This is a genomic window from Ruminococcus sp. Marseille-P6503 (assembly GCF_900604945.1).
In the GTDB taxonomy this organism is placed as follows: domain Bacteria; phylum Bacillota; class Clostridia; order Oscillospirales; family Ruminococcaceae; genus FB2012.
Genome location: NZ_UWPB01000002.1, coordinates 288357 through 403699, shown reverse-complemented (window position 1 = coordinate 403699; position 115343 = coordinate 288357). Strand labels below are relative to the sequence as shown.

Here is a 115343-nt window from a genome sequence, read left to right as displayed (position 1 = left end):
TTTAACAGAAAATCGGCTGAAAAAAAGCCGCGTGTATGCTTCCTGCTTAAAACAGCAAAAGCATACACGCATTTTCTTTCCATTGATTTTATTCCCTTCCGACGCCGACCGGTCAGCTCATTGCCCAAGCCGTACGTTTAAAGCGCCGCTATATAAATACCGTACAAACACCCTTTATATATTGACCCCGGTATTTTTCCTGGGTTATTCAAATATCATTGATCAATATATTCTCTGACCCTCAGACGAATACCCGCTTTGTCGGCTATCTCCTGAGATTTTTTTATTTCCTCCTCGCCTATAATATCAACTACCGTGAGCATAACATTGGGAACATAATTCTTGACTCTGCCGGCAAAGCCCAGCATTTCCTCAAAGCAGTTTACCCCCTTGAAGGACGGACGGGTCACCTTGTCATAAGCCTCGGCGTCGGAAGCGTTAAGGCTGATTGAGATCGTGTCGGCGATCCCCTCAAACTCCTCGGCGGTGCTTCTTTTGTTTATCAGATCGGAAAGCCCGTTGGTATTGATCCTGATAGGCGTATTTGTTACCGAGCGTATATACCTTGCCGTTTCCTTGAGAATTTCCAGCTCGCAGGTAGGTTCTCCGTAACCGCAGAATACTATCTCGTCGTATTCGTCCAGCTTCCTGCTTCTGAGATCCTCAATTATATCTCCGGCGGAAGGCTGACGCTCCAGCCAGAGCGGATCTGAGCCGTAAGCTCCGTCGCCGTTGTTCCTTATGCAGAAGGTGCAGTTGCATGGGCATTTATTTGTAATATTGAGATAAAGACCCTTTCCTACCTCATAGCTTAAAGTCATTGATTTTTTCATTTCTGTTCCTCCCGGAAATAAAATATTTTTCAGCCTGTCAGAAAGCGTTGGTCAGCCGCCTTTTAATTCGGAGCAAATCCAGATGTGAGCTTAGGTTATATTTTCAGCGCCTTTCCCTGCCAGGAATCCCTTCGGTAAAGCTCCTTGTCGATCTCGTTCATAACGCAGAATTTTTTAAGGCTCCAGAGGGGCGCGATAAGTTCCTCCTTCGCTCCGTCGCCGGTAACTCTCTGAATTATAACGTCCTCAGGCATTAACTCTATCTGGTCGCATACCACGTCGACGTAATCCTTCCGGCTCATAGCCTCAAACACTCCGTTTTCATACAGCCGCGCCAGTCTTGTATTCCTTAAAATATGCAGCAGATGAATTTTTATGCTGTGTATCCCCAGCTCTCCGCACACCCTGGCGGTCTGAACCATCATATCATGATTCTCAAAGGGAAGTCCGTTTATAATATGAACGCAAACGTTGATCCCGCGCTCCTTAAGAAGTCCGAACCCCGACAGAAATTCCTCAAAGGTATGACATCTGTTGCAAAAATCCGCCGTTTTATCGTGAATACTCTGCAATCCAAGCTCCACCGTCAGATATGTTTTTTCCGCCAGCTCCGCCAGCATATCAGCCTTTTCGGCATCTATGCAGTCCGCTCTGGTCGCTATGCTGAGCCCGGCTGCGTTTTCAAAGCCGAGAGCGGTCTCAAACATTCTTCTCAGTGTTTCGGTATCGCCGTAGGTATTTGAGCCTGCCTGAAAATAAGGAATACAAAGTCCGTCCTGCCACTTGCGGCTCATCATAGCCCTGACCTTGCGGTACTGATCCGCTATATCGTCGCAGGGATCTCCCGCGAAATCGCCGCTCAGCTTGGCAGAGCAGAAAATACAGCCTCCCGTCCCCTTGGTTCCGTCACGGTTGGGACAGCCCTGGTCAATATTCAGCGGAACCTTGAAAACCTTTTTCCCGAATCTCTTTCTGAGATAGTAGCTGTAGGTCAGATACCTCTTGTTATCGTCCGAATATTCAAAGGGGTTGGACTCTCTCTGAGTCATTTATATTATTCCTCCATAGCCTCGTTTTCAGAGCTTTCATCGGAAACCTGCTCCGAGGCAGACGTTGTCGAAGCGGACGTGGTCGTCGTAGTCGCTGACGTGGTCGTCTGCTTTTTGGTTGTGGTAGTCGTAGTAGCAGCCGATGTTTTCTTTTCCGTTGTCGGCGGAACCGTTACCGTTGTATTGACCTGCGGAGCGTCGTTATTGGTTGTAGTAACGGTAGTCGTTTCCTCGGTGGTCGTCGTGGTTTCCTCAGTAGTCCTTTTATAGGTCGTTTTATATACCGGAGCCGTTTCCTCCGGCTTCTTGGTCTGGGTTTTCTTTTCCTCCGCGGTGGTCGTAGTAACGCTTTTTTCCTCGTGGCGGTTCTGCTCCGGCTCGTCGAAGCTGTTTGGCATTTCCTCGCCGCCCTGCTCCTTGACTCCCTCCGAATCAGAAATAGTGTTTCCGATTCCGTAAATCAGCGATACCCTCTCCTCAAGCCATCTTATCTGCTTGGGAAAAGGCAGGCTGCTTTCATATCTGCTCTGTATCTCCGCGGTATATTCTCCGGAAACAAGACGTTCTAAGGAAAATTTATTGCCCTCGTCGCCGTATCTTTTGCTGCTGGTAAAAATAATAAATACCGCCGCGGCGCAGAGAAATATAAAAACCAGCGTTATAAGATTGATAAAATCATACTGAGCCTTTAGATTTTCTTTATTTAACTCGCCGATAGCCTTCTCGCTCTCGGCACATTCCTCCGGCACAGCATACCCGTTTTCTTCTCCCGCGTCTAAAGCTATATTTCTAATGTTGCTTTCCATATAACTCAACCTTTCAGCTTAAACCGCAAGCTTTGCCGCCTGGGTTATCACACACAGCAGCAAAATCGCCGCAAGCAGAACCGTTTTGCATATCCTTACCTGCCCATAAGCCCTAGCAGACCTTTCGCCGTAGCTTTCAGCCGCCGCTGTCAAAGGCTTTCTTATAAACGGACATATGCTTATAAACGCGATTATAATAAGTACTATATTGTTCAGAACCGCGTTTTTTACAGCGACGCTCAGCTGATAATCGGTTCCTACGCCTATCAGCGCCAGAAGCCATTTTCTGTATCCGTACAAACTTGAAAAATAAAGTCCCCCGAGTACCGCCGTACTCACGATAAAAACGTAAATAAATTTAACCGCGGCCGGGAATTTTTCAAGCTTACTTCCGTAAACATACTTTTCAAGCGCGGCTATGATACCGACGGCAATTCCCACAAGAAGAAAATTTACCTTCGCCCCGTACCATATCATAAGCGCCGCAAAACAAAGAACGGTGCAGACAGCAGAAAGCGCTTTTTTGCCTCTGCCCAGTCCGTCGAAAACCTCTTTATAGAATTTAACAAGAGTAGTGTTGAAGCTTTCAAGCAGACCGGTCATAAGCCCCTTTGAGCTTGGAGCCCTGTAATTCTCAGGATAATCGAAGCCGTTCATTTTTCCAAGACCTCTCGCCATATCCGACATTCCCGCCAGCATGAAATAAGCCTCGCCGAAAAAGGCTATCATTCCGAACCAGCTGCCAAAAAGCGTTATTTCGTCGCTGTTAAGCCCCGCAAGCTTTATTCTTTCAAATACCGGAGCCAGCAGTACAGCCTTTGCAAGACCTGTGATAAATCTGTTAAGCCCCTCGTTTATCTCTCGTCCGCCCACCGTTCTTTTCCTTATGTAAGGCTCCATGTCCCCGTATCTTACCACAGGTCCCGCTATCATAAAATGATAGGATACCATATATGTCAGCAGACAGAATATATTTTTCTCCGCTCTGCATTTTCCCGTATAAACGTCGTAGCAGTACGAAAATCCCCTGACAGAGTAATACGCCGCTCCAACAGGTATAACGGCCTGCGAAAGGCTTAACGCGTCAATTTCGTTAAAAAGATAATTATGGGCGCAAACAAAGAAAACCGCGGCGTTCATAATAAGGTCGGCAGCAAGCAGTACCTTTGCCAGGGGACTTCCGGCTTCCCTGTTTTTAGATATTCCAAGCCCTATGAAGTACTCAGCTATCACCGTAGCAAAAAGCAGACAGACTGCCGCCGGCTTCGCCCACGAAAAGAAGATCGCCGACGTTATTATAAGTATAAAATTTTTATATTCTGTGCTTCTGTCAAAAAAAGAAAAAAGAGTGGACAGCGGAAGCAATCCTAGAAAAAACAATAAATCAGAATAGCTCAACTTTATAGCTCCTTTTAATTAATTTATCTATCTTATTAATCTATAACCCGTAATAGCCGCGTTTTGCTACTTTAATTTTATCACAATCCACAAATTTAAGCAAGCAAAATTATCAATAAAATAAAACTTTTTTATAAAATACCTAAAACCATTTGCAATATTTAAAATATGTGCTATAATGTATGTATATGATATGCTTTTTCTTGGGGAAGGAGTTACTTGTAATGGCATCAGTTTTAATTACAGGCGCGAGCGGCATGATAGGAATGTACCTGACTTCTAATCTGCTGCAAAAGAAGCACAGAGTTTTCGGCGTTGACAGCCGTAAAAACGATTATATAGGCGCCGACGCGAATTATACCTTTGTTCAGTGCGACATAACCGATAAGGATTCTATCGAGGGAATAATAGCAAGCAATAAAATAGATTCGGTGGTTCATCTAGCGAACTCTGTCGATAACGACATCGACCCCTATGTTACCGACGCTGAAATCAAAAAGAGCAAGGGCTGCGATAAATTTATCTATGAGCTTGCGGATAAGCATATGGTCAAAAATTTTCTGCTTCTCAGCACAACGCAGATCTACGGCAACCAGAAGGGTAGAGAACCGATCCGCGAAACAAATCCCGAAAAGGGAAGCTCTAATTACGTCGATCTCAAGCTCACCTCCGAAAAATATATGCTGAAGGCGTTTAAAAAATCAGATACCGTTCCGGTCATAGCAAGAGTCGCTCCCGTTTACACAGCGGAATATACCCAGAACCTCCGCGACAGAGTGTACGATTATAAGGACGACGTCGCTTACATATATAAGGACGGAGAATACGGCTTTTCCTTCTGCTGCGTTTTCAATCTTATAGACTTTATCAACGGAATAATAAATATTCCCGAAGGAAGGTACGAGGGAATTTACAACGTTGCGGATTCCAGAATGATAACCGCTAAGGAGATACTTGATTACGAGCGCGAGCATCACCGTATCGGCGCCGTTATCCAGCGCAGCCCGGGCGTCGGAATAAGCTTCAACAAATCGAAAGCAAAAACCGACTACAGGTATTTTGATCCCGCCTCTTCCTTCAACAACTGGAATATCGACAATACCAGAGCAAGGCGTATAGCCCCGTTCCGCTGGACGCTTAAAAACACCAAGTAGCAGGCTTTGCCGCGAATATGCAGCTCCAATACCGTACAGTTTTGCTGTGCGGTATTTTTTATCTTATCGTCCGCTTTTTCGCTTCAACGGCAAAAGGCTGTCCATATTATATGGAACAGCCTTCCGCCTGAAGTAAAAGAATATGAAAAATATGAAGAAAACTTAATTTAGAAGAAAGCTTATTTAAAATTTCGGAGTTCAATAGCCTCCGTACTGATTAAAGAACTGACGATAGCTGTCATAATTATCATAGCTCTGCTGCTGGTCCTCGTCATCGTCCTTATCTATCGCCTCGCCGAGAGTAACCTCTTTATCGATTATCTCGCCGTCTCTGTAAACCGAAACCGTTATCTTATCTCCGGCTTTATATTTTTCCTTTATCTCGTTGAATTCCTCAATAGATTCTATCAGATTTCCTTCAATTCCTATAACTATATCGTTGACCTCTATTCCGGCTTCCTCGGCGGCGCTTCCCGATTCGACGCTTCTTACAAAGAAGCCCTTGGGTATATCGTAATACTGCGAATAAACGTCAGTAACGTTTTCTCCGCTTATGCCGAGCGTAGGTCTGCCGGTAACATAGCCGTGCTGAATAAGATCGTCAATTATCGGCGTCGCCTCGTCGATGGGAATAGCGAAGCCAAGACCCTCGCCGTAGGTTGAGGATACCTTTGCCGACGTGATTCCTATAACCTGTCCGTACGCGTTGATAAGAGGTCCGCCCGAGTTACCGCTGTTAATGGAAGCGTCGGTCTGAATCAGATTCATGGTTCTGTCCTCAATGGTCAGAGTTCTGTCAGTAGCCGAAATTATTCCCGCGGTAACAGAGTTTGCAAGATCAAAGCCCAGCGGATTTCCTATTACAATTGAAACCTCTCCAACCTTTATCTCAGAGGAGGTTCCGAATTCCGCGGCGGTAAGACCTGTTTTATCTATCTTTACTACCGCGAGATCGGTCTGGCTGTCCTTTCCCACAAGCTCCGCCGTGATCGTTTCATCCTCGCCGCTCTCAGAGCTCTCATCGGAATATGAGCTTGGCAGAACCACCGAGATCGTAGCCGCGCCGTCAACAACGTGAGCGTTTGTTATGATATAACCGTCGGAGCTCATAATAATACCTGTTCCGGTAACCGTACCGCTGCTTGTCATGCAGGAAATTCCCACAACCGACGGCGAAACCTTTTCCACAATATCCGGAATAGTCATAGCGTCGCTCGGAGTCGCAAGCTGAATAATGCTCGGAAGATTGCTTCTGTCAACGGAAGAGCTGCTGCTTGCTTTATCTGCCGAGCTCTTATTATTGTTTGAAGTCTGAACAGAAGAGCCTGAATCGTCCTTTCCTATTCCGGTACCCGTAATCAGCGAATAGCCTACGATCGAAGTCGTTCCAATAGCAACAACGCTGAGAACCGCTATAATTCCCGTAAGTATCTTTCTGCCCTTGCTTTTTTTATTTTCGGGCTTATATGAAAATTCATTCACAGTATCGCTGTTATAATTCTGAAAATCCTTCTGCTCGTTATGATTTCCGAAATTGTCATTATTATAATTGTTGAAGTTATCCATAATGAAAATCCCTCCTGTATTATCCTCTTCGATCCGTTTTTCCGAAGCCTGCTTCGGATTTATGTATCCTTTCTTTTTCTTTCTATACTTATATTATAACCTCCAATGTGATAAACCTATGATAACAAACGTAAAATTTGGTTATTTAAAATTATAATTTTTATCATAAAAACGGCATATTCAAACGCCTGGCTTCCATTCCCCATAAAAAACAGCCTTCACCGTACTTGCGTCACCGCGCCGTACGGTAAAAGGCTGTTTTATTATTCTTGATTTTTATGAACCGCTTGCCCTGATCAATCCTCAGGCTCCGGCTCTTCCTCTATTACCTCGGCGCTCTCCTCCATTTCAGCGGCCTTTCGCTCAGCCTCAAGCTCTTCCTCCGACGGCTGTTCAACCTCGGCTATCTCCACGCTGTCGTCATGCTCCGCTCTGGTGAAGGTAACTACCCTGTCGTCGTCAGAAAGCCTCATGAGCCTTACTCCGGTAGCATATCTTCCCATTATTCTTACGTCCGCCGCGCGGAATCTTATGATAATGCCGTCGCTTGAGATCATTATGACGTCGTCGGTCTCGTCTACTACCTTTATACCGCAGACAAAGCCCTTTTCCTCTGAAACCTTGTAGTTAAGCATTCCATAGCCGCCCCTGTTCTGTATCCTGTATGAATCCAGCGCGGTGCGTCTGCCCAGACCCTTGTCCGATACCGTAAGCACGGAAGCGTTTTCCCTTACTCTCGCCATGGAAACCACATAGTCGCCTTCTCTCAGTCTGATAGCCTTTACTCCGTGAGCCGAACGGGACATCTTTCTTATGCAGTTCTCGTCTATCCGTATAGCCATACCGTTATGCGTAGCTATAATAAGCTGATTTTCGCCCTTCGTCATTCTTACGCCGGCGATCTCGTCGCCCTCGTCAAGACCAATGGCAATAAGTCCGTTCTTGCGCACGTTTTTATATGACGAAAGCGGAGTTCTCTTGATCTTACCGTTCTTTGTCACCATGACGATATTCTTGCTCTCGTCAAAATCCGAAGTCTTTATCATCGCGGCTATCTTCTCGTTTTCCTCAAGCGGCAGAATATTTACTATATTAAGTCCTCTTGAAGCCTTCGAGCCTTCCGGAAGCTCATAGCATTTCAGACGGTACATTATTCCCTTATTTGAAATAAACAGAATGTGGTCGTGCGTGGAGCAGATATACATCTCGTCAATAAAATCGTCCTCGCGCTGCTTCATTCCGGTTACGCCTCGTCCTCCGCGGTTCTGCGCCTTATAGGCGGAAACCGGGATTCTCTTGATATAGCCGTTCTTGGTATAGGTAACGACGCTTTCCTCTACAGGAATAAGATCCTCTATATCAACCTCGCCGCTGACATTTTCAATCTGGGTCCTTCTCTCATCTCCGAACTTCTGCTGAATAGATTCCAGCTCCTGAATTATAATATTAAGCACCCTGTCGTGATTTGCCAGAATATCCTCGTAATCGGCTATCTTTTCTTCTATTTCCTTCAGCTCGTCTATGATCTTCTGACGCTCCATGCCGGTAAGACGTCCAAGCGTCATGTTAGCAATGTGATCCGCCTGAATCTCGCTCAGCTCAAAGCGGTCCATAAGCCTCTGCTTTCCCTCAGGAATATTCTTCGAGGTTTTCATTATCTCAACTACCTCGTCGATATTGTCAAGAGCTATAACAAGGCCTCTCAGTATATGATCTCTTTCCCTTGCCTTTTTAAGATCAAACTCTGTCCTTCTCCTGATGACCTCTACCTGGAAATCGAGATACTGCTCAAGACATTCCTTCAGAGTAAGCACCTTCGGTATTCCGTTTACAAGCGCGAGCATTATAACGCCGACGGTATCCTGAAGCTGAGTATAAGTAAACAGCTTGTTGAGCACAACCTGAGGTATAGCGTCCTTCTTAAGCTCTACAACTATCCTCATACCCTCTCTGTCAGACTCGTCGCGCAGATCGTGGATTCCCTCCACCCGCTTTTCCTTAACAAGACCGGCTATGGATTCAACCAGCCTCGCCTTATTTACCATATACGGTATCTCGTGAACTATAATGCAGTTTCTGCCCTTTATTTCCTCGATAGTCGTATTTGCCCGGAGAATTATTTTTCCTCTGCCTGTGCCGTAAGCCGCTCTTATGCCGGCTCTGCCCATAATTATTCCTCCGGTAGGAAAATCCGGACCCTTGATATATTCCATCAGCTCGTCCAGCGTGCAGTCAGGATTTCTTACCAGCAGCTTGATTCCGTCTATGACCTCGTTAAGATTGTGAGGAGGGATATTTGTCGCCATTCCTACCGCGATACCCGTAGAGCCGTTGCAAAGCAGCTGAGGAAAACGCGACGGAAGAACCTGCGGCTCCTTCAGTCTGTCGTCGTAGTTTGACTGAAAATCCACCGTATCCTTATTTATATCCGTAAGCATATGGAGCGACATTTTGGACATCTTGGCTTCGGTATAACGGTAAGCAGCCGGCGGGTCGCCGTCTACCGAACCGAAGTTTCCGTGACCGTCCACCATAGGATAGCGCAGCGAAAAGCTCTGAGCCATTCTTACCAGCGCGTCGTAAACCGAAGCGTCACCGTGAGGATGATAGCGTCCCAATACGGAACCTACGGTATCAGCGCACTTGCGGTAGGGCTTATCGGGATAAAGTCCGTTTTCATACATCGTATAAAGTATTCTTCTGTGAACGGGCTTCAATCCGTCTCTTACGTCCGGCAGCGCTCTCGATACTATTACCGCCATTGAATACTGCAAAAAGGATTCCCGCATTATATTTTCAACGTCGCTGCTTATAACGTTTGAATTATCGCTAAACAAATTATCACTCTCTTTCTTTCCTGATACAGCGTTTTTTACCGCCGGATAGCTAACTTAAACTCCGCTTGTTTCCTTGGGTCATGCCGTATCAGCCCCGTTTATTTTCCGAAAAATACGCAGCCAGTCTATTTCTGAAAATTTCACACTGCTTTTCACTCATGCATCTTTTTGGAAGCACATATATGGTATCCCTTTTCAGGATAACTACAAACATATCGTCCTTTTCTATAATATCCAGCTCTTCCTCGTCAAGCCTTACCGTTCTCGGCGGTATCGGCTGATAATCCTCCGAGCTTTTTTCCTCCTCCGTTATAATCGTTTCTATAACGAAGCTGTCGTCATAAAGAGAAAAAACATATCTGTCGTCCTCAAGTATCTTAAGAGCCTCCAGCAGCGAGGAGCGGATTTTTTTCATATTGAACCATATCGCAGCGATCGCCGCCGCGCATACTCCTAAAAGAATGTAGTTCATAGCTATCGACGGATCTCTCCATGCCGATACCGCGAAGCCGACGGCAAGAAGCGCGAAACCGATCGTTTTTATCCAGTTTTTCCTGTAGACGTATTTTTTCTGAAAGGTCAGAAAAGCCTCGCCTTCCTCCTCGTTGGTCACGTTGAATTCAAAGGAAATATCGGGAGAAGCCTCGAATATTTTTTCCGCGTTTTCCTTTTCATTTCCGTTTGACCCGTCCTGAACGATATTTTCACTGTCCATATCCTCTTACAGCGTTCCTTTAAAGAAACGGCGCTCCTTTCGCAGTATTTCCTTCAGACGTCAAGCTCCTTGACATACTGGGCGTTTTTCTCGATAAAATCCCTTCTCGGAGATACCTTGTCGCCCATAAGAATGGTAAATATCTCGTCCGCCTTCACAGCGTCCTCCATGGTAACCTTGATCATTGTCCTTGATTCGGGATCCATTGTGGTTTCCCACAGCTGCTCCGGATCCATCTCGCCAAGACCCTTATAGCGCTGAACGTCTACCTTATTTCCGTTTTCTCCTGCAAGCTCCGCTATAAACTTATCTCTTTCCTCGTCGGAAAAAGCGTATCTTACCTGTTTTCCCCTGTATACCTTGAAAAGGGGCGGCTGAGCTATATAAACGTGCTCCTCCTCTATCAGCTGGCGCATATACCGGAAGAAAAACGTAAGAAGCAGCGTCCTGATATGAGAACCGTCCACGTCGGCGTCGGCCATTATTATTACCTTTCCATAGCGAAGCTTCGATATATCGAAATCCCCGCCGATAGAGGTTCCCAGCGCCGTTACCACAGGCATAAGCTTTTCGTTGCCGTAAACCTTATCTATTCTCGCCTTTTCAACATTAAGCATTTTTCCCCACAGAGGAAGTATAGCCTGAAATCTCCTGTCGCGCCCTTCCTTTGCGGAGCCTCCCGCCGAATCTCCCTCGACGATGTATATCTCGGTATTAGTCGGATCCTTCTCCGAACAGTCGGCAAGCTTTCCCGGAAGCGAGGACGATTCCAGAGCGGATTTTCTTCTTGTAAGCTCCCTCGCCTTCTTAGCCGCCTCTCTCGCTCTCTGAGCCTGAAGCGATTTGTCGAATATAGACCTTGCCGCGGCAGGATTCTCCTCCAGATAATTCATCAGCTTTTCGCTGACTATCTTATCCACCATAGGACGTACTTCTGGATTTCCAAGACGTCCCTTTGTCTGACCCTCAAACTCGCAGTTTGTAAGCTTGACCGAAACGATGGCGGTTATTCCCTCGCGCACGTCCTCGCCCATAAGCTTGTCGCCGTCCTTGAGCAGACCGAATTTCTTTCCGTATTCGTTGAGAACCTTGGTAAGCGCGTTTTTGAAGCCTGTTTCATGAGTTCCGCCGTCGGGCGTATGAACGTTGTTCGCAAAGGACAGCACTAGCTCGTTATATGAATCGTTGTACTGAAAAGCTATTTCCGCCGTTATATCGTCCTTCATTCCGGCGATATAAATAACCTGCGGCGTAATCGCCTCCAGCCCGCGCGTCTTGTGTATATGCTCGACGAACTGTCTTATTCCGCCCTCATAATGAAGAGTTTCGCCCTTGTATTCATCGGCGCGCTTGTCCTGAAAAACGATCTTCACTCCGGCGTTCAAAAAAGCCTGCTCTCTCAGCATTTTAAGCAGAGTATCGTAATCATACTCCACCGTCTGCTCAAATATCTCCCTGTCAGCCTTGAAGGTAACGGTAGTACCCGTTTCCGAGGTTTCGCCGGTTATTTTCAGCTCCTCGTCGTAATGACCTCTTTCAAAATGCTGAAAATGTATATTTTTTCCGTCCTTTATCTCTATCTCGAGCCATTCGGACAGAGCGTTTACTACCGAAGCGCCTACTCCGTGCAGTCCTCCCGCTACCTTATAGCCTCCTCCGCCGAATTTTCCTCCGGCGTGAAGCACGGTATAAACCACCGTAGCGGCTGAAATACCCTCCTTAGGGTGTATTCCCGTCGGTATTCCTCTTCCGTTGTCCGTTACTCTGATAATATTGTCAGGCAGTATTTCCACATCTATCTGAGTACAGTAGCCTGCCAGCGCTTCGTCTATAGAGTTGGTAACTATTTCATATACAAGATGATGAAGCCCCTTTGGACCGGTAGAGCCTATGTACATACCGGGTCTTTTCCTTACCGCCTCAAGACCCTCCAGCACCTGTATCTGGCTTTCGTCGTAGCTTACGCTTTTGTCTACCTGTGAAACGCTTTCGTTTTCAAATTCTTCGATGTTATCCAAAAAATAACCTCCTCATGGATACTGCCGTCGTCTGACCGGCATTTATCTGCTTTTAAAGAAACCGTCATAAAAAACTATAGGCTTCCCTTAAATCTATGATCAATGCTTTACAGCTTCTCTATCATTCTCTGTATCCGCCGAAATTCCGGCATTCAGCCCTTTCCTGTTTCTCTTTAAAAGCGTCGAACAGGCAAGCTGGCTTATATACACCGTTTCGCTGAGCTCGCCGTCCAGACATACTATAAAGCTTTTTGGCATTTCGTAGCTGCAATTTACTACCCGCTTATGTTTTGAGGACAAGCTTAAAAATTCCTTGGTTATCCTTGATACGGAGGTGTTCTCTATATCAAATATCCCGACTATATCCTTTTCGTTCACTATATAGCCGCCGCCCAGATGAAGATACATTCCATTTACCGCGCTTGATTATAAGCGCCGCTCCTTTCAGGTTTTTTAGCTTATTATCCTGCCGTTTTTAATTCTGTACAGCTTTCCGCTCCTGCCCTCGAAGGGAAAGGCTTCGTCGCAGCAGGTTATAAAAACCTGCATACCCTTTATCTTGGCTACCGCAAATTCCTGTCTTGACGGATCAAGCTCGCTTAAAACGTCGTCAAGAAGTATACAGGGCGCCTCCCCTGTTTCCTCGGCAAGAATATAAGCCTGAGCAAGCTTCATGACAAGTGCCGCGGAGCGGTGCTGACCCTGCGAAGCGAAATCCCTGACGGAAAGCCTGTTTATAAAGCCCGCGAGATCGTCGCGGTGTACGCCTTTCTGCGTAAAACCTGCCCTTATATCCTCTTCCCTGTTATTTTCAAGACATCTTAAATACTCCTCGGAAAGATCGTTCTTATAATCCTGCCTTCCCTCCAAAGAGTCAAAAACGGTCGAGCAGTACCTCAGCTCCAGCCTTTCCTCTCCTCCCGATATTTCACTGTAAAGAGAGCCTGCCAGCAAATTGAGCTTTTTTGCGTAATTATATCTGAGCAATGAGATATACGCTCCCATTCTTGCCAGCTGTATATCCCATACCTCCAGCTCGTCCCTTACCGACCTTCCGAAAGCTATATTTTTAAGCAGCGAATTTCTCTGCTCTATAAGCTGATCGTACTTTGCGGCGACCTCTCCGTATGAAAGCTTTATCTGCGATACCGACAGATCAAGAAACTGCCTGCGTTTTTCGGGAAAGCCCTTTGACAGCCCCAGATCCTCAGGAGTAAAAACCACGCAGTCAAGATTTCCGAAAAGCTTTGAGGGAGCTGAAAGCCTTACTCCGTTGAGTTTACAGCTTTTTTCCCTAACATTAGGTCTTGCCATGCTGTAAGCAATAGTCTGCTCCCTCCGGCTGTTCTTAAATTTCAGCTCTATGCTCATGCTCTCGCCGTTCATATCTATCATTCCCTTATCCTTTGTGCCGCGGAAGCTTTTAGCCCCGCTGCAAAGCCAAATTGCTTCGATAAGGTTGGTTTTCCCCTGAGCGTTATCTCCGCAGAAAATATTAAGAGAGGGATGAGGATATATCTCAATATTCTTTAAATTTTTGAAGCCGTTGACGCAAAGCTTTGTAATATGCATTATTCTACCACGATTTCAGTTGAAATTTCGTCGATTTGGATACTGTCGCCCTTACGTATCTTTTTTCCTCTTGCCGTGCAGACCTCGCCGTTGACCTTTATTCTTTCCTCGGCTATTATTTCCTTTGCTATGCCTCCCGTTTCCGTCAGACCGGCATATTTGAGCAAGGAATCAAGCTTTATATAGTCTGTCCTTATATTTACCTTAACCTGCTTATAATCCATACCAGACCTTCTTATCCTCAATCCTTTGAAAGACGTACGGGAAGCACAAGGAAGGTATATTCCTCACCCTTGACCGGAACTATCTTCATAGGCAGCAGACTGCCGCTCATCTGAAGCTTTACCCTTTCGTCGCTGACCGCCTTGAGCGGATCGAGCAGATACTTGCACTTAAAGCCTATTTCAATAACCGGCCCCGCCATATCAACCTTTATCTCGTCTGAAATTCTGCCCACTGCCGTCGAGCACTTTATTTTCAGCAGTCCGTTCTCAAAATAGCACCTTACCGGACTGGGGGCTCTCTCGTTTATAAGCAGGACCGCTCTCTCAAGAGTAGAAATAAGCTCCTTCCTGTCGGCGATAACCTCCGTAGTGCAGGACTGGGGAATAGCGCTCTTGTAAGGATGAAATTCTCCTTCAAGCAGCCTTGAATACACAAGATATCCGTTTATCTCAAAAATTATATGCTTTGCCGAAACAAATATCCTGCAAACGTCCTCGTCGTTGTCGCTCAAAAGCTTTGAAACCTCTGAAAGAGTCTTTGACGGAACGACAAACTTTTTCTCTCCGCCGTACTTTATGCTCTCGCTCCTTACCGCAAGACGGTAGCCGTCTATAGCCGCCAGATTGAACGTTCCGTTTTCCAGCTCAAACAGCTCTCCCTTGAGTATAGGCTTTATATCCGACTGTGAAACCGCAAAAATAGTCTGATTTATCATGCTCTTAAGGGTAGTCTGGGGAACGGAGATCTCCTCCGACATATCCTTTCCCGGAAGCTCAGGATACTCGTCCGCCGCGAGAGCCGTAATATTATAGGTAGTAGCTCCGCTCGAAAGAGTTACCTGCAAATTTTCATTGACTTCCATATAAATATTTTCGTCTGGCATTTTCTTTATCATTTCGCTGAACAGTCTGGCGTTTAAAATAAACTCTCCTCTGTCGTCGCTGTTCACCGATATAGAGGTCCTTATGCCTATTTCCAGATCGTACCCCGTAAGCTCGAGCATGGAATTTTCAAGCTTCAGCTTTATCCCCTCGAGAGAAGGCATGGCGCAGCGCTCGCTGACCGCCTTTGAAACATTGATAACCGCTTCGTAAACAGACTGCTTATTGCACAATAGCTTCATATTAACGTCCTTTCATAAAATTATTTTCAGCCTCAGCTTTTCCTTGCTTTATCAGCCAGCCTTTCCCGCTTGCACATTTTCAACTTTCCCCTCGAATATCCTCCCTTATTTTTTCACCTTTATCATAACATAACCTTTAATTTAACAGTAGTAGTAGTAGTAGTCATTGAAAACAACTAAACCCTCCCCAAACACCGCGTTTCAAAGGCTTTTCTTCCCTTATTTATTCAACTCTCTTCAGTTGAATAAATAACGAAAAAATTGAAAATCAATCACCGGTTGAAACAGTTTAGAATTTTCAGGTTGAAAGTTGAGAAAAAAACTGAAAAATGTTGAAAAAATCAAAAGCTCAAATAACAGCGGGAAAATCAGCTTGAAACTGTTAAAGTAAAAAATGTTGAACTCTGTCGTACGGCAGCTTTCAGATCCTTTTATATTCATGGTGTAACTGTTTTCACAGATTGTTGAAAACTGTGTTGAATCTGTTGAAAAACTGCCGTTAAACGTCCTTGAGATTTTTTATTATATCATCTACGGTTTCCTTCAGATCGGAATTTTTCTTAAGCAGCTCGGCAACGTCCTGATAATGAATAGTCATCGTAGAATGATTCTTATTGAGCTCGTTGCCTATCTGTATATATGTCATTCCCTTGACCTCCTTCAGCAGATATATAGTTATCTTTCTTGCAAGGGATATATTTGCTCTCCTGTTTGTGGAACGTATATCGTCGGGAGTTACCTTGAAAGCGGTGGCGACGTCGCTGATTATCCTGTCAACGGTTATCTCCGCGGGGTGATTCTCGATCATTATTTCCTTTATTACCCGCTGCGCCATGGAAATGGAAGGCTGCTCGTTGGTATAAATGGTAAGCGCCTTCATTTTATTTACAGTTCCCTCAAGCTGACGTATATTGGCTTTTATCTTTTCGGCGATTATCCTTGATATATTATCGGTAAGCTGAAGATCGAGGACCTCGGCCTTGCGCTTTACTATCGCCATTCTCGTTTCAAAATCCGGCGGCTGTATATCTACCTGTACGCCGAGTGAAAAACGCGAGCGTATCCTGTTTTCAAGCTTTGATATTTTGGAAGGAGCAATATCCGAAGTAAGAACTATCTGCTTTCCGGCATTGTAAAGATCGTTGAAGGTGTGGAAAAATTCCTCTTGGATACGTTCCTTGCCCGCTATCGACTGAACGTCGTCCACAAGCAGAAAATCGGCGTTGCGGTATTTGTCGTGAAAGCTGATAGTCTGCTTGTATTCTATAGCCTTGACAAGCTCGTTCATGAAGTTTTCTCCGGTCGTATATATAAGATTTATATCCGGCTTTTTCTTTTTGACCTCATTTTCGATAGCCTTCATAAGATGAGTCTTTCCCAGTCCCGAATCGCCGTATATAAAAAGAGGATTAAAGGCCTGATTAGTGCTCAGCTCTCCTGAGGTATCGTTTTTTCCCGCCACCGCTATTGAAAAGGCGTAAGCCAGCTCGTTTGATTTACCCTTTACGAAATTGTCAAAGGTAAGGCTGCTGCTGTACTTGGTAGGCGAAGAAACGGTAGGAGCGGGCTCCTGAGGTATATCGTCTGTGTTTTCGGCTTTGGCCTTTACAAGTATCCTTATATCCACATCAAAGCCGAGTACCTCAAGAAAAGCGCGTTTAAGCACGTCCTCGTAAACCTCGGTAGTGGTTTTCTTAGTAAATTCGCTGTCTGTCAGCAGAAAAGCGGTATTGTTCTCAAGCTTAAAAGGCTCCAGTATCTTTATCCATTTATTAAAACCGATCTCGCTGACCGATGGATCTGCTTCACAGTATTTAAGGACGCTTTGAAACGCCTCGTTAAAAGAATCCATTCTATTTCCATTCCTTTCGTAAATTTAAGCGTATATTATAGGTATTGCCGCCTGATGATCGTGCCGCGGAAGCTGTTTTCATTGATCTGAAAAAGCAAGGTCTCAACTCAGATTTTATTCATATTTTAAAAAAAGGGCACAAAAATCAATTCTATTTAATTATATCACAGAGTCAGAAAAATTTCAAGTCCTATATAATTATAGGTGTGGACACAAAGAGCAGATTATAAAAAATCAAGAACAGAAAAGGGTAATTCACGAGAATTTGAGGTACGGCTTTTGCGATAATTCATTTTAGCGATGCCAAATTCATTATACGCTTGGACAAATAGCTCTAAAACAGCTTTTAGCGTATCAAGCTTTCGTGGAAAACATCGGCTGCGTCGCCTCAAAAGAGGTATATAATGCCTCAAATCAGCATTTATTCCCTCAACGGTAAAGGTGTTGCTTTTGTCGTAAATATTACGAATATGCTTACCTGGATATACAATATCAACATAACCCCAATAGCCGTCTGTACAGTAACATTCGGCTTCAGGACCGCTGTCAACCACCCTTTGTATACGCTCCGGTGATTTATCAAAAGCAACATCAAATCCAACGATTTGTCTTGGCAATCTGCTTACCATTGTCATTACATAAGTGTTTTCACGTGTTTCTGTTTTGGGCTTTTGTCCAATAAACCAATACAACTCATCTAATTCTAAAAAATGGAAGTTACTGTGAGCTTGAACTGTTTTTTTTAATCCAATTGTAGACATTCGCCTTGCTGAAACCAAACACCTTGCCGACTCCTCGTCCGCTGGCTCCTGCGTAGAATGTTTTGATTGCCTGTTGGCGAATTTCTTCGGGATATTCTCGTGTTTTCGGGTTGAGAGTGTAGTATTTTTTGCAATCATTGCAAAAGCACTTCTGTGTTCCCGAACGATTTTTCCCTGCGTTCACCTGATTTTTTGATTTACCGCAGATAGGACATTTTCTACCTGCTACTTCTTTTGCTTTTCTCATTCCTTCATTATATCATATTCTGCTCTATTTGTCCACACCCATAATTATTAATAGTGTGAATTTTTTGGACTGAGAAGATAATAAAAGCGGATACTCAATGTATACTTTTTTTCACGCCTGCCGTACAATATATAGTGCCGATGCTGATTGAAATACACAAAAAGTTTAAATATAGGTTCTGAAAAAGAGCAAAACGGCGGAACATTCAGTAAAATTAAATATAAAAATATCATGAACAGACTTGACAAAGACTGTATAGTTGAGTTATAATAACATATTGCAAGGGCTTATTGCCTGTATTTATGAGATCAGGCGCGTTTGTCCGTTATTGCTTTGTCAAAAGCAGGGATACTGAACGGTAGGATATCCGTTTTATTGAAGGGAGGATATTTTAATGAAAAGAACTTATCAGCCTAAGAAGCTTCAGAGAAAAAAGGTTCACGGTTTTATGAAAAGAATGTCTACCAGAAACGGCAGAAAGGTTTTGGCTCGCAGAAGAGCTAAGGGAAGAGCAAGACTCAGCTATTGATATGATGATACGGCCATATACCATTCATTTTCTGATTGGTATAGGGTCTTTCTCTTTTTATTGAAAGAAAAATTAATATTTTATTTTAATTCATATTAATTCTGATAATAATTTGCTTTAATAATTAAAGTGCGGCAGTATTCTGCGGTCAGGGGACGTTTTATGCTTTTTACTGAGGTTTTGAAGGACAACAGCGTATTTCTTAAGTGCTACAGAAAAGGAAGATATGTGTCTGACAGCATGATTGTCGCTTATTTTTTGCCGAACGGCTCGCCGTATAACAGAATAGGAATAACCGCGGGAAAAAAACAGGGAAACGCGGTTGAAAGAAACCGGATAAAAAGAATAATCAGAGCCGCCTACAGACTTAATGAAACAGGTATTCCCATAGGCTATGATATAGTTTTTGTAGGAAGAAATAATATCAAGGAAAAAAAATCCGGGGATATTGAGAGATTTATAAAAAAGAAGCTGATAAGAGAAATGAACAGACCGCCCAAGCGGGAAAAAAAGAATAAAGGATAGGCCGCGCTGAAATGAAATATATTTCAATGCTTCTGATAAAATTTTATAGAAAATTTATCAGTCCGCTGTTTCCGGCAAGATGCAGGTATTATCCAAGCTGTTCAGCCTACGCGCTGGAAGCTTTCAGAAGACATGGATTTTTCAAAGGCTTTATATTAAGCGCCTGGCGTCTGCTCAGGTGCAATCCGTGGAGCAGAGGCGGAGTAGACTATGTTCCCGATGAATTTCATTTATTTAAAAGAAGCAAACAATGAAACGGAATTAAAAACGTTTCTTTAAATACGGAGGATTATTAATGAATATACTGGCAACTCCATTAGGATGGATAATGAAGGGCTGCTATGCGCTGGTGCATAATTACGGTATAGCGCTGCTTATTTTTACGGTAATAACCAGACTTGTAACGCTGCCGCTGCAAATTAAGCAGCAGAAAAGCACGGCAAGAATGTCAATGATCCAGCCGGAGATTCAAAAGCTGAATAAGAAATACGCCAAGAATAAGGAAAAGCTTAATGAAGAAACAATGAAGCTTTACAGCAAGGAAAATATAAACCCAATGGCAAGCTGTCTGCCTATGATAATAACAATGGTTATTCTCTTTTCAATGATCCCCGTTATCTACGGACCGCTTACCTATGTTTCAGATCTTGATAAGGATTCAGTTGAAAAAAGCAATAATCTGATAACAAATCTTGCAACGGTAAGCGCCGAGATAAAAAGCAAGGATACGACTATAGAAAAGCTTTTGGAGGACTTTGAAAAAGACGGCGAGGAGGACGTTTACGCCGCTCTCAGAGAAACGCTTGACGATAAGGATAATTACCCGAAAACGGCGAAGGTCGTGGAATCTGACAGCGAATGGGAAGCGCTGATCGAAGCGGTAAAAAAACACAGCGATATAGATCAGTTTATCACAAATGAAAAATATGTTTCCCAGAATCTTGCCCAGTCAAAGCCGGAGCTTGTTACCTTCGACTTTGTGGACAAGGATAAGGAAAACGCCAAATTCGCGGATATACTTCCCGACGACGTAAGGAAGGAAGCGGAAGACTTTAAATATGAATTTTTCGGTCTTTCGCTGGGAGCTATCCCTACGGTTAAAAGTCCGCTTCTGATAATCCCCGTGCTGTCCTTCGTACTTCAGCTTGCCTGCACGGTCGTTTCACAGCTGTTTATGAAGAAAAACAATCCTGCTGCCGCGAGCATGGGCGGCGGAATGAAAGCAATGCTGTTTATAATGCCGTTTTTCTCCCTGTGGATATCCTTCGCGTATCCTGCCGGACTCGGACTTTACTGGATATATTCCTCGCTGTTCGCCCTGCTTCAGACGATATTCCTCAACGTGGTATATACCCCCGAGCATGTAAAAGAGCTTGTGCAAAAGGATATTGAAAAGGATAAGCGGAAGAAGAAAAAGAGCGGTAAAAAATCGTTTATTGAAAAGACTCTCGAGGCTCAGGAAATCGTGAAGGCACAGAAGAACGGACAGACGCTTTCAGATAAATCCTCCGGCAGCGATAAGGATGAGGATGAAGATTCCGAGAAAAAGCTGTCAAAGGCCGAGCTTAAAGAGCTTCAGAGGAAAAAGCTTAACGAGGCAAGAAAGCGTATGGCAGAAAAATACGGCGACGAGTATAACGAAAACGAATAACTTGAAGGTTTATCCGGAAATTGAAAGGATGATAAAAATGAAAAAGATATTTACCGCACCGTCGGTAGAGGAAGCGAAGCAGGCGGCAGCCGCGGAATTCGGAGCGGAAGCTGAAAAGATCAGCTTTAACATTATTGAAGAGCCTAAAAAGAGCATTTTCGGCAAGATCAAAGGAGAAGCAAAGGTAGAAGCGGAATATGTTCCCTCCAAAGCCGATATTGCTTACGGCTATATGCTGAGAGTTCTGATTTCTATGGGAATAGAAGACGCGGCTATAGAGGTTACCGAAACCGAAAACGGCGCTCAGTTTGAAATAAACGGAAGCGGCTTTGAAGAGCTGATAGGCAAAAAGGGCGAGCTGCTGGACGCGCTTCAGTACCTGTCCTCGCTGGTGTGCAATAAAATAGACAGGGATTATTTCAGGATTTCCACCGATTCAAACGGTTTCCGCGAAAGAAGAAAGCAGCAGCTTGAGGAGCTTGCGGTAAAGATCGCGAACAACGTTAAGAAAAACGGAAGAACCTCCGCCCTTGAGCCTATGAATCCTTATGAAAGAAGAATTATACACGCCGCGGTTTCAGAGATCGAGGGAGTTACCTCCCGTTCAACAGGAGAAGAGCCTTACAGAAAGGTTATTATAAGCTCTACCGAAAAGAAATTTAGAGACGGCGGATACAGAGGAGGAAAAGGCGGAAAAAGAAACGGCGGACGCCGCGACAGAAGACCGCCGAAGGCTCATTTTGATATAACCACCAGCTTTGAAAAGGATTATAAGAAGCCAAAGCCGGAGGACAGCCTTGACGCCGGACTTTACGGAAAAATCGAGTTTTAATTTGAATAATGATACTTAATAAGAAAGGAGCGGTCAGCCGCTCCTTTTTTGCGTGTGTATTAACAGTTATTCACCCGAACCGCCGCTTTAAAAAAGCGTATCCGGAAAATCATTTGTTTCGGCAAAATCAAGCTCGGAATTTTTAATATAATAAAGCCTGTAATCGTCTAACTCCTGACTTTCAGCGAAACCGTTGCGAACCTCGGCAAAAATATTTCCCTCAGAATCGGTAATCGCGTCGTTAATACAATATTTTTTATCGAATAAAACAAATTCGGCGCTTTTGATTGTATCGGTTTTTTCGTCAATTGAATATATCATATTCTTATTTTTCTGCTTTACATCATTGCGTTCTACGTTGAAGATCATATTTACCTGCCCGTCAGCGTCGCAGTTCGTTATCCATTTTAAATAGGGAGAGCGGAAAACAGACTTGAATTCATCATTTTCAAGCTTCTGCATACACTGGATCATTCCCCTGTTTTCATAATAAAAATAATCTCCAAAGACCCTGAAGCACATGGCTACGTCAAATCGCTGCTCCATGATCAGGTCGTAATTATCCGACGGGTCAAAGCCGTAATCAAGCTCCGGCTCAAACTCCTTGGAGCTGATAAAATTAAAATTATTATCGTATTTGTCGATATAAACGAAAGTATCTCCGGAAGCTTCCCTCTTTACCCTGAGCAAATAAATATTCTCCTCGTCGTAGGTAATATATCTTATGACCTCTCCGGAACTGCTTTCTTCGTCATATGTAAACGACGGCTGCATGATACTGCTTTCCATGCTTTTGAGATCATACGATTCAATAAGAAAAGTGCCCTTTTTGTCCGTAGACGAAATGAACAGCTTATCTTCAGCAATCGTCATCGTGTTATAGGTCGTTGGGTTTTTTACGGTATAAATACTTTTAACCGACTGCTGGTTCAGATCAACGTCATATACCTCCTGCTTGCTTTTATCTTCGGATATATAATCTCCCGTGGTAACAAGCAAATACAAATGTCCGTCCGCGGCCCAGGAATTATTTTTATTTAAAAAGGACCAATCTTCAATTACTCCGAGAAGCTGAGAAGTATTGCTGTCAATATTATATAAATAAAGTTCCATATTACTGTAAGCATCGTAATTTGAACCATATTTACAATATATAATATTGCCGTCCGTCATATAAAGAAGCTGCGAATAATCAATTTCTCCGATTATTTCATTACGGCTGTTATAAATAGAGGTTGAAGAATAAGAAACCGAACGTCTTTTTCCGGTATAGGGATCGCCTATATATCCTTCGTCGCCCGGCTGGGCGTAACAGCCTGAAAGAATAACAGAAGAAATGATGAATGCTGAAAGAATGTGTTTTCTCATAATGACCTCTTTTCTGATAAGTAATACAGTTTAATAATTGTAGACTAAAGAGCTGCCGTCTGCTCTAAATAAAGAAAAATCAGCTTAATTCAGCAAAATCTGGTATAATTTAATTATAATATAATAATATTTAATTGTCAATATAATGCAGAAAATTTATAGATAAATATTGATAAATCATATTTTGTCATCAGCTATTACAATAAAGCATATAAAAATGTTCCACGTGGAACATTTTTATTGCTGCCTGCAATTTAGGTCTTTTCAAAATCGGAATAATGTAGTATAATAGACTTATATCATCGGAAAATCTGAAAAACTTAATGATAGTGTTTTTATTGTTTAGAATATTCGCTTAAAAAATGAAGGGAGCTTAATTATAGAAATGGGAAAAATAATAGCGGTTTCAAATCAGAAAGGCGGAGTAGGAAAATCCACCACAGTGGTAAATCTTGCGGCGGTTTTCGGAAGTAAAGGAAAAAAGGTGCTAATTGTAGATTTTGACCCGCAGGGCAATACAACTACAAGCTATGGCATACGGAAAAAGAGTATCCGCAATACCGTTTACGAGGTTTTGATGGACGAGTGCTCCGTTTTTGAAGCGGCGGTGGCAACTCAGTTCAGGGGAGTTTCGGTCGTCCCCACAACTCAGAAGCTTTCTGGCGCTTCAGTGGAGCTTATATCGGTAAAGGACAGAGCCAGGCAGCTGAGAAAAAAGCTTGAAGAAGCAAAGGCTTTCTATGACTTTGTGCTTATAGACTGCCCGCCTACCTTGGATATGCTGACGATAAACGCACTTGTGGCGGCGGATACGGTGCTTATTCCCCTGCAATGTGAATTTCTTTCGCTTGAGGGGCTGGTAGAGCTGAATCAGACGATCGAGAGGGTCAAAAAAACGTGGAATCCTCAGCTGAAAATAGAAGGTATTCTTTTTACAATGTACGTTGAGCGTTACAAGGTTACCGGACAGATAGTAGCGGAGGTAAAAAAATATTATGCCGATCATATATTCAAAACGGTAATTCCCCGCAATATAGCTTTGTCAGAAGCGCCCAGTTTCGGGCAGCCGGCGCTGTACTACGACAAAAAATCCAAGGGCTCAAAGGCATATGAGGCGCTTGCAAAAGAGATTATAAAAAACAATATTTGATGCTTAGATTTTTAAAATCGTTAAACGTATGAGTTCCTTTGATGGTTGCTGAAGAATATTTCAGTTTACCTTCCGTTTATCGCCGGAGAAAAAGGTTACAGTCTTGAACGCGCTGAAGGGCTCTTACGTCAGTCTTGAATATACGCTTCGGAGCGGGAGAACAGTCAAGCTCTGGGATGACAGCAGATATTAGATATGGAAAAAGAACAGCGGCAGTCGCTGCGTGACTGACCGCGGATGAAAATTATCTTTTAGTATGCGAAAACGGTGACGGCGGAAGCGGCGCAGAAATAACAGTTTATAAAAAGAGCAGTAAAAATAACGGCTGATACAGCGGATTTAAACAAGCTTCTATTTCGGGTCAATCAAAATCTGCCTGTATTTAAAAGTTCCACGTGGAACATTTTCACCCGCCAATTTATACAGCTAAAATTATTTTTTGCCAAAAGACATATTATAATTTTTTGAAATTTGCTTTATAATACGCTTATAAGCGTATGAAATCAAAAATTTATCAGATTAATGTCCCACGTGGAACATTGGAAGGAGGGCAAAGCAGACTATGGCAAGTACGTTTGGAGCTGTGCAGCTTGCTCACGAGTTTTTGGCGGCTCAGGTCAAGCCGGGAGATATTTGTATAGACTGCACCGCGGGACGGGGAAACGATACGGTTTTTCTTTGCTCGCTTGTAGGAGATAAGGGGAAGGTTTTCAGCTTTGATATTCAGCAGGAAGCGGTTGAAAGCACCTTGAAGCTTGTTAAAGAAAGAGGTTTTTCGCAGACGGCTGAGGTTATTTGCCGCGGTCACGAGGAAGTTGACCTGTATGCTGAGGAAGGGACGGTTGCGGCGGCGGTATTCAATTTAGGCTGGCTGCCGGGCGGCGATCATTCTGTACATACTCAGGCAGGAACTACGATTAAGTCGATTGAAAAGTGCCTCAGACTTTTAAAATACGGAGGAGTAATCAGCCTTTCGATATACTACGGGAGAGATACGGGCTTTGAGGAAAAGGAAGCGGTTTTGGAATACATATCGAAGCTTCCGACTGCCGAATATACGGTAATTGTAAGTGAATTTGTGAATCGTCCTAATTGTCCGCCGATTGCGGTGCGCATATATAAGTGCTAGGAGGAGAAATTATAAAAAAATAACAGAATGGTTTTGAAAATGTTAATTACAGCAGCGTTTATCAGCTACAGACATACGGCATAAAGAAGTCGGAGAAAAAAGCCGATATAAAACGAAACGGGCGGATATAAGAGAATGTCATTTGTGAAAAAGGGAAAAGGATAGGAAAATTTATATATGGAAGCGGTAAGTTAAACGGACGGGTCAACGAAATGAAATTTATGGAGGTATATTTATGGAGCTGTTTTCAAAAAAAGAAAATGAAGAAGCAGAGCTTGATGAGCTAACGCCAAAAATAAAAGTTAAGTTAGGTGAATTAGCGGAAAAAGGCAGTCAGCTTGAGGCTGAGGAACACTATGAGGAAGCTATACAAGCGTGGAAAGAAGCGCTTAGTCTGATACCGGAGCCACAGCAGATTTACAGTGAGACCATATGGTTTTTGGTTGCCATCGGTGATGTTTATTTCCAAAATAAACAATATGAAAAAGCACACGAATGTTTTGACAAGGCAAGGGGAAATCTGAGCGGCGAGGGGTATGGAAATCCGTTTATTATGCTTCGCTTGGGTGAATGCTGTTTGGAGATAGGGGACGAAAAAAACGCCATAGAATATTTGCTTAGAGCTTATATGTTTGAAGGAAGGGAGATATTTGAGCCTGACGATGACGGTAATGACGATGGCAGAAAATATTTCGATTATTTAAGGAACCATGTTGAAAATATTGAGTGAAATTTGAGATTATACAAATTCAGTCTAAGCGAGGGATTGGTATATTTCCGGCAAGGGTAGAGCTTTTTTAATATTGCAGGCAGGAGTTTAAAGGGGGAATAGGGTTTTTTGTGGATATATAAAACGAAATGGGCGGGATTAAGGTAATTTAATTCGCGCAGACAGGGGAAGGATAGAAATTTTATATATAAGCGCGGGAATATGAGAGGATAGATCAACAAATTAGAATTGAAAACCTCAATTTTTATAAATGATTATTGTCCCTCATAGGGATTCAACAAAATCCTCTGAAAGCCTTGAAAATAAAAGATTTATCGCAATGTGTTTGCCTTATCCCTTTACACGGTTTTACACAAGTTTACCCTTGCTCTTACACCTTATAAGGGCAAAGACAAGGGAAGAAAAATTTAGTAACAAACAAGCTATTATAACAAAGTGTGGCGATTAAAGAACTGTGATTGTACGAATATTATGGAGGTTTTGGTGTGAAAAAGGAAATTGAAAATTACATTGAAGAAAGCTTAGCAGATGGAGCGATACAAACTGCATTAGAATTTATTAGCTATTTACGGACAAATTAATTGGAGTTTGTAAAAGATAATGGTTATTGGAAAGATAAAATCTATTATCTAATAAAATTCAGAGATGAGTGTGTATGTTTTATTGCAATTAAAGATCCTGATGAACCAGAAAATCTTTGGACAATATGGTCTGACGATAGTAAAGCATACGAAGAATCTTCTGTGGAAGAAGATATAAAGGGTATTGCCTGGAATCATGTAAATCTTTGCGGTAACTGCGGTTCGTGTGGGGGTGGCAGACACAAAATAATATTCGGGAGAAGCTTTGAAAAAGTTTGTGGGTGCACTTTCCGAATTGATAATCCGAAGGTAAGCGACCTACCTTTTTTTAAAAAATGGTTGAATTGAGGAAAAATGATATTTTAAACAGAGTAAGCTGTAATGAATGAATCCTCAAATGAGCAAAAATACCTTTGGTATAAACCGTAGGTTTGTGCGAGGGGGTAATCCGTTCTCAAATGCCGAGGATGCTTGGATCTGACGCAAAGTTCATTAACAGGATTTAAAAAGGAGGAAATATAATGTCTAATCATATAATAACCGATATATCAGATTTTATATTTATATCAGATGAGCCTGAAAGGGTTGACGCTATTTTTCTGCCCGGCGGCTCACATCCGGAACAGCCTGAATATGCTGCTCAATTGTATCGCGGGGGATTTGCAAAGTGGTTAGTTCCAGCCGGCGGAATCAGCATAAAACGTGATAAATGGCCCGGCGTACGCTCAAAATCAGATATATACAATGGCGATTATCAGTCCGATTGTGAATTCTTTACGGATGTGCTGCTTAAAAATGGTGTGCCAAGCTCTGCTGTAATCTGTGAAGATAAATCAAGACATACTCACGATAACGCGTTCCTCTCACGAAAGGTTATTGATGAAAAGGGGATTCAGATAAAAACGGCTTTGATTGTTTGCAAAGCTTTTCATGCCCGCAGGTGTCTTATGTTATACCAAATAGCTTTTCCTGATGTAAAAATAAAAGTATGCCCTGTGCATTGTTATAACATTACAAAGGATAATTGGTATAAAAGCGAAAAAGGAATAGACCGCGTCCTTGGCGAAGTGTCCCGCTGCGGAAATCAGTTCGTCGGGGATATCAAACAGTACATAACAGCCGGGTTAGAAGCTTAGACGACCTTGCGCAAGCTGAATGCTTGTGCAAAAGGCGTGTTTCGCTCTCAAATGACGGAGAGCTTAGCGCCTGCCGGAAAAACAGGTTTATATTCAGATAAAAAATTTATTTTGGCTGGCAAGGGCGGAAACAGGGGGGAATACATAAGGCTTGAACGCAGAATAAGCGACAAGCCAGGGAAACAACAGATTTTCAGAGAAACGAAACAGATAAACCGGGATTAAGCGGAGGTTAGGAATATGCAAATTGAATTAAAAGCGTTAAATAAGAAAGATGAAAAGAAAGCAATTCAATTTGCTGTAAAAGGAATGCACTTTGATTGGTATTTGGATAATAAAATCGCGCTTAATTTATACGGCAGGTATTTTTGGTATTTGGAAACGTCAAGAGCAACGCAGATGATCGCCGCGTATGCAGATAACAGATTTGTCGGAGTTATTCTCGCTGAAATAAATGGCGAGCCAAAGCTGAACAGTTCCATATGGAGAAAAATGTATGTAAAACTTGCTGAAGGGGTCCAGCGTTTCTTTTTCAAAGACAGCGTCGGGGTTTACGATAAAGCGAACAAGAAAATGTATCAGAAATATATCAGGACAGTTCAACCGTCCGGCGAAATTATCTTTCTCGCGGCTGACCCTGACTGCGGAATAAAAGGTGTCGGCAGCAAGCTGCTTGCCGAATTAGAAAATCGTGAAAAAGGCAAGATAATATATCTTTATACGGATAATGCCTGTACCTATCAGTTCTACGAGCATCGTGGATTTGAGCGTGTTGGCGAAGAAAGAATCGAGCTTGATATGGGAAATAGAAAGGTCCCTTTGACTTGCTTATTATACAGTAAGGTTCTTGGAGAGCGATAAATTTCAGTTTGAGCGGGGGTTCGGGATATTCCCGACAGGTAAAGATATGCTTGCCTAGGGGGGCGAAGCCGTTTAGCCTGACCGCTGGGGCGGGAGGTTGGAGCGGCTAATTGGTGAAAGGGCAGGAGCTTTTCTGAATAAAAGTGAAAGAAGCGGAGAATTTAAGCTGACGGCGTTTATCTTTGAAGTTCCGCGCGGTCAAGCTGAATTCTTATGAGGCAGGAAATAAAAAAGTAATTTTTACGGAGGTAGGAAAAATGGCTAAAAAGGAAAGACTGAAAAACGGGCTGGATTCGTTGTTTGAGGATAATTTCGGTTCGGCGGAAGAGTCCGGCGGAAAAAGTACGGGCGTTGAGGAAATAAGACTTTCGCTTATTGAGCCGGACAGAAATCAGCCGAGGTCGGATTTTGACGAGGCAAGGCTTAACGAGCTGGCGGACAATATAAGACAGCACGGAGTTTTGCAGCCTATACTGGTTCGTCCCGCGGGAGAGGACAGGTATATGATAGTTGCCGGAGAACGGCGCTGGAGAGCGGCGAGAATTGCGGGGCTGAGTGAAATTCCGGCGTTGGTCAGGGAGCTTTCCGATCTTGAGGCGGCGCAGATAGCGCTTATTGAAAATATCCAGAGGGAGGATCTTAATCCGATCGAGGAGGCGAAGGCGTTCAAGCGGCTTTCCGATGAATTCGGAATGACGCAGGAGGACATTGCAAGGATCGTGGGGAAATCCAGAAGCGCGGTTACAAACTCCATACGGCTGCTGAAGCTTATTCCGGAGGTGCAGGAGGCTGTTGCGGACAAGCAGATATCTATTGGTCACGCCAAGATTTTGTGCGGCGTTGAGGATCAGTCCCAGCAGCATGTATTAATGCTTCAGGCGCTTGCGGGAAGAATGACGGTGCGTCAGTTTGAGGAACACGTGGATAATGTGGTAAGCGGCAGATACATAAGGGAAGCTGAGGAGAAGGAAGCCAGAAAGACGGAAAGAAAAAAGCCAAAAAAGGTGGTTTTCGGGGACAGTGAGGAAAAAATGCTGCTTGAGGCGAGAACCGCGATATACAGCGAGCTTGGAATAGCGCCTGATTTTAAGAGGGCTAAGAACGGAGTTATCGTTATGGAGATGGAGTTCGGGAATGACGAGATGTTCAAGGACTTTCTGAAAAGGCTGTGTTAGTCCTCGGCTGAATTTTCGGCTGTATTGATAATACGCGTCAGGAATTTATGACAGGGTTTTTCAGGCGGCGCGTTACGTTCAGTCTTTCAGCGGGGTTTTAAGCTTCCAAGCAAAGCTTCATCGCTGCATAAACACAGCGTTTGCTTGTGCTGCAATCGCAGCGGCACTGAGCTTTGCTCAGATTTAAATAAGACGGTATGAAAAAAAAGGGGAATAAAGGCAGTCCGCGTACAGCAATCGCGCGGGCTGTCTTTGTTTTAATTCGGAGCAAAGTCTGATATGGAAACGCCTTCTAAAGAAGGCGGAGACATAGGCGCTAGGTTATATCGACAAAGACGGCGGAGAATTATGGGGAGAAATGAGGAAAACGGGATAATCATAGGATTTTAAGCTGAAATTTTTGGATTTTTTCTTTGAATATTCTATGGAAATCTGCCGGCGGGAAGTGTTATAATGCTGATAAAGAGGTTATTTTAATTTTGAGCAAAGTTCGATGTGAGCGTGGCTATTCATCGGCCGCGATGAAGCAACTGTGTAAAACGCTGTTTTTTGACAGCGAAGGGCTTTGGCTCCTCAGGTTTTCGGTATGGGATCAATTCTCCTGCTGAAAGGCTGAATTGAAATCGCAGTCTTAGAGAAGCGAACGCCTTCTAAAGAAGGCGGGGACATTGGCATTAAGTTATATTTTTCAGCGGTAAAAAATATCTGCAAAGAACACAAAATAAATCGGAGGGATCGTTATGAGCATTATAACAAAGACAAGGGAGAAAACGTCGGCGCAGAACGTGAGAGAGCTGGGAAAGGTAGTTGAAATACCGGTCGGGGCGATATTTCCTAATCCTGACCAGCCGAGAAAAAGCTTTAATACCGAGGACCTTACCAGGCTGGCGAAAAGCATTTCCCAGGACGGAATAGTTCAGCCGCTTACCGTCAGACGTAAGGAGGGAGGGTATGAGCTTGTTTCCGGCGAAAGGAGACTGAGGGCGGCTAAGCTTGCCGGCTTCAGAAGCGTGCCCTGCGTTGTTGTTGATATATCAGACTCAAGATCGGCGGTCATCGCGATTATAGAGAACATACAGCGGGCGGAGCTTAATTTCTTTGAGGAAGCGGAGGCTATTTCGGCGCTTATAACAAAGTACGGAATGACGCAGGAGGACTGCGCTATACGGCTGGGAATGGCGCAGTCGACTGTGGCGAACAAGCTGAGGATACTGAAGCTTTCTCCCGACCTGCGAAAGGTAATAGTTTCAAACGGACTTACCGAGCGGCACGCAAGGGCCTTGCTCAAGGCTGACGAAAGCCTGAGGGAGGAGGTTCTTATAAAGATAGTAAAGGACAGGCTTACGGTGGACGCCGCGGAAAAATACATAAGGACGCTTGAAAAAAACGAACGTATAAGGCAAAGCTACAGACGGCGGTCGGCGGCTCTGAGCGATCTCAGGCTGTTTTTCAACACGGTAGACAAGGCGGTTCAGGTGATAAAGCTTGCGGGCGTTGACGCCAGGGTAAAGAAAACAAAGAAAGACGGCTTTATAGAATACGTTATCAGGGTGCCGGAGGAGGGTGAGAACAGAAAAAGCGTTTAAGCGGGTATTTTTTTACTTTTTCATATGCTAAAATACACAAATCAGGCACATATAATTTGTGGAAAAGGTAAAAGTTTAAGCCGCGTTAAATCGGGGCGGGAGATTGGAAATAACAACGGAATGTTTCATATTCTTATATTAATATTTTAATAGATAAAGACTGTTCAGCAATGAGTTCAATTCGGCGGAAAAAGGCTTACGAAAAGGATTTCGGATACGAAAAAACGCAGATTTTCAGAACAAATCAGGTTTAAGCCGCCGCGGCGCGGCAAATGTATAAAAACTTTTCTTTATTTCATATAGCTATAAATATTCATATATTATTTTAATATATTAGTCCGATATAGCAGAAAGACAGTTTCAGATAATTATACAAAATCAAAAAATTATATTGACATAGCGCGCGGAGAGTATCATAATAAAACTGTAAAGGATTTTGCGGAAGGAGATTTTATTATGATAAGAAAATCCAAGCTGGCGGCTTTTATTCTGTGCGCCGCAGTTGCCTGTTCAGCCTTCAGCGGCTGCGGAAAGGACGGGGATTCTTCGTCCGGAGGGAACGCGAAGGGCTCCGGCGCCGAAGAGATGAGAGATATTTCTTCAATGGAGCTTGTTAAGGAAATGACCCTCGGCTGGAATCTGGGAAACAGCCTTGACGTTTGCAACGCCGACCGCGACGGCGACGGGCAGATCGACGAGAACGCGGAGGTAGTTGACGAAACGCTGTGGGGGAACGTTAAGACCACAAAGGAAATGTTCGAGGCGCTTAAGGAGGACGGCTTCAATTCGGTTCGTATTCCGGTGACCTGGAGGGATCATCTCAGCGACGATTATACGATAGACGCCGACTGGATGGACAGGGTACAGGAGGTGGTTGATTACGCCTACGATCTGGATATGTACGTTATTATCAACCTTCACCATGACGGGGGCGGAGATCCCCAGTTCGGAGCGTGGATAAGGAACGCGTCAACGGACTATGACGGCGTGCTTGCCAAGTATAAGACCATCTGGACGCAGATATGCGAGAGGTTTGAGAATTACGATGAAAGGCTTATTTTCGAGTCGATGAACGAGGTCGGCTTTGACGATATGGGTAAGGACGACGCTTATACCACGCTTAACAATCTCAATCAGGAGTTTGTTGATCTGGTAAGGGCAAGCGGAGGAAACAATCCGCAAAGACATCTGCTTATCGCGGGATACTGGACGGACGTTGAGATGACCTGCGATTCAAGATATAAAATGCCGGACGATCCTGCCGGAAGGTGCATTGTTTCCGTTCACTATTACACGCCGTGGGAATTCTGCACTACCAACATCAATTACGAATGGGGAAGCGAGCAGGAAGTAAGCGTAATGGAAAGCAAGGTCAACGACATGGCGGAAAACTATGTAAGCAAGGGAATACCGGTTATTATCGGAGAATTCGGAACGGGCGTCTGGAACGAAAAGGAAAGCGGAGTATATTTCAGCGAGATGTTTACCAAGCTTTGTCATGAAAACGGCATAGCGCCTTTCATGTGGGACGACGGAGCGCAGTTCAACAGGGAGACATACGAGTGGAATTATCCTGAGCTTGTTGAAGCGATGAACAGAGCGGTAAGCGGAGAGGATTACGAGGTAGTCAAAGGCTGAACGGACCGAGGTTGTTATTAAGACGAAATAAATAAGGACGAACCGATTCGGTCCGTCCTTATTTTTTATATCCGGGTCAGGTTAAATTTACGATTTCTTTTTCAGTACGGCCGCTGCCGCGCCTGCAAGGATAACAACCGCCGCTCCTGCCGCCGCCGCTCCTGTGGAGGGGTTTTTGTCGGAGGAATCAGCCTTTGAGGAGGTTTCCGATTCGGCGGAGCTGTCCGTTACCGAGGAAGCGCTGTCTTCATCGGACAGGCTGGTATCGTCGGAGCTGCTGTCCTGCTCCGAGTCGGAGCTTTCGTCTGAGGACAGGTCCGAGGTAGTATCAGAGCTTTCGTCTGATGATACGTCTGAGCTTTCATCGGAGCTTTCGTCCGAAATCTCGGTATAAACCGCCTTAACCGTACAGCTTTCGGAAACAGCGCTGAGGTCGGCGTCCCATGCTCCCGTAAAGCCTTCCTTTTGGGGTATCTCAGGAGCGGATTCCGGGTCGAAGCTGTCGCCTTCGGCTACATAGACTACGTCGAGAACATTGTCGTTTTCATCAACAAAGGTTACGGCGTAGGAAGCAAATACCAGGCTTCCGTCCGATCTTACCGCCCATTTTTTCAGTTCAACGTCATTGTTTTCATATTCATAGCTGTTGAGAGTATCCAAAATGGATTTAAGCGTTTCGGAATCGGAAAAATCAGATATAATGTCAAGCTCTGTTCCGCTTGCCGCGGTCAGGTCTTCATTGTTTACGGTCGTGAATGATGAATTGCTGTCGCAGTAAGCGTTTTCGACCAGATAAGTACCGGAGGCGGAATTTATCGTTCCCGCAAGCAGGCCTGAGCAGCTTGAACCGCCGCTGTTTTCAGAGGATTCTATATCTGCCGCGGAAATACAGTTTGAAAACCTGAATACGTTGGAGCCGTTTGCAAAGCCGAGGCCTTCGCCTTCCGCGCCGGATATGCTTCCGACAATGCCGCCCAGATTATAGGTTCCTATGACAGTCGCGGCAGAATAGCAGTTTATTATTTCGCTGACCAAAGCGGCTCCAGCTATTCCTCCGCTGTGGTGAAAAGCAATAACAGCTGCTTCGGAGCCGCAGTTTATAAGCCGGCAGGCTCTGAGGTAGCCTATCAAGCCTCCGACCGAAGAGCTGCCCTGAACGTCGGCATTGCTGTAGCAGTCGATAAACTCGGTTGAGTACGCTCCTCCCACAAGACCGCCGATTTGTCCGACGGTAGACGTCGTGCTCATGCTGCCTCTTACTAACGTATCGGTTACGGAGCAGTTTTTGATAGTATGCGTCGGACGGGTAACACCGGCACTGGGGATATCTCCGATCTCGCCGATCAGTCCGCCTACAAACCAGGAGTTTACAAAGACCTCGCAGTTGGTGACATGACAGTTTTCAAGGGTGACGCTGTCGGTTTCGTCACGTCCGGCGATAATTCCGACAAAGCCGTTGCTGAAGTTTTCAAGCTCGGTTACGGTGCAGCTGTCAAAGGTAACGTTTTTGACCGTTCCGCCGGCTATGGTGTTGAAAAAGCCAAGGTTCGCGGTTTTACTGAAGTTCGGTTCGTTAATGTCGGAGCCTGTGATCGCCATATTGGAGATGGTATAGCCCTTGCCGTCAAAGGTGCCTTTGAATTTGTACAGACCTGTCCATTCGACGCCGGTCATATCGATATCGCCTGTCAGCTCTACCGTCAGGTTGACGTCGGCGTAATCGCCGTTATCCCATTCGGTTTTAAACTGCACGAGCTCTTCCGCGGTTCCAAGCTTAACTGTAACGTCCGCGCCCTCGGCGGCGGAAGCGTTCAGCAGGCAGGCCGGAGCGACAGCCAGAGCCGCGGCTGAAAGAACGGAAAGCAAGCGTTTTTTAATACTTAACATATTAATCCTCCTTGAACTAAGTTTTATCTAAGTTTATCACAAAGTTACCTTGTTGTCAACAGAATATTTATATAAAATTTATAAATCTGACCGTCGGGTTTTAAAGCGGCCGCAATACTTGACTATTGAGGGAAAATGGAATATAATTAAAGAGATATTTAATTATTTAAGGAGTAGATCAATATGCTGGATATGAAGCTTATCAGGACAAACCCTGAGCTTGTAAAGGAGAACATCAGAAAGAAGTTTCAGGAGGAAAAGCTCGCGCTTGTTGACGAGGTTGTTCAGATGGACATAGATTACCGGGCGGCAAAGACAAGGTGCGACGAGCTGAGAAACAAGAGAAACGTTATGAGCAAGCAGATCGGCGGGCTTATGGCAAAGGGTCAGAGGGACGAGGCCGAAAGCGTTAAGACCGAGGTAAAGTCCATCGGCGAGGAGCTGGCGGAGCTTGAGGTAAAGGAAGCTGAGCTTGAGGGCGAGATAAAAAAGAGAATGATGGTCATTCCCAATATTATCGATCCTTCGGTCCCGATCGGAAGGGACGACAGCGAAAACGTTGAGCTGGAAAGGTTCGGAGAGCCGGCTGTTCCTGATTTTGAAATTCCCTATCATGTGGACATTATGGAGAGGTTAAACGGAATAGACCTTGATTCCGCGAGAAAGACCAGCGGAAACGGCTTTTATTATCTTTGCGGCGATATTGCAAGGCTCCATTCGGCGATTTTGTCGTACGCCAGAGATTTCATGATCGACAGGGGCTTTACCTATTATATCCCGCCGTTTATGATCCGTTCCGACGTTGTTACGGGCGTTATGAGCTTTGCGGAGATGGAGGGCATGATGTACAAGATAGAGGGGGAGGACCTTTATCTTATCGGTACGTCGGAGCATTCCATGATAGGCAAGTTTATAGACACTATCACTCCCGAGAGCGAGCTTCCCAAAACGCTTACAAGCTACAGCCCCTGCTTCAGAAAAGAGGTAGGCGCTCACGGTATCGAGGAGAGGGGCGTTTACAGGATACATCAGTTTGAAAAGCAGGAAATGATAGTCGTATGCAAGCCGGAGGAAAGCATGGAATGGTACGGCAGGCTGTGGAAAAACAGCGTTGATTTCTTCCGTTCGCTGGATATTCCCGTAAGGACGCTGGAATGCTGCTCGGGGGACCTTGCCGATCTGAAGGTGAAGAGCTGCGACGTCGAGGCCTGGAGCCCGAGGCAGAAAAAGTATTTCGAGGTAGGCTCATGCTCTAATCTGGGGGACGCTCAGGCAAGGAGGCTCGGCATAAGGATAAAGGCGGAGGACGGGTCAAAGTATTTTGCTCACACGCTTAACAATACGGTTGTCGCGCCGCCGAGAATGCTTATAGCTTTTCTTGAGAACAATCTTAACGAGGACGGCTCGGTAAGGATACCCGAGGCTCTCAGAATGTATATGGGCGGAAAGGACCTGATAGCTGTCGGTTAAGGGACAGGCACGGCAGGACGCGGGCTGTACGCGATACAGGCGGATATAGTGAAAAGGTGGTTTTATGTCTACAGTATGCGCGGTTTCGACTCCCCTGGCGGAGGGCGGAATCTCGGTTATAAGGATAAGCGGCGAAAAGGCACTGGAGGTTGCTCAGAAGGTTTTTGTTCCTTTTTCCGGCTTCGGAAGGGTTGCGGATATGAAGGGCTACACCTGCGCCTACGGCAGAGTCGTTGATCCCGCTTCGGGAGAAACCGCCGACGACGGGCTGCTTACGGTTTTCCGCGCGCCGAAGTCCTATACGGGGGAGGATACGGCGGAGATTTCCTGTCACGGGGGAGTTTTCATTGCCAAAAAGGCGCTGAGGATATGTCTGGAGAACGGCTGTGAGCCGGCGGACAGAGGTGAATTTACCAAAAGGGCTTTTCTCAACGGAAAGCTTTCTCTTACTCAGGCGGAATCGGTTATGGATATGATCTCGGCTCAGGGAGAATACGCGCTGCGGTCGGCAAGGCTGACCAGAGAGGGCAAGCTTTTCAGGGACATTTCAGGGGTCAGGGACAGACTTGTGAAGATACTGGGAGAGCTTGCGGCGTGGGTCGATTATCCTGAGGAGGACCTGCCGGAAATAGAGGAAAACGCCCTTCGGGCAGGTCTTGAAAATTCCATAGGGGTACTGGAAAAGATACTCAGGGATTACGACTGCGGAATGATACTTCGCAGCGGTATTGATACGGTTATCGCTGGAAAGCCCAACGTAGGCAAATCGACGCTTATGAACCTTCTTCTCGGGTACGACCGCTCGATAGTAACGGACATTGCGGGAACGACGAGAGATGTTATTGAGGAAACCGCGCGGCTGGGAGAATTTGTGCTGAAGCTTTCGGACACTGCCGGCATAAGGGAAACCGACGATACCGTTGAGAAAATGGGCGTAGGTCTTGCGAGAAAGCGGATCGACGAATGCGCGCTGGTCATCGCGGTCTTTGACACGTCGACGCCTCTTGACGGCGAGGATATTGAGCTTCTCGAATATGTTAAGAGCCGAGGCAAGCGTCTGGTAGCCGCGCTCAACAAAAGCGATTTGGGAACGGCGGCCGACAAGTCGGTTTTTGAAAAATACACCGAGCATATATTTGAAATTTCCGCCAAGCAGGGAGAGGGAACTGAGGAAATAAAAAAAGCCTGTCAGGAGATATTCTCGCTCGGCGGCTACGACCCGGATTCGACGGTTTTTGCCAATGAGCGTCAGAAAAACTGCGCGGAGCAGGCTTTAAAGAAGCTGAACGCCGCGCTTGACGCTCTGAATTACGGTGAAACGCTGGACGCGGTCACGGTCATGATAGATTACGCCTTGCAGTCGCTTATGGAGCTGACGGGAGAAAGGGCGTCTCAGGCGGTAGTCGACGAGGTGTTCTCCAGCTTCTGCGTAGGCAAATAGGGCTGTAGACAGACGAAGCTTTTGTATATCAACTGAAAATTTATTTATATAAAAAGGACGGTATTTCCCTTATACCGTCCTTTTTGCATTGTTTTATTGACCGGGCTCAGCTTGTGAGGTCAGGCTCTGACGCCGCGCTTTTAATCCTCCAGAAAATAAGTGACCGCCGCGGCTTCCTTTTCCGTTGAGGATTCATTTTTTTCTCCGAAGATCCTGTCGGGGAAGAGCACGAAAACGTCAACGGCTATAACCGCAAGAATAAGTATGATAAGTATAACCGGGATCAGGACGCTGGGGCTTTTGCCGGGAGTAACGTTCTGCTGCGCCGGATTTGGATACGGCTGATTCGGAACATTTCCGGCATTGGTCGGCTGAGCGTTCTGGATGCCGGCGGTATTGACTGCCTGAGCAGGAGCCTGCTGATACACGGGCTGTGGCTGAGGCGCCGCCTGCGTTTTAACGCCCGCGTTTGTAACCTGAGCTTCGGCTGCCGGCTGGGGGGCGTTATTCTGTACGTTCGCCGCGGCAGGCTGCGGGGAAGGCTGAACAGGCTCGGCGTCGGGAGGAATTACAGAGTCAAAATCAGGGGTTTCCTCAGTTTTTACGGCGGTCTGTCCCTGTCCTGCAAACGTTTCGTCTGTAATTACCGGAGGAACAAGCTCCTCCATGGTAGGCTGCTCCGGAATTGCTTCCGGCTTCGGCTCCTCCTGAGCCGCGGACATTACTTTGGTTCCGCAGACGTTGCAGAATTTTGCGCCCTCTTTAAGCTGGCTTCCGCAGTTTGCGCATATATTTTCCGCGGCTCTTTTTAAAGCGGCTAAATTTGTTCCGCAGGAACCGCAGAATTTAGCGCCGTCCGGCAGTTCGTACCCACATTTGGGACAGATTACTGACATAAGATCATTTCCTTTCATTGTTTATTCTTGCTGTTCTCTGAAATTAAATTTTTCAATCACATCGCCGTATATAAGCCATTCTTCGCCCGTATTTACAACGATGATATCTCTCACATCGGAGGTTTCCTTTTCGTTCTGAAGGGTGCTTATCTGAACAGAAAGGTCGTATGCCTTGCTTATGCTAAGCCTTCTGCTGTAGCTTTCCCTGTAATCATCCTCCAGCTTTGCTATGTCGTCCGCCTCCAGCTCCTGAGCGGAAAGCGTTTCGATTTTTAAGGAAGCGGAGCTTTTTCCCTGACTGGGAAGCAGCACCTGAGTAAGCTTTGAATTATAATTGTCGCTGTTCTCGTATTTTTCCCTTGCTCCCGGAGTGAAGCAGTTAAGATAAGACTGAGTATCCAGAAGCTTCACCGCTCTTATCATGGTAACGGTAGGCTGCTCGTAATTAAGCACGGACTTGCTTTCATTTTCCGTATTTCCGCAGCCCTGCAAAGCAAGCATTGCAGCGGCAAGCGCCGCTGCTGTTACAAACCGGCAGAGCGACTTGAATAAACCATGCATAGCAGCCTCCCGAAATTTTTAAAAAAGGGCGGACTTTTTACTGTCCGCCCTGTCAGTTCAACGTATGTAAGTCAGATCAGAAAAGACTTCCTTCAACGATAACCCAATCTCCGTCAACCTTAGCGACCGTAAACGTTACGGTATCGTCGTCATCGTCGTCGTCGCCCTTGATGGAAATCTCGGTCTTTACCTTATAGCCCTTTGTAACCTCAACGTCGGTATCGTATCTGTCCTCAAGGTCCTTTCTTATGCTCTTGAGCTTGCTGTCAGAAAGCTTGGTTTTCTTTTCAACGCTGTAGGAAAGCTTTACGTCGTTGCCGTATTCTTCCTCCATGTATTCCATCATCGTATCAAGGCTTTCCTCAAAATACTCTTCTACGCTGTCATACTGCTCATAATCTTCAACATAGGTTTCTTCGAGATAATCAAGCTGACATTTGGGAACCGACTTCATAAAAACGGCCGCGTCGGCTTTTTCCATACCATCAAGCATATTCGCGATAGGCTTCTTGTATTTGCCGCCGAAAATCAGGTTTAATACAAGAATAATTACCAGAATCGCTACAACGGCGATACAAGCCAGAGCTATAAGAGTATTCTTATTGGGATTTGTTTTCAGATTCTTGATGTTCTCCATCGAAAGCGAATCCTTTACCGCGTCGACATTTACCTTGTCCTTTATACCGTTAAAAGTGTTTTTAACGGTTTCTCCGGCAGAAGCGGTCTTTTCAGCCTGCTTGGGCTGTTCCTGCTGAGCCGCTCCGCAGCTTGTGCAGAAGGTTGCGCCGTCATCCAGCTGAGCGCCGCAGGTAGTACAGAATTTTGACATAAACATTTCCTCCCTGTATATTTTTCATATTCGGAATAATACAATCTAACATAATAATATTAAACTAAATTTTCGCATTTGTCAATAGTAATTTCATTAAAAACCTAAATAAATCTGAACAAAATATTTCCTTTCTATTTAGGCAAAACACATAAAACAAAGGGTAAAAAGCAATTTGTTTTGTTTAAGTTTCAGGTTTTGAACGGAACAGGCTTTGCTGAAAAATTGCTCAAAGAGGCCTTTTAGTCATCTGACCTTTGGGGCGGGGGTATTTTTCAGGAGTCGGGCTTATTTTTCGTATCAGGATAAGCGTTCTCATATCGCCGTTGGGCAGGGCGTATTCAACGCATTTTTCCACGCTTCCGCCGAGAAGCTTTACGGCGTTTCCGGCTTTCGCCAGCTCGTTTTTCCCGTCGGGGCCTTTAAGAGCGGCAAAGATTCCGCCGACTTTTACAAACGGCAGGCAGTATTCGCATAAATGCGTGAGATTGGCGACTGCCCTGGCCGCGGCGACGTCGTATTTTTCACGGCGGGCGGGGGCTCTTCCCAGCTCCTCCGCTCTGCCGTGGACACATTCCGCTTCAAGCTCCAGAGCGTCTGAAAGCTCCGTCAGGAATTTTATTCTTTTGTTCAGGCTGTCCAGCAGGGTAAGCTTTATGTCCTCCCTAAATATTTTCAGCGGACAGGAGGGGAAGCCGGCTCCCGTTCCGACGTCTATAACGCTTGCTCCTTCCGGCAATTCAAAAAGCGTAAACGGATAAACGCTGTCGAAAAAGTGCTTCAGCGTTATCCCCTCCGGATCGGTTATAGCGGTAAGATTTATCTTTTCGTTCCATTCAGTTAGCAGCTTTGCGTATAGGCAGAGCTTTTCATATCGGCTTTCGTTCAGCTCAAGTCCGTATCCGCCGAAAAGCCTGACGGCGTCGCTTTTGGGTATCATCATTTGTTTGTTCCTCGCTTTTTCTTTATACGGTTTTACTCGCCGGCCTGCCCGCGGGACTGCTGCGCGAGCCAGATGAGCAGCACGTTGACGTCGGCGGGATTAACGCCGCTGATACGGCTCGCCTGACCTACGCTGAGGGGCTTGATACGGCTGAGCTTTTCCGCCGCTTCAAGGCGAAGCCCCCGTATCTGAGAGTAATCGGCGTCTGCCGGCAGGGCTTTTTCTTCAAGCTTCCGCATTGCTTCGACCTGCTCCAGCTGTATTTTTATATAGCCCTCGTATTTTACCTGCAGCTCCACCTGCTCTTTTACCTGAGCGGGAAGCTGGGGGCGTTCGGGGTCGAAGGGGGCAAGGGAATCGTATGACACCTGCGGGCGGCGAAGCAGCTGGGCAAGCTTTATTCCCGTTGAAAGAGGTTCCGTTCCGGCGTTTTCAAGAAAGCTGTTCAGCTCCTCCGAGGGGCCGAGATTGACCTTCCAGATCCGCTTTACCTCGCCGTCCGTCATTTTTTCCTTTTCAAGCAGCTTTTCATATCTTTCGTCCGAAATAAGTCCTATTTCATGACCCTTGGGCGTAAGCCTTATATCGGCGTTGTCCTGTCTGAGCAGCAGTCTGTATTCGCTTCTTGAGGTCATCATTCTGTAGGGGTCGGAGCAGCCCTTCGTCACAAGATCGTCTATAAGCGTTCCGATGTATGAGGAGGCTCTGTCAAGAATCAGAGGCTCTTTTCCCTTTATTTTCAGAGCGGCGTTTATTCCGGCGGCAAGCCCCTGCGCCGCGGCCTCCTCGTAGCCGGAGGTTCCGTTGAACTGCCCTGCTCCGTAAAGACCCTTGACCGATTTGAATTCCAGCGTCGGAAGCAGGTCCGTCGGGTCGCAGCAGTCGTATTCGATTGCGTAGGCGTTTCTCATGATCTCTACATTTTCAAGGCCTTTTATTGTTCTGAGAAATTTGAGCTGCACCCATTCGGGAAGCGACGAGCTCATGCCCTGAAGATAGTATTCGTCGGTGTCAAGTCCCATAGGCTCTATAAAAAGCTGGTGCCGGGGCTTGTCGGGGAATCTCATTATCTTGTCCTCGATAGAGGGACAGTATCTTGGTCCTACCGCCTGTATCCTGCCGGAATAGATAGGCGACAGGTGGATATTTTCCCTTATTACTTTATGGGTCTCGGCGTTTGTATATGCAACGTAGCAGGATACTCTGTTTTCAAGCTTTTTATCGTTGTCGAAAGCAAAGGGCGTTATATCCGCGTCGCCGTCCTGTTTTTCAAGCAGATCGAAGTTTATAGACCTTTTATGCACTCTTGCGGGAGTTCCCGTTTTGAATCTGCGCAGCCTGATCCCCAGCTTTTCCAGAGAAGCGGAAAGAAAGCTGGCGGGCAGCACCGAGTCGGGGCCGCTGGGGTAGGACACCGCTCCCACATGGATCTCTCCGTTAAGATAGGTTCCGCTGGCGATTATCACCGCTTTGGCTCCGTACTGTGTGCCAAGTCTTGTAACAACTCCCGTAACCGCGCCGTTTTCAGCGGTAACTTCGCATATTTCATCCTGCTTGATACGCAGGTTTTCGCAGCGCTCCAGAGCCTGCTTCATATATGTATGGTACGCGACCCTGTCAGACTGCACTCTAAGGCTGTGTACCGCCGGACCTTTGCCCCTGTTGAGCATACGGCTCTGAAGGAAGGTAGCGTCCGCCGCTCTGCCCATTTCTCCTCCCAGGGCGTCTATTTCACGCACCAGATGACCTTTGGCGGTTCCGCCGATGGAGGGATTGCAGGGCATATTCGCTATTCCGTCCAGCGTTATGGTGAAAATCGCTGTTTTCAGTCCCAATCTTGCCGCCGCCAACGCCGCTTCGCAGCCCGCGTGACCGGCGCCGATTATTATAACGTCGAAATTTTCAGTTATCATTCCGCAATCCTCTTTCTGTTGATAAATACGGGCAGGAGCGCCGGAGCTCCCGCTCAGGGGTAATATACTCCGACCTGGTCGGAATTTTCATAGATCACTCTGGGAACGCGCGCCGAGATCTGGCACACTATTTCATAGCCGATAGTTCCGATAAGGTCGGCTATGTCGTCGGCGGTGCAGGATTCTCCGCCCTCCGAGCCGATAAGCACCGCCGTGTCGCCGGGGCGGACGTTTTCAATATCCGTAACGTCGCACATAAACTGATCCATGCAGATCCTTCCGGCGATGGGGGCGCGCTTGCCATGGATTATAACGTAGCCCTTGTTTGACAGAGCCCTCGGATAACCGTCGGCATAGCCGCAGGTAATTGTGGCGAGAACGGTTGGCTTATCTGTTCTGTAGGTTCGTCCGTAGCTGACAAACACCCCGGGTTCTACGGTTTTTACCTGTGAGACCGCCGCTTTCAGCTCCATTACCGGAGAAAGCCGGAAGGGCAGGGGGGTGGAGGTGCTGGGCATAAGCCCGTAAAGGATAATTCCCAGCCTTGCCAGAGTGCTGCGGGGATCCGCGTGATAGACGCCTCCGGCGGAGTTGAGGCAGTGCGCGTGAGGAAGCCTTATGCCGCGTGAGCAAAGCTCGTCGTATACTTTAAAGAAGCTATCGGTCTGAGCTTTGGTGTAGGCGATATCGTCAGGCTCGGCGCTGTCGGCGGCGGCATAGTGGGTAAAGATACCTTCAAGGGAAATCCCGGGCAGCGCGGAGATTTTCTCAAGCTCGCCGCATATTTCGCCGGCAGTTCCCCGAACGCCTATTCTGGTCATTCCCGTGTCCACCGCCGCATGGCAGCGGATAGTCCCGCCCTTTGAATGCTGTGAAAGAAGCCGGGCGTAGGAATATTCCGTTACCGCCTGAATAATATTGTTTTCATAAAGCAGCTCTGCCGCTTCGGGGGGAGTGTAGCCGAGAATAAGGATCTCTCCCTTTATTCCCATTTTCCTCAGGCGCAGAGCTTCGATCTCGTTTGAAACGGCGAACCACCTGACTCCCAGCCTGTTTTCAAGGTAGGGACATATGGCTTCGTCGCTGTGTCCGTAGCAGAAAGCCTTTACGACGCACATCAGCTCGTTTTCCGGGCACAGAAGGCTTTTATAGCCGATCAGATTTTTTTCAAGGCGGTCGAGATGAATTTCCGCCCACGCTCGTTTAAGATAGTTCATTTATGATCGCCCGCATGATGTAAGCAGCGTATAAAGCAGCGGGTATTCCTCCGTTTCATAAAATATTTGCCGCGGCGCGGAATTGTATTCTTTTTTGAAATACGCTATTGAAAAACGCCGGACAATGTGGTATAATATAATTTAATCAAGCCTGCGGCGGTTATGCCGTCTTTATGAAAGAGTGTGTCTTTTTTATGACTGAGAGCTATGGAATCGACAAGGCGACCACCTGCTGCTTTACCGGTCACAGAAGCCGTGACCTGCCTTTTTTCGGCGACAGGGATAAGCAGGGGATGAAGTGCCTTATCAGCAATATTCAGCTTGCCGTGGAAAACGCGGTAAACGACGGTTATAAAACCTTTATTTCCGGAATGGCGGAGGGAACGGACCTGATCTGCGCGGAGATCGTTCATAATCTTATTCACAGAAAGGGGTTCGACATAAGCCTTATATGCGCCCTTCCCTATAAAAATCAGGGGCTGAGGGAGCTTACGGACCCGCTTGACCGCTACATTTACAGCGTTATAATCCAGAGCTGCGACAGGGTGGTTCACATATGCGACAAATACGAAAAGGACTGCTACAGGCGTAGAAACCGGTTTATGGTGGACAATTCCTCCAGAATAATCGGGGTGTACAAGCGGAAGATAAGAGGCTCGGGAACGATGCAGACCATAAATATGGCGAAGGCGTCGGGTCTGGAGCTTAATATAATCGAGCTTGACAACAACCCCGTGTTTTACATAGACTCGGTCAAAAAGTTTAACGTCCTATAATAGTTTACACCTAAATCGTGAAATGTTCAAGTGTTTTTTTATACACCAGGAAAGTTTTTATGTAAGGAGCGTTTAATTTATATGTCCGGTAAAGCAAAAAATAAAAGGAAAAGATCGCAGGCGCCGGTGGCGTTGGTGTATTTTGCGACAATGCTGGTTTTTCTGGCGGTGTTCGCGGTATTTGCAGTATTTCTCATCGACAGGATGAATTCCTGGAACAAGGATGACGGCGGGGAAACGGTTTCGCTTGTGCAGTCCTACAACACCATGTATGCCAGGGTAAACAGCAAAAACGTGCTTGTGGACTTGTCGCTGGTGAGGGTATCCCCCGAAAAGAACCAGATAGTCGTAACGCCTTGCTCCGCGTTTACGGTAAGCGTTACCGACGGGGCTTCCACCTTCAGGGAGATATATGCGGACGGAGGAATAAAAAGGCTTGTGAACGCGGTGGAGCAGACCTTCGGGATCGAAGCCGATTATTACGTTTCCCTTGAGAACAGCGCGTTTGAAAGCGTGGCGGATATTCTGGGCGGAATTGTTTACACGCCGCCTGAGGATCTGTATTATCTTTCGCAGGAAAACGACGCGAACGACGTTTCCTATCGTTCGGGACAGGCGGTTTCCCTTTCGGGCAGAGAGATACGCCTTATCTGCCAGTATCCGGTTTTCTCAGAGGGAAGAGGCGGAAACATGAAGTTTCTGGGGGAAGTTCTTTATCAGCTGGTAAACGGAGCTTTTCAGCAGAAAAATATCACAAAGAACAATCTTGACAACATATATAATATTATGACGTCAAATTCAGATACTAATCTTACCAATAACGCGTTTAAGCTGCACAAGTCTTACATAACCGAAATGCTGGGTGAAAATCTCGAGCCTGCCATTAAGCTTGTTCCGGAGGGGACCTGGACGGACGAAAGCCATTTTACGGTTTCCGACGAATTCAGGACCGCTCTTGCGGACGCTTATGAGAAAACAGAGGCGGAGGGCGAGGGAATTTCTTCGGAGGAAGGCGAGGGCTGAAGCTTTATAGCCCGAAGCCGCGGGATTCCGCCCTCGCTTTTGACGGACCGCTACAGAATTTACAGAAGGGGGACTGCTTTAATGAAGCTGATGGTTATAATTCTGAATAAGATCGACGCTCTGGATTATCTTCTGGAGGGGCTTTCCGCCGCAGGAATAGGAGGAGCGACGATAATTGAATCATCGGGGCTTGCGATGACCCTTTCAAAGCTTGACAGTTCGTTTGTGAGCGCTTCGATCAGGGCTTTGTTCAGCGGTAACGAGGATAACAGGACGATACTTTCGGTTATAAGAAACGATCAGCTGGAGCTTGCCAGAAAGGTCGTTTACAATACGGTAGGCGATCTGTCCATGCCGAATACGGGAATTCTTTTTACGGTTCCTATAGATTTTGCAGAGGGTATCAATAAAAACAGAAAAAAGGCGCCAAACCCTCCTGAAAAGACATGACGGTGTAAATGTTTCCAAAATGTTTATATAAAATTCATTTTCTGGCTGAGAAAAGTCTTTTTGGGTATTGCAAACGCTGATTTTATGTGGTATACTATATGTAATACGTTTAATGAAAGGCTGGAAATAAATTTCCGGTCTTTTGATTTTGTATAGGGGCGGAAGTGCGGAAAGCGCTTCGGTGAAAGGAACGGGATAGTATTGGAGAAGAAAAATACCGCGGAGAAGGTCAAGGAACTTGCGCAGCCGCTCTGCGAAGAGCTGGGGCTTTTTCTCTGGGACGTAAGGTTCGAGAAGGAAGGTGCGACCTGGTATCTGAAGGTTTTTATCGACAAGGACGGCGGAGTCGGCATGGACGACTGCGAGGCGCTGACAAGACCTCTGAGCAGTCTGCTGGACGACGCGGACCCTATAGCCCAAAGCTATGTGCTGGAGGTAGGCAGTCCGGGGCTGGGCAGAGAGCTTAAGCGTCCGGAGCACTTTGAGGCCTGCATAAACGATATTATAAAAATAAAGCTTATACGTCCGAGGGACGGCAGAAAAGAATTTATAGCCGGACTTGACGGATACGATAAGGAGAAGCTTTACTGTCACCTCACCGACGAGGAGGGAAACGTGCTGGAGCCGGCTGAGTTTATCATCAAGGAGTGCGCGTCGGTAAAGCTTTACGACGACGCGGACCTGTTTCAGAATTAGCCGCCGGAGAAGCCGGGGCTTTTATATTGAGCTGTACGGTTTGTGTACATTCAGATAGATTTTAAAATAAAGAATAATTATCGGAAGGATTGATTGGAAAAATGAATAACGATTTTTTTGAGGCGCTCAGTCTGCTTGAAAAGGAAAACAACATTGACGCCGAGGTTCTTATTGAAACTGTAAAGCAGGGTATAATGAAGGCGATAAAGAAGGATTATCCTTACAGCGAGAATATTGCCGTTGAGATCGACCCGGAGACAGGAAAATTCGAGATGAAGATACTTAAGGAGATCGTTGACGGCGAGCCGTTCGATCCGGACAACGAGATCAGCCTTGACGAGGCGCTTACCCTGTCAAAGGACGCGAGGGTCGGAGGAACGGCGGAGATACTGCTTAATCCGGCTAAATTCGGAAGAGTCGCGGCTCAGAACGCAAAGCAGTCGATAAAGCATGAGATAAAGGATTTTGAGCGCGAAAGGCTTATCGAACAGTATAAGGATAAGGTTTACGAATGCGTATCAGCCACCGTTCAGAAGGTGGAGCCGGCAACGCTCAACGCTGTACTTACCATCGACAAAAACGAGGTTTACCTTGTGAGAAACGAGCAGATACCGGGAGAGGTTCTCAAGGCGGGAGATATAATCAAGGTTTATGTGGTAGGAATCGCGAATCCTGAGAAAAAGCCGTCCATCAAGATCTCCAGAACCCACAGGGAGCTTGTAAAAAGACTGTTTGAACGGGAGATACCCGAAATTGCCGACGGAACCGTAGAGGTCAAGGCTATTTCAAGGGTCGCGGGAGCAAGGTCCAAGATTGCCGTATGCAGCAAGGACCCCAACGTTGACGCGGTGGGAGCCTGCATAGGTCCTAAGAAGTCCAGGATATCTTCGATAGTGAACGAGCTTAAGGGCGAAAAGATAGACGTTATTCTCTGGAGCGAGGATCAGGCGGACTTTATCGCCAAGGCTCTCGCGCCGGCGGAGGTAAAACAGGTCGTTCTTTCAGAGGAAGAGGGAGTAAGGGAATGCAAGGTCATCGTCCCCAATAACCAGCTGTCGCTGGCTATCGGAAACAGGGGACAGAACGCGAAGCTTGCAGCCGGACTTACGGGATATAAGATAGATATTCTGCCGGAGGTCCCCGTTCAGACGGAGGAAGCGCCTGAACAGACGGAGAGCGTTGAAGAGGCGGAGGAATAAGCCATGAAAAGCAGAAGAGTTCCTATGAGAATGTGTCTTGGATGCAGCGAGATGAAGCCTAAAAAGGAGCTGATAAGGCTCGTTAAATCCAAGGAGGGAGATATAACGCTTGACCTTACCGGAAAGATGACCGGAAGAGGAGCTTATATTTGCAGGAATGTAGAGTGCTTTAGAAAAGCAAGAAACGCTCACAGGTTTGAAAGAGCGTTTGCCTGCAGAATAAGCGAGGATCTGTTTGACAGCATGGAGGCTGAGCTGGAGAATGAACAGTAAGATGGGACTTGTGACCATGTGCAGAAAAGCCGGAAAGCTGCAGATAGGTATGGATATGGTCAAGGCCGCGTGCCAGAGCGGCAGCGCGGCGGGAGTTTTTATTGCGGACGATCTTTCGTCCAAATCGCTGAAGGAAATAAAATTCGTCTGCTCCAGATACGGCGTAGAGCTGTACGCTCTGGGGCTGAGCATGGACGAGATATGGGCTGATCTGGGGAAGAGAGCCGGGGTTCTGGCCGTTACGGACAACGGTCTGTGCAGAGCCTGCGCCAAAGGACTTGAGCCGGTGCCCGCGTCCCAGGACGATTTTAACAGCAAGAAATAAGGAGGACATTTTTGCCTATGAATATGAATAAAAAATATAAGCTCAGCGAGCTTGCAAAGGATCTAAAGCTTTCAAACGGCGAGGTCGTGGAGTGTCTTGAGAGGCTGACGGGAGAAACCAAGAAAACGGTGGCTTCTCTTACGCCGGAGGAGATAGGGTATGTTCTGGAGTATTTTACGCAGAATAATCAGGTGGAAAATTTCAATGAATATTTTGCCGCAAACGTAAAGCCTGTTCCCGAGAAGAAGGAGGACAAAAAGCCCGCAAAGCCCAAAACCGAGAAAAAGGCGGCGCCGAAGCCGGAAGCCAATGCCGAGCCGAAGGAGGAGAAGAAGCCGGAGGCTTTGAAACCCGAGAAGGGCATGGGCGAGCCGGAGAAAAAGAAGTCCCAGACGGTAAAGGAAGAACCGAAGGCTCAGAAGCCCGTTCAGGGCGAAAGCAAGGCCGCGCGCAGAAAAGAGCAGCCAAAGCCGGCAAAGAAGAAGGATCACGGAGTCAAGCAGATCATCGGCGGTTCCTTTACGAAGGACGAGGGCTACACGGTTTCGCAGACTTCCGACAGCTTTTCAAAGGGCAGAACGGTGGATACGAGAGGAAGCTATGTAGAGCTTGACAAATACAACGAGAAGTACGACAAGCTTGCAAATACCAAGCAGAACAGAAGCAAGGATAATTTTACAAAGAAGCAGAAGCTTACTCAGAAATCCCAGCAGTACAAAAAGCAGCAGCACTCGCATAAAAGGGAGACTGAGGCGGAAAAGCTGCGCCGTCTTGAGCTTGAAAGAGCCAGAAAGCAGCAGCTCAAGGTGCTTATCCCGGACGAGATAGTAGTTTCCGAGCTTGCCAGCAGGCTTAAGGTCACCGCTACGGAGGTAATCAAAAAGCTTATGGGTCTGGGAGTTATGGCGACCATAAACGAGGTTATCGACTTTGATACCGCCGCGCTTGTCGCCGACGAGCTGGGCGCGAAGGTTGAGAAGGAGGTAATCGTAACCATTGAGGAGCGTCTTATCGCGGACGAGGAGGACCCTGAGGACAGCCTTGAGGAAAGATGTCCTGTAGTAGTCGTTATGGGTCACGTTGACCACGGAAAGACTTCGATTCTTGACAGAATAAGAAACGCCAATGTCGCCGAGGGAGAGGCAGGCGGAATCACGCAGCACATAGGCGCTTATCAGGTTTATTACAACGACAGGAAAATTACCTTCCTTGACACGCCGGGACACGAGGCGTTTACGTCCATGAGAGCCAGAGGCGCCAACATTACTGATATAGCTATCCTTGTTGTCGCGGCGGACGACGGAATAATGCCGCAGACGGTGGAATCCATCAACCACGCAAAGGCGGCGGGAGTATCCATTATCGTGGCTATAAACAAGATGGACAAGGAAGGGGCAAATGCCGACAAGGTAAAGCAGGAGCTTACCGAACACGGTCTTGTAGTCGAGGAATGGGGCGGCGATATTATCGCGGTTCCCGTATCGGCTAAGACGGGAATGGGCATTGACGAGCTGCTTGAAAACATTCTGCTGGTAGCGGAGGTAAGAGAGCTGAAGGCAAATCCCAACAAGCTTGCCAAGGGCGCCGTTATCGAGGCAAGGCTTGACAAGGGCAAGGGACCTGTAGCTACGGTTCTTGTTCAGGGAGGCACGCTCAATACGGGCGACGTTATCATTGCCGGAACCGCTGTGGGCAGAGTAAGGACAATGACGAACGACAAGGGCAGAAGAATAGACAAGGCGGGTCCGTCCACGCCTGTTGAGATAACGGGTCTTGGAGAGGTTCCAAGCGCCGGCGACACCTTTAACGCCGTCGCGGACGAAAAGCTTGCCAGAGAGCTAGTGGAGCAGAGAAAGCACGAGGCGAAGGAAGAGGTGTTCAAGCAGTACCAGAAGGTTACTCTCGACAATCTGTTCGCTCAGATCTCCGAGGGAGAAATGAAGGAGCTGCCGCTTATAGTTAAGGCGGACGTTCAGGGCTCGGTGGAGGCTGTAAAGCAGTCGCTTGAAAAGCTTTCAAACGACGAGGTCAGGGTAAAGGTCATTCACGGAGCCGTAGGAGCGGTTTCCGAAAGCGACGTTATGCTTGCCAACGCTTCAAACGCTATTATCGTCGGCTTCAACGTACGCCCCGACCCTGTCGCCAAGGATTCCGCGGAACGGGACGGAGTAGATATACGCCTTTACAGGGTTATTTACGACGCTATAGAGGAGATATCCACCGCGATGAAGGGAATGCTCGCGCCTAAGTTCAGAGAGGTTGAGACGGCGAGAGTAGAGGTAAGACAGGTTTATAAGATCACAAACGTCGGTATCGTCGCAGGCTCCTACGTTCTCAGCGGAAAGGTCGGAAGAAGCAACGAGATCAGGGTTGTAAGAGACGGTATTGTTATTGCCGAGGATAAGATGTCCTCTCTCAAGAGATTCAAGGACGACGTAAAGGAAGTTGCCGAGGGCTACGAATGCGGTATTACGCTGGAGAAGTTCTCCGACATCAAGGAAGGCGATATTTTCGAGGCGTTCTATATGGAGGAGTACCGGGATTGAGCAGACCGTGCGGACTGCCTGCTAAGGCGGCCGCGGTAAATACGGGCGCGGTCAGTATGGAGGTTAATGATGGCTGGTTTTAAGGCTGGGCGTATGTCGGAGGATATACGCAGGATTATTTCAGGCAAAATGAGGGATCTCAAGGATCCGAGGATAAACGGCGGCGATATGCTTACCGTGGTAAGATGCGACGTTTCAAGCGACGGATCGTTCTGCAAGGTATATATATCCAGTCTTGAGGGCATGGAAAAGGCAAGAGAGGCGGTCTATGGCTTTGAAAGCGCTTCGGGCTATCTTAAAAGGGAGATATCCAACGTGCTGAAGCTGAGAAAATGTCCCGAGCTTAAATTTATCGCGGACGATTCGGCGGAATATTCGATGAGGATATTCGACAAGCTGAAAGATATCAGAAGCCGGGAGCCTGCGGAGGACGATCCGGAGGAATAGCCGTCAGACGGATATGATATTTAATCGGAAAGGAGAACGGATCTATGGATTTTGGAGAGCTGAAGGAATATCTGGAGACTCATGACAACTACCTGATCCTGACCCATAAAAGCCCCGACGGCGACACCCTCGGAGCGGGCTTCGGGCTGTGCGGTTATCTCAGGGATATGGGAAAAAAGGCTAATGTGCTCAACAGCGAGAATTTTCCTGTCAGATACAACTTTCTTTACGACGGATATTATGTTCAGGAGTTCGAGCCGCAGAGCGTTATAGCGGTGGACATTGCCGACACTCAGCTTCTGGGAAGCCATCTTTCGGCTTTCGCGGAGGAGGGAGCTATAGACGTATGCATAGATCATCATATATCCAATAAATATTACGCGAAGCAGAGCTATGTAGACGGCAGGGCTTCCGCCGCCTGTCTGATATTATATCAGCTTTTCAAATATATGGGACGCCCCGTCAGCGCTCAGGTGGCAAAATGTCTATACACCGGTATCGCTACCGATACGGGCTGCTTTAAATATGAAAATACTATTCCCGAAGCGCACATCGCCGCGGCGGAGCTTATGCGGTACGATATTGATTTTTCGATAATAAACCGTAAAATGTTCGATGTCAAGAGCAAGGGCAGGCTTATTGCCGAGCAGAAGGTTATCGAGGCAATGGAGTATTTTTTTGAGGACAGGTGCGCCATTATCGTGCTTACTACGGAAATGATGAATTCCTGCGGAGTGGAGCAGGCGGAATTTGAGGGAATGGCTTCTATTCCCCTTTCGACCGAGGGAGTCAAGATAGGGATAACGATAAAGCAGCGTCACGAGGACGTTTACAAGCTTTCGGTGAGAACCACCGAGGAGATAGACGCTTCGGCTTTTTGCAGAAGGTTCAACGGCGGCGGACATATACGCGCCGCGGGCTGCGAAATACAGGGAACTCTGGAGCAGGTAAAGGAAAAGGTGCTCGCCGGAGTAAGAGAGGTTCTGGGCTGCTGATATGGAGAAAAATAAAGAGCTGTGCGGGATAATTCCCGTAAATAAGCCGCAGGGCTGGACGTCCTTCGACGTTGTGGCAAAGCTCAGGGGAATACTTAAGCTCAGAAGGCTTGGTCACGCGGGGACTCTGGATCCCATGGCGACGGGAGTTCTGCCGGTTTTTGCCGGAAAAGCCACAAAGGCCTGCGACCTGCTTGGGGATTCGGAAAAAATCTATCTCGCTGGGTTCAGGCTCGGTATTTCTACTGATACACAGGATATAACCGGCAGGGTTCTTTCCGAAAGCGGAGAGAGCGTGAGTCTTGAACGGCTGGAAGCGGTGAAACAGGGATTTATAGGCGATATTATGCAGCTTCCGCCCATGTATTCGGCGGTAAAGAGCGGCGGCAAAAAGCTTTACGAGCTTGCAAGGCAGGGAAAAACCGTTGAGCGTGAAGCCAGACCCAGACATATTGATTATATAGATATAATTGAATACGACCCTGAAAAAAGAGAGGGCAGAATGCGCGTTTCGGTAAGCCGTGGAACGTACATACGGACGCTTATCAACGATATAGGAGAAGCTCTCGGCTGCGGAGGAACGATGACGTCGCTGGTAAGGACCAATGCCGCGGGATTTTCGCTGGAGCAGTGCTGTACGCCGGAGGAAATTCAGCAGGCTGCCGATGAAAACAGGCTCGGCGGTCTGATAAGACCTCTGGAGGATTGTTTCAGAGGAGAGTATGAGGAGCTGCGGCTGGGAGAAAAAAATACGGCGCTTTATAAAAACGGAGTAAAGCTAAGACCTGAGCAGGCAGGGATCAAGGAGCCGGAAAAGGCTCATGGACAGGTTTTCTGCGTTTTCGGCTTTGACGGAGAGTTTCTCGGACTGGGGCGGGCGGACATAGTAAACAATGAGTTCAGAAGCGTAAAGAATTTTTATTAGATCAGAACAGGTGAGTATATGTTTCAGGATTTTGCCGTAGATTTCCGTATTGAATACGACGGCTCCGAGAGAGCTGAAAGGGACGTAGTTTTAGCCTACGACGGCAAAACGGCGCTCTGCTCTGTCAGTGACGGAGAGCTTCGCCTGCCCCGTATATGCGATTTTGACCGTACCATTTCAGCCGTTCACGCCTTCAGGGCGGGAGGGGAAAGGTTTTTGCTTTCGCTCGGAGAAAAGCCTGAAGCGGAGGGCTTTGAATACCAGGACATAGACCGTATCAAGACCGTAAGTCCGGGGCTTCGGCAGTTTGCGGCGGTAACCGGCTATCATTACTACCGCTTTCACATGGAAAACAGGTTCTGCGGAAAGTGCGGCGGAAAAACGGTTCATAGGCCTGAGAAAAGATGTATGATATGTACGCGGTGCGGAAACGAGATATTTCCTAAAATATCTCCGGCGGTAGTCGTAGGGGTTACCGACGACAGAACCGATTCGATCATACTCACAAAATATGCGGGAGGAAGCTACAGGAAATACGCTCTTGTAGCGGGCTTTGCGGAAATGGGGGAAACCGCCGAGCAGGCGGCGAGGCGCGAGGTAATGGAGGAAACGGGAATAGAAATAACCGAGCTGAAATATTTCGGAAGCCAGCCCTGGGGGTTTTCTCAGAATATGCTGATAGGATTTTTTGCGAAGGCAAAGGGCTCGCGAAGGATCGTAATGGATCAGGAGGAGCTTTCCGAAGCGAAATGGGTCCGACGGGACGAGCTTGAGGCAAAGGAAAACAGCATAAGCCTTACGAATGAGATGATATGGGCGTTTAAATGCGGAAAGGTCTGATAAGATCCGGTTATTACGATGCAAAAAAGCCGGGCTGAAGCAGCCTTGACGTATCGGATAACGGCGGGAAATAAGCCGGATATAAATATTCGGGGCTTATAATATGAACGGATGCGCGCTGTCTTTCAGGCGGCGGTCAGCTGCGTTCTTCAATCGGGGATTTGATCACCGGCTGAAGCCCTGAGGGGGCGGTACCCCTTATTGAAAAAAAGCAAAAGCGGAGGGATATTTTGATCTGCATAACTGATAACGGCGTTTGCGGACAGGAAACCGTCTGCGCTCTGGGGCTTTTTGACGGAGTCCACAGGGGACACCGTCTGATAATTGAAGGCGCCGCGGCAGAGGCTCGGCGCAGAGGCATAAAGTCTGCGGTATTTACCTTTCAGACGGACAGCGTTACTTCAAAGGGTCATGACGGCAGGATAGAAATGCTGCTGACAGACGAGGAAAAGCGGCGGCATTTTGAAAGGCTGGGGGCGGATTATCTGTTTTCGCCTGTATTCGGGGATTACCGGCAGATGACGCCGGAGGCTTTTGTGAGGGACGTGCTGAAAGGAAAGCTGCACTGCGTATGCGCCGTATGCGGAACCGACTACACCTTCGGTTCGGGGGCGGCGGGAAAGGCCGAGGATCTGATCCGGCTGGGAAAAACCTACGGTATAGAGGTTAAGGTAACAGAGCAGCTCAGGTACAACGGCGGAGTGATCAGCTCCACCGAAATACGCAGGCTTATAAGGCAGGGGGACATTGCAAGGGCAAACGAAATGCTTGGATACAGATACGGCTATACTCTGCCCGTAGAGCACGGCAGTGAGCTGGGAAGAACCTGGAGCTTTCCTACTATAAACCAGAAGATACCAAAGGGACTTGTTCTGCCTAAGTTTGGAGTATACTGCTCAAGGGTGCTTATTGACGGGAAATGGTATAACGGCGTTGCGAACATAGGCGTAAAGCCCAGCGTTAATGTTGAAACCGAGCCTCTCGCGGAAACCTTTATAATAGGCTACGAGGGAGATCTGTACGGCAGGGAGCTTGAGCTGAGGCTATATGAATTCGTCCGCCCCGAAAGGAAATTTGCTTCCTTTGAGGAATTAAAGGCGGAGATAGGAAGGAATACGGAGTTTACAAAGAAGTATTTTTCAGATAACGGATACGAAAGGACAGATTGAAATGAAGAAAGTAAGAACCAGATTCGCACCGTCCCCGACGGGATATATGCATATCGGAAATCTGAGGACGGCGCTGTTTACTTACCTTATAGCCAAGCAGAACGGCGGCGACTTTATCCTGCGTATAGAGGATACCGACAGGGAGAGATATGTAGAGGGCGCTACCGAGATAATTTATTCAACGCTCAGAAAGTGCGGGCTCAACTGGGACGAGGGTCCCGATATAGGAGGTCCGGTCGGACCGTATATCCAGTCGGAGAGAATGGGAATGTTCAAGAAATACGCCGAGGAGCTGGTTGAAAAGGGCGAGGCATATTACTGCTTCTGCGACAAGGAGCGTCTTGAGGAGGTAAAGGCGATACAGGAGGCAAGCGGAATAATGCCCATGTACGACCGCCACTGCCGCAATCTTTCCCCTGAGGAGGTAAAGGAAAAGCTTGACGCCGGAACGCCTTATGTTATAAGACAGAAGGTGCCTCTTGACGGAGAGGTTACCTTTCATGACGAGCTTTACGGGGATATAACGGTTCCCTGCTCTACCCTTGACGATCAGATCCTTATTAAGACCGACGGTATGCCGACCTATAATTTTGCAAACGTTGTGGACGATCATCTGATGGGGATTACTCATGTTGTCAGAGGAAACGAGTATCTTGCCTCCGCTCCTAAATACGAGCTGCTTTACAGGGCTTTCGGCTGGGAGGTTCCCGTATATATCCATGTAGAGCATATAATGAAGGACAAGCAGCACAAGCTTTCAAAGCGCGACGGCGACGCTTCCTTTGAGGACCTTATTGCAAAGGGCTACCTTACAGAGGCGGTTGTGAACTACATCGCTCTGCTGGGCTGGGCGCCAAAGGGCGAGGAGGAGATTTTCTCGCTTGAGGAGCTTATAAAGGAATTTGATATACGGGGGCTTTCAAAATCTCCCGCAATCTTCGATCCGCTTAAATTAAAGGCTATCAACGCCAAATATATCAAGAAGCTGCCGCCTGAAAAATTTGAGGAGTACGCGACGCCTTACATCAGACAGACGGTTAAGCGCACAGATGTTGATATTTCAAGGATATGCTCGCTTTTGCAGGACAGAACGGAGGTATTTACCGATATTCCCGAAACCGTTGATTTTATCGACAGCCTGCCGGAGTATGACACTTCCCTTTACTGTCATAAGAAAATGAAAACCAACGAGGAAAATTCCCTTGAATCGCTGAAGGCGGTTCTGCCGGCGCTTGAGTCCATCGGCGAGGCTGACTGGAACGAGGAAACGCTGCATGAGAGGCTGTTCGCGCTTATCGGCGAAATGGGCGTTAAAAACGGGCTCGTACTTTGGCCGTTAAGGGTAGCGGTTTCCGGAAAGGCGTTTACTCCCGGCGGAGGAATTGAAATATGCGCGCTTATCGGAAAGGCGGATTCCGTGGAGAGAGTTAAAAGGGGAATCCAAAAGCTTTCCTGATTTTATCACTCCGCTGTCACACAGCGCTGATACAATAAAACAGGCTTATTGCGTAAAGTATCCTTAAGAGGGAGGAAAATTTAATGATTGAAGTGCGGAATCTGTCAAAGCGCTACGGCGACAAAAAAGCCGTAGACGGCATTTCCTTTAGGGCGGAGGACGGCGAGATACTGGGTTTTCTGGGGCCGAACGGCGCGGGAAAATCCACGACCATGAATATTCTTACGGGATATATCTCCAGCACCGACGGAAAGGCGCTTATCGACGGAATAGATATTCTTGAAAATCCGATAAAGGCGAAATCAAAGATCGGCTATCTGCCGGAGCAGCCGCCGCTTTATCTTGATATGACGGTCAAGGAATATCTGAATTTCATATACGACCTAAAGAAATGCAAGCTTCCGAGGAACTCGCATTTAAAGGACATATGCAGTCTTGTCAAGATAGAACACGTTTATAACAGAATCATAAAGAACCTGTCCAAGGGTTATAAGCAGAGAGTAGGTCTTGCACAGGCTCTGGTAGGAAATCCAAACGTGCTTATTCTGGACGAGCCTACGGTAGGACTTGACCCCAAGCAGATAATCGAGATAAGGACGCTTATCAAAAAGCTGGGAAAGAACCATACGGTGATCCTTTCCTCGCATATACTGTCGGAGGTTCAGGCGGTATGCGATAAGATCATTGTAATCAACGAGGGAAAGATAGTCGCGGACGACACGGAGGACAATCTTTCAAGGAAGCTTTCCGCCGATCATAAGCTGTCGGTAAGGATAGAGGGTCCGAAAAACGATGTTGTAAAGCTGATAAAGGGCATAAGCGGCGTGGTTTCCTGCGAGGCGGGGCTGGAGCATTCCGACGCGGTATGGGATTACCGTATCGAGGCCAAGGAGGGCGTAGATATACGGCGGGAGCTGTTCAGAAGGATAGCCGAGAGAAACTGGTATATTCTTGAGCTGAGATCTTCCGAGCTTTCTCTTGAGGACATATTCCTCAAGCTTACGATGGGCGAGGCGGTACCGGCGCTTGGGAAAAATTCTGACGGAGGTTTAGACTGATGGGAGCAATTTTCAGACGCGAGGCGCTTTCGTATTTTACCTCGCCTATAGGATATATTTTTCTCGCCGCGTTTTACGCCTGCTCCGCGGTAAGCTTTGCAAGCGTTTCGCTTAATTACGGAACCACTCAGCTTGACGGAGTGTTCGGCGAGCTTATGATAATACTTATCGTGCTTATTCCCATACTTACTATGAGAACGCTGTCCGAGGAAAAGAAGAACAAGACCGACCAGTGCCTGCTTACCGCTCCGGTAAGCCTTTGGGGGATCGTGCTGGGAAAATTTCTCGCGGCTTTTCTCATCTACATACTGGGCGTTGCAATTACGATAGTTTACGCGGTTGTGGTTTCGGCTTACGCCGCGCCCGACTGGACGGTAATTCTGGGCAACGTAACCGGACTTGCTCTGCTTGGAGCGGCGTTTATCGCGGTAGGAATGTTCTGCTCGTCCTTTACGGAGAATCAGGTGGTTTCGGCGGTAATAAGCTTTATAGTTATGGTGGCGCTTTATCTTTTCACGACGATAGGCGACGTTATCCCCATTGATTTTGTTGAGAATATCATGCCTGATTTTTCAAACGCGGCAAGAGCCGTTATCGTAGCTCTTGTTATCGCCGCGGCAGGCGCGGTAATTTACTTTATTGCCGGAAGAAAAGCCAATACGATCATTATAACCGCTGCGGCGGCGCTGATCCTCGGGCTGTTTACCTATGCCGGAGACAGGCTTCCGGACGTATTTTCAAAGCTTTCTTTCTGGGAAAGATACTACGGCTTTACTTACGGGCTTTTCGACCTGTCAAACGTTCTGTTTTTCATAAGCGCGGCTGCGGTATTCCTGTTCCTTTCGGTCAGGGTGCTTGAGAAACGCCGCTGGTCATAAGGAGGGGTACAGTATGAGCGAAAATAAAATGCCTGAAAACGAAAAGCTTTCAGAGGAAACCGTATCCGCTCCCGTAGGAGATTTTCTGAAGGACGTTGTTTCCGATGAAAAGGAAGCTCACGGAAAGCAGGAGAAGGAAGAGCCGAAGAAAAAGAAGCCTAAGAAAAAAACGGAAGGGAAACAGATTAAGCACGGACTGATGTCTACCGCGCTTACCGTTGTGTTCATAGCGGTGGTCGTGCTGGTCAACATAGTCGCGACGGCGCTTTTTGACAGGTATCCCATTACAATCGACCTTACCAGCGACAAGGTATATTCTATTTCCGAGGAATCTGAGGAATATGTCAAGGGAATAGATGTGGATACGCTTATAACGGTATTTGCCACCGAGGACGAGTTCACCACTCTCAGCACCTACACCAAGCAGGCGGCGGAGGTCATGAAAAAATATACCCAGTACAACGACAGGATAAGCTACAGATATGTGGATATAGATTCCAATCCCGATATAATGGCGGATTATGAGGCAAACTCTATTTCCCAGTATGATATCGTGGTTGAAACCAATCCCTCGGAGGACGTTAAAAGAACGAGAAAAATAACGCTTATCAATCTGGTTGATTTCGAGGACGATTTTGTTCAGCAGCTGAGCGATTTATACGGAACCACCGTAGAGGCGATGGCGGAGCAGTACGGCGCGCTTAATTTCCTCGGCTATTACGGCGGCTACGTTGAGGCTTCAACCGCGGATCAGGCTTTTCTGTCGGCGTTTATGACCGTTACCGATCCTAATCCGGTAACTGTTACCATGCTTACGGGCAGAAACGAAAGCTCTCAGCTTTCCTATTTCCAGACGCTGCTGGAGGCTAACGGATATACCGTTCAGACTATTGACATAACCAAGGAGGAAATTCCGGAGGACACGACGGTCGCGGTCGTTCCCGCTCCTCAGACCGATTATCTGGACGATGAGATTGAAAAAATCGACAGCTTTCTGGACAACAACGGAAATCTGGGAAAACAGCTGCTCTACCTCGCGTCCGCTTCTCAGGGAGAAACGCCTAATCTTGACGAATTTCTTGCCGAGTACGGAATCAGGATCGGCGACGGAGTTATCTGCGAAACAAGCAGCGACTACTATTATCAGATTCCGGCGATGACGGTGACCAACGAGATCTCGGAGAATTTCAATCAGGATATGACCTCTTCGGATCCGGTTATTCTCAATTATTATTCGCGTCCGATAGAGCTTCTGTTTGACGAGGAGGGACAGACAGCCACAGAGGCTTACGTTCAGTCTACCGTAAACGGCTATACCGTAGATATGGAAACAGGAGAAACGATCGAAAAGGGTCAGCAGATCTATGCGGCGGTCGCGTCAAAGGCGCTGTTTCTTACCGACGGAGGAACAAATTACAGCAACGTTATCGCGTTCGGCTCGGTGGACGTGCTTTCGGACGTTTATCTCAGCTATTCGCAGTTCCAGAACAGAGAGTATATAATAAGCCTGCTTAACGGGATCACCCACAAGACGGACGGAATATATATCGAGCCTAAGGTAATTGAAGGAAATGTTTTCGATATTACAGATAAGCAGAAGAGTGTTCTGAAATGGACGTTTATACTTATTATTCCCGCCGTTGTGCTTATTACCGGACTTATCATCTGGCTGAGAAGAAAGAACAGATAAAGCTCTGCGAAAGGAGAGGCTCGCCGCTAACGGGAGCGTGGTTACTAATATGAACGGAAAAATTCAGGGTATAATCGTCTGCGGAGTTATTATTGCCTGTCTGGGAGGAACGTTGGCGTTTCTCAACGCTACCGGCGGAGATTCGTCATCGGATACCGACAGCTCGTCGCAGACTGTGAATGAAAATTCAGAGGACACTTCGGTTCTGCTGATAGATTCTACCGCGGACGATATCAAAAGCATAGCCGCGGTAAACGAGTACGGCGGCTTTACAATGAGCCGGCCGGCTTCAGGAAAGACCGCCTGGACGATCGAGGAGCTTAACGGAATCAACCAGTCGTCCTCTCTCCAGTCGGGCATGGCTGAGGACGTGGCTCAGCTGGAGGCGTACAAAACCGTAGAGGAAAACTCGTCCGACCTCGGCAAATACGGACTTGAATCTCCCGCGGGAGAATTTACCGTTACCTTTACGGACGATACGCAGAGCACCTTCTGCATAGGGGACGTATCTACCAAAACGCGTTATCGCTATCTCTGCGAAAAGGGAGAAAGCGACGTTTATATGATACTGAACTCAAGGGTGTCGTATTTTATCGAGCCGAAGGAAAATCTTGTGGATACGTCGCTTATTGAGGATCCGGGCGACAGCGATATGCCGGATTACGGAACTCTTACCGTCCGCAGATCGGACCTTGATTATGACATGGTGTTTGAAAACGACCCGTACGACAAGGAAGGAATGGTGTCGTCGCAGGTAATGACGGAGCCGATATTCTCGTATCTTAACGTTTCGGTTTCCTCAGCGACCACTCACGGAATGTGGGGGCTTTCCGCCGAATCCGCCGTGAAAATATTCCCGGACGAGGAGGACTTTAAGACCTACGGGCTTGACGAGCCTCTTGCGGAGGTGACCTTCAAGGGCGACGGCTATAACTATGATCTTAAAATCGGCGACCCGATATATGAGGAAAACGACGACGGCGAACAGACTGCGGAAATAGCGTCCTATTACTGTTATCTTACCGGCGTAGACGGCGTCGACTGCGTTTGGACGGTTTCTGCCGACAGTCTGCCATGGGCGACCGTAATGCCCGGGGACGTGGTTACTTCTCTTATGACCACAAACAATATCATGGACGTTTCCGAGGTCAGGGTAACAGCCGAGGACAGCGAGATCGTCTATGAGCTTGACAGCGACGGGGAAAGCACGATAAACTCCGTTAAGATGAACGGCGAGGACATAGACGTAAGCCTGTTCCAGGACCTATACAAATATCTGCTCACCTGCCCTACCAGCGAGATATATTTTGAGGAGCCGCAGGGCGAAAGCTATCTGACTATCGAGATAAGCTGCGAGGACGGCTACAATGATGTGATGGAGTTTTACTCCGACAGCTCAAGGCGCAGTATCGTAGCGCTCAACGGCAGGCCGTCGTTCAGGATACAGAGCAAGTGGACGGACAGATTCCTTGAAAACATGGAAAACGTCAAGAACGGAGAAGCGGTGGTGGATACTTATTAAAAAATCCGCCGCGCGGGATATTGAGAGCGCTTTTTTCGGCAGATTCTGCGGTTGTACAGGAATATAATAAATATTGCCGCGGCTGACAGAAAAATATTTAAAAGCGCTTCACAAAAGGGAAAAATTATGTTATAATAATTACGGAGTCTTTCGGTCATGAATAGGCTGCAATAAGGCGGTAATTGTAAAAAAGCTGCCTGTACGGATCAAGTACAGAACGGACAAAAGAAAAATATTATCATCGGTAAGGAGGAGATATAATGGCAGAGACAAAAAAGACTTTTTTCACTTACAAAGGCGTTCCTCTGGTAAGGAAAGGGAATACGATTTATTTTGGAAATATGTATGACGACTATGTTGTCATGATAGAGATCCTGGGAACGGAAAAGCAGGGCGAGCTGGACGTTGCCAACAAGGTAAGGCTGAGAAAGATGGCGACGGACATTACTCTGCCGCCAAATGAGCAGATAGTAAAGAAAGCGGAGAAATCCAGTCTTTACGAAGCGCTGGATATGGCGTGCGCATGGCTTAAAATATCGTAAATAACATAAAAAAGCTCCGATGAAATCAAGCATCGGAGCTTTTTTAGTATTCTATTCCCCGTCTGGCGGGAATGTTTTTGTCATAAGGGTGCCTGACGCATTTTATTTCGCTTATATAATCCGCATTTTCAGTAAACAGCGGAGCGGGATCTCTGCCGGTTATGACCAGCTCCAGCTCCTGGGGCTTGTCGGTAATAAGCCTGCGCACCGCTTGTCTGTCTATAAGCTCCATATCGTATGCATAGGTAAGCTCGTCCAGGACAAGCAGGCCGCACTGACCTGAATAAACCAGCTCCAGCGCTTTATTGAGATTTTCGTCGTGCATTTTTCTGCATTCGGCTTTCTGAGCGTCTGTCATCTGAAAGACAAAGCCCAGGTCCTTTTGATTGCGTAGCACCGTAATGCCGTCGATTCTGTTCAGTACGGCGGTTTCGCAGCTTTCGGAGCCTTTAAGGAACTGTACTATGCATACCTTTCCTCCTGCTCCGGCAAAGCGCACCGCAAGTCCGACGGCGGAGGTAGTCTTGCCTTTTCCGTCTCCGCAGCAGCAGTGTATCATTCCCATTAAATCAAACCGCCTTCAGTAAGTTATGTGGCATGGCGGCTTTTCTCTAGAGAATAAAGAGAAAAGCCGTTCTGATAAGAGCAAACAGCAAAAAGCAGCCGAAAACTGAACCGTACATCAGCTGATTTGCCCAGTAGATGTCGTTAGGCTGACAGGGCTTGAGCTGTTCGCCGATAAATCTTGCCCTGAGTCCGCCGCCTCTGTAGTATTCCTCTTTTGTCAGCTGAATATCCAGAGCGCCTGCCACTACGCTCCGGCAGATACCGAGGTTTGCCCGTGAAAGGTTCTTTCTGTCGCGCCTGAAGATACGCTTGCAGTTAAGCTTGTCAAGCCTGAGAAAGCTCACGTCAAGCTTCATTACAAGTCCGCAGATCGAAGCGGGGATAAAATCAAGCGCCGTCCACAGAGTGCGGGAGGGCGAGCCGAAATCGGCGTATTCGGGGGTATCGGTTCCTATAGTTCTGTTCAGAATACTTACGCAGCGATACAGCATTCCTCCGAAGCCGCCGGCAAGAGCCATGAAAAACAACGCGCCGGCTCCGTTATCCGCCGAGCAGTCGGCGGCGCATTCAACGGCTTTTTTGATTATTTCGTCCTCGTCAAGTCCGCTGCAGTCTGTTCCCGTCAGAGCCTCAAGGCTTTTTGCGGCGGCGCTGTAATTTCCCGAGCGCACCGCTCTGAAAGTACGGCTCAGAAAGATTCTTGTATCTCTGAAGGAAAAGGCGAGCCAGCAGAAAAAGCAGTCCAGAATCAGTCCCGCTACGGGGAGAAACATGTATCCCAATATCAGCAGCGCAAGCGGGATTCCCGCGAAGATGAGCAGAACGAAGAAAATAAGCACCGCCCCTGCCATACGCAAAGCCTCCGGAGAGTCCTCATAGAATCTTCTGAGTGTTTTTTCAAGCTTAAGGGCAAATGCCGGAACAAAATTTTCGGGGTTGAGAAATCCCCGGGGAGCGCCGAACATAAGATTGAGCACAAAGCCCGCGCTCATTGCGGCGACTGTATTCAATATCATGAAGAAAAATCCTTTCCCGAGTGTTATGTGTTAAAATTATTATAACACAGCGAAAAGCATTATTCAAGTAAAAACGGCATATTTTCTTATTTTTATTTGCTTTGAGTCGGCTGTTTGGCGAATAAAGAAGATAGCGGACGCAGGCTTTTTGTAGCAAATCTACAAACTTTCGGCGCCGCTCTTTACTTTTTGAGACAGATGTGATATTATACTATTATTCTAAAGCGATAAAACTGAAAGGATGTATATTCATGAAAAAGTGTATTTTATCAGCAGTATGCGCGGCGGTTCTCATGCTGGCGGGCTGCGGAGCTTCCGATTCGTCAAACGCGGACAGCGCTTCCGCCTCGGGCAGCCAAAACGCGGCGGGAGAGGATCAGTCCTTGCAGAAGGTGCTTGACAACGGCAAGCTGGTGCTTGGTCTTGACGCCACCTTCAAGCCTATGGGCTATACCGACGAGAACGACCAGATAGTAGGCTTCGATATTGACGTTGCGTCCGAGGTATGCTCCCGTCTGGGCGTTACGCTGGAAACCTACGGAGTAAACTGGGACACCAAAGAGGTGGATCTTGACGCGGGAACGATCGACTGTATCTGGAACGGTCTTTCGGTAAGCGAGGAAAGACAGAAGGTCATGCTTATGTCGGAGCCTTATATGAAAAATAAAATGGTGTTTGTCGTAAACAGCGGAAGCGATATTGCCTCGCTTGACGATCTTAAGGGAAAGACGGTTTCCGTTCAGAACGGCTCCACCGCTCAGGAAACCCTTGCGGCTGCGGATATTTCCGCGGATATTACCGTTACGGAGCTTTCGACCAACGTTGAAGCGCTCAATCAGCTGGAGCTTGGAATGTGCGACGCTGCGTTCCTTGATTCGGTAGTTGCGGATTATGAGATCAACTCGGGCAGAGCGTTTAAGATCCTTGACGAGGGTCTTTACGAGGAGGATTACGCAATCGGCTTCAGACTCGGCGACAAGGCTCTGTGCGACAAAATCAGCGAAATTCTCGGGGAAATGAAGGCGGACGGAAAGCTTGCCGAAATATCGACCAAGTGGTTCGGAAGCGACGTTACAACTATAGGATAATCTGATCCCGTGTGGAAATAAAATGGGCGGATACAGTAAAATCTGTATCCGCCCGTTATTTTTATGTGTGAAAGCGTTATTTGTATTTTGAGGTTATACCCAGATATTCCTCAAGGCACTTACCGCTTTTTTCTACTGCCGTTGCAGTTTTAACGCCCAGATAACGGATATGCCAAGGCTCGTATTTGTAGCCGGTCACGCTTTCTTTATTTTTAGGATAGCGTATTATGAAGCCGTAATCGGAGCAGTTGGCGGCAAGCCACTTCGCTTCCTTTGTGCCCTCAAAGGACGAGCTCGCGTTGTTTACGTCCATAGCCAATCCCGTTTGATGCTCGCTGTGCCCTGCTCTCGCCGAATACCTGTCCGCCGCGGCTTTTCCGTCCCGGGCGGCGTAGCTTGAATAAAGATACTGCTGATACGAATATGAACGAAAACCTGAGCATATCCATAGGTTTATTCCGTCGTTCCGAGCCGCTCGCTGCATTTTATAAAAAGCGTTTAAAGCGGAGCTGTCCATATCCGGATTGTAATTTGACGGGAGCGCATAGGTCTTATTAGCGATAAGTATTCCTTCAACATATGTAATGCCGTTTTTCTTTATGATCTCCGGCTTGGTGGTAACGCTGAAGCTGTTTCCGAATGAGCCGAAGTAATTCTTTCTGTCCGCGTCACACTTATACGCGCGAATTCTGAATTTGTACTTAGTTCCCCGCTTAAGTCCTGAAACGCGGTATTGGTCAGCTGACGGATCCTTTACCGTGGCGGCATACTGCCACTTTTTTGTGTCAGGACTGTACATATAAATCTGATAGCCGTTGCAGGTTACCGGCTCCCAGAAAAGTCTTACCGCGTCATAGGTACGGTTGGCTTTTGTTATGGCTATCTTCTGGGGCTTTACGGCAGTACACAGAGTGTTGGAGTATCCGCTCCAGTAATTTACTCCGTCGATCTTGACATAGCTTTTTACCTTGTATTTATAGGCTGTTCCTGAGGAAACCTTTTCATCGGTCCACGAAGATATATTATTGTTTTTTATAGACGTTCGGCTGATAAAGCTGCCGGTTTTGAAGTCGTAGCGGTAAACGCGGTAGCCGGTCGCTCCCTTTACTTTGGTCCAATTCACAGTTACGGACTTATCTGTAGAGCTTAAGGAAATAAGCGAGGGAGAGTCGGGGGCGTCAGGCGTTACAGACGTCAGCGGATTTCCTGTTAATTGCCAAGCTGAAAAGCTTGCGGCGCTGTTCGCGACGTTCCGATAGGCCGCGGAGGTTACGGGCAATAATGCCTGCGTTCCCGCTGTAACCAGAAGGATAATCGCCGCCGAAACCGATATTATATGTTTAAAGATCATAAACCTCACCTGTCTTTTAACCTTTGAAAAAACGGTCTGCCTTCTGGCTTTAATTATAGCATAGAGAGTAAGTTTTTTCAATATTACGCCGCAATATTAAGAAATATTTTTTCGGGCTCGTTGAAATCAATAAAAAGTTACTGAATATAAGGTTAAATTGACGAAATAAGAGTTAAATTTATTTAAAGCCCTTTTCAAAATGTGAAAAATGTTGTATAATAAACTTAATAGTACCGATTTGATTTTTTCGGAAAGGAACGGATTCCACTATGAAAAACGAAGTTACAGTAAAAATCTTCAACAGAGAGTTTCGCCTGCTTACGGATGAAACAAAGGAGTATACCGACAGGCTTGCTTCGGAGCTTAACCGGAAAATGGCGGAGCTTATAAAGGCGAAGCCTACTCTCTCGCTTCAGGACGCCGCCGCCCTTATATGCCTTGAATGCTGCGACGAGCTTACAAAGGCAAGGCAGAGTATTGAAAATATCCGCTCTCAGATCAAGGACTATGTTGACGACGCCGGCGAGGCAAGGACCGCCGCCGACGAGGCTCAGAAGGAACTGAGGACTCTCAGAGAGAGGGTTGCCCAGCTTGAAAAGGAAGTAAAGCTGCGGAAATCCTTTGCTGAGGAAGGCGAAAAGCTGTCGGCTAAGGATATGATCTCTCACGATATAAACAAGGCGCTTGAAAATAAATATCCGTATAATTACGGCAAAAAGCAATGACGGAGATCCTTGCGCCCTGCGGCAGCCCCGAGGCTCTGGACGCCGCGCTCAGAACCGGCTGCGACGCCGTGTATCTGGGTGGAGAGGGATTTTCGGCAAGGCAGAACGCTGTGAACTTCTCCCGAAGGGAGCTTGAAAAAGCCGTTTATGACTGTCATGTAAGAGGGGTAAGGGTATATCAGGCGATAAATACGGCGGTAACCGACGATCAGCTTGAACAGCTTAAGGATACCGTCAGCTTTGCCTGCCGTATCGGAATAGACGGTCTTATTACGCAGGATCTCGCGCTGGTGCGTATCGTAAGGGAATGCTGCCCCGATATGGAAATACACGCCTCGACGCAGATGACGCTGCATACCGAAAGGGGCGTGCTTCTGGCAAAGGAAATGGGCTTTTCGAGGGCGGTGGTTTCAAGGGAGCTTCCGGCGGATATAATAAAACAGCTTTGCGGGCTTCCGATTGAAATAGAGGTTTTTGTTCACGGGGCGCTTTGTATGTCGGTTTCGGGTCAGTGCTACATGAGCGCGGTAATCGGCTCGAGAAGCGCTAACAGGGGCTTGTGCGCCCAGGCGTGCAGACTTCCCGTTTCGGCGCTGAAAAACCGAAGCGGAAGGTACGATCTGTCCCTTAAAGATATGTCGTATATCGGGCATATCAGGGAGCTTGCGCAGAGCGGCGCGGCAGCTTTCAAGATAGAGGGAAGAATGAAGCGGCCGGAATATACCGCCTGCGCTGTGGACAGCGTAAGAAAGGCGCTTGACGGAGAGCCTTACGATATGCAGACGCTTGAAAACGTTTTTTCAAGAGGCGGCTTTACCGACGGATATTATAATCGCAAGACCGGCCCTGAGATGTTTGGTATCAGGCAGAAGGAGGACGTTTTGTCGTCGGCGGAGGTTCTGCCCTTTATTCACAGGCTTTACCGCAGGGAATACAAGCGGAGCACAGTAAGTATGTTCGTCCGCATGAAGAAAAACGAAAGGCTTTATATCTCAGCCTGCGATGAAAACGGAATAACCGCCGAGGCGCGGGGAGAGGTTCCTCAGGAGGCGCTGAAGCGGTCTGCCGACAGGGATTATCTTGAAAGGCAGCTTTCAAAGCTGGGGGATACTGTTTATGAGCTTGGCAGACTGGAGGCGGAGGTTGACCGGGGGCTTATGTGTCCGGCTTCTCAGCTTAACGCGCTCAGGAGGGAGCTGTGCGCTGAACTCGACAGAAAAAGGTATGAATACCACACCAAAAAGCCTGTATTTACGCGGACGGAAACTGATATGATAAAAGCGAAAAAAATCAGCAAACCCAAGCTGAGGCTTTCGGTTACCGATTTAAATCAGCTTTCCGCGGCGGATATAAAAAAGGCGGAGCTTGTCATATGCTCTTCGGACGCTTTGGAAAAAGGCTTGTCCGGCGGGTCGGCGGTCAAGCTTCCGGCAGATAAGCTGGCGGCTGAAATGCCCCGTTTTACCTTTGACGAGGAAAGGGATTTCACTCGGCTTAAGGCTCTCAGGGAGCGCGGCGTTTCGCATTTGGTCTGCACAAACTATGCCCATATTTCAATGGGCAGGGAGCTTGGAATGACGATGCACGGAGGCTTCGGGCTGAATGTTACCAACTCCGCGGCTCTTGCGGAGCTGAAAAGACTGGGACTTGCCGACTGTACCGCTTCCTTTGAGCTTAAGATCGGTCAGATAAACGCGCTGAGCGGACAGCTTCCTTTCGGAGTAATAGGATACGGACGGCTTCCGCTTATGCTTACGGTAAACTGTCCCATACGTCAGGCGTCGGGCTGTAAAAGCTGCACCGGCTCGGTCAGGGACAGAACCGGCAGGGTATTTCCCGTCAAATGCTCCCGCAGGCAGGGGTATACCGAAATTCTTAATTCCGATATTCTTTATATGGGCGACAGGCTTGAGGAGTTTAAGACCGCGGCTTTTGTTCAGCTGGATTTTTACGACGAGAATCCCGGAGAAGTGAAAAGGATCATCGAGAGCGTTGAGAACAGGCGAGGCTGCGGCATTGCCGATATGACCAGAGGGCTTTATTACAGAGGGGTTCTGTAATACGGCGGTTTTGGAGCTGTTAAATAGCGGATAAGGTTTGCGTAAGGATACTGCTGATAAGGAGGAAGGCCTGTCTGTGCAGGCGTTATTATATGAAGCTGTTGATAAAAAAACTGAAAGAAAGCGCGGTCGTACCCAAAAGGGCGACCGACGGAAGCGCGGGCTATGATCTGTCTGCCTGTCTTGACGAGCCGCTTAAGGTAAGGGCGGGAGAGACTGTTAAAATACCTACGGGGCTGTGCGCCGAGATCCGCGGAGAGGAAAAGTGCGTTATGCTGATCTTTGCAAGATCGTCGCTGGCGACCAAGTTCGGGCTTGCCCCCGCGAACTGCGTAGGGGTAGTGGATACCGACTACAGAGGAGAGATACTTGTGGCTATGCGCAATCATTCCGACAGGGACTATACCGTCGCGCCGGGAGAACGTGTGGCGCAGCTTGTGATCACGCCTATTTTTACGCCGGAGACGGAGGAAGTCGGCGAGCTTTCCGATACTGTCCGGGGAGAGGGCGGCTTTGGCTCGACTAACTGAGTTACACTTGGAGGATTAATATAATGAACGTTAAAAAGCTTGACGAGATCGGCGGGGTATTGGACGGTCAGGTAGAGCGGGGCGACGTTGCGGGCGGCTCGGTCCTGGTCCTGCGGGACGGAAAGGAGATATACCGTCACAACAGCGGAATGGCGGATATTGCAAGAAATATTCCCGTTGAGGACGACACTATCTTCAGGATATATTCAATGACAAAACCTGTTACAGCGGCGGCGCTGATGATCTTACACGACAGAGGCATGTTTGATTTTGAGGACAGTCTTTCAAAGTATCTGCCGTTTTTCAAGGATATCACCGTTCTTGACGAGGACGGAAAAATCGTTCCCGCAAAGCGCGAAATAACTATCGGCGAGGTCGTAAATATGACCTCGGGTCTGGTTTATCCCGATATGGCTTATCCGGCAGGAATTAAAATGGAAGAGGTTTATCACAAATATTATGAGGAATCCGAGGCAGGCGCGAGAATTTCCACCCGTGAGCTTATGGAGCGCGCGGCAAAATCGCCCCTTGCGTTTCAGCCTGGCGAAAAGTGGCTTTACGGCATAGGCGCGGACGTTGCGGGCTTGCTTATCGAGGAGCTGAGCGGAATGAGCTTCCGTGAATTCCTTAAAAAAGAGCTTTTCGAGCCGCTTGGAATGCCTGATACGGATTTTTATGTGCCGAAGGAAAAGCTGGGCAGATTTTCGGAAATGTATCTCTGGAACGATAACGAAAACCGTCTTGAGGGAATTCCGTGGCAGCATCTTGGTCTGCGAGGTTTTTTCAAGGAGCCTCCTGCTTTTGAATCGGGCGGCGCGGGACTTGTTTCAACCGCGGACGATTATGCAAAATTCGCTTCAATGCTTATTCACGGCGGAGTTTCTGACGGCAGGCGTATTTTAAGCGAGAACGCGGTAAAAATCATGAGCACCGATTCTCTCACTCCCAGACAGCGGAAAACCTGCGACTGGGATCAGTGCAGGGGCTGCGGCTACAGCTGCCTGAACAGAGTTCTTACCGACCCGTCGGAGTGCGAGGGCGTAGGAAACGTCGGCGAATACGGCTGGGACGGCTGGCTCGGAACGTATTACAGCAACGATCCGATTGATAAGATAACGCTTATCTATATGATCCAGCGCTGCGGCGGTTTCGGCTCGTATCCGTCAAGGCAGATGAAAAAGATTATATATGAGGCTTTGAAATAAAGCCGATGGCTTAAAGGCAGGAAGGTGAAGGCTCATGATAACTCAGGAAATCCTGGAAGATTATATAAAACAAGCTGCTTTAGAGCTGTATTTAAAAGACGGCTATCTTATAGGCTGTCAGGTCTGTGAGAGAAGCATTATGTATAAGTTTGCGCATTATTTAGATAATTTAATAAGTAAAGATCCGGCTTTCGCAGGATATAACCTTGATTGCGAATATAACAGGGATATTATGGAGGTAAAACGCATTAACTGTTATTTAAACGGGGTTTATCCTGATATAATTATACATAAGCGAGGAACTAATAACGATAATTTGCTGGTAATTGAATGTAAGACATGGTGGAATTCAAATACTGATGATGACGTAAAGAAAATAAACGCATTTTTATCACCGGAAGAGCACTATAATTATCAGTTTGGACTGTGTCTTATATTTACGGAAAACAAAGAAAACATTAAATGGGTAACATATGATAAAAAACTATATGACCGTGCATTAAGGGAGCTGTATAAATGACAATATACAACGTAAGGATATATACCCAGAATAAAAACAGGGATATAATAGAAAAGGGATATGTAAGCTTTGAAAACGGAGTTATTACAAATATCGGCGCAGGAGCATATAACGAAATATCCGACGGCGATCTTGACGGAGAGGGAAAGACCCTTTATCCGGGCTTTATCGACGCTCACACCCATCTCGGGCTTACGACTAACGGAGTAGGCATGGAAAGCGAGGATTTTAACGAGGAAAGCGAGCCGGTTTCTCCTCAGCTGAGGATATGCGACGGAATAAATCCGTTTGATATAAGCTTTTCGGAAGCCGTTAAAGCCGGAATAACCTCTGCGGTGGTTTCGCCGGGATCAATGAATCCGGTGGCGGGCGATATCGCGGCGGTTTCCACAGTCGGAAAGCGTGTAGACAAAATGCTGCTGCGGACGGTGGGAATGAAATTTGCTCTGGGCGAAAATCCGAAAATGACCTATATGAACCGCGACGAAACGCCCTGTACGCGAATGGCGGTTTCGGCGATGATAAGAGAAACGCTGGCAAAGGCTAAACGATATATGGAGGACAAGGAAGCGGCGGAGGAAAACGGCGACGAGCTGCCCGATCTTGACATAAAATCAGAAGCTTTGATCCCTTTGCTCAAGCGCAAGGTCAAAGCGCATTTTCACTGCCACAGGGCGGACGATATTTTTACCGCGGTCAGGCTTGCAAAGGAATTCGGGCTTGACTATGTGCTTGTTCACTGCACCGACGGTCATCTTATCGCGGACGAGCTTGCGCAGGAAAAAGCTCTTGCTGTAGTAGGTCCGGTAATGTGCGACGCCTGCAAGCCGGAGCTTGCCAATATTACGCCGGAAAACGCCGGAATTTTAGCGCAAAGCAAAGTTAAGACCGCGGTATGCACCGACCATTCGGAAACTCCGATACAGTATCTTCCGCTGACGGTCGGTATCTGTATCAAGCACGGACTCAGCTTTCAGCAGGCGGTGGACAGCGTAACGATAAACGCCGCCGAAATTGCAGGAATAGACGATCTGTGCGGTTCTGTCGAGCTTGGAAAAAGAGCCGATCTGGTTATGTTCGAGGGCAATCCTTTTGAGGTTATGTCAAGTCCCTCGGCGGTGTTCGCGGGCGGCAAAAGGCAGCTTTAAGGAGAGAAACGGCTATGTATGATTTAAGAATATCAGATATGATGAAAATGCAGAGAGCGCTTTTTGAACTGCACAAGAATGAATGGTCTCCTATGGAAGCAGAATACGGCAAGGACTTTTTTTTGTGGATGATTGAAGAAATCGGGGAAAGTATTGAAATAATCAAGAAAAAGGGAAGCTCGGCTATTATGAATGATAAAGCCGTCCGAAAAGCTTTTTGCGAGGAAATGAGCGATGTTCTGATGTATTTTAACGATATATTACTGAGATATTCTGTTTCTTCGGAAGAAATATCCGAAGCCTATGTCAGCAAGCACAGCCGGAATATGGGCAGAGATTTTTCAGACGAATATAAAAATATGTATACCGGCGAAAATTAATATAAAAGGTGATATCAATGAGAGAAATCAACGTATCGGAAATTGAAAACACGGTCAGGGACCTGTGCATTAAGGCTAACCTTTATCTTCCTGAGGATATGGAGGAGTGCATAAGGCGCGGCGCGGAGGCTGAGAAATCTTTCGCGGGGAAAAATGTTTTTGACGATATAATCGAAAACATAAGGGTTGCAAAGGACGAAACCATACCGATCTGTCAGGACTGCGGAATGGCGGTCATATTTATGGACATAGGTCAGGACGTTCACTTTGTGGGAGGCTCGCTCAGCGAAGCGATAAACAAGGGCGTAGCGAGAGGCTATACCGAGGGCAGACTGCGCTGCTCGATAGTAAGCGATCCTCTTGAAAGGGTTAATACGGGCGATAATACTCCGGCGGTAGTCCATACAAGGATCGTTGAGGGAGAGCAGGTATTCATAACCGTTGCGCCCAAGGGCTTCGGAAGCGAGAATATGTCGCAGCTGAAAATGATGACCCCCTCGGTAACGGCTGACGAGATCGTCGACTGGGTCGTAGGCGTATGCGCGGCGGCAGGCTCGAATCCTTGTCCTCCTATCGTTATCGGCGTGGGTATCGGGGGAGATTTTGAAAAGTGCGCTTATCTTGCCAAGAAAGCTCTTTGCAGGAGCGTAAGCATAAGAAATCCCAAGCCCCTTTACGCGGAGCTTGAGAAAAAAATGCTTGAAAAAATCAACAGGCTCGGAATAGGACCGCAGGGCTTCGGAGGAACCCAGACCTGTCTTGCCGTAAATATAGAAGAAGCCCCGACGCATATCGCGGGACTTCCCGTTTCGGTGAACGTTGGCTGTCATGTGACAAGACACGCGGGCGCGGCGCTATAGACTCCGCTTTTTGTGCTGGGCTATCGCTTCGTTTGAAAGCAGCAGCAGCGCGGTCAGGTTGGGTATTGCCATTAGTCCGTTGAAAATATCGGATATTTCCCATACCAGTGAAACGGAGGTAACGGCCCCCGCGTAGGCGCACAGCAGAAAAATTATTTTATAGAGCTTAGTTTTTTTCGGCAACAGGTATTCCCATGCTTTAAGTCCGATGAAAAACCAGCCGACTATGGTAGCGAAGGCGAAAAGCGCTATGGAGATCCCTATAAATATTTCTCCGAAGGAGCCCAGACCGCTTCCGAAGGCTTTGCAGATAACGTCCGCCCCTCCGTCGGCTATGTCTATACCGCTGGTGAAAAGGGTCAGCGCGGTAAGGGTGCAGATGACCATAGTATCTATAAAGACCTCAGCCATGCCCCATGTTCCCTGAGTTACGGGATCCTTTATCTCGCAGCTGCTGTGAACGGCTACGGTAGAGCCAAGCCCCGCTTCGTTTGAAAATGCGCCTCTTTTAAGTCCGACGACAACTGCGGAATTTACAAGGAAGCCTGAAATGCCTCCCGCCGCCGAACGGAAATTGAATGCTTCACGGAAAATATCCTGCAACGCGGAGGGAAGATGAGCGATGTTTCTGCATATAACTATTAATGAGCCTGCAATGTAAAACAGCGACATCAGCGGAACGAGCCGTTCGGCGACCCTGCCAAGACGGCTGCCGCCGGAAACGGTAAACGCGGTAAGGATAACGACAGCGGCGGCGGTAAGCGGTACTGAAAGGGAGAAGCTTCCGCTGCATACCGATATAATGGAGTTGCTTTGAGCCATGCAGCCCATTCCGAGAGAGGCGAGAGTACAGCAAACGGCAAAAATTACGGCAAGCCATTTGGAATCAAGACCCTTTTCCATATAGCTCATCGCGCCCTTTGTTTTTGAATCCGCGCAGTATTTTACGCCCAGAATATTTTCGGTATAGGATAAAGCCATGCCGAAAAAGGCGGAGATCCACAGCCAGAATACCGCTCCCCGGCCTCCGGCGGCAACGGCGGTGCCGACTCCGGCTATGCTGCCTGTTCCTACCGTGGCGGCAAGGGCGGTGGAAAAGCCCTGAAGCTGTGAAAAAGCGCCTTTTGAACCGGCGGAAGCAGGATCGGGGGACTTTTTAAAGAGTGTTCCGATCGTGTTTCTGAGGATCTTTATGAGATGAAGCTGGGGAAAGCCCATTCTGACGGAAAGATATATTCCCGAAGCGAGCATAAGTATCAGCACGGGATATCCCCAGATCAGAGAGGAAAGCTTGTGGCATATCAGGCTTATTCTGTCCATTTGCTAAACGATTCCTTTCCTGATGAAAGACTGTCAGTTAATGATATGCCTGTCTTATGGGATTTATTACAGCAAAAAGCTTTTCCCGCGCTGCTGCCGGTACAGCTCAGGCAGCTTTTATAACCTATTCACCGATGTCCCCCGCCTTCCTAAGGCGGCGGAGTTCATTCGGTCGTTCAGCGGGCGATATAATTCCTCGCTGAATTCCTGCGGAGCTAAAGCTCCTGCGGTGAGGTTTCCTCGTCGCAGCCGATGTTAAGCATGCTTACATCGGGCTTTGCTCCGAGTTAAAGTAAGCCGAAAGGAGGATATGCTCGCCGACGTGACAAACGCTCACCGACGTGAACACTGATATATATGTATAAATACAAGCCAGCGAAGAGAGCGGCAGCGTCTATCTATATCCTGCTTACCTTTGTTCTTGTCGCGGTAACAGCGGCTATCTTTCTGCTTATTCCGCTTATAGGCGAATATGATATATATGTGGCAGCGGCATATTGGATAGTGCACGCTTTTTTCTCCTGCGTAATGATACCCATGTATTTCAGACATTCCATGATAAGCATTTCTCATGACGAGATAGTGCAGTACAGCGGAATGTTTACCCTTACCAGCGAATTTATGCCGATGGATTCGGTCAAGTCTGTAACGACTGTAATAACGCCGCTCAGCAGGTTTACCGGACTGAATTTTATAATAATAAACGCGCTAGGTTCAAAAATTCTCCTCGCGTTTATGAGAAAGGACGACTGTCTGGAGGCGACCAGGTATATAAATGATATTATAAGAAGCAGGAAGGTTTAGGATAAGACTGAATAAAGCTGTTTGCCGCGGCGCTGCGTTTAAATACTGCATTTTAAGCTGATTATGTGACCGCCGCGGCGTTTATCGGCGAAGAGAAAGGAAGGCGCTGATTTGAATGGACCTCAGGCGGTTCGGGCTGCCGCAAAGGAAAAAAAGAGCCGGCTCAGATCGTTTTTAAGACGACGTCAGCATCCGATAAAAATTATAAATTACACGTCAAAGAATATATGGCTGCTGCTTATACCCGTAACTAAGTATCTTGTGGCGGAAAGGTTTGATTTTCACAGCTGGATAAGAACCAACTGGCTTGATATCCTGACTATAATCGCGATATTCGCGTTTGCGGTTTTACGGTGGCTCTTTATCTATTATGAGATCGAGGAGGACGGTATTATCGCTCACACCGGACTGTTCGGTATCCTGACTACCAAGGTGTATTTCAGCGAGATAACCACCTTTTCATGTACGCAGGGCTATATCTACAACGCGGTAAACGCTTGTACCATGTTTATTGAAACCAATGCCGATTCGATACCGAAAACCGATATAAAGCTGGTGCTTTCGGAAAAGTGCGTGGGAGAGATCTATGAGGTAGTTACAAGACAGGGAAAAAAGCTGCCTAAATTTTCGGTATCGCCGAAAAAAACCTATCTTCTTGTTTTTTCTCTGCTGTTTTCCTCTACCCTTTCGGGAATGATCCTGTTTGGAACGTTTATGTTCGAGGTCTACAGGTTTGCGGGCAACGAGCTGGGCAGAAAGATGGAGGAGCAGTTTATCCGCAGGGTAAACGGTGAGATAATAAAAATAGACAGCCATTTCCTCCGGCTTTCAAGCACCATTCCAAAGGCGGTGCTGGTGCTGGGCGGGATTGTACTGGGAGGCTGGATGATTTCATTTACCGCGAATCTTATGCGGCACTGGAGCTTTACCGCCACCCGATGCGGCTCTCAGCTTATTGTCCAGAGCGGTATAGCTACGAAAAGAAAGCACGTTATCAACCGTGAAAAGATAAACTTCCTTGATTTTCAGCAGACGCTGCTGATGAAAATTTTCAAAATAAGCTCCGTTACGCTTTACTGCACAGGCTACGGCAAGAAAAGACGGGAATTTTCCGCCCTTATTCCTATAACCACAGACAGGGAGATGTGGGCTTCTCTTAAAATCCTTGAGCCGTCGGTTCCCAAGCCGAAAACAGAAATATCCACGGGCAGGCATGACCTGATGAGGTTTATGCTGATCCCCGCGATGCTGTGCTTCATTCCTCCGGCGGCGGGAACGGCGGCAAAGCTTATATTAAGCAAGTGGCATGAAGAAATAAATATCATAATGGTTCTTGCGGTCATTCCGTTCGTATGGCTGCTGATAGTTCAGATAAACGCGGCGTTTTCCACCCGCATGGGCTTTAAAAACGGGTACTGCACGCTTGTTTACTGTCCTATGTATCAGTTTCACAAGATAGTTATTCCCAAGAAGAATATCAGTAAGATATCGGTGTCGAGGAATATTTTTCAGAGAAAAAACGGGACCTGTACGTTAAAGGTATACACAAACGCGGAGAAAACAAAGTACCATAAGGTCAAAAGCCTGCCCTACGACAAGGTTATAGATATCTGCATACGGGAGGGCTATCTTATGGAGATTCAGAAAATATAAATCCGTACATTCAGGACAGGCTTTCAGCCCTGAGGCTTGCCGTACGGCGGGCTTGTTTGATACGGAAGGAGGGAAAGGTATGGCTAAAATCGACGCCGGTATGCTGCCGCTGCTGGACACGTTTGTTTTTGAAACGGACGGGCTCCTGGAAAGCCTTGACGAAATACTTATGCGTACTGAAAAAAGCGGTATCTCGGGAGACGACGTCAATGAGATATTCCGGATAATGCATACCGTAAAAGGCTCTGCCGCCATGATGGGGCTGAGCAATATGTCTGCTTTGGCGCACGCCGTCGAGGATCTGTTTTCCGTTATACGGGAGGACCCGTCCGTAAGCTACGACAAGGCGGAGCTTTACGAGCTGCTTTTTGAGAGCTGCGACTGCCTTAAAAACGAAACTGAAACGCTTGCGGACGAAGCTGCGGAGCTTACTGATTTTTCAAAGCTGGCAGCGGTTATACGTTCCTTTGCCGAAAAGCTGAAGCATACGGAAAACGCTTCGGACGGAGGGCATACGTTATCGGAAACGGAGCTTTTTCCCGAGGGGGAAAGCAGCGATATAAAAACCTTTAGGGTGGTTTACAAGGACGGCTGTTTTATGCCCGCGATAAGGAGCATGGTGCTTTTAAAGGCGCTTGGCGGCTGTGCCCGGGTGTTATCCACAATACCTGACGATCTGGACGGCGATTCGGCGGGAGACGAGATTCTGCACAGCGGGCTGTATATAAAGCTTTTGACGGACGACGCCGGAAAGGCTTTGGATACATTAAAGAACGGTATAGACGTGGTTTCCGCCGAGGAGGTGAAGCGTCCCGGGAGAGATGACGAAGACGGCGTTGCAGAGAGATCCGATTCAGGCAGCCGGTCGTCTTTGCCTGGAGAACCGCCTGCCGTTCATACCGATAAAATGGGCGCGCAGAGCAGTATCATATCGGTGCGGCTTGAAAAGCTGGACAGACTGCTTGAGCTGGTAAGCGAGATAGTCATAGCGGAATCGGCGGTAACGTCCAGCCCGGATCTGAAAAAATCCGGCGTCAGGCTTGACAGGTTCAAAAAATCTTCGAGAGAGCTGAAAAAGCTTACAGACGAGCTTCAGGACGTGGTAATGTCTATAAGAATGGTTCCGGTTTCCTCGGTTTTCTCAAAGATGAGCAGGATTGTCAGGGATATGAATAAAAAGCTGGGTAAAAACGCTGAGCTTGTCTTTCAGGGAGCTGATACCGAGGTGGACAAGTCGGTAATAGATATTCTGGGCGATCCGCTGATGCACATAGTAAGAAACGCCTTGGATCACGGAATAGAAACCGACAGTCAGCGCAAGGAGCAGGGAAAGACCGAGCCGGCGAGGGTCGTGCTTTCGGCAGGCTATGAAAGCTCCGAGGTTGTGATAAAATGTTCCGACAACGGAAGCGGAATGGATCCGAAAAGGCTGCTGGCAAAGGCGAAAAGAAACGGTCTGCTGACCAAGCCGGAAAGCGAGTATACCGAAAGCGAATGCTTTGACTTTATAATGAAAGCCGGGTTTTCCACAAACGAGGAAGTGACCGAGTTTTCCGGCAGAGGAGTGGGAATGGACGTTGTACGCCGCAATATTGAAAAGGTAGGCGGAAAGCTCAGCGTAAGCTCGGAACCGGGAGCAGGCTCTGAGTTTGTCATAAGAATACCGCTGTCGCTTTCGATAATCGACGTACTGGGCGTTGTCGCGGGAGGAGAGGGCTTCGCGGTTCCGATATCCTCCGTAGGAGAAGTGTTCAGGGCGCGTCCGGAGCAGCTTGTGACAGATCCGGGAGGAACCGAGCTGGTTATGTTCAGGGAAAAATGCCTGAGGGTGCTGAGGCTTTCCGAGGTATTCGGACTTGGAAGCGCGAAACAGGAGCTGACTCAGGGCATAATGCTCTACTGCGCGGAGGAAGGAAGAGAAGCGGTTCTGTTTGCGGACGAGCTTACCTCCGACCAGCAGGTGGTGGTAAAGCCTTTTTCGCCCCTGCTTTCAAGATTTAATCTCAAAGAAAAGGGTCTTATCGGCTGCTCGGTACTGGCGGACGGAAGCATACTGTTTATTGCCGGAGTAAACGAAATATTTAAGGCTCATGGCATAACGCCGTCGGGCGATAACGGAAGCGAGGAGGTATACGCAGATGAATGACAGCGCCGGAAGCCGCCGTATGCTGACCTTTTACAGCGGCGGAGGAAAATACGCGTTTGACATAATGTCTGTCAGGGATATTATTGAAATACCTCATATAACCCGTATTCCTCTTGCAGGCGGATATATCCAAGGGGTCATAAACCTGAGGGGAAAGGTTATCCCGGTGATGGATTTCAATAAACGCCTGGGACTTTCAGCCGGAGCGTATAATGAAAAAAGCTGTATTATCGTAGTAGAGGCCAACGGGTCGGGCTACGGAGTAATTGTGGAGAGCGCCGGCGACGCTGTGGTTTATCCGGAGGAGCGTTTTGCTAGGTCGCCTGTGGGCGATTCGTTTGTAAGCGGCTATGTTGACTGGGATAACGAGCGGATACAGCTTATCGACTGCGTAAGCCTTGCGGAAAAGGAATAACGCGGGTGCGCCGGAGGAGCGTTTTAAAAAAGAGGGAGGGTCTTGGTGTCAATGAAGCTGAGCGACGGCGATTTCATGCGTCTTGCCGGATTTATCAAGGCGAAATACGGGCTTGATCTGTATGAAAAGAAATTTCTTGTTGAAAGCCGTCTGACCAATTATGTGCTTGACAGCGGCTACAGCAATTTTTCGGAATATCTTGACGCAGTATACCGGGACCGAACGGGCAATGAGATGGCGAACGTCATCAACCGTCTGACTACTAATTATACATATTTTATGAGGGAAAAAGAGCATTTCAGGCATTTCAGCGAGGTTTTTCTGAGCGGAGCCGTCAGGAGAAGAGGAGGCAGGGAGCTTTCCATCTGGAGCGCCGGCTGTTCCTTCGGAAACGAGCCTTATAACTTTGCTATGTGCGCGGACGAATTTTTCGGCGGGTCGAAATATCTCTGGGATACCAGGATACTTGCGACGGATATTTCCTTTAAGGCCCTGAGATCTGCAAAGAACGGAATCTATCTTGAGGAATCGCTTAAAGCCCTGCCGGGTGCATGGATAGATAAATATTTTATCCGCCTTGCAAACGGGACCTATCAGGTCAGGGACGGTTTGCGCCGGGACGTTATTTTCAGATACCATAATCTTATGGACGAGATCAATTTCAAGCGTAAATTTGATCTGATCATATGCAGGAACGTAATGATATATTTTGACGAGCCTACGCGGGCAAGGCTGATAAATCGTTTTTACGACGCTACAAACGACGGCGGTTACCTCTATATCGGACATTCGGAGATATGCGCGGAAAAGGAGCTTTACGCAATGGAGGAGCCGGCGGTATACAGAAAGCTTTCAGCGGGGGAGGGAAAAGAAAATGGCGGATAAAAAGGTTCTCATTGCGGACGATTCCCAGCTTTTCTGCCGGATCGCCGGAGAAATAGTCGATTCCGCGGAGGGCTTCTGTAGCTGTGCGTCGGCGGGCAGCGCCTACGACGCCAGAGATAAAATCGAGAAGCTGAAGCCGGACCTTATCATACTTGACATTGAAATGCCAAGAATGAACGGTCTGCATTTTCTTGAACAGCTTATTCCTCAGTATGCGGTTCCGGTAATCGTCTGCTCCGGCACAAGCGAGTACGCTGCAGCGGCGTTTGAAGCCGGAGCTGCTGATTTTATCGTCAAGCCCGTAGGCGGCGGATCGTATGAAAGCTTCAAAGCTCAGCTGAAGCAGTCGCTGAAGCTTGCTCTTAATTTAAAATGCGTTAAATGCAATGGAAAATACTTTACTCTCAGAACGGAAAACGCTGTGCCTGACCGGAGAATAATTGCCGTTGCAGGCTCTACCGGAAGCACCGAGGTCCTGCCGGAATTGCTCAGGGGTCTTGGCTCGTCGCCGCCTCCCGTAGCCGTGGTGCTTCATATGCCGGAGGGCTATACCGGGATGTATGCCAAATGGCTCAACGGTGAAACCAGCCTGACTGTAACGGAAGCCAGCCACGGTCTTTATCTTGAAACGGGTATGGTTGTGATCGCGCAGGGAAACAGGCATATGAGAGTTTTCAGAGATGAAAAGGGATATTTCGTTTCCTGCGACAAAGGCTCAAGAGTTTCGGGGCATTGCCCTTCGGCGGACGTTTTGTTTGAATCGGTGGCTCACTGCGCCGGAAGGAACGCCGTAGGAGTTATTCTGACGGGAATGGGAAGCGACGGCGCAAAGGGACTGAAGCTTATGAAGGACGCCGGAGCGTATAATATTGGTCAGAGCAGGGATTCCTGCGTTGTATACGGAATGCCGAAAGCGGCTTTCGAGCTGGGCGCGGTCGATAAGCAGGCGGCGCCGGAGGATATTGCCGCTGAGATAAATTTAAGGCTGAACGCTTAAAGGAGGCGGGACTGTTTTGGAAAATATCAGCGGTGCGGGAAAATATCTTCTGTTTTTATCCGGAGGAAGAAAATTCGCAGTTGCGTTTGAGTATATAAAGTCCATAATCGTTGCAGGCGGACTGTATAAAATACCCGAGTTTCCCTATTATTTTGCGGGAGCGTGCATGACGGACGGAAAGACCGTTCCGGTAATAGATTCGCGGCTGAGGTTCGGTTTTCCCGAGGGGGAGATAACCGACAGAAGCTGTATAATAATAGCCTATGCCAACGGGGAGAGCGGCGGAAGGTTTGAGATAGGGATACTTACCGATACGATTTCCGTAATGACAGACGTTTCCGCCGAAGATATACAGCCCTGTGTTCCTATTTCAAAGGAAGCCTATACCCGTTATCTGAAAGGCGTTTTCATACGGGACGGAGAGCCCTGCTATATAGTAAGCCCCGACCTGATGATAAACGACGCGGACAGAAAGAGCGCGGAGGAGATTTACGGATAAAATAAACGGCATATGTATCAAAGCAAAAGCGGCCGCCGTATTAAGGCAGCCGCTTGGTTATTTATTATAATAAAACACACTATTCGCTGTACATCATCGCGGCGGAAATACCGTTTATAAGCCCTACAGCAAGTCCGGAGACAGCGTAAAAGACCTCCTTGGGTATTCCGGCAAGTATGGAAATAATGCCGAAAACAAGCACAAAGCCTGCCATTCCGCCTATCTGGACAAGAAACTTATGTCTTTCGATAAAAGGACAATTTTCCGTAAGCTTTCTGACTATTTTTCCGCTTCGGTCAATAAGCCTGTAGACAAAATAGGAAAGGCACATCGGCAATCCCAGAAATAAAACGGCAGACATAACTTCGCTCATAGTCAATTTCTCCTGTTATCATTGAAAAGAGGCTGTTCCGCAAAGCTTTATCTGCTGCGGAACAGCCCTTTTACGACGTATGAATTAAAGAACTCTTACCTTAACGACGCCCTCAACGGCATTGATAGCCTCGACATCGACCTCGCCGTTTACGTCCAACATCGTATAAGCCCAATCCTTCTTGGACTTGTTGACAAGATTTTCAATATTTGCGCCCTTATCTGAAACCGCGGCGGTCACCTGTGAAATGATTGCCGGAGTATTTTTGTGAAGCACGCATACGAGAGCGTCGCCGGTCTTGGCAAGCTCCGCGTTGGGGAAGTTTACGGAATTTCTGATAGCTCCGCGCTCAATGTAGTCTATAAGCTCGTTTGCCGCCATTACAGCGCAGTTGTCCTCTGATTCCTCGGTGGACGCGCCCAGATGAGGGATAGCTACGATATTTTCCACGCCGAGAATCTCGTCGCAGGGGAAATCAACGACATATCTTGAAACCTTGCCGCTTCCGACAGCTTCAATGATGTCGGCGGAATTTACAAGCTCGCCCCTTGCGAAGTTAAGAAGCTTTACTCCGTCCTTGCAAAGCGCGATAGTTTCCTTATTAATGGTATCCTTTGTTTCCGCGTTGTAGGGAAGGTGCAGGGAAATATAATCGGCGCAGGCGTAAATATCGTTGATATTGGCGGTTACCTTTACCTGCGGCTTAAGGCTGAGAGCCGCGCCTACTGAAAGGAACGGGTCGTAGCCTATAACGTTCATACCCAGTGATATAGCGATGTTTGCAAGCTTTCCGCCGATCGCTCCCAGGCCGATAAGACCCAGAGTCTTGCCCATTATTTCACAGCCGGCAAAATTGCTCTTTCCTTTTTCCACCAGCTTTCCGACCTCTGCTCCGCTGCCCTTAAGGCTCTGCGCCCACTGCATTGCCTCGGGTATCTTTCTTGAAGCCATAAGCAGACCGCAAAGCGCGATTTCCTTAACCGCGTTAGCGTTGGCGCCGGGAGTATTGAAAACAACGATTCCCTGCTCCGCGCACTTGTCTACGGGAATATTGTTTACTCCCGCTCCGGCTCTCGCGATAGCAAGAAGCTCAGAGGGCATTTCCATATCGTGCATTTTTGCGGAACGAACCATAATAGCCGTAGGGTTTTCCGCGTTGTCGCTTACGGAGTATTTTGCCTTGTCGAAAATATCTGTTCCGCAGGCGGCGATTTTATTTAAGGTTTTAATTTCGTACATTGTAATTACCTCTTCCCAAAAAATGTGATAAGCGGTTAATGATCGCTATGAAATTATCCTGACAATCAGCAGTCCGGCGACTGCGAGCGCAAAGCATACCGCGGCAGCTTTAATGCGTATTTTGCCGGGCTATTCTTTTTTATATTCGTCGCTGAGCTGAAAATCCGGTCTCATAAACGTCGCCGCTCGTTCTTTAATTAAGCGTTTTCCGCTTCAAACTTCTTCATGAACTCAACAAGCTTCTCAACGCCCTCGATAGGCATAGCGTTGTAGATGGAAGCTCTCATTCCGCCTACGGTTCTGTGACCCTTGAGGTTTTCAAAGCCCGCCGCCTTTGCCTCTGCAACGAATTTCTTGTCAAGCTCTTCGTTTCCGGTTACAAAAGGAACGTTCATAAGCGATCTGTCCTTAGGCTCAACAGTGCCCTTGAACAGCTTGCTCTGATCGAGGAAGTCATAAAGTATCTTGGCTTTCTTTTCGTTATGAGCCTTCATAGCCTCAAGGCCGCCCATTTTCTTGATCCATTTGAATACCTTGCCGCAGATGTAGATTCCGTAGCAGGGAGGGGTGTTATAAAGGGAATCGGCGTCTGCCTGAGTTTTCCATTTCAGCATGGTAGGAGTACCCTCCAGAACGTCGTCGCTGATAAGATCCTCGCGGATAATTGCGATCACAACGCCGGCAGGGCCGATATTCTTCTGAACGCCGCCGTAGATAACGCCGTACTTGGTTACGTCGACAGGCTCGGAAAGGAAGCAGGAGGAAACGTCCGCCACAAGCGTCTTGCCCTTGGTGTCAGGCAGCTCCTTGAACTTTGTGCCGTAGATAGTGTTGTTTTCACAGATATACACATAGTCCGCGTCCTCAGGAATATCCAGATCAGAGCAGTCGGGGATATAGGAGAAGGTCTTGTCGGCTGATGAAGCGACCGCAACGGCTTCGCCGTATCTCTGAGCCTCCTGATAGGCTTTCTTCGCCCACTGTCCTGTAATTATGTAAGCCGCTTTCTTATTCTTCATAAGGTTCATAGGAACCGCCGCAAACTGCTGAGAAGCTCCTCCCTGAAGGAAAAGAACCTTGTAGTTGTCGGGAATATTCATAAGCTCGCGGAGATCCTTTTCGGCGCCCTTGATGATGTCGTCAAACGCCTTTGAACGGTGGCTCATCTCCATAACGCTCATTCCTGTGCCCTTGTAATCCATCATTTCCTCGGCAGCCTCTTTAAGAACCTCCTCGGGAAGCACGGCGGGGCCGGCGCTAAAATTATAAACTCTACCCATTATAATACCCTCCATGAAATTAAAAATAAATTAACATTATTATTATATTACTTTTCCCTGTTAAAGTCAAGGGATATGCGGAAAATCTTTAAGCCATGACATTCCAATTTATATATACTGAACAATTTTCGGACGTCCGGTTTGTATATATGTTATATCAGATCAGGATCAAACGCTTTTGCGTTTTGCCGGAAGCAATGTTCCGCGGCAGGTTGTAAATCCTTTCTATTTTATCCTGCTTTGATCTGCATAATTTGCGAATTAATAATAATTGATTTTTGTATAATGTCTTAAAGTTTTGCCGAGACGGGAAAAAGTATTTGATTTTTGCAAAGTTTATGATATAATATAAAAGTATACGAAATACATATAGCAAAGAGGTAATGCTGATGAATAAAATTTACAGCCTTGGTATAGATGTAGGCTCTACGACAGTCAAGACCGTTATTCTTGACGGAGATAACATTGTTTACAATAAATATGAAAGACATTTTTCAAAGGTCCGCGAAACGGTGGGAGAACAGCTCAGGCTGATAAGAGAGCTTTATCCGGCGGAAACGTTTAAAATCGCCATTACAGGCTCGGCGGGGCTGGGAATCGCCGAAGCCTGCGGAATAACCTTTGTTCAGGAGGTATTCTCTGCCTTTACAGCGGTAAACAAGGCTTATCCCGACGCCGACGTGGTTGTCGAGCTGGGCGGAGAGGACGCGAAGATAATCTTCCTTACCGGCGGAGTCGAGCAGCGAATGAACGGCTCCTGCGCCGGAGGAACCGGAGCCTTTATCGACCAGATGGCGGGGCTTTTGGGCGTTGCTCCGGACGAGCTGAACGAGCTTTCGCTCCATGCTGAAAAGATATATCCTATTGCTTCGCGCTGCGGCGTTTTTGCAAAATCAGATATTCAGCCGCTGCTCAATCAGGGAGCAAAAAAAGAGGATATTGCCGCTTCTATTTTTCAGGCGGTAGTTGATCAGACGGTTTCAGGACTGGCGCAGGGCAGAAAAATCGCGGGTAAGGTGCTTTTCCTCGGAGGACCTCTTTCCTTCCTCAGCGGACTCAGAAAGGCGTTTGTGGACACTCTTGGGTTAGACGAGGACAATGCGGTTTTCCCTGAGCTTGCACCCTGCTTTATGGCGTACGGCTCGGCGCTCCACGCTCAGCAAATGGGCGAGGAGATGACTATAGACGAGGCGCTTGATAAGATACTGAACGCAAAGGCAAAGGATTCGATCGTAACCGGAAAGCCTCTGTTTGAGTCGCAGGAGGATTACAGAAGATTTGTTGAAAGGCATAAGCAGTCCGACCTTAAATATGAGGATATAAAGACCTACAGGGGCGACGCCTATCTGGGAATAGACGCCGGCTCGACCACTACGAAGCTTGTGCTTATAACTCCTGAGGGAAAGCTTCTGTACCAGTATTACGGCTCAAACAAGGGTCAGCCTCTTGACGTTATCGCCGCCAAGCTGGAGGAGATATATTCCATATGCACCGACGGACTTAATATCAGGTCCTCGGCGGTAACCGGCTACGGGGAGGATCTGATAAAAGCGGGTCTGGGAGTTGATTACGGTATTGTTGAAACCGTGGCTCATTACAAGGCGGCGGCGTATTTCTGCCCCGACGTCGATTTTATCATAGATATAGGCGGACAGGATATCAAATGCTTCAAGATAAAAAACAACGCTATCGACAGCATTATGCTGAACGAGGCCTGCTCTTCCGGCTGCGGCTCGTTCATACAGACCTTTGCTCAGGCGATGGGCTATGAAATATCGGAGTTCGCAAGGCTGGGGCTTTTTGCAAAGGCGCCTGTGGAGCTTGGCTCAAGATGTACGGTGTTTATGAATTCCTCCGTAAAGCAGGCTCAGAAGGACGGAGCGAGCGTTGAGGATATTTCCGCGGGGCTTTCCTCGTCTATAATCAAAAACGCTATTTACAAGGTAATAAGAGCCAAGTCGGTGGAGGAGCTGGGAAAGAACATAGTCGTTCAGGGAGGAACCTTTCTTAACGACGCGGTTCTGCGTTCCTTTGAAACGGAGCTTGGCAGGAACGTTATCCGTCCGGCTATAGCCGGGCTTATGGGAGCGCTGGGCTGCGCTCTCTTCGCGATGGAAAAATCAAAGAGCGGCACAAAGCCCTCAGGTCTGCTGAACAGGAGGCAGCTTACGGAGTTTGCCTACAACTCAATGGCGACTCAGTGCAGAGGCTGTACCGCTCACTGCAGTCTGACCGTAATAAAATTCAACGACGGCCACAGGTTTATTTCCGGAAACCGCTGCGAAAAGGGAGCGGGAATAAAGCTGGAAAACCGTATTGAAAATATGGTAGAATACAAATATAACCGTATTCTGGATTTTGAGAAGAAAAAGCCGGCTAAGCCCATAGCAAGAGCGGGTATCCCGCTGGCGCTGGAATTTTACGATCTTATGCCGTTTTTCCATACCCTTCTTACCGAGCTGGGCTTCGAGGTAGTGTTCTCGGAGGAATCCACAAGAGATACCTATTACAAGGGACAGCAGACCATTCCCTCGGATACCGTATGCTATCCTGCAAAGATATGTCACGGTCATATTCAGAGCCTGCTTGACAAGGGCGTGGACTTCATATTCTATCCCTGCATGAGCTATAACGTTGACGAGGGGCAGTCGGATAATCACTACAACTGTCCTGTGGTCGCTTATTACCCGGAGCTTTTAAAAGCTAATATTCCCGAGCTTAACAGCGGCAACTTCATCGCTCCGTATTTGGATATAAATATCAAAAAGCACGTTGCAAAGGTAGTCGCGGCGTCGCTTGCAGGCTACAGGATCACTGCCAAGCAGGTCGCTTCGGTGCTTAACAGGGCTTATTCCGAGCAGATAAGACACCGCCGCCATATTGAGAGAAAGGCTCAGGAGATAATCGCTCAGGCGAGAAGGAACGGTCAGAAGATAATCGTTCTCGCGGGACGTCCCTATCATATCGACCCGGAGATAAATCATGGAATACATAAGCTTATAGGCTCTCTTGGCTTCGCGGTCGTTACGGAGGACAGCGTGGCGGGACTGGTTGACTGTCCCCCGCTTGACGTGCTTAACCAGTGGACATACCATTCAAGGCTTTACAGGGCGGCTCAGTACGTTTGTCAGAACGATGATATGCAGCTTGTTCAGCTTGTATCCTTCGGCTGCGGAATCGACGCCGTTACTGCCGACGAGGTAAGAGCTATTCTCGAGGAAAAAGGAAAGCTGTACACTCAGCTGAAAATAGACGAGATAACAAATCTCGGCGCGGCGAAGATCAGACTCCGTTCGCTGGCCGCCGCTCTGGAGGAAAAGGAGGAGAACGCGAAGTGAGCGAGGAAAAAACAGCTAAAATGGGCTCGGAGCGCGTATATAAAACGGTATTCACCGAGGATATGAAAAAGGATTACACGATACTGATCCCCGATATGCTTCCGATACATTTTAAGCTTATAATAAAAATATATGAAAAATACGGCTATCACATGGAGCTGCTGCAGAACACCTCGAGAAACGTTATAGACGAGGGACTGAAAAACACCCATAACGACGCCTGCTATCCTGCCCTTCTGGTTATCGGGCAGTTTATGGACGCTCTTAAAAGCGGAAAATACGACGTGAACAAAACTGCTCTGCTTATGTCCCAGACGGGAGGAGGCTGCAGAGCTTCAAATTACATTCACCTTATAAGAAAGGCGGTAGCGGCTCAGTTTCCGCAGGTTCCGGTTATATCCCTGAATTTCAGCGGACTTGAAAAAAATCCGGCGTTTCCGATGACTCCGGCAATAGCGCTCAGGCTGGTATACGCCGTTATGTACGGCGATATGCTCATGCTGCTGTATAACCAGTGCAAGCCCTATGAGCTTACGCCCAATATAACCGACCAGCTTCTGGCAAGGTGGCAGCACCGGCTCGGAAAGCTTATGGAAACCAACGATTATCTTTCTCCCAAGCCGATCTACAAGGCGATGCTGAAAGAATTTGCGGCGATTCCCCGTTCAAAGGAGAAAAAGCCCAGAGTAGGCGTGGTAGGGGAAATATATGTTAAATATTCGCCGCTGGCGAACAATCATCTGAACGAATTTCTGCTGTCGGAGGGCTGCGAGCCTAATGTGCCGGGGCTGCTTGATTTTATTCTTTACTGCGCTTCGGATCTGATAAACGACGCGGATCTTTATGATAAAAAAACAAGCCGCACGCTTATGTACGGCATAGGCTATAAGGTTCTGTATAAATTCCAGCGTCAGCAGATAAAGGTCATTGAGGAGCACGGGGTTTTCCAGCCGCCTCATGATTTTGAGCACCTGAGAAAATGCGCCGACAAGTACATTCATCAGGGTGTGAAGATGGGCGAGGGCTGGCTTATTACAGCGGAAATGGCTGCGCTGGCGGAAACGGGCACAAAAAATATCATATGCGCCCAGCCTTTCGGATGCCTGCCCAATCACATTGTGGCAAAGGGTATGTCGAGAGTGATAAAGGAGGCGTATCCTGACGCCAATATAGTAGCTATCGACTACGACCCGGGCGCGACTAAGGTAAATCAGGAAAACCGGATAAAGCTTATGCTCGCCAACGCTAAGATCTAGCGGTAACAGTACGGATAATATTTTGCTTCGGCAGGCTCGGCGAAGCTATGCCGGTTAAGCTGAAAACGACAGGGAACAGCTCAAACGCCGTTCCCTGTCGTTTTATATTCAGCTGTTTTAAACGCAAATTAAGCGTCGCGCTCTACGGCGATGATAGGATAGCCCTTTAAGTAGGGCTTGACGTATTCGGGGTGCTTTTTTGCCTCCTCAAATATCTCGCCGCTTATTTCGGAGCATACCTTCATTATTTTATCCAGCGGACGGGTCTTTACTATCGGACAGACCGGAGAGAGGGTAATAACATTAGTCCCGTCAAGCGACATTATCCTGAACGGCCAGATCCTGCAGTCGAAGGGCTTTTCGTTTCCCATTATGCAGCCCTTGGAATGATCCAGCAGCGAGCAGTAGTAGAGATCGGCGTCGGGCTCCTTTTCCATTTTTAAAAGGAAATGCCCGCCTTGCTTGACAAACTCCTGCTCCGGCTTGTAATCCTGAAGTATCTGGCTTGCCTTGCTTCTGGTGATAACCGGAGTTTCCCACAGATCGTAGCTGTCAAACGAACAGCATATCCGGCATTCGGCGCATTCTTCTTTTGAAAGCAGATTTTTAAGCATTTGAAATAACCGCCTTTTATCAGAATCTGCCGCTCTGCTGTTCTTATGATAAACAGACAGAGCGCTGTATTTATAATAACATAAATCGTCGCAGTTTGCAAGCGGCAGTTTTTTCTTTGCACATAAATAAGTTTATATGTATTTTCCCCGCAGGGACGGGGATTTTTTATGCTTTATTTCGTAAGCGGATTCTGAGACCTCTGAACGGAAGCTGTAGTTACCTGAAGAAAAGATAGTAAATAAGTCCGTAGATGACGCTTGCCAGCGTTCCGTACAGGATCACCGGGCCGGAGATAATAAATATCTTTGCACCCAGACCGAGCACAAGCCCTTCGGTCTTAAATTCTATAGCCGGAGCGACTACCGAGTTGGCAAAGCCGGTGATCGGCACCAAAGTTCCCGCTCCGCCGTGCTTGGCAATTTTATCATAAAGTCCGAAGCCGGTAAGGACCGCGGAAATAAGAATCAAAGTTATCGAGGTCGCCGTTCCCGCGTTTTTTTCGGAAAGTCCGTAGGAAGAGTACATATTCAGCAAAGCTTCTCCCAGCACGCAGATAAGTCCGCCAATGACGAACGCTTTAGGTATGGTCAGATACCACTTGGTTCCCTCTGAAGCTTTCTTGTACATTTGGGAATACTGAGATTTGCTTAACTTTATATCCATTATTTCCGTCCTGCGCAGCCTTTAGCAGACGTGAAGCGTAGCTGCGAGGACAATCCTCCAATCCGTAATTTTATAAGCTTATTCACGCTGACAATATTATTTGCTTTTTGCGCCGAAATATACGGGGCGGTTTAAAAACAAAAAAATTGCCGTCGCTTTGCACAAATGTTCCATTGGATTTTTGTACAGAAATACGAATTTTGGGATCAAGCATAATTTTTTTAAGCAAAGTTGCACGTTTGCGTGCAACCTCCGCCCCTTTTGTGCCTGTAAGTGAAGGGGTGAAGTATTTAATGCCTGATAATGAAAAATGCCGCAGGGCAAAAGCGTCTGCGGCAATGCTGTAGTTTTATAGCGTCATATGTTTTCTCTTTTCGGCGATCCTTTCGTCCACGCCGTCAAGAGAGGGCTTTACTATGCTTGAGGTTCCCGCTACGAAAATACGCGAGCCTGCCCTGTAGGCCAGCCGGACGTTTTCGTTCGACATATTTCCGTCCGATTCGATGATAACGTCCTGTCTGTCTCTTTCGTCAAGAAAGCTTCTTACCCTTTTTACTTTTTCAAGGGTGCCGGGAATAAGCTTCTGTCCCGCAAAGCCGGGATTAACGCTCATGACAAGAACGCCGTCCAGATAATCCAGAACCTCCTCGATCACGCATATGGGAGTTCCCGGATTAAGCGCGAGAATAGGCTTTGCTCCCAGACTTCTGATATACTGCATACATTTGTCGATGTGCCTTGTGGATTCGTAATGCACCGCGACATAGTCGTTTTCCTGTATATCGTACCATTTCATTTTTTCCTCCGGCTCGGTAACCATGAAGTGAAAATCAAAGGGTATTTTCGTAAGTTTTCTCAGCTGTCTGACATAATCGGTGCCCAGCGTGATATTAGGCACAAAATCTCCGTCCATAACGTCTATGTGAAGAAGCTCTACGCCGTTTTTCTCAAAAGCCGCAAGATAATCCAGGGTCTGGTCGATGCTTACGCACATCATTGAAACTGAGATCATTCCCTTCTGCGGTGAATCCATACAAATCAATCCTTTCCTGTACCGCTGTCAGCAGGCGGAAGTCCCATGATCAGCTGGTCGATCACTCTGTCGGTGGCTTTTCCGTCTGTATAGGTGAAATTTTTCTTTATAAAGCTGTCCATCTTGTGGAACTGATAGTCCTGATTTTTAAGCGCCTCCATCAGCTCGTCAAAGGAATGGACGATCTTTCCCGGAACAAGCTCCTCGTAGGGCTCATAGAAATCTCTGGTCGCTTCATAGTATTTACGGTCGAACGCGAAAAAGAGCATAGGCTTTTTAAGCAGCGACATTTCGTATATAATAGACGAGTAATCGGTTATAAGCACGTCTACGATAAACAGTATGTCGTTTACCTCGCGGTAATCCGACGCGTCTATGATAATATCGGAATACTCCGGCGGTATCTCGACCCGCCTTGTAACGAAGGGGTGAAGCTTTATAATAAGAACCGAATTTGTCTGCCGCAGAAATTCTCCCCATACGTTAAGGTCAAACCGGTCAAAGGGGAAATATGCGTTTTCGGCATTTTCGCCTCTGAAGGTCGGAGCGTAAAGATAAACCTTAGACGCGTTTTTGCAGGCGGGAAATTCCTCCAGCATCATCAGACGGGTATTCTTTTTGTATTCCTCGTCAAAAAAGATATCCGTTCTGGGGATACCGACGGGATAAAACTTGCTTTCGTCTATTCCGAAGCCCTCGGCGTGGTGCTTTGCCGAGTGATAGGAGCTTACGGGAACGTGGGTGTAGCATTTGTGGACCCTTGTGTTAAACGGCGGAGCGCCCGGCTTTCCCAGTCTTTCAAAGCCAAGAGACTTAAAAGCTCCGCAGGCGTGCCACACCTGGAGGATCTTGACGTTGGGCGGATAATCCACCTTGTATATCTCAGGATAATAGTCGTCTATAATGATTATATCAGAGGTTGCAAGATACCATGTGAATCTCAGCATTTTAAGGCTGCTGCGCTTGATATTTATGCTTTCCTTGAAATCAAAGCGGAACTTATACTTTTTATCAAGACCACGCTCGATCATTCTGTCGTAGATGACCTTTTCGTTTCCTCCTATCTCAGCTCTCGAGCCGGAAGCAAACAGGATTATATTGCCCTTTTTCTTTGCAAACTTTGTAAACAGCCTGAAAAAGCCTCTGTATAAAAACAGGTTGAAGGCGTTGAAATCCCTGACGATCTTGTTTTTGCGTTCGGTCCATTTCTTTTTAGTCCGTCTGAAAAGCGTCTGGGGAGGCTGGGGCTGCTTATATTCCACGTTTACCGAATATTCCATTGTATCCATATCGGTCGTCGAGTCGCAGTAGAAAAGATTGCCGGCGCTTCTCCTGAGCCTGAAATTAAGAGGATTATCCTTAAGCTTGTTTATTTCACATTCAAAGTCTGGTGAAATAAACGCCGGATATTCGTTTGTAAGCTCCTGTTTTTCCGCGGCGTTTCCGTTTTCGTCGTAGGTTATCCGGTAAACCGTACCTGAACGGACTGCGATTTCGGTATTGGGGTCGCCGATGATCTCAGGGGAAAATTCCGCCTCCATGCCTTCGTATTCCCTGAAGATCACCAGATAGTAATTTCCGGTTTCAATGGGACTCTCGTTATTGACGCTCATTATATTAAAGGTCAGGTGAAACAGGTTGCCGTTTACGTCAAAATGCTGAGGATAAAACACAAGCCTTCTGTTCCTGGTAACAAATCTTGCCGAAAGCCCCTTAGTATTGTCAAAGCCTTTCAGCTCTCCTTCAATGTGCATGATAACGCGCTTGAATTCGATGTTTGTCAGGAGGGCGTACTGCTTGCCGCGAAGCTCCTGTTCCTCAACAGCCTTTTTTCTGTCCTCATAGAATTCAAGCTGCTCGTCTGTTAGCAAAGTATCCATATATAAAATCACATTTTCCTTAAATTAATCAAAAGTAAACATTACCTTAACGGTAAATTCGCTCGGATCCTTCAAAGCGGCAAACGCCTTTTCCTGTTCCGAAATCGGGAAGGTATGAGTAATAAGCTCTTTTACGTTAAGCTCTCCGCTTTCAAATATCTCAAGCGCCTTAGCCCAGTCGTTGACCCTGCTGTTATAGCTGGAATTCCATGAGCCCGCCACGGTTATCTGCTTTCTGAGGATTGACCAGTAGACGTCCTTGGGCAAAGCAAGGTCGCTTGCCGGATTTCCTACCAGAACGATCCTGCCAAGCGCGCCGGTAGCCCTTATAGCGTTTTCAATAGCCTCGTTGGTTCCAACCGCTTCAAAGCATACGTCCGCTCCGTCGCTTCCGGTAATTCTCCTGATTGCGTCGGGAATAGGCTCGTCCTTGGGATTCACCGTTTCAAAGCCCAGCTTCTTGGCATAATCCAGCTTGTTCTGCGAGCGTCCGCAAACGATGACCTTTCCTGTCTTTGAAGCCTTTTTGGCAAACGCGCCGATAAGGAAGCCTATAGTACCGGTGCCGATTATCATTACGTTCTGACCTTCCTTTATCTGACCGATATCGACCGCGTGAAGACTTACCGCCGCCGGCTCGCAGAGAGCCGCGACCTCATATGACAGACTATCGCTGAAGGGTACAAGGTTCCATACGGGAGCAACAAGATATTCGGCGTAAGCCCCGTCGCAGCGCGAGCCGAAATAGCTGTACCCTGAGCATTGGGCGTACTCCTCAAGTCCGCACGCCTTGCAGCTTCCGCAGGGCAGCAGCGGGAAAACGCAGGTCTTTTTGCCGAGCAGAGCTTCGTCCACGCCGTCGCCTATCGCGACTATCTGTCCTGAAAACTCATGGCCTGGGATAGTCGGAAAATGATAGGTTCCGGTTACAAAAATTCTGGGAATATCGCTGGAGCATATTCCGCAGGCCTTTATTTTTACCAGAACGGTACCCTCCTTAAGTTCGGGAACGTCGACGGTTTCCTGTCTGAGATCGCCGACTCCCTCCAGAACGAGAGCTTCCATTTTCCGGGGAATTTCAATTAAGCTTTTCATAAAAAGAGTCCTTTCCGTCGTTGAAAATAACCTATTCACCGATGTTAAACAAGCTTACATCGGGCTTTGCTCCGAGTTAAAACCAAATAAAGCGCCGCAGTCTGCCGCACTGTATTTAATTGCCTGCTCCGAGCAGATGTCTGACCATTACAAGGTCGCTGTCGGTGGTGATTTTGAAATTGATCGCGTCGCCCTCGATTATATAGATAGGCTGGTTGTTGAAGGTGCATATCTGCGACGTTCCGGTAATGATTTTTTTCTGTTCGTCCGTCAGGCTGTTTTTCATATCTATAAAATGCTTTAATCTGAAGCTGTCGGGAGCTTGTCCGCTGAAAAGCTCGCTCCGCGGCGGAATATCCTCCACGATATCTCCGCTTTTTGAATGAAGGATAGTGTCGGCGCAGGGCAGACCGCATACGCACGCTCCGTATTTGGCGGCGCAGTCGATGCTGTCGTTAAGGATCTTTTCCGTAACAAAGGGCCGAACGGCGTCGTGTATAATAATAACGTCGTCCTCTCTCAGACCGTTGTCCGAAACGATCGCGTCGGTAACGTTGTTTATCGAGTCGATACGCTCCTTTCCGCCTTCGATTATCCTTACCTTTTCCTTCTGCGGCACATTGTCCTCGACCTGCTTTTTCAGGTAATCTATATAGTCGTTTCTTACGGCGATATAAATATAGTCGAATCTGTCGACCTTAAGCATATTTTTCAGCGTATACAGAATAACCGGCTGACCGTTTATTTCAATAAACTGCTTGGGTATTGCCGAGGTCTTGATCCTTGTGCCCGAACCTCCGGCGAGCATGGCTCCGTATATCATTGGGCAAAATCTCCGTTCATATTTAAAGTTTGATTTTTTTATTGTCGTTCATAAAAGTGTTCCTGAGCTTTATAGTAGTCTTTACCGGACGGCAGTTGAGAATTTTTTCATATCTTATGTTTTCCGCCTCCAGCTTGGACTTTGTTTTTTCAAGCTCCGACTTTGCCTTTTCCAGCGCGCTTATTTCGCTTTTAAGCTTATCGTTTTCGGCTATGATCGACTGATGTTCCTTTTTGAAGCGCGCTTCAGCCTGGTCAATCTGGGAGTTCAGCTTTTTGATCGTCTGGAAATCCTTGCGGGTGTACATAAGCCAGTCGTACATAGCGCTTTTCATTGTGTCATGACGCCATTTCATTATTTCCGCGTCGGAATGTTTCAGACGCCAGAAGTCATCGCAGCTTCCCTCCGCGTCCTTGTACTTGGCGGCAAAATCCTTTACGCTCTTTATAAGAGAATTTCTGAATTCAAGGTATTCTTTGCCGTTCTCGGGAGGGTTTGCAAAGTCGTATTCATATTCGCCTTTCAAAAACTGCTCGTAGCTGCAGTGGTGCAGCCAGTCCCAATACGGATCGAATCGTCCGGAAACCGGCGGGCTGTTTTTGGTTGCCAGAAATACAGGTACCTCCATTGCCAGACAGGGGAGCGCGCAGTGAAGCCTTCTGGTGACAACGCATTTGGCGTTCTGATAGATAGTAAGCAGCTCTTTGACCGCCTCTACCCTTTCCTCCCATGTAGCGGCGCTGTTGCGGTAATCCTTGTAATGCGTGGTTTCAACCACGTCTATGCCGGTGTTTTTCATCAGCTTTTTAATTCTGTTTACAACAGGCTTGGGCAGGTCGCAAACGCATATATACTCCCGCTCTCTTTTCACGGTTTTCATTTTCGGAAGCGTAAGTGTGATACAGCCGGAAAAATAACAGTCTATCCCGATCTCCTTAAAGCTGTCGTAGGTAAACATATCTCTGCAGCCGATCGGACCGTAGGCGTTAAGATACTCCCCGCCGATACCGGTAAGAAATTCGGTCTTTATCGGAGAACCGTCCTGCTGAGCAACCTGATGATCCGCCCAGTGCATACCTATATAAAGAGGAACGATGTATTTGGAAGGCGGCCAGTTCCATTTTGACCACATATACCATGCGCTCATTACTGCGGCAACAGGCTCTCCGTCGTCTGTTTCAAAGGTATCCATAGTTTCTCTGTCAAGAAAATAATCGACCGACGGAAGAAGATTTGCCGCGGCGAAGGATTGGATATCGTCGCCTATATTCTGGGTGTTTTTATGCATTAAAATACCAAATTTCATGAATAACCTCCAAATGTAAAGAGCTTTCTGCTTCGGTTCGGACGGCGTTGCGCACCGGCGAGGAAGCAGGCTTTTGAATACGTTCAGACGGGCGGCGTAACAGTCAATATTAATTAACAATGTAATCGACGACGCGCTGGGTGGAATTTCCGTCGCAGGCGCCCATAAATCTTTTCTGGAACTCCTTTATTCTGCCGCTGTCAGAATTTTTTCCGTCCTTTATTTTCTCTGCAAGCTCCGCCGTGGTTCTGACGATCGGTCCGGGAGCGAATTCTTCGTAGTCGTAGAAAAAGCCTCTGTAATCATAAAAATCGTCAAGGTCAAACGCGAAAAAATACATAGGCCGTTCAAACAGCGAATACTCGAAAATAAGAGAGGAATAATCAGTAACGCAGAGGTCTGAAACAAACAGCAGCTCCTCGATCTTCATGCTTTCGGAAACGTCAAAAGCAAAATCCTCACAGCCCGCAGGTATATCCCATTGCTTTCTGACGAAGCCGTGCCGCTTGATAAGCAGGACATATTCTGTTCCCAGTTCCCTTTTCATCAGCGGAATATCCAGCTCTTCGGGAATATACGCCCTATCGGCGTCCCCACGGTAGGTAGGAGCGTAAAGCATAAGCTTTTTCCCATCTCCGCGGGCAGCGTCAGCCTCGGGACAGGCCTTGGCAAGGCTTTCAAACGCCTTTATTCTGTTTTCCGGCCTGAAAAAAACGTCTGTCCTTGAAACACCCACCGCCTTTACGCAGCGGTTTTCCTCAGGAAGCCCGAATGCCGCTTTGAACGGTTCTATACATTCCTCGGAGCTTACCGTGCAGAGCGTGTAATTGGTGTGGGCGGGGTATTTTCTAAGCTCCTCAATATCTTCCCCGAAGCTTAGTCCGCTTATGCATTCGCCCCACTTTTTAAAGGCTCCGCAGGAATGCCAGGTCTGTATCAGCTTGGTTCCCTTTCTCAGCCTGAAGGCTCCGAAAAGATTGCAGGTATCGTCGCAGAGAATACAGCCTGCCGAGCCCATTTTAAGGCACAGCTTAAAATACCGCCATAAATATGACAGCCCGCCGCTGTTGGTTACGAGGTAAACTATTTCCAGGCTGAGGTCAGGTCTTTTTTTCAGCTCCTCATATATAAGTCTGTAGCTGTCGGTAAGAAAAGAATGTCTTACCTCCGCGAATATTACTTTCCGCGGATCCTGCCTCTTAAGACAGCCGATCCTGTAAGCGCAGGGATAAACGACCCTGAACGCCAGCCATTTCACGATTTTTTTTATCATTATCTGTTCCTGTGTTTCAGAGCTGTCAGGCTTGTCTGAAAACAGCTCTGCTGTTGCGGTATAAAACGGCGCGTATATTTAAATTGTACCGTAAACAGCGTATTATATTCGTCTTGCGTAAAAAATGAGACGCCGCCGCGGGCTTTCTGACGAACGCTGTCGGAATCCGCGTTAAATACAAAGTTTTAGGGTTATTATATCACATTATTTTTACATTGTCAAACAAGCGTGGCATACGCCTACAGAAAAAGCTTCGCCTTTAAAATCGCAAGCTGGGTCTTGGCGTCGGGAATTTCGTTTTTCATCACCATTTCAACCGCTTGCTCAAAGGGCATTTTTATCACGTCGATAAACTCGCCGTCGTCAAGACTCTGCTCTCCGAAGGATAAGCCCTTTGCAAGATACATATGGATTATCTCGGTATCATAGGCTACGGTAGGATAAAGGCAGCCGAGATATTCAAAATACTCCGCCTCCGCTCCTATCTCCTCCTTAAGCTCCCTGATGCCGCATTCCCTGTGATCCTCGCCCTTTTCAAGCTTTCCGGCGGGAATCTCCAGCAATACGGAGGAAAACGGGTATCTGAACTGCTTGACCATATATATTTCGCCTTTTTCGTTCAGCGGGACAACGCAGACCCCTCCGGGGTGAGTTATAAGCTCTCTGGTGGTTATCTTTCCGTCCTCCAGCTCCACTTTGTCTACAGACAGGTCTACTACCCGTCCTTTGAATATCTGTTCGCCCGACAGCTTCTTTTCACATAAGTGCATTGCGGTTTTCTCCTTTCGTATCAGGCTTGGTCTTCCCTGCCGGTTTCATCTTCCGGATCGTTTGCGCTTTCAGCCGTTTCGCCGCTGCCGTCGTTTTCTGAGCTATCAGACAGTCCGAGCCTGGGCGTTTCCTGTTCGGATCCGTCGCCGAAGGCGTTTACAGAGACCTTTTCAGGGTGCTTTTTTCTGTAAACAAAGCTGGCGGCGATATATACGGCAAGTATTCCCCAGCCGGTAAGCGAGATTATTTTTCCCTCGGCAAGACCGGCGGTTTCATACCTGAAGGTAATGGCATTATCTCCTGCCGGACACTTCACAGCCATAAAGCCGTAGGATACCTTTTCGATGTCGGCAGGCTCGCCGTTTACCTCGGCGGTCCAGCCCTGCTCGTAGGGAACGCTGAAAAATACAAGCTTTGGTTCCTCTAAGTCTATTCTGGCGTCGAAGCCGTTGGTATCCTCTTTGAAATAGTAGCAGGAGCTGCTGCGCTTTTCCTCGCAGACCTTTTTATAGCTTTCGGTATTGAGCTTTGAAACATCATAGTCGTAAGGCGTGAGGATGTCGGAATATTTTGCTATCTGGCTTGGGTCGAGAACCAGCGCCTCCATAAGAATGTTGGTCTTGTGAACCTCCTGAGCCGACTTGATAACGCTGTCTGTGGTGTAGTAGTCGTATGTGAAGCCCATGGGAACGAAATATTCGTTTTCGTAAATATTAAAGCCGTTCTGAGTATCGACATATTTGAAGCCCGCCAGATTTGCAAGGTTTTCCGGGGGATCGTTGGAGGCGGTTCCGTTCAGCTGCGCCTCGGAAAGCTCCTTGAAATAGTATTTTACCGAGAAAAGTCCTCTCAGCGGATAAAGCTTAGTTTCCATTCTTGAGGCTACGTCTCTCGTCTGACCGATAGAGGAATAGAAATCCATTATCGAGGTCGGAACCACGCTGTGGAAGGTTCTCATTGAGGAAAGTCCCCAGAACATACACCAGTTGTCTACGTTTTCCGAGGTGTCTATCCTGTAGAAGGTGTTCTGGGAAGCTGACATATCGCCGTCGAGCTTTGCCATATCAAGATTGTCCGAACCGTTTATGGCTCTTTCAATGTAGTCGGCGTTGTCGTCCCCCTGAGCGACGCCGTAAATTACGGACGAGGTCATGCATATCACGCAGGCGGCGGCGGTCATGCCGTTTACAATGCGGTACCAGTTTTTGTTGTTTTCATTCAGACGGTAAACGATATAGAACAGCATTACTGTCATGAGGGCGGTAACTATAGCCTGAATATAGTAAAGCTCGATATATTCAGGAACCTTTCCGTATACGGTCTTTCCGTTTTCCTGAGTAGGAAGAAGTCCTATTCCTATGAATATCGCGCACACCGCGACTACTATGGCAAAGCCCTTTTTAAGATCCGCCTTGTTTTCGTCTATTACCTTTGCGGTCATCAGGCACATTATAAGGATAGGCATATAGTACCATCTCGCATAGTAGCTGCTGTTGAACATAACGAACATGGAATTGAGTATCGGAACGCACGCCATTATTCCGCAGACAGCCGTCAGCTTGGTAGCCCAGTGCTTTTTGCGCGTCCTCATGAACGCGATGACTCCGCACATTGAGAACATAGGCAGGTAGCCCGCCATTGAAGCCCATCTTGCCTTGTCGGAGTTGAGGATATTTATTCTTGCGGGCATATCCGAAAGCATGAAGAATGACTGGATTATTCTGGGGATACGCACGTTTTCGCTGTAGATGACCATATCAAGACCGTAAAGACGGGAGGAAACTCTCGGGTTGGAGAACACGTCGATTACAGCCGGAAGGAGTATCGCCGCTGAGATCATAACTCCAAGCGCCGCCTCGAATACCAGCAGACCGAACAGCTTCAGGTCGATCTTAAATTCCTTGTCGGTGCAGCGGATAAAGAAATAGATAACGGTGAACACTACCTCGCACACAAAGAAAAAGTAGCTTATAGTGGCGCATATCGCTACGGCAAGAGCAAACGCTCCTTTCTTATGCTCCTGTGTCAGCAGCTCGAAGCTCAGCAGCAGCAGAGGGAAGAACGCCGTAACGTCGTGGAAGTGGTTGAAGAAAACGTTGTAGGTCTGAAAGCCTGAGAAGGCATAGAGCATTGCTCCGATAAAGCAGGCATTGGGATTGTTTACAAAGCGTCTTATATAAGCGTATGAGGTAAGAGCCGCCACTGCTGTTTTGAGCGCGAGCAGCCAGGGTATAAGATAAGGCACGGCTTTCAGTGGGAACAGAGTGGAAAGCCAGAAAAAGGGGCTTCCCAGCAGATAGAAGGAATAGGAGCCGATAAAGTTGGAGCCGAGGTCGGTCCCCCAGTCCCAGGCGGTCGCGCCTTCCCTGACCGCTTCGTTGGCGTGCTGATAAAACATCATCTGCTGTGAATTGAAATCTCCGTAATAAAGGAATATCCCCTTATTGACGATCATAGACGGAAGAAAAGCCACCATCATTCCGAAGAACGCAAAGAGAAAGACCATAAGGTATTTTTCTTTTTGCTTACCCTTTGAAAAGGGGCTTTTCAAAAAAGCTTTGTTTTTAGACATCTTCATTAGCTTGCCCCGCAGACCGGAGCATTTCTCCTTTCACCATATTTTATTCGCGGCTTTGTACATAATTTGTCACATACACAATTAAGTATAGCATACCGGCTTTGTAATTTCAATAGCCTGACGGCTTAAATTTCGCAAATATCAGCGCGTAAGCCGTGTGCGGACGCGGCGGAAGCCGAAAGCGGTTTACAAAACGGTGAAACCGTGATATAATTTATGATAAGCGCCGCGCGGGGATCTTGCTCCTTCGGCTTTTCGGTTCCTGCGGGCGGGTATATTTCAGCGTTAAAAGAGGTTTTTGCTATGAATGATCTGACGGTCGGCAGGCCGTGGACGGCGCTGTGGAGATTTTCGCTGCCTATGTTTATAAGCGTGATCTTCCAGCAGATGTATAGTATTTTTGACAGCGCGATAGCCGGAAGATACGCGGGGGAGGACGCCCTTGCCGCCGTAGGAGCTTCCTATCCGATAACAATGATATTTATGGCGGTGGCCGTCGGCTGCAACGTAGGCTGCTGCGTCGTTATCTCACAGTATTTTGGGGCAAAGGCTTTTGAAAGCGTAAAAACAGCGGCGTCTACCACTCTGGCTGCCGGATTCGCGCTTTCGGTCGTGATGACGGCGGCAGGGCTGATATTTTCAAAACCGCTTATGCGCATAATAAATACGCCGGCAAACGTTATGAAGGACGGCACGCTTTATCTTAAAATATATATCGGCGGACTGACGTTTCTTTTCCTTTACAATATCTGCACGGGAATCTTCACCTCTCTGGGCGATACTAAAACTCCGCTGTATTTTCTCATAGGCTCGTCTGTGGGAAACGTTGTTCTGGACTATGTTTTCGTAGCGGTATTCGGCTGGGGAGTAGGCGGCGTCGCGTGGGCGACCTTTATCGCTCAGGGGGTTGCCTGCGTGCTTGCGCTCGTCTCTCTGGGAAAAAAGCTGGGGCAGATAGAAACAGAAAGGCGTCCAGCCAAATTTTCCGCCGGAATGCTGCGGAGGATCACGCTTTACGCAGTTCCCAGTATTTTACAGCAGAGCTTTGTTTCCGTCGGAAATATTTTTGTGCAGTTTCTTGTCAACGGCTTCGGCTCCTCCTGCATTGCCGGATATTCCGCCGCCGTTAAGCTCAACACCTTTGCCGTTACAAGCTTTTCTACCCTCTCAAACGGGCTGTCCAGCTTTACGGCTCAGAATTACGGAGCAAACAAGCCCGAAAGAATAAGGGCGGGCTATAAGGCGGGACTTGTAATGGTCGCGGCAGTGGCGGTTCCGTTTATAATCTGCTATTTTCTGTTTTCAGATACGTTTATCGGTCTGTTTCTCGACAGCGGAGGAGATAAGGCTTTGGCTATAGGCTCTCAGTTTCTGAGGATAGTTTCGCCCTTTTATATAGCCGTTGGAATAAAAATAATGAGCGACGGCGTTCTCAGGGGAAAGGGCGCTATGCTGTATTTCATGATAACGACCTTTTCCGATCTTATCATAAGGGTCGTTCTGGCGTTTGTTCTTTCCGGTCCCTTCGGAGAAAAGGGCATATGGATGTCATGGCCTGTAGGCTGGCTGTTTTCAACGGCGCTTTCGGTAATTTTTACTGCTTTGCAGCTCAGAAAAAGTAAATTGAAAATTATGGAACAAAATTTCTGATTTTATTGTAAATAAACGAAAACTGTTGACATGATAACGATTATTCTGTATAATATTTGTGTGTAAGTCTCCGCGTTTACAGGGCGGAGAGTGATTTTGAAGATAATAAATATTCGGAGAAAGAGAAAAGACAACAGAGCGTGTTCAAACAGAAATAAGCTGCGCTTAGGTACGAATATTTAACGGATGACCCGCCGGCGGCGGGAAATGAAAGGAACGGGTTAAATTTAATGAGTTATTCAAAAAAGGCAATAACGCTTGCACTGGCGGCGGCAATGCTTGCTCAGCCTGTGTTTTCGGCGTCTGCCGAGGAAACGGACAGCTCGGTAAATCAGATCGATCTGAACCTCTATACAGACAGCTCGGGGGCGGAAGACAGCCTGCCGTCTGATGATGACGGCAATGACAGCGCGGATATGTCCTCCGACGCCACGGAAAACAGCGGGGATTCTTCTGACAGCTCCGGAGAAGAGCCGGCTCAAGACGCGGATTCTTCGGATACGGAGTCAGCCGGAGATAAGGAAGCGGTATTTGAGGAAGGCTCCGTAAACGATACGGACGGTCAGCTTGCTGATTACGTTTTTGAGGGGGATACGGCGCCCTGCTCGGAAAACGATCCTTCGTATCATAAATTTATTAATAATCAGGCTAAAACCAGAGCGGTATGGGGTTCGGCAAATCTTGTGCATCAGCAGAGATTCAAAAACCATGAAAAGATTTACGGTATAGACGTTTCGTATTATCAGCAGACGATAGACTGGAACAAGGTAAAGGCGGCGGGGATCGAGTATGCGATCATCCGCGTCGGATACAGAGGCTACGGAAACGGCAGGCTCGTACTAGACGATAACTTCTCCACATATATAAAGGGAGCAAAGGCGGCAGGACTTGACGTCGGAGTTTACTTCTATACTCAGGCGATAAATACCGCCGAGGCTAAGGAGGAAGCGGAATTTGTCCTGAAATATATCAAGAATTACGACCTTGAGCTGCCTGTTTATTATGATATAGAGGGCGTTGATTACGACGTCGGAAGACTTGACGCCGCTAATCTTTCAAAATCGGAGAAAACCGCGCTTTGCAGGGCGTTTGCCCAAACGATTGAAAACGCGGGCTACGAAGCCGGAATTTACGCTAATATGTCATGGCTTACATATCAGATAGACGGCGAAGCGCTTGGAAAAACCTATCCTATCTGGCTTGCGCACTATACCACCAATACGGATTATACCGGCGAGTTCAATATGTGGCAGTATACCGGAACGGGAAGCGTAAACGGAGTAGGAAGCGCCTATGTGGATATGAACGTGCTTTACGACGACGGAAGCGGAGGTTCATCAGCTCAGCCGTCGGACGCGCCTAAGAATATTCAGGTCAAAGGGTCTGTTTCAGACGCGGTAAGGATCGGCTGGGACAAGGTTTCCGGAGCTACCGGCTATTACGTTTACATTTACGATTATTCCAGCGGAGCCCTGAAAAAGCAGTACACCGCGACTACCAATGAGTACAGGATCTCCGGACTGTCGGCAAATACGTATTACAAGGTAAAGGTAAGAGCCTCGTTCAGCGGTAAGCTCGGAAGCGAAAGCGCCTCGTATACTATAAGCACCAAGCCCAACGTTCCGTCAGGGCTTAAGGCGTCCTCCAAAACGGAAACGAGCATAACCCTGAAATGGAGCGCGGTGAGCGGAACCAGCTTTTACCGGATATATATGTATAACAACGATACGGATACTTATACGAAAAAGCTTGACGTTTATGACGCGACTACCTGCAAGATCACAGGTCTCACCCAAGGCTCGAGATACCGCTTCAAAATTGCCGCCGTAAGAACAACGGACATCAGGAATTATCTTTCTGAGAGGTCGGATAATATTTCGGTCGCGACTTCGGGAGCGCAGTATTACGCGAAAACTCCCTATACGGGATCGTCGCTGATACAGGGCTTTGCAGAAATAGGAGTAACGGCGGATTACAGCTACCGCGAGGGCGTTGCGCTTATCAACGGAATAGGAAACTATACCGGAACGCCGGCGCAGAACACGCAGATGCTCAATCTGCTTAAAGCGGGCAAGCTGCTGAAGCCGGTTTATCAGGCTCCGACGGGAATAAGCGTTGTAAGCTATGTTGATAACGGCGTCAGAGTCAGATGGAACGCCGTCCCCGGAGCGACCAGCTATTATGTATACCGCTACGATACGTCAAGCGGAAGCTATGCGCGTCTTGCGGAAGTAACCGATACCGAGTACAGGTATTCAAATCTCAAAGGGAACACCTCCTATAAAATAAAGATTAAGTCGGTCTACGGCGAAGAGGCAGGAAAAGCCACTTCGGCTTATACTATAAACACCAAGCCTGACACGCCTGACGGGCTTAAGGCTTCCTCCAAGACGGAAACCAGCATATCTTTGAAATGGAACGCGGTAAGCGGAACGGATTTTTACAGAATATATATTTACAGCAACGACACAGGCGAGTATGAAAAGGAAATTGACGTATACGGCGCTACCTCCTGCAAGATAACGGGGCTTTCCAAAGGCTCAAGATACCGTTTCAAAGTAGGGGCGGCGAGAACTACCAGCATAAAGAATTATATTTCCGCCAAGTCAGACAATATTTCCGTCGCTACCTCCGGCGTTATGTATTACAAAAAAACTTCCTATACGGGAGGTTCGCTGTATTACGGTCTGGCGGATATCGGAGTAACCAGCAGCTATTCGCTTCAGGAAAGAATAGCCGAAGCCAACGGCGTGGGAAATTACACGGGAACGGTCGCGCAGAATACCCAGATGCTCAATCTGCTTAAAGCCGGTAAGCTTATTATACCGCAGTGAATATATGCTGGAACTACAGAAACAAAATAAATTCAGAGGCGGGCTGCCGCGGATACCCTTACGATTATCGTGAAGGGAGTCTGCGACCGCCCGCTTAATTGCCGCCGGATTACGGAAAAGTCTTTGCTTCTCAAATGATCAGGACGGCGGTCTGGATTTTGTTATGATATATTTACACGGCTATGACGTGAGCGCTGTTTTTTGCTAAGAAAAATTCGGCAGGTTTACGCTCTGCGGAATAATGCGATCGGAAACCGTCAATCGGTCCTTAGCCGCAGTTTATACTGTAAATATAAAACGGGTCTGCTGTACAAAATCAGCAGACCCGCTGTTATTTCAGCCGAGCCTCTTATGAAGGTGAATCGTCTTGTGATTCGTCCGTATCTTTGCCGCTGTCCTCACCGTCTTTATCCGACGAAGCCGTATTCCTGTTTTCTATTTCAGCGTTTTCCTCGTCCTGCTTAAGCCTGTCCGCCATGCTCTGGAAATCGGGCAGCTTGTCCCTTGTAACGGTAAGATTGTTGTTGTATATTTCTATCAGGCTTTCCTTGGTGTTGTATTCCTCGTTTATACTGCCGTCTTCGCTGAGCAGGAAGTTTCCTCCCCATTGTCCGATATACGACCATTCCGCCTTTTCATCGGCAATATTCTGTATCGCCGGAAAGTTTCCGCACTCGCTTATCGCCGCCGGCTTACTGCCAGAAAGCTTATGGAGGAAAAGCAGACGGTTGATCTGACCGGAATAATTACCCTGATCGTAGATATCGACTGAGAGTATGTCGCAGTAATCGTCGCCTACATACCATGCTTCGTTCTGAGCCGACCATACCCAGATAAGGTTATTTAGCTCATGGTAGTTCGTCTGCCGTTCGTAAAGCAGCTTCCACAGCCACAGATAAGAGTCGGCGTCCTTTCCCCACCAGAAATAGCCGTTTGAAGCCTCGTGCAGAGGACGCCACAGAACGGGTATGCCCGCGTCCTGAAGCTCTCCGAGCTTTTCGGAGATTCTGTCGATATCCTCGATTATCGCAAGGCACTCGTCGGATATTTTTCCGTCGTCGTGAAGCTCGGTTAGCTCGTCAAGGGATTTAAGGGCGATATCCTCCTTGGTGACTGCCTTGTCAACGTCAAAATCGGTCTTGTCGGAATAGTATTCGCCGCTTCCCATAGGATCGGTCCAGTGCCACATATAGCTGACGATACCGCCGCTTTCCGCCCAGCTTTCGGCAAGCTCTATTTCGTTTTCGCCCAGTACGGTGCTGTCCTGCGTAAAGGGCATGAGATCGCCGAACCGTATGGCGGGGTATCTGCCCGTTACTTCGTATATCGCGCTTGTTTCGGTGACTGAGCCTACGGAGTCGTGCTGTCCGAGAATTACCTTTCGCCCGAAGTTGTCGCACAGGTATTTATACAGCGCTCTGGTTTTGTAATCGGCGTTTTTGTTTACAAGCGAAGCGTTTTTCAGACCGAGGTCCAGCTTGCTTATCTCGTCGCTTGCCGTTACCTTAACGTAGTCTATATCTATTCTGTCGGCGACAGGCGGTACGGAGATTTTGGCGTAGCCCTTTTCAATGTAGATGTTTTCAAAGGTTACGGTTTCAAATTTTCCGGAGCCCGCGGTAAGAAATTCGCCTATTGAAGCGCCGTTTACGGTAACGGTGTTCTTTACGGGATTGCCTGTAGCGACCGCAAGGGTTATATTGTAATACTGAGAGTCGGTCAGCTCAAAGGTAAGCTCCCAGCTGTCCTCCTCGGTATAGAGCCCCGTTACATAGCCCTCGCCTTTAAAGCCGTCCCTTGCCGAACCGACCTTTGCCTTGCCGGTAAGCGTTCCGCTTTCCGCCTGATAGGTCTTGCTGTATTTTACATAAGGTATTTCGTTCGGGGTTATGGTTTTTTCCGATACCGCGGCAGCCTCGCCGGAAGCGTCGTCCGTATCGTCCTGAGCGGATTGCTCCGGCTTCTGTGGCGATACCGCGGATTTAAGAGCTTCGTTGTCCTGTATTTTCTGTCCGCAGCCCGTTGAGAGCAGGGCGATTCCAGCCGCCAGAGTCAATGAAATTATTCGCTGAAGCTTCATTGCAAATTAACATCCTTTCTTTAAGCCGTTTCAATATTCTCCTTTTTATTTATGCGCCGCCGTTATTTTACACAGTATAACGCGCCGGCGTCCGTATCAAAGGTGTAGGCTCCGTCTGAATATACGGCGGACACCTCGTTTTCCCCTCTGTATATCCTGTATTTTCTGTCTGTAACCAAAGAGCATTTTCCGCCCTTGAGGGAACGTATACGGGCGCAGAGCACAGCGCCGTTTTCCCAGCGGCAGGCCACCTCGAAGCCGCCTCTTGCCCTCAGTCCGCTGAAGGAGCCGTTTTTCCACGCCTTGGGAAGCGCGGGGAGCAGAATGATCTCGCTGTTCTCAGACTGTAAAAGCGCTTCGCATATTCCTGCCGTTCCGCCGAAGTTTCCGTCTATCTGGAAGGGCGGATGCATATCGAACATATTGGGATTTGTGGAATGTGAGAGCAGCGCGGTTATATTTTCATACAGCTTTTCTCCGTCGAAAAGTCTTGCCCAGTGATTTATTATCCAGGCTCTCGACCAGCCGGTATGACCGCCTCCGTGTGAAAGCCGTCTTTCAAGCGTGGCTCTTGCCGCGGCGGCAAGCTCGGGAGTTCTTCTAACGGATATTATGTCCGCGGGATACAGGGCGAAAAGCTGAGAAATATGCCTGTGCCCCGGCTCAACCTCGTCATAATCCTCCGCCCATTCCTTGATCTGTCCGTATTTTCCTATCTCCGGCTTGGGAAGTCTGTCCCTCATCGAGCAAAGCTTTTCGGCAAACGCCTTATCCCGTCCGAGGATTTCGGAGGCTTCAATAACGGCGGTGAAAAGCTCATAGATTATCTGGCTGTCCATTGACGGTCCGATACACAGCGCTCCTTGGGAGCCGCTTTCGGTAAGATACGAGTTTTCCGGAGAAACGGACGGACAGGTAACGAGCCGTCCCTTTTTGTCAGGAATGAGAAAATCGGTGAAAAATTCCGCCGCCTCTCTCAGAGTTTCATATTTTTCCTCAAGAAAAGCCTTGTCGAGAGTAAACCTGTAATGCTCCCATATATGCAGGCACAGCCATGCGGCGCCCATCGGCCACTGAGTTCCGGGCATCCAGAGGTCCTGCGGCGCGGTGTCGCCCCAGATGTCGGTGTTGTGGTGACATACGAAGCCGCGGCAGTCATACATTTCCCTTGCGGTGACCCTGCCGTTGGGGCGCATTTTTTCTATATGGTCGAACAGCGGGGTGTGAAGCTCGCTGAGATTGCATACTTCCGCCGGCCAGTAATTCATTTCGGTGTTTATATTTATAGTAAATTTACAGCCCCACGCCGGCCACATATCCTGATTCCATATTCCCTGAAGATTCATAGGCAGTGTGCCCTCGCGGCTTGCCGCCAGCATGAGATAGCGGCCGAAGTTGAAATAAAGCTCCATAAGCTTGTTGTCGCTTCCGCCGTCACGGACTCTTTCAAGCCTTTGGTCGGTAGGCAGCTCTGCTGCTCCGCCGCTGTTGTCCTCAAGGTTAATTTCGCATCGCTTATAGTAGGACTGATAATCCTTTATATGCTCCGCTTTCAGCAGGTCGTAGGATTTTTCCGCGGCGCGGTCAACGTCGTAAACCGCCTGACCCTTGTAGTCGCTGTGGCGGTAGCTGGTCTGAACCCCCAGCAGGACGGTTATTTCGCCGCAGCCCTCGCAGGTAAGGAAGCTTCCGTAGGGATATACCTTTCCTCCCTTGTTCAGTATCTTAAGATAGGCGGCGAAATTTATTCCGTCCTCCGAGCCGCAGCCGCCGCGGAAAAGCAGGCTGTTTTCGCCGGCGGGGGAATTGTCGTCAAAATAGTCGTCGCGTCCGTCCAGCTTCAGCCGCACGTTTATTCCGTCCGGCTTTGAAGCGGTCATATGTATCACCATTACCTGATCGGGCTGTGAAACAAAGCTCTCTCTTTTAAAATCGCAGCCGTTTATGGAGTATTCCGTGGTGCATACGGCTGTTTCAAGATCAAGGCAGCGGTACTTGAAATCCGCCGTATCGTCCTTGTAATGGATTATATTCAGATCGCCCAGAGGCATATAGTGACGCTGATTTACGGGAGTTCCGCAGAAAGCGTCCAATACTATGCTTTCCGCCTCGGCTATTTTTTCCTCAAAAAGCAGCTCTCTTACCTTTTGAAGATTAGGCAGGGCTGAGCGGTTGTTGCGTTCTCTGAAGCCGCCGGACCATACGGAATCCTCGTTGAGCTGAATCCGTTCGCACAGGGGCTGGGAGAATATCATTCCGCCTATCCTGCCGTTGCCTACGGGCAGAGCCTTGTTCCAGTCGTCGGCAGGCTCGGTATATTTCAGAAGCTGTGAATATGAAGCCATAGTCTTATCCTCGTTTCTTTAATTTCGGCATAAGAATATACCTAATTTACAGTATAGCATACTATTTTGTTTTTTTCAACCCCGTAATTCCGGCGGCATATGAAGGCGCGGAGGCTTACGGCGGAGAAAGATGACGGCGGAAAAGTTATTTTTCTTTAAACGGTTGCTTTATCCGGAGAATTGTGGTATTATAAAAATTACAGGAATACAGAAATACCGAAAGGTAAGGGAAATGCGAGGTTTTGATTTTGGAAATTCTATCACGCGGAATGCAGAACGTTTATACGCCTATGCCTCTTGGCGTTCATTTTATCTTTTGTCTTATAGCGACGCTGCTTTATCTGGTGCAGTTTTACAGAAAGGGATCATGGCATTATATACTGCTGATGGCTGCGGTTGACCTGACCTTTATAACTCAGTTCTGGACGTCTCATTTTGCAATATGGACGCTCGCGGTGTCCGAGGCGGCTCTGCTTATAGGCGCGGCGGTTTTGTCCTACCGCTATAACAAGGCGGTAAAGGCCGTGCGTCAGAAGCTGTTTGAGGAAGAGAAAAAGGCGGCTATAAAGGCAAAGCTTATGCAGAGGATAAAAGAGGAAGAGGACAAGGAGCTTGTAGACAACGCTTTCAAGGACGGCGAAGAATAAACCGTTTATTTCGGAGGTTTTTGCGGTGAAAATAGTAATACTTGACTCTGAAACAGTAACGAGGAACGACGTTTCCCTTGAAGGAATAACCTCGCTGGGAAAAGCGGAGGTATACGGCTATACTCCCGACGGAGAAACCGCCGCAAGGATAGGGGACGCCGACGCTGTGATATGCAACAAATGCCTTATTACCGACGAGGTGTTTGAAAAATGTCCCAATCTTAAATATGTGGGGCTTTTTGCTACAGGCTACAACAATGTTGACACGGAATCGGCAAGGCGGCACGGGGCGGTCGTGTGCAACGTTCCGTCTTATTCCACAAATTCGGTGGCGCAGCATACTTTCGCAATGATACTGAACTATTATAACAAGATACGGGAATACGCGGATTCGGTCGACAGCGGCGAATGGGTAAACTATAAGCTGTTTTCGTATTTCGGCATACCAACCTATGAGCTGGCGGGAAAAACTATCGGCATAATCGGCTACGGCGATATAGGCAGACAGGCGGCAAGGATCGCCAGGGCTTTCGATATGAAGGTCGTGACATTTACCAGAACTCCTGAAAAGGTTACCGACGGCACAGAGAGCGTTACCTTCGAGGAGCTTCTTAGGATCTCTGACGTGGTAACTCTGCACTGCCCTCTTACCAAGGACAACGAAAGAATGATAAACGCCGAAAGCCTGAAGCTTATGAAAAGCTCCGCGATTCTTGTCAATACGGCAAGAGGTGGGCTTGTGGACGAATACGCTTTAGCCGAAGCGCTTGATAACGGAACTATTGCGGCGGCGTGTATCGACGTTTTGACTCTTGAACCTATGAAAGAGGACTGCCCTTTGAGAAATGCGAAAAACTGTACGATTACGCCTCACGTCGCATGGGCGCCGAGGGAAACGAGGGAACGGCTGCTCAGGGAGGTCGCTCTCAATCTTAAATGCTGGATCGAGGGGAAGCCCCGTAATAAAGTGAATTGATAGGCTTGAAAGGAGCTTTTTATATGCCGGAGTTATGGGATCTGTACGATAAATATAAATCCCCTCTCGGAAGAACCGCCGAAAGAGGAAGCAGACTTGCTTTCGGGGAGTTTCATCTGGTTGCGGATATTTTAGCTGTCGGCAAAGAAGGAAAAATACTTATTACCCAGCGTCACCCGAATAAGCCCTATGGCGGTAAATGGGAGATAACGGGAGGCTCTGTTATAGCAGGCGAGAGCGCTTCGGAGGGTGCGAAAAGAGAGCTTTTTGAAGAAACGGGACTGGAAGCAAACGAGCTTGATCTCCGTGGAACGATAATACGACCTCAGACAAATTCGATACATGAATTATATCTTTTTAAAGGGGACTTTGACGAAAGCGATATTGTTTTGCAGGAGAGTGAAACGGTTGATTTCAAGCTTGTCACCCCTAAAGAGCTTTACGCTATGGCGGAGCGGGGAGAGTTTTTGGAATATTTGTATAACCGGATAAAGGGAGTTTTTCCCGATATTTTAGGTGAAAGCGTTAAGGGCTGAAGTGAAGAAATTCAGCTTTTAAAGGAGAAATTTAACATATGAAGGATAAAGTGCTTTTCCATGGAAGTCAGATTGCCGGAATCGAGAGCCTTTTACCTGTAAGCTCTGTTCACGGCAAAAAGGTTGTCTGCCTTACTTCAAACGAGGTTCTGGCGGCGGTTTATTCCGTAAAGCCTGTGGAAGCGCCATATTATTGGTATCCCTACGGCTTCGACCAAAAGGGAAGAGTTTGTTATAACGAGTATTACGAAAACGCTCTTTCGGATATTTACAAAGGAAAATCCGGGTATATTTATTGCTGTGAAAAAAAGCCGGACATTGTCCCTCTGGAAAATATAAAGGACGCATTCGTCAGCTATAAGCCATGTAAAATCATGAGCGTTGAAAAGCTGGACGACGTTTATGAAAGGCTGCTTGAATATATAGAACAGGGAAGGCTTGTTCTGAAAAAATTTGATAATACAAACGAAAGACAAAGAAGCTTTGCCGAAAAAATGATTGCCGATGAAATCAAGGAACACAGGCTTTATGAAAAGCCTGAAAATCCGTACGCGCGGTTTTTAAGGGAAAGATTTCATGAAGTCTGGGAAAAGCAATGTGAAAATAAAAACCTGAAATGAGGAATCAAGATGTCATATCTGAAAGATAAAAAAAGAGTAGTCGTAAAGCTGGGAAGCTCGACGCTTACTCACAGAACGGGCAGGCTTAACATAAGGCGTGTGGAGCAGCTTGTAAAGAATATCGCCGATCTCCATAACGCCGGACATGAGATAATTCTGGTTTCAAGCGGTTCTATCGCGTTGGGAGTGGCGAAGCTGGGGCTTATGGAAAGACCTAAGGACACTCCCTCAAAACAGGCGTGCGCAGCAGTCGGTCAGTGCGAGCTTATGTATCTTTACGACAAGCTTTTTTCCGATTACGGTCTGACTGTGGCGCAGGTTCTGCTGACCAAGTATATTCTTATAGAGGACAGAAGGATAAACGTACAGAACGCGCTTGAAAGGCTTATACAGCAGGGAGTTATTCCCGTAGTCAATGAGAACGACACAGTAGCTATCGACGAGTTGGAGCTTGAGGTGGGAGAGAACGATTCCCTCGCCGCGACGGTAGCTTCTATCGCTCATGCCGATCTGCTTGTGATAATGTCCGATATAGACGGGCTTTACGACAGCGACCCCAGACAGAACGAAAACGCTGAGCTTATTCCTGTGGTTGAGGAGATCACCGACGAGATAAGGGCGCTTGCGGGCGGAGCGGGAACAAAGCTGGGCACAGGCGGAATGATAACAAAGATAAACGCCGCGGAAATAGCCGTAAACAGCGGAATAGACATGATAATCCTGAACGGAAAGAACCCGGACAACCTATATTATCTTTTTGAGAACGGAAATCTGGGAACGCTTTTCAAGGCGGCAAAGTAGAGCAGAAAAATGGGGGAGGTTCTATGAAAAGAAAACTTGTTTTAATTATGGCTGCTGTTATTTTAGCTTCGAATTCAACAGCCTGCAAAAATTCTGAAAACACATTATCGACCGATAATGATAAAAGCCGAAGTACACAAAGCAGTAT

The 115343-nt window shown here is 47.5% G+C and carries 104 protein-coding genes (1 of these 104 only partly in view); 62 read left to right on the top strand and 42 right to left on the bottom strand.

Annotation, left to right across the window (positions count from 1 at the left end; genetic code table 11):
* Positions 1-215 precede the first annotated feature (215 nt).
* From EIH25_RS07915 to EIH25_RS07900, 4 genes are all read right to left on the bottom strand, one after another.
* Positions 216-833 (bottom strand): TIGR04100 family radical SAM protein, encoded by a 618-nt coding sequence (locus EIH25_RS07915; RefSeq protein ID WP_124100405.1) that lies wholly within the window; start codon positions 831-833, stop codon positions 216-218.
* A 95-nt stretch (positions 834-928) separates the two neighbouring features.
* Positions 929-1882: a TIGR01212 family radical SAM protein gene (locus tag EIH25_RS07910; RefSeq protein WP_124100403.1), complete on the bottom strand. Its 954-nt coding sequence runs from the start codon at positions 1880-1882 to the stop codon at positions 929-931.
* Positions 1883-1887: 5 nt separating this feature from the next.
* Positions 1888-2688 carry a hypothetical protein gene (locus tag EIH25_RS07905; RefSeq protein ID WP_124100401.1) on the bottom strand — a complete coding sequence of 267 codons (801 nt, stop codon included), beginning with the start codon at positions 2686-2688 and terminating at the stop codon, positions 1888-1890.
* Between the two features lie 18 nt (positions 2689-2706).
* The gene (locus EIH25_RS07900; protein WP_124100399.1) at positions 2707-4086 is read right to left on the bottom strand and encodes an acyltransferase; all 1380 of its coding nucleotides are present in this window, start codon (positions 4084-4086) and stop codon (positions 2707-2709) included.
* 224 nt (positions 4087-4310) lie between these two features.
* Here EIH25_RS07900 and EIH25_RS07895 point away from each other — a divergent pair, with 224 nt between their 5' ends.
* Positions 4311-5240 carry an NAD(P)-dependent oxidoreductase gene (locus EIH25_RS07895; protein WP_164489194.1) on the top strand — a complete coding sequence of 310 codons (930 nt, stop codon included), beginning with the start codon at positions 4311-4313 and terminating at the stop codon, positions 5238-5240.
* A 198-nt stretch (positions 5241-5438) separates the two neighbouring features.
* Here the strand turns inward: EIH25_RS07895 and EIH25_RS07890 are convergent, their stop codons facing one another.
* The 11 genes from EIH25_RS07890 to EIH25_RS07840 all read right to left on the bottom strand — a co-directional run bounded on the left by EIH25_RS07890 (position 5439) and on the right by EIH25_RS07840 (position 18156).
* Complete coding sequence (locus tag EIH25_RS07890; protein ID WP_124100395.1) at positions 5439-6806, bottom strand: trypsin-like peptidase domain-containing protein; 1368 nt, start codon at positions 6804-6806, stop codon at positions 5439-5441.
* Between the two features lie 296 nt (positions 6807-7102).
* Positions 7103-9643, bottom strand: coding sequence for a DNA gyrase subunit A (gene gyrA, locus EIH25_RS07885; protein WP_279254434.1), 2541 nt, complete (start codon positions 9641-9643; stop codon positions 7103-7105).
* A gap of 88 nt (positions 9644-9731) precedes the next feature.
* Positions 9732-10358 (bottom strand): YcxB family protein, encoded by a 627-nt coding sequence (locus EIH25_RS07880; protein ID WP_124100392.1) that lies wholly within the window; start codon positions 10356-10358, stop codon positions 9732-9734.
* Positions 10359-10411: 53 nt separating this feature from the next.
* Entirely contained in the window at positions 10412-12376 is a 1965-nt protein-coding gene (gene gyrB, locus EIH25_RS07875) for a DNA topoisomerase (ATP-hydrolyzing) subunit B (protein ID WP_124100390.1), read from the bottom strand.
* A gap of 99 nt (positions 12377-12475) precedes the next feature.
* Complete coding sequence (locus EIH25_RS07870) at positions 12476-12784, bottom strand: extracellular matrix/biofilm biosynthesis regulator RemA family protein (RefSeq protein ID WP_124100388.1); 309 nt, start codon at positions 12782-12784, stop codon at positions 12476-12478.
* Between the two features lie 45 nt (positions 12785-12829).
* A complete protein-coding gene (gene recF, locus EIH25_RS07865) occupies positions 12830-13948 on the bottom strand; it encodes a DNA replication/repair protein RecF (RefSeq protein WP_124100386.1) in 1119 nt (372 codons plus the stop codon).
* Positions 13948-14172, bottom strand: coding sequence for an RNA-binding S4 domain-containing protein (locus EIH25_RS07860; RefSeq protein ID WP_124100384.1), 225 nt, complete (start codon positions 14170-14172; stop codon positions 13948-13950). The genes recF and EIH25_RS07860 overlap by 1 nt, the downstream gene beginning before the upstream one ends.
* 17 nt (positions 14173-14189) lie before the next feature.
* The gene (gene dnaN / locus EIH25_RS07855; RefSeq protein ID WP_124100382.1) at positions 14190-15296 is read right to left on the bottom strand and encodes a DNA polymerase III subunit beta; all 1107 of its coding nucleotides are present in this window, start codon (positions 15294-15296) and stop codon (positions 14190-14192) included.
* A gap of 499 nt (positions 15297-15795) precedes the next feature.
* Positions 15796-17148 carry a chromosomal replication initiator protein DnaA gene (dnaA, locus tag EIH25_RS07850; protein WP_124100380.1) on the bottom strand — a complete coding sequence of 451 codons (1353 nt, stop codon included), beginning with the start codon at positions 17146-17148 and terminating at the stop codon, positions 15796-15798.
* A 224-nt stretch (positions 17149-17372) separates the two neighbouring features.
* A complete protein-coding gene (locus EIH25_RS07845) occupies positions 17373-17909 on the bottom strand; it encodes an IS1 family transposase (protein WP_124098062.1) in 537 nt (178 codons plus the stop codon).
* Positions 17866-18156, bottom strand: a complete 291-nt coding sequence (locus tag EIH25_RS07840) for a helix-turn-helix domain-containing protein (RefSeq protein WP_124098061.1) — start codon at positions 18154-18156, stop codon at positions 17866-17868. The genes EIH25_RS07845 and EIH25_RS07840 overlap by 44 nt, the downstream gene beginning before the upstream one ends.
* Before the next feature lie 394 nt (positions 18157-18550).
* Between EIH25_RS07840 and rpmH the strand changes: the two genes are divergently transcribed.
* The 5 genes from rpmH (at position 18551) to jag (ending at position 21693) form a co-directional block, all read left to right on the top strand.
* On the top strand, positions 18551-18685 hold the full coding sequence (rpmH, locus tag EIH25_RS07835) for a 50S ribosomal protein L34 (RefSeq protein WP_124100378.1): 135 nt from the start codon (positions 18551-18553) through the stop codon (positions 18683-18685).
* 162 nt (positions 18686-18847) lie between these two features.
* Positions 18848-19210, top strand: a complete 363-nt coding sequence (gene rnpA / locus EIH25_RS07830; RefSeq protein WP_124100376.1) for a ribonuclease P protein component — start codon at positions 18848-18850, stop codon at positions 19208-19210.
* Between the two features lie 11 nt (positions 19211-19221).
* The gene (gene yidD, locus EIH25_RS07825) at positions 19222-19464 is read left to right on the top strand and encodes a membrane protein insertion efficiency factor YidD (RefSeq protein WP_124100374.1); all 243 of its coding nucleotides are present in this window, start codon (positions 19222-19224) and stop codon (positions 19462-19464) included.
* Positions 19465-19505: 41 nt separating this feature from the next.
* Complete coding sequence (locus EIH25_RS07820; protein ID WP_124100371.1) at positions 19506-20861, top strand: YidC/Oxa1 family membrane protein insertase; 1356 nt, start codon at positions 19506-19508, stop codon at positions 20859-20861.
* 37 nt (positions 20862-20898) lie between these two features.
* On the top strand, positions 20899-21693 hold the full coding sequence (gene jag, locus EIH25_RS07815; protein WP_124100369.1) for an RNA-binding cell elongation regulator Jag/EloR: 795 nt from the start codon (positions 20899-20901) through the stop codon (positions 21691-21693).
* A gap of 87 nt (positions 21694-21780) precedes the next feature.
* On the opposite strand, the gene EIH25_RS07810 is transcribed toward jag, so the two are convergent.
* Positions 21781-23061, bottom strand: a complete 1281-nt coding sequence (locus EIH25_RS07810; protein ID WP_124100367.1) for a hypothetical protein — start codon at positions 23059-23061, stop codon at positions 21781-21783.
* Between the two features lie 385 nt (positions 23062-23446).
* Here EIH25_RS07810 and EIH25_RS07805 point away from each other — a divergent pair, with 385 nt between their 5' ends.
* The 9 genes from EIH25_RS07805 to EIH25_RS07765 all read left to right on the top strand — a co-directional run bounded on the left by EIH25_RS07805 (position 23447) and on the right by EIH25_RS07765 (position 33047).
* The gene (locus EIH25_RS07805) at positions 23447-24211 is read left to right on the top strand and encodes an AAA family ATPase (RefSeq protein WP_124100365.1); all 765 of its coding nucleotides are present in this window, start codon (positions 23447-23449) and stop codon (positions 24209-24211) included.
* Positions 24212-24773: 562 nt separating this feature from the next.
* Positions 24774-25340, top strand: a complete 567-nt coding sequence (locus EIH25_RS07800) for a class I SAM-dependent methyltransferase (RefSeq protein WP_124100363.1) — start codon at positions 24774-24776, stop codon at positions 25338-25340.
* Positions 25341-25575: 235 nt separating this feature from the next.
* Positions 25576-26070, top strand: a complete 495-nt coding sequence (locus tag EIH25_RS07795; RefSeq protein ID WP_124100361.1) for a tetratricopeptide repeat protein — start codon at positions 25576-25578, stop codon at positions 26068-26070.
* 581 nt (positions 26071-26651) lie between these two features.
* Positions 26652-26999, top strand: coding sequence for a hypothetical protein (locus EIH25_RS07790; protein WP_124100358.1), 348 nt, complete (start codon positions 26652-26654; stop codon positions 26997-26999).
* A gap of 173 nt (positions 27000-27172) precedes the next feature.
* Positions 27173-27787 (top strand): YdcF family protein, encoded by a 615-nt coding sequence (locus tag EIH25_RS07785; RefSeq protein WP_124100356.1) that lies wholly within the window; start codon positions 27173-27175, stop codon positions 27785-27787.
* A 240-nt stretch (positions 27788-28027) separates the two neighbouring features.
* Positions 28028-28648 carry a GNAT family N-acetyltransferase gene (locus EIH25_RS07780; protein ID WP_124100354.1) on the top strand — a complete coding sequence of 207 codons (621 nt, stop codon included), beginning with the start codon at positions 28028-28030 and terminating at the stop codon, positions 28646-28648.
* Positions 28649-28905: 257 nt separating this feature from the next.
* Positions 28906-29823, top strand: a complete 918-nt coding sequence (locus EIH25_RS07775; RefSeq protein ID WP_124100352.1) for a ParB/RepB/Spo0J family partition protein — start codon at positions 28906-28908, stop codon at positions 29821-29823.
* A 740-nt stretch (positions 29824-30563) separates the two neighbouring features.
* Entirely contained in the window at positions 30564-31409 is an 846-nt protein-coding gene (locus EIH25_RS07770) for a ParB/RepB/Spo0J family partition protein (RefSeq protein WP_124100349.1), read from the top strand.
* A gap of 456 nt (positions 31410-31865) precedes the next feature.
* Entirely contained in the window at positions 31866-33047 is a 1182-nt protein-coding gene (locus EIH25_RS07765) for a glycoside hydrolase family 5 protein (RefSeq protein ID WP_124100347.1), read from the top strand.
* 87 nt (positions 33048-33134) lie between these two features.
* Here the strand turns inward: EIH25_RS07765 and EIH25_RS07760 are convergent, their stop codons facing one another.
* The gene (locus tag EIH25_RS07760; protein ID WP_124100345.1) at positions 33135-34934 is read right to left on the bottom strand and encodes a hypothetical protein; all 1800 of its coding nucleotides are present in this window, start codon (positions 34932-34934) and stop codon (positions 33135-33137) included.
* A 183-nt stretch (positions 34935-35117) separates the two neighbouring features.
* On the opposite strand from EIH25_RS07760, the gene serS reads away from it, so the two are divergent.
* The gene (gene serS / locus EIH25_RS07755) at positions 35118-36404 is read left to right on the top strand and encodes a serine--tRNA ligase (protein ID WP_124100343.1); all 1287 of its coding nucleotides are present in this window, start codon (positions 35118-35120) and stop codon (positions 36402-36404) included.
* A gap of 64 nt (positions 36405-36468) precedes the next feature.
* Positions 36469-37845 carry a tRNA uridine-5-carboxymethylaminomethyl(34) synthesis GTPase MnmE gene (mnmE, locus tag EIH25_RS07750; protein WP_124100341.1) on the top strand — a complete coding sequence of 459 codons (1377 nt, stop codon included), beginning with the start codon at positions 36469-36471 and terminating at the stop codon, positions 37843-37845.
* A 140-nt stretch (positions 37846-37985) separates the two neighbouring features.
* Here mnmE and EIH25_RS07745 read toward each other — a convergent pair whose 3' ends face one another.
* From EIH25_RS07745 to alr, 6 genes are all read right to left on the bottom strand, one after another.
* A complete protein-coding gene (locus EIH25_RS07745; protein ID WP_124100339.1) occupies positions 37986-38759 on the bottom strand; it encodes a zinc ribbon domain-containing protein in 774 nt (257 codons plus the stop codon).
* A 3-nt stretch (positions 38760-38762) separates the two neighbouring features.
* Complete coding sequence (locus EIH25_RS07740; protein ID WP_124100337.1) at positions 38763-39302, bottom strand: hypothetical protein; 540 nt, start codon at positions 39300-39302, stop codon at positions 38763-38765.
* A gap of 76 nt (positions 39303-39378) precedes the next feature.
* The gene (locus EIH25_RS07735; RefSeq protein WP_164489192.1) at positions 39379-40131 is read right to left on the bottom strand and encodes a zinc ribbon domain-containing protein; all 753 of its coding nucleotides are present in this window, start codon (positions 40129-40131) and stop codon (positions 39379-39381) included.
* 229 nt (positions 40132-40360) lie between these two features.
* Positions 40361-41074 carry a 16S rRNA (guanine(527)-N(7))-methyltransferase RsmG gene (gene rsmG, locus EIH25_RS07730; RefSeq protein ID WP_347561939.1) on the bottom strand — a complete coding sequence of 238 codons (714 nt, stop codon included), beginning with the start codon at positions 41072-41074 and terminating at the stop codon, positions 40361-40363.
* Between the two features lie 32 nt (positions 41075-41106).
* The gene (gene mnmG, locus EIH25_RS07725; protein WP_124100333.1) at positions 41107-42987 is read right to left on the bottom strand and encodes a tRNA uridine-5-carboxymethylaminomethyl(34) synthesis enzyme MnmG; all 1881 of its coding nucleotides are present in this window, start codon (positions 42985-42987) and stop codon (positions 41107-41109) included.
* 53 nt (positions 42988-43040) lie between these two features.
* Positions 43041-44204 (bottom strand): alanine racemase, encoded by a 1164-nt coding sequence (alr, locus tag EIH25_RS07720; RefSeq protein WP_124100331.1) that lies wholly within the window; start codon positions 44202-44204, stop codon positions 43041-43043.
* 173 nt (positions 44205-44377) lie between these two features.
* Here alr and EIH25_RS07715 point away from each other — a divergent pair, with 173 nt between their 5' ends.
* The 19 genes from EIH25_RS07715 to EIH25_RS07620 all read left to right on the top strand — a co-directional run bounded on the left by EIH25_RS07715 (position 44378) and on the right by EIH25_RS07620 (position 63014).
* Positions 44378-44980 (top strand): SLOG family protein, encoded by a 603-nt coding sequence (locus EIH25_RS07715; protein WP_124100329.1) that lies wholly within the window; start codon positions 44378-44380, stop codon positions 44978-44980.
* Positions 44981-45061: 81 nt separating this feature from the next.
* On the top strand, positions 45062-46003 hold the full coding sequence (locus tag EIH25_RS07710) for an LCP family protein (RefSeq protein ID WP_124100327.1): 942 nt from the start codon (positions 45062-45064) through the stop codon (positions 46001-46003).
* Positions 46004-46084: 81 nt separating this feature from the next.
* Positions 46085-46453: a hypothetical protein gene (locus EIH25_RS07705; RefSeq protein WP_124100325.1), complete on the top strand. Its 369-nt coding sequence runs from the start codon at positions 46085-46087 to the stop codon at positions 46451-46453.
* A 201-nt stretch (positions 46454-46654) separates the two neighbouring features.
* Positions 46655-47149: a ribosome maturation factor RimP gene (rimP, locus tag EIH25_RS07700; RefSeq protein WP_243113118.1), complete on the top strand. Its 495-nt coding sequence runs from the start codon at positions 46655-46657 to the stop codon at positions 47147-47149.
* Positions 47150-47250: 101 nt separating this feature from the next.
* Entirely contained in the window at positions 47251-48348 is a 1098-nt protein-coding gene (gene nusA / locus EIH25_RS07695) for a transcription termination factor NusA (RefSeq protein ID WP_124100321.1), read from the top strand.
* 3 nt (positions 48349-48351) lie between these two features.
* Positions 48352-48621: a YlxR family protein gene (locus EIH25_RS07690; protein ID WP_124100319.1), complete on the top strand. Its 270-nt coding sequence runs from the start codon at positions 48352-48354 to the stop codon at positions 48619-48621.
* Positions 48611-48946, top strand: a complete 336-nt coding sequence (locus tag EIH25_RS07685) for a ribosomal L7Ae/L30e/S12e/Gadd45 family protein (RefSeq protein ID WP_124100317.1) — start codon at positions 48611-48613, stop codon at positions 48944-48946. The genes EIH25_RS07690 and EIH25_RS07685 overlap by 11 nt, the downstream gene beginning before the upstream one ends.
* 23 nt (positions 48947-48969) lie before the next feature.
* Positions 48970-51492 carry a translation initiation factor IF-2 gene (gene infB, locus EIH25_RS07680; protein ID WP_124101298.1) on the top strand — a complete coding sequence of 841 codons (2523 nt, stop codon included), beginning with the start codon at positions 48970-48972 and terminating at the stop codon, positions 51490-51492.
* Positions 51493-51561: 69 nt separating this feature from the next.
* Positions 51562-51939, top strand: a complete 378-nt coding sequence (gene rbfA / locus EIH25_RS07675; protein ID WP_124100315.1) for a 30S ribosome-binding factor RbfA — start codon at positions 51562-51564, stop codon at positions 51937-51939.
* 44 nt (positions 51940-51983) lie between these two features.
* Positions 51984-52934, top strand: coding sequence for a bifunctional oligoribonuclease/PAP phosphatase NrnA (locus tag EIH25_RS07670; RefSeq protein WP_124100313.1), 951 nt, complete (start codon positions 51984-51986; stop codon positions 52932-52934).
* A 1-nt stretch (position 52935) separates the two neighbouring features.
* Positions 52936-53859: a tRNA pseudouridine(55) synthase TruB gene (gene truB / locus EIH25_RS07665; protein WP_124100311.1), complete on the top strand. Its 924-nt coding sequence runs from the start codon at positions 52936-52938 to the stop codon at positions 53857-53859.
* An 18-nt stretch (positions 53860-53877) separates the two neighbouring features.
* Positions 53878-54699: an NAD(+) diphosphatase gene (nudC, locus tag EIH25_RS07660; protein WP_124100309.1), complete on the top strand. Its 822-nt coding sequence runs from the start codon at positions 53878-53880 to the stop codon at positions 54697-54699.
* 230 nt (positions 54700-54929) lie between these two features.
* Positions 54930-55868: a riboflavin biosynthesis protein RibF gene (gene ribF, locus EIH25_RS07655; RefSeq protein ID WP_243113117.1), complete on the top strand. Its 939-nt coding sequence runs from the start codon at positions 54930-54932 to the stop codon at positions 55866-55868.
* Positions 55864-57324: a glutamate--tRNA ligase gene (gene gltX / locus EIH25_RS07650; RefSeq protein WP_164489239.1), complete on the top strand. Its 1461-nt coding sequence runs from the start codon at positions 55864-55866 to the stop codon at positions 57322-57324. The genes ribF and gltX overlap by 5 nt, the downstream gene beginning before the upstream one ends.
* Positions 57325-57407: 83 nt before the next feature.
* Positions 57408-58382, top strand: coding sequence for an ATP-binding cassette domain-containing protein (locus EIH25_RS07645; RefSeq protein ID WP_124100305.1), 975 nt, complete (start codon positions 57408-57410; stop codon positions 58380-58382).
* Positions 58382-59260, top strand: a complete 879-nt coding sequence (locus EIH25_RS12615) for an ABC transporter permease (RefSeq protein ID WP_243113116.1) — start codon at positions 58382-58384, stop codon at positions 59258-59260. The genes EIH25_RS07645 and EIH25_RS12615 overlap by 1 nt, the downstream gene beginning before the upstream one ends.
* 13 nt (positions 59261-59273) lie before the next feature.
* Positions 59274-60950, top strand: a complete 1677-nt coding sequence (locus tag EIH25_RS07630) for a GldG family protein (RefSeq protein WP_243113115.1) — start codon at positions 59274-59276, stop codon at positions 60948-60950.
* 49 nt (positions 60951-60999) lie between these two features.
* Positions 61000-62472, top strand: coding sequence for a DUF4340 domain-containing protein (locus EIH25_RS07625; protein ID WP_124100304.1), 1473 nt, complete (start codon positions 61000-61002; stop codon positions 62470-62472).
* Positions 62473-62732: 260 nt separating this feature from the next.
* Positions 62733-63014: a hypothetical protein gene (locus EIH25_RS07620; RefSeq protein ID WP_124100302.1), complete on the top strand. Its 282-nt coding sequence runs from the start codon at positions 62733-62735 to the stop codon at positions 63012-63014.
* Between the two features lie 43 nt (positions 63015-63057).
* Here the strand turns inward: EIH25_RS07620 and EIH25_RS07615 are convergent, their stop codons facing one another.
* Both EIH25_RS07615 and EIH25_RS07610 read right to left on the bottom strand, forming a co-directional pair.
* Positions 63058-63579, bottom strand: a complete 522-nt coding sequence (locus EIH25_RS07615) for a cob(I)yrinic acid a,c-diamide adenosyltransferase (RefSeq protein ID WP_124100300.1) — start codon at positions 63577-63579, stop codon at positions 63058-63060.
* 46 nt (positions 63580-63625) lie between these two features.
* Entirely contained in the window at positions 63626-64597 is a 972-nt protein-coding gene (locus EIH25_RS07610) for a CobD/CbiB family cobalamin biosynthesis protein (protein ID WP_124100297.1), read from the bottom strand.
* Positions 64598-64848: 251 nt separating this feature from the next.
* Between EIH25_RS07610 and EIH25_RS07605 the strand changes: the two genes are divergently transcribed.
* Positions 64849-65685: an amino acid ABC transporter substrate-binding protein gene (locus tag EIH25_RS07605; RefSeq protein WP_124100295.1), complete on the top strand. Its 837-nt coding sequence runs from the start codon at positions 64849-64851 to the stop codon at positions 65683-65685.
* Positions 65686-65761: 76 nt separating this feature from the next.
* Here EIH25_RS07605 and EIH25_RS07600 read toward each other — a convergent pair whose 3' ends face one another.
* The gene (locus EIH25_RS07600) at positions 65762-67036 is read right to left on the bottom strand and encodes a D-alanyl-D-alanine carboxypeptidase family protein (RefSeq protein ID WP_124100293.1); all 1275 of its coding nucleotides are present in this window, start codon (positions 67034-67036) and stop codon (positions 65762-65764) included.
* A 269-nt stretch (positions 67037-67305) separates the two neighbouring features.
* Here EIH25_RS07600 and EIH25_RS07595 point away from each other — a divergent pair, with 269 nt between their 5' ends.
* From EIH25_RS07595 to EIH25_RS07560, 8 genes are all read left to right on the top strand, one after another.
* Complete coding sequence (locus tag EIH25_RS07595; protein WP_124100291.1) at positions 67306-67761, top strand: cell division protein ZapA; 456 nt, start codon at positions 67306-67308, stop codon at positions 67759-67761.
* The gene (locus EIH25_RS07590; RefSeq protein ID WP_124100289.1) at positions 67758-69821 is read left to right on the top strand and encodes a U32 family peptidase; all 2064 of its coding nucleotides are present in this window, start codon (positions 67758-67760) and stop codon (positions 69819-69821) included. Before EIH25_RS07595 ends, EIH25_RS07590 begins: the two co-directional genes overlap by 4 nt.
* Positions 69822-69913: 92 nt before the next feature.
* Positions 69914-70351: a dUTP diphosphatase gene (gene dut, locus EIH25_RS07585; protein ID WP_124100287.1), complete on the top strand. Its 438-nt coding sequence runs from the start codon at positions 69914-69916 to the stop codon at positions 70349-70351.
* A 23-nt stretch (positions 70352-70374) separates the two neighbouring features.
* Complete coding sequence (locus tag EIH25_RS07580) at positions 70375-71556, top strand: serine hydrolase domain-containing protein (protein WP_124100285.1); 1182 nt, start codon at positions 70375-70377, stop codon at positions 71554-71556.
* A 34-nt stretch (positions 71557-71590) separates the two neighbouring features.
* The gene (locus EIH25_RS07575) at positions 71591-72076 is read left to right on the top strand and encodes a hypothetical protein (RefSeq protein ID WP_124100283.1); all 486 of its coding nucleotides are present in this window, start codon (positions 71591-71593) and stop codon (positions 72074-72076) included.
* Positions 72073-73224, top strand: a complete 1152-nt coding sequence (locus EIH25_RS07570) for an amidohydrolase (protein WP_124100281.1) — start codon at positions 72073-72075, stop codon at positions 73222-73224. Before EIH25_RS07575 ends, EIH25_RS07570 begins: the two co-directional genes overlap by 4 nt.
* A 14-nt stretch (positions 73225-73238) precedes the next feature.
* Positions 73239-73604 (top strand): hypothetical protein, encoded by a 366-nt coding sequence (locus EIH25_RS07565; RefSeq protein ID WP_124100279.1) that lies wholly within the window; start codon positions 73239-73241, stop codon positions 73602-73604.
* 17 nt (positions 73605-73621) lie between these two features.
* Positions 73622-74464, top strand: coding sequence for a fumarate hydratase (locus EIH25_RS07560; RefSeq protein ID WP_124100277.1), 843 nt, complete (start codon positions 73622-73624; stop codon positions 74462-74464).
* Here the strand turns inward: EIH25_RS07560 and EIH25_RS07555 are convergent.
* Entirely contained in the window at positions 74459-75784 is a 1326-nt protein-coding gene (locus tag EIH25_RS07555; protein ID WP_124100274.1) for an amino acid carrier protein, read from the bottom strand. The genes EIH25_RS07560 and EIH25_RS07555 overlap by 6 nt on opposite strands.
* Before the next feature lie 357 nt (positions 75785-76141).
* Here EIH25_RS07555 and EIH25_RS07550 point away from each other — a divergent pair, with 357 nt between their 5' ends.
* The 7 genes from EIH25_RS07550 (at position 76142) to EIH25_RS07520 (ending at position 83183) form a co-directional block, all read left to right on the top strand.
* Positions 76142-76588, top strand: coding sequence for a hypothetical protein (locus EIH25_RS07550; protein WP_124100272.1), 447 nt, complete (start codon positions 76142-76144; stop codon positions 76586-76588).
* Positions 76589-76699: 111 nt separating this feature from the next.
* Positions 76700-78241, top strand: coding sequence for a PH domain-containing protein (locus tag EIH25_RS07545; protein ID WP_124100270.1), 1542 nt, complete (start codon positions 76700-76702; stop codon positions 78239-78241).
* Between the two features lie 79 nt (positions 78242-78320).
* A complete protein-coding gene (locus tag EIH25_RS07540) occupies positions 78321-80387 on the top strand; it encodes a chemotaxis protein CheA (protein WP_124100268.1) in 2067 nt (688 codons plus the stop codon).
* On the top strand, positions 80380-80802 hold the full coding sequence (locus tag EIH25_RS07535; RefSeq protein ID WP_124100266.1) for a chemotaxis protein CheW: 423 nt from the start codon (positions 80380-80382) through the stop codon (positions 80800-80802). The genes EIH25_RS07540 and EIH25_RS07535 overlap by 8 nt, the downstream gene beginning before the upstream one ends.
* Positions 80803-80853: 51 nt before the next feature.
* The gene (locus tag EIH25_RS07530; RefSeq protein WP_124100265.1) at positions 80854-81687 is read left to right on the top strand and encodes a protein-glutamate O-methyltransferase CheR; all 834 of its coding nucleotides are present in this window, start codon (positions 80854-80856) and stop codon (positions 81685-81687) included.
* Positions 81677-82684 carry a chemotaxis protein CheB gene (locus tag EIH25_RS07525; protein WP_124100263.1) on the top strand — a complete coding sequence of 336 codons (1008 nt, stop codon included), beginning with the start codon at positions 81677-81679 and terminating at the stop codon, positions 82682-82684. Before EIH25_RS07530 ends, EIH25_RS07525 begins: the two co-directional genes overlap by 11 nt.
* A 16-nt stretch (positions 82685-82700) precedes the next feature.
* Entirely contained in the window at positions 82701-83183 is a 483-nt protein-coding gene (locus EIH25_RS07520; RefSeq protein ID WP_124100261.1) for a chemotaxis protein CheW, read from the top strand.
* A 79-nt stretch (positions 83184-83262) separates the two neighbouring features.
* On the opposite strand, the gene EIH25_RS07515 is transcribed toward EIH25_RS07520, so the two are convergent.
* The 3 genes from EIH25_RS07515 to serC form a co-directional block, all read right to left on the bottom strand.
* The gene (locus EIH25_RS07515) at positions 83263-83556 is read right to left on the bottom strand and encodes a hypothetical protein (protein ID WP_124100259.1); all 294 of its coding nucleotides are present in this window, start codon (positions 83554-83556) and stop codon (positions 83263-83265) included.
* A gap of 84 nt (positions 83557-83640) precedes the next feature.
* A complete protein-coding gene (locus EIH25_RS07510; RefSeq protein ID WP_124100257.1) occupies positions 83641-84795 on the bottom strand; it encodes a 3-phosphoglycerate dehydrogenase family protein in 1155 nt (384 codons plus the stop codon).
* A gap of 197 nt (positions 84796-84992) precedes the next feature.
* Complete coding sequence (gene serC / locus EIH25_RS07505; RefSeq protein ID WP_124100255.1) at positions 84993-86075, bottom strand: 3-phosphoserine/phosphohydroxythreonine transaminase; 1083 nt, start codon at positions 86073-86075, stop codon at positions 84993-84995.
* A 389-nt stretch (positions 86076-86464) separates the two neighbouring features.
* Here serC and EIH25_RS07500 point away from each other — a divergent pair, with 389 nt between their 5' ends.
* Positions 86465-89413, top strand: a complete 2949-nt coding sequence (locus tag EIH25_RS07500; RefSeq protein ID WP_124100253.1) for an acyl-CoA dehydratase activase — start codon at positions 86465-86467, stop codon at positions 89411-89413.
* Between the two features lie 20 nt (positions 89414-89433).
* Entirely contained in the window at positions 89434-90669 is a 1236-nt protein-coding gene (locus EIH25_RS07495; RefSeq protein ID WP_124101295.1) for a 2-hydroxyacyl-CoA dehydratase, read from the top strand.
* Between the two features lie 128 nt (positions 90670-90797).
* Here EIH25_RS07495 and EIH25_RS07490 read toward each other — a convergent pair whose 3' ends face one another.
* The 10 genes from EIH25_RS07490 to EIH25_RS07445 all read right to left on the bottom strand — a co-directional run bounded on the left by EIH25_RS07490 (position 90798) and on the right by EIH25_RS07445 (position 102706).
* The gene (locus tag EIH25_RS07490; protein ID WP_124100251.1) at positions 90798-91283 is read right to left on the bottom strand and encodes a hypothetical protein; all 486 of its coding nucleotides are present in this window, start codon (positions 91281-91283) and stop codon (positions 90798-90800) included.
* Between the two features lie 217 nt (positions 91284-91500).
* Positions 91501-91947, bottom strand: coding sequence for a stage V sporulation protein AC (spoVAC, locus tag EIH25_RS07485; protein WP_164489191.1), 447 nt, complete (start codon positions 91945-91947; stop codon positions 91501-91503).
* A gap of 349 nt (positions 91948-92296) precedes the next feature.
* Complete coding sequence (locus EIH25_RS07480) at positions 92297-92980, bottom strand: ribulose-phosphate 3-epimerase (RefSeq protein WP_243113114.1); 684 nt, start codon at positions 92978-92980, stop codon at positions 92297-92299.
* 5 nt (positions 92981-92985) lie between these two features.
* A complete protein-coding gene (locus EIH25_RS07475) occupies positions 92986-94860 on the bottom strand; it encodes a CDP-glycerol glycerophosphotransferase family protein (protein WP_124100249.1) in 1875 nt (624 codons plus the stop codon).
* A gap of 24 nt (positions 94861-94884) precedes the next feature.
* A complete protein-coding gene (locus tag EIH25_RS07470; RefSeq protein WP_124100247.1) occupies positions 94885-95955 on the bottom strand; it encodes a galactitol-1-phosphate 5-dehydrogenase in 1071 nt (356 codons plus the stop codon).
* Positions 95956-96070: 115 nt separating this feature from the next.
* A complete protein-coding gene (locus tag EIH25_RS07465; protein ID WP_124100245.1) occupies positions 96071-96778 on the bottom strand; it encodes an IspD/TarI family cytidylyltransferase in 708 nt (235 codons plus the stop codon).
* Positions 96779-96800: 22 nt separating this feature from the next.
* Positions 96801-98084 carry a polysaccharide pyruvyl transferase family protein gene (locus tag EIH25_RS07460; RefSeq protein ID WP_124100243.1) on the bottom strand — a complete coding sequence of 428 codons (1284 nt, stop codon included), beginning with the start codon at positions 98082-98084 and terminating at the stop codon, positions 96801-96803.
* A 109-nt stretch (positions 98085-98193) separates the two neighbouring features.
* Entirely contained in the window at positions 98194-99357 is a 1164-nt protein-coding gene (locus EIH25_RS12610) for a CDP-glycerol glycerophosphotransferase family protein (RefSeq protein ID WP_243113113.1), read from the bottom strand.
* A 239-nt stretch (positions 99358-99596) separates the two neighbouring features.
* On the bottom strand, positions 99597-100127 hold the full coding sequence (locus EIH25_RS07450) for an NUDIX hydrolase (RefSeq protein WP_124100241.1): 531 nt from the start codon (positions 100125-100127) through the stop codon (positions 99597-99599).
* A gap of 20 nt (positions 100128-100147) precedes the next feature.
* Positions 100148-102706, bottom strand: coding sequence for a YfhO family protein (locus EIH25_RS07445; RefSeq protein ID WP_243113112.1), 2559 nt, complete (start codon positions 102704-102706; stop codon positions 100148-100150).
* A gap of 303 nt (positions 102707-103009) precedes the next feature.
* Here EIH25_RS07445 and EIH25_RS07440 point away from each other — a divergent pair, with 303 nt between their 5' ends.
* Positions 103010-104356, top strand: a complete 1347-nt coding sequence (locus EIH25_RS07440) for an MATE family efflux transporter (RefSeq protein ID WP_124100239.1) — start codon at positions 103010-103012, stop codon at positions 104354-104356.
* Between the two features lie 230 nt (positions 104357-104586).
* Positions 104587-107190 (top strand): GH25 family lysozyme, encoded by a 2604-nt coding sequence (locus tag EIH25_RS07435; protein ID WP_124100237.1) that lies wholly within the window; start codon positions 104587-104589, stop codon positions 107188-107190.
* A 349-nt stretch (positions 107191-107539) separates the two neighbouring features.
* Here the strand turns inward: EIH25_RS07435 and EIH25_RS07430 are convergent, their stop codons facing one another.
* Together EIH25_RS07430 and EIH25_RS07425 are read right to left on the bottom strand one after the other, a co-directional pair.
* Positions 107540-109270, bottom strand: a complete 1731-nt coding sequence (locus EIH25_RS07430) for a glycosyl hydrolase (protein ID WP_124100235.1) — start codon at positions 109268-109270, stop codon at positions 107540-107542.
* A 62-nt stretch (positions 109271-109332) separates the two neighbouring features.
* On the bottom strand, positions 109333-111615 hold the full coding sequence (locus EIH25_RS07425) for a glycoside hydrolase family 95 protein (protein WP_124100233.1): 2283 nt from the start codon (positions 111613-111615) through the stop codon (positions 109333-109335).
* Positions 111616-111863: 248 nt separating this feature from the next.
* On the opposite strand from EIH25_RS07425, the gene EIH25_RS07420 reads away from it, so the two are divergent.
* The 6 genes in view from EIH25_RS07420 to EIH25_RS07395 are tightly spaced (at most 38 nt apart) and all read left to right on the top strand, a layout consistent with a single transcriptional unit that may run on beyond the window.
* A complete protein-coding gene (locus EIH25_RS07420; protein WP_124100231.1) occupies positions 111864-112262 on the top strand; it encodes a hypothetical protein in 399 nt (132 codons plus the stop codon).
* 25 nt (positions 112263-112287) lie between these two features.
* The gene (locus tag EIH25_RS07415) at positions 112288-113238 is read left to right on the top strand and encodes a D-2-hydroxyacid dehydrogenase (RefSeq protein WP_124100229.1); all 951 of its coding nucleotides are present in this window, start codon (positions 112288-112290) and stop codon (positions 113236-113238) included.
* A 23-nt stretch (positions 113239-113261) separates the two neighbouring features.
* Positions 113262-113774 (top strand): NUDIX domain-containing protein, encoded by a 513-nt coding sequence (locus EIH25_RS07410; RefSeq protein ID WP_124100227.1) that lies wholly within the window; start codon positions 113262-113264, stop codon positions 113772-113774.
* 38 nt (positions 113775-113812) lie between these two features.
* Positions 113813-114394, top strand: coding sequence for a hypothetical protein (locus EIH25_RS07405; protein WP_124100225.1), 582 nt, complete (start codon positions 113813-113815; stop codon positions 114392-114394).
* 9 nt (positions 114395-114403) lie between these two features.
* A complete protein-coding gene (proB, locus tag EIH25_RS07400; RefSeq protein ID WP_124100223.1) occupies positions 114404-115195 on the top strand; it encodes a glutamate 5-kinase in 792 nt (263 codons plus the stop codon).
* Between the two features lie 23 nt (positions 115196-115218).
* Positions 115219-115343, top strand: the 5' portion of a protein-coding gene (locus EIH25_RS07395) for a hypothetical protein (RefSeq protein ID WP_124100221.1). The gene runs 568 nt beyond the window's last position; the window shows 125 of its 693 coding nt (coding positions 1-125); it begins with the start codon at positions 115219-115221; its stop codon lies beyond the right edge, outside the window.

Coding starts and splice junctions, on each gene's coding strand:
- EIH25_RS07915 (WP_124100405.1), bottom strand. CDS start 833: ATGAAAAAATCAATGACTTTAAGCTATGAGGTAGGAAAGGGTCTTTAT.
- EIH25_RS07910 (WP_124100403.1), bottom strand. CDS start 1,882: ATGACTCAGAGAGAGTCCAACCCCTTTGAATATTCGGACGATAACAAG.
- EIH25_RS07905 (WP_124100401.1), bottom strand. CDS start 2,688: ATGGAAAGCAACATTAGAAATATAGCTTTAGACGCGGGAGAAGAAAAC.
- EIH25_RS07895 (WP_164489194.1), top strand. CDS start 4,311: ATGGCATCAGTTTTAATTACAGGCGCGAGCGGCATGATAGGAATGTAC.
- EIH25_RS07890 (WP_124100395.1), bottom strand. CDS start 6,806: ATGGATAACTTCAACAATTATAATAATGACAATTTCGGAAATCATAAC.
- EIH25_RS07880 (WP_124100392.1), bottom strand. CDS start 10,358: ATGGACAGTGAAAATATCGTTCAGGACGGGTCAAACGGAAATGAAAAG.
- EIH25_RS07870 (WP_124100388.1), bottom strand. CDS start 12,784: ATGTATCTTCATCTGGGCGGCGGCTATATAGTGAACGAAAAGGATATA.
- recF (WP_124100386.1), bottom strand. CDS start 13,948: ATGCATATTACAAAGCTTTGCGTCAACGGCTTCAAAAATTTAAAGAAT.
- EIH25_RS07860 (WP_124100384.1), bottom strand. CDS start 14,172: ATGGATTATAAGCAGGTTAAGGTAAATATAAGGACAGACTATATAAAG.
- dnaN (WP_124100382.1), bottom strand. CDS start 15,296: ATGAAGCTATTGTGCAATAAGCAGTCTGTTTACGAAGCGGTTATCAAT.
- dnaA (WP_124100380.1), bottom strand. CDS start 17,148: ATGGATTCTTTTAACGAGGCGTTTCAAAGCGTCCTTAAATACTGTGAA.
- EIH25_RS07845 (WP_124098062.1), bottom strand. CDS start 17,909: ATGTCTACAATTGGATTAAAAAAAACAGTTCAAGCTCACAGTAACTTC.
- EIH25_RS07840 (WP_124098061.1), bottom strand. CDS start 18,156: ATGAGAAAAGCAAAAGAAGTAGCAGGTAGAAAATGTCCTATCTGCGGT.
- rpmH (WP_124100378.1), top strand. CDS start 18,551: ATGAAAAGAACTTATCAGCCTAAGAAGCTTCAGAGAAAAAAGGTTCAC.
- rnpA (WP_124100376.1), top strand. CDS start 18,848: ATGCTTTTTACTGAGGTTTTGAAGGACAACAGCGTATTTCTTAAGTGC.
- yidD (WP_124100374.1), top strand. CDS start 19,222: ATGAAATATATTTCAATGCTTCTGATAAAATTTTATAGAAAATTTATC.
- EIH25_RS07820 (WP_124100371.1), top strand. CDS start 19,506: ATGAATATACTGGCAACTCCATTAGGATGGATAATGAAGGGCTGCTAT.
- jag (WP_124100369.1), top strand. CDS start 20,899: ATGAAAAAGATATTTACCGCACCGTCGGTAGAGGAAGCGAAGCAGGCG.
- EIH25_RS07810 (WP_124100367.1), bottom strand. CDS start 23,061: ATGAGAAAACACATTCTTTCAGCATTCATCATTTCTTCTGTTATTCTT.
- EIH25_RS07805 (WP_124100365.1), top strand. CDS start 23,447: ATGGGAAAAATAATAGCGGTTTCAAATCAGAAAGGCGGAGTAGGAAAA.
- EIH25_RS07800 (WP_124100363.1), top strand. CDS start 24,774: ATGGCAAGTACGTTTGGAGCTGTGCAGCTTGCTCACGAGTTTTTGGCG.
- EIH25_RS07795 (WP_124100361.1), top strand. CDS start 25,576: ATGGAGCTGTTTTCAAAAAAAGAAAATGAAGAAGCAGAGCTTGATGAG.
- EIH25_RS07785 (WP_124100356.1), top strand. CDS start 27,173: ATGTCTAATCATATAATAACCGATATATCAGATTTTATATTTATATCA.
- EIH25_RS07780 (WP_124100354.1), top strand. CDS start 28,028: ATGCAAATTGAATTAAAAGCGTTAAATAAGAAAGATGAAAAGAAAGCA.
- EIH25_RS07775 (WP_124100352.1), top strand. CDS start 28,906: ATGGCTAAAAAGGAAAGACTGAAAAACGGGCTGGATTCGTTGTTTGAG.
- EIH25_RS07770 (WP_124100349.1), top strand. CDS start 30,564: ATGAGCATTATAACAAAGACAAGGGAGAAAACGTCGGCGCAGAACGTG.
- EIH25_RS07765 (WP_124100347.1), top strand. CDS start 31,866: ATGATAAGAAAATCCAAGCTGGCGGCTTTTATTCTGTGCGCCGCAGTT.
- EIH25_RS07760 (WP_124100345.1), bottom strand. CDS start 34,934: ATGTTAAGTATTAAAAAACGCTTGCTTTCCGTTCTTTCAGCCGCGGCT.
- serS (WP_124100343.1), top strand. CDS start 35,118: ATGCTGGATATGAAGCTTATCAGGACAAACCCTGAGCTTGTAAAGGAG.
- mnmE (WP_124100341.1), top strand. CDS start 36,469: ATGTCTACAGTATGCGCGGTTTCGACTCCCCTGGCGGAGGGCGGAATC.
- EIH25_RS07745 (WP_124100339.1), bottom strand. CDS start 38,759: ATGAAAGGAAATGATCTTATGTCAGTAATCTGTCCCAAATGTGGGTAC.
- EIH25_RS07740 (WP_124100337.1), bottom strand. CDS start 39,302: ATGCATGGTTTATTCAAGTCGCTCTGCCGGTTTGTAACAGCAGCGGCG.
- EIH25_RS07735 (WP_164489192.1), bottom strand. CDS start 40,131: ATGTCAAAATTCTGTACTACCTGCGGCGCTCAGCTGGATGACGGCGCA.
- rsmG (WP_347561939.1), bottom strand. CDS start 41,074: ATGATGATACCCAAAAGCGACGCCGTCAGGCTTTTCGGCGGATACGGA.
- mnmG (WP_124100333.1), bottom strand. CDS start 42,987: ATGATAACTGAAAATTTCGACGTTATAATAATCGGCGCCGGTCACGCG.
- alr (WP_124100331.1), bottom strand. CDS start 44,204: ATGAACTATCTTAAACGAGCGTGGGCGGAAATTCATCTCGACCGCCTT.
- EIH25_RS07715 (WP_124100329.1), top strand. CDS start 44,378: ATGAAAGAGTGTGTCTTTTTTATGACTGAGAGCTATGGAATCGACAAG.
- EIH25_RS07710 (WP_124100327.1), top strand. CDS start 45,062: ATGTCCGGTAAAGCAAAAAATAAAAGGAAAAGATCGCAGGCGCCGGTG.
- EIH25_RS07705 (WP_124100325.1), top strand. CDS start 46,085: ATGAAGCTGATGGTTATAATTCTGAATAAGATCGACGCTCTGGATTAT.
- nusA (WP_124100321.1), top strand. CDS start 47,251: ATGAATAACGATTTTTTTGAGGCGCTCAGTCTGCTTGAAAAGGAAAAC.
- EIH25_RS07690 (WP_124100319.1), top strand. CDS start 48,352: ATGAAAAGCAGAAGAGTTCCTATGAGAATGTGTCTTGGATGCAGCGAG.
- EIH25_RS07685 (WP_124100317.1), top strand. CDS start 48,611: ATGAACAGTAAGATGGGACTTGTGACCATGTGCAGAAAAGCCGGAAAG.
- infB (WP_124101298.1), top strand. CDS start 48,970: ATGAATAAAAAATATAAGCTCAGCGAGCTTGCAAAGGATCTAAAGCTT.
- rbfA (WP_124100315.1), top strand. CDS start 51,562: ATGGCTGGTTTTAAGGCTGGGCGTATGTCGGAGGATATACGCAGGATT.
- EIH25_RS07670 (WP_124100313.1), top strand. CDS start 51,984: ATGGATTTTGGAGAGCTGAAGGAATATCTGGAGACTCATGACAACTAC.
- truB (WP_124100311.1), top strand. CDS start 52,936: ATGGAGAAAAATAAAGAGCTGTGCGGGATAATTCCCGTAAATAAGCCG.
- nudC (WP_124100309.1), top strand. CDS start 53,878: ATGTTTCAGGATTTTGCCGTAGATTTCCGTATTGAATACGACGGCTCC.
- EIH25_RS07645 (WP_124100305.1), top strand. CDS start 57,408: ATGATTGAAGTGCGGAATCTGTCAAAGCGCTACGGCGACAAAAAAGCC.
- EIH25_RS12615 (WP_243113116.1), top strand. CDS start 58,382: ATGGGAGCAATTTTCAGACGCGAGGCGCTTTCGTATTTTACCTCGCCT.
- EIH25_RS07630 (WP_243113115.1), top strand. CDS start 59,274: ATGAGCGAAAATAAAATGCCTGAAAACGAAAAGCTTTCAGAGGAAACC.
- EIH25_RS07625 (WP_124100304.1), top strand. CDS start 61,000: ATGAACGGAAAAATTCAGGGTATAATCGTCTGCGGAGTTATTATTGCC.
- EIH25_RS07620 (WP_124100302.1), top strand. CDS start 62,733: ATGGCAGAGACAAAAAAGACTTTTTTCACTTACAAAGGCGTTCCTCTG.
- EIH25_RS07615 (WP_124100300.1), bottom strand. CDS start 63,579: ATGGGAATGATACACTGCTGCTGCGGAGACGGAAAAGGCAAGACTACC.
- EIH25_RS07610 (WP_124100297.1), bottom strand. CDS start 64,597: ATGATATTGAATACAGTCGCCGCAATGAGCGCGGGCTTTGTGCTCAAT.
- EIH25_RS07605 (WP_124100295.1), top strand. CDS start 64,849: ATGAAAAAGTGTATTTTATCAGCAGTATGCGCGGCGGTTCTCATGCTG.
- EIH25_RS07600 (WP_124100293.1), bottom strand. CDS start 67,036: ATGATCTTTAAACATATAATATCGGTTTCGGCGGCGATTATCCTTCTG.
- EIH25_RS07595 (WP_124100291.1), top strand. CDS start 67,306: ATGAAAAACGAAGTTACAGTAAAAATCTTCAACAGAGAGTTTCGCCTG.
- EIH25_RS07590 (WP_124100289.1), top strand. CDS start 67,758: ATGACGGAGATCCTTGCGCCCTGCGGCAGCCCCGAGGCTCTGGACGCC.
- dut (WP_124100287.1), top strand. CDS start 69,914: ATGAAGCTGTTGATAAAAAAACTGAAAGAAAGCGCGGTCGTACCCAAA.
- EIH25_RS07580 (WP_124100285.1), top strand. CDS start 70,375: ATGAACGTTAAAAAGCTTGACGAGATCGGCGGGGTATTGGACGGTCAG.
- EIH25_RS07575 (WP_124100283.1), top strand. CDS start 71,591: ATGATAACTCAGGAAATCCTGGAAGATTATATAAAACAAGCTGCTTTA.
- EIH25_RS07570 (WP_124100281.1), top strand. CDS start 72,073: ATGACAATATACAACGTAAGGATATATACCCAGAATAAAAACAGGGAT.
- EIH25_RS07565 (WP_124100279.1), top strand. CDS start 73,239: ATGTATGATTTAAGAATATCAGATATGATGAAAATGCAGAGAGCGCTT.
- EIH25_RS07560 (WP_124100277.1), top strand. CDS start 73,622: ATGAGAGAAATCAACGTATCGGAAATTGAAAACACGGTCAGGGACCTG.
- EIH25_RS07555 (WP_124100274.1), bottom strand. CDS start 75,784: ATGGACAGAATAAGCCTGATATGCCACAAGCTTTCCTCTCTGATCTGG.
- EIH25_RS07550 (WP_124100272.1), top strand. CDS start 76,142: ATGTATAAATACAAGCCAGCGAAGAGAGCGGCAGCGTCTATCTATATC.
- EIH25_RS07540 (WP_124100268.1), top strand. CDS start 78,321: ATGGCTAAAATCGACGCCGGTATGCTGCCGCTGCTGGACACGTTTGTT.
- EIH25_RS07535 (WP_124100266.1), top strand. CDS start 80,380: ATGAATGACAGCGCCGGAAGCCGCCGTATGCTGACCTTTTACAGCGGC.
- EIH25_RS07530 (WP_124100265.1), top strand. CDS start 80,854: ATGAAGCTGAGCGACGGCGATTTCATGCGTCTTGCCGGATTTATCAAG.
- EIH25_RS07525 (WP_124100263.1), top strand. CDS start 81,677: ATGGCGGATAAAAAGGTTCTCATTGCGGACGATTCCCAGCTTTTCTGC.
- EIH25_RS07515 (WP_124100259.1), bottom strand. CDS start 83,556: ATGAGCGAAGTTATGTCTGCCGTTTTATTTCTGGGATTGCCGATGTGC.
- EIH25_RS07510 (WP_124100257.1), bottom strand. CDS start 84,795: ATGTACGAAATTAAAACCTTAAATAAAATCGCCGCCTGCGGAACAGAT.
- serC (WP_124100255.1), bottom strand. CDS start 86,075: ATGGGTAGAGTTTATAATTTTAGCGCCGGCCCCGCCGTGCTTCCCGAG.
- EIH25_RS07500 (WP_124100253.1), top strand. CDS start 86,465: ATGAATAAAATTTACAGCCTTGGTATAGATGTAGGCTCTACGACAGTC.
- EIH25_RS07495 (WP_124101295.1), top strand. CDS start 89,434: ATGGGCTCGGAGCGCGTATATAAAACGGTATTCACCGAGGATATGAAA.
- EIH25_RS07490 (WP_124100251.1), bottom strand. CDS start 91,283: ATGCTTAAAAATCTGCTTTCAAAAGAAGAATGCGCCGAATGCCGGATA.
- spoVAC (WP_164489191.1), bottom strand. CDS start 91,947: ATGGATATAAAGTTAAGCAAATCTCAGTATTCCCAAATGTACAAGAAA.
- EIH25_RS07480 (WP_243113114.1), bottom strand. CDS start 92,980: ATGGATTCACCGCAGAAGGGAATGATCTCAGTTTCAATGATGTGCGTA.
- EIH25_RS07475 (WP_124100249.1), bottom strand. CDS start 94,860: ATGGATACTTTGCTAACAGACGAGCAGCTTGAATTCTATGAGGACAGA.
- EIH25_RS07470 (WP_124100247.1), bottom strand. CDS start 95,955: ATGAAAAGCTTAATTGAAATTCCCCGGAAAATGGAAGCTCTCGTTCTG.
- EIH25_RS07465 (WP_124100245.1), bottom strand. CDS start 96,778: ATGATATACGGAGCCATGCTCGCCGGAGGTTCGGGCACAAGGATCAAG.
- EIH25_RS07460 (WP_124100243.1), bottom strand. CDS start 98,084: ATGAAATTTGGTATTTTAATGCATAAAAACACCCAGAATATAGGCGAC.
- EIH25_RS12610 (WP_243113113.1), bottom strand. CDS start 99,357: ATGATAAAAAAAATCGTGAAATGGCTGGCGTTCAGGGTCGTTTATCCC.
- EIH25_RS07450 (WP_124100241.1), bottom strand. CDS start 100,127: ATGCACTTATGTGAAAAGAAGCTGTCGGGCGAACAGATATTCAAAGGA.
- EIH25_RS07445 (WP_243113112.1), bottom strand. CDS start 102,706: ATGAAGATGTCTAAAAACAAAGCTTTTTTGAAAAGCCCCTTTTCAAAG.
- EIH25_RS07440 (WP_124100239.1), top strand. CDS start 103,010: ATGAATGATCTGACGGTCGGCAGGCCGTGGACGGCGCTGTGGAGATTT.
- EIH25_RS07435 (WP_124100237.1), top strand. CDS start 104,587: ATGAGTTATTCAAAAAAGGCAATAACGCTTGCACTGGCGGCGGCAATG.
- EIH25_RS07430 (WP_124100235.1), bottom strand. CDS start 109,270: ATGAAGCTTCAGCGAATAATTTCATTGACTCTGGCGGCTGGAATCGCC.
- EIH25_RS07425 (WP_124100233.1), bottom strand. CDS start 111,615: ATGGCTTCATATTCACAGCTTCTGAAATATACCGAGCCTGCCGACGAC.
- EIH25_RS07410 (WP_124100227.1), top strand. CDS start 113,262: ATGCCGGAGTTATGGGATCTGTACGATAAATATAAATCCCCTCTCGGA.
- EIH25_RS07405 (WP_124100225.1), top strand. CDS start 113,813: ATGAAGGATAAAGTGCTTTTCCATGGAAGTCAGATTGCCGGAATCGAG.
- proB (WP_124100223.1), top strand. CDS start 114,404: ATGTCATATCTGAAAGATAAAAAAAGAGTAGTCGTAAAGCTGGGAAGC.